The sequence below is a fragment of the Microcoleus sp. SVA1B4 genome (assembly GCF_036700545.1).
Taxonomy (GTDB): Bacteria; Cyanobacteriota; Cyanobacteriia; order Cyanobacteriales; family Microcoleaceae; genus Microcoleus.
In genome coordinates this window covers 1-115,343 of sequence record NZ_JAUBPB010000008.1, presented here as the reverse complement: position 1 = coordinate 115,343, position 115,343 = coordinate 1, and the positions used below count along the sequence as shown (strand labels likewise).

Annotated in this window: 89 protein-coding genes and 1 pseudogene (1 of these 90 running past the window's edge); 50 read left to right on the top strand and 40 right to left on the bottom strand. The window is 45.1% G+C overall.

Annotated features, from left to right (window positions below; all coding sequences use genetic code 11):
- Both QT987_RS06350 and QT987_RS06345 read left to right on the top strand, forming a co-directional pair.
- Nucleotides 1–58, top strand: the 3' portion of a protein-coding gene (locus QT987_RS06350) for an alpha/beta hydrolase (RefSeq protein WP_333238283.1). Its footprint begins 680 nt before the window's first position; only the last 58 of its 738 coding nucleotides appear in the window; its start codon lies beyond the left edge, outside the window; its stop codon occupies nucleotides 56–58.
- Nucleotides 59–250: 192 nt separating this feature from the next.
- Nucleotides 251–2,224, top strand: coding sequence for an ATP-binding protein (locus QT987_RS06345; protein WP_333238282.1), 1,974 nt, complete (start codon nucleotides 251–253; stop codon nucleotides 2,222–2,224).
- Nucleotides 2,225–2,616: 392 nt separating this feature from the next.
- On the opposite strand, the gene QT987_RS06340 is transcribed toward QT987_RS06345, so the two are convergent.
- The 4 genes from QT987_RS06340 to QT987_RS06325 form a co-directional block, all read right to left on the bottom strand.
- Nucleotides 2,617–2,883: a FeoC-like transcriptional regulator gene (locus tag QT987_RS06340; protein WP_333232888.1), complete on the bottom strand. Its 267-nt coding sequence runs from the start codon at nucleotides 2,881–2,883 to the stop codon at nucleotides 2,617–2,619.
- A gap of 58 nt (nucleotides 2,884–2,941) precedes the next feature.
- Nucleotides 2,942–5,281, bottom strand: coding sequence for a Fe(2+) transporter permease subunit FeoB (gene feoB, locus QT987_RS06335; RefSeq protein WP_333238279.1), 2,340 nt, complete (start codon nucleotides 5,279–5,281; stop codon nucleotides 2,942–2,944).
- Nucleotides 5,281–5,523 (bottom strand): FeoA family protein, encoded by a 243-nt coding sequence (locus QT987_RS06330; protein WP_333238277.1) that lies wholly within the window; start codon nucleotides 5,521–5,523, stop codon nucleotides 5,281–5,283. The genes feoB and QT987_RS06330 overlap by 1 nt, the downstream gene beginning before the upstream one ends.
- Nucleotides 5,524–5,713: 190 nt before the next feature.
- Nucleotides 5,714–6,085 carry a FeoA family protein gene (locus QT987_RS06325; RefSeq protein WP_333238274.1) on the bottom strand — a complete coding sequence of 124 codons (372 nt, stop codon included), beginning with the start codon at nucleotides 6,083–6,085 and terminating at the stop codon, nucleotides 5,714–5,716.
- 628 nt (nucleotides 6,086–6,713) lie between these two features.
- Here QT987_RS06325 and QT987_RS06320 point away from each other — a divergent pair.
- Nucleotides 6,714–7,622 carry an alpha/beta hydrolase gene (locus QT987_RS06320; protein ID WP_333238272.1) on the top strand — a complete coding sequence of 303 codons (909 nt, stop codon included), beginning with the start codon at nucleotides 6,714–6,716 and terminating at the stop codon, nucleotides 7,620–7,622.
- A gap of 81 nt (nucleotides 7,623–7,703) precedes the next feature.
- Here the strand turns inward: QT987_RS06320 and QT987_RS06315 are convergent, their stop codons facing one another.
- From QT987_RS06315 to QT987_RS06300, 4 genes are all read right to left on the bottom strand, one after another.
- Entirely contained in the window at nucleotides 7,704–8,147 is a 444-nt protein-coding gene (locus tag QT987_RS06315) for a DUF4079 domain-containing protein (RefSeq protein ID WP_333067855.1), read from the bottom strand.
- 201 nt (nucleotides 8,148–8,348) lie between these two features.
- Nucleotides 8,349–9,143: a WecB/TagA/CpsF family glycosyltransferase gene (locus QT987_RS06310; RefSeq protein ID WP_333168610.1), complete on the bottom strand. Its 795-nt coding sequence runs from the start codon at nucleotides 9,141–9,143 to the stop codon at nucleotides 8,349–8,351.
- Nucleotides 9,144–9,584: 441 nt separating this feature from the next.
- Nucleotides 9,585–10,955: an O-antigen ligase domain-containing protein gene (locus QT987_RS06305; RefSeq protein ID WP_333238270.1), complete on the bottom strand. Its 1,371-nt coding sequence runs from the start codon at nucleotides 10,953–10,955 to the stop codon at nucleotides 9,585–9,587.
- Between the two features lie 589 nt (nucleotides 10,956–11,544).
- Complete coding sequence (locus QT987_RS06300) at nucleotides 11,545–12,696, bottom strand: glycosyltransferase family 4 protein (protein WP_333238268.1); 1,152 nt, start codon at nucleotides 12,694–12,696, stop codon at nucleotides 11,545–11,547.
- 1,350 nt (nucleotides 12,697–14,046) lie between these two features.
- Here QT987_RS06300 and QT987_RS06295 point away from each other — a divergent pair.
- A pseudogene (locus QT987_RS06295) lies at nucleotides 14,047–14,274 on the top strand (ATP-binding protein); the annotation flags it as partial.
- 28 nt (nucleotides 14,275–14,302) lie between these two features.
- Here QT987_RS06295 and QT987_RS06290 read toward each other — a convergent pair.
- From QT987_RS06290 to QT987_RS06280, 3 genes are all read right to left on the bottom strand, one after another.
- The gene (locus QT987_RS06290; RefSeq protein WP_333238266.1) at nucleotides 14,303–14,983 is read right to left on the bottom strand and encodes a type II CAAX endopeptidase family protein; all 681 of its coding nucleotides are present in this window, start codon (nucleotides 14,981–14,983) and stop codon (nucleotides 14,303–14,305) included.
- 272 nt (nucleotides 14,984–15,255) lie between these two features.
- Nucleotides 15,256–15,801 (bottom strand): hypothetical protein, encoded by a 546-nt coding sequence (locus QT987_RS06285; protein ID WP_333238264.1) that lies wholly within the window; start codon nucleotides 15,799–15,801, stop codon nucleotides 15,256–15,258.
- 1 nt (nucleotide 15,802) lies between these two features.
- The gene (locus QT987_RS06280; protein WP_333238262.1) at nucleotides 15,803–17,137 is read right to left on the bottom strand and encodes an AAA family ATPase; all 1,335 of its coding nucleotides are present in this window, start codon (nucleotides 17,135–17,137) and stop codon (nucleotides 15,803–15,805) included.
- A gap of 74 nt (nucleotides 17,138–17,211) precedes the next feature.
- On the opposite strand from QT987_RS06280, the gene QT987_RS06275 reads away from it, so the two are divergent.
- Complete coding sequence (locus QT987_RS06275) at nucleotides 17,212–18,801, top strand: Hsp70 family protein (RefSeq protein WP_333238260.1); 1,590 nt, start codon at nucleotides 17,212–17,214, stop codon at nucleotides 18,799–18,801.
- A 129-nt stretch (nucleotides 18,802–18,930) separates the two neighbouring features.
- Complete coding sequence (locus QT987_RS06270) at nucleotides 18,931–19,758, top strand: DUF1963 domain-containing protein (protein ID WP_333238258.1); 828 nt, start codon at nucleotides 18,931–18,933, stop codon at nucleotides 19,756–19,758.
- A 195-nt stretch (nucleotides 19,759–19,953) separates the two neighbouring features.
- Here the strand turns inward: QT987_RS06270 and QT987_RS06265 are convergent, their stop codons facing one another.
- The 4 genes from QT987_RS06265 to ftsH3 form a co-directional block, all read right to left on the bottom strand.
- The gene (locus tag QT987_RS06265) at nucleotides 19,954–20,475 is read right to left on the bottom strand and encodes a L,D-transpeptidase (protein WP_333238256.1); all 522 of its coding nucleotides are present in this window, start codon (nucleotides 20,473–20,475) and stop codon (nucleotides 19,954–19,956) included.
- 101 nt (nucleotides 20,476–20,576) lie between these two features.
- Entirely contained in the window at nucleotides 20,577–21,215 is a 639-nt protein-coding gene (locus tag QT987_RS06260; protein ID WP_333238254.1) for a bifunctional 4-hydroxy-2-oxoglutarate aldolase/2-dehydro-3-deoxy-phosphogluconate aldolase, read from the bottom strand.
- Nucleotides 21,216–21,604: 389 nt separating this feature from the next.
- On the bottom strand, nucleotides 21,605–21,802 hold the full coding sequence (locus tag QT987_RS06255) for a hypothetical protein (protein WP_333238253.1): 198 nt from the start codon (nucleotides 21,800–21,802) through the stop codon (nucleotides 21,605–21,607).
- 265 nt (nucleotides 21,803–22,067) lie between these two features.
- Nucleotides 22,068–23,906, bottom strand: a complete 1,839-nt coding sequence (gene ftsH3, locus QT987_RS06250; RefSeq protein ID WP_006633639.1) for an ATP-dependent zinc metalloprotease FtsH3 — start codon at nucleotides 23,904–23,906, stop codon at nucleotides 22,068–22,070.
- Between the two features lie 502 nt (nucleotides 23,907–24,408).
- On the opposite strand from ftsH3, the gene QT987_RS06245 reads away from it, so the two are divergent.
- A complete protein-coding gene (locus QT987_RS06245; protein ID WP_333238251.1) occupies nucleotides 24,409–31,158 on the top strand; it encodes a glycosyltransferase in 6,750 nt (2,249 codons plus the stop codon).
- A 340-nt stretch (nucleotides 31,159–31,498) separates the two neighbouring features.
- A complete protein-coding gene (locus QT987_RS06240; protein ID WP_333055411.1) occupies nucleotides 31,499–32,065 on the top strand; it encodes a DUF7638 domain-containing protein in 567 nt (188 codons plus the stop codon).
- On the opposite strand, the gene QT987_RS06235 is transcribed toward QT987_RS06240, so the two are convergent.
- The 3 genes from QT987_RS06235 to QT987_RS06225 form a co-directional block, all read right to left on the bottom strand.
- On the bottom strand, nucleotides 32,057–32,251 hold the full coding sequence (locus tag QT987_RS06235) for a hypothetical protein (protein WP_333238249.1): 195 nt from the start codon (nucleotides 32,249–32,251) through the stop codon (nucleotides 32,057–32,059). The two genes, QT987_RS06240 and QT987_RS06235, sit on opposite strands and share 9 nt — an antisense overlap.
- Nucleotides 32,252–32,369: 118 nt before the next feature.
- Nucleotides 32,370–33,263: a CNNM domain-containing protein gene (locus QT987_RS06230; protein WP_333238248.1), complete on the bottom strand. Its 894-nt coding sequence runs from the start codon at nucleotides 33,261–33,263 to the stop codon at nucleotides 32,370–32,372.
- 365 nt (nucleotides 33,264–33,628) lie between these two features.
- On the bottom strand, nucleotides 33,629–34,714 hold the full coding sequence (locus QT987_RS06225; RefSeq protein ID WP_333238246.1) for a hypothetical protein: 1,086 nt from the start codon (nucleotides 34,712–34,714) through the stop codon (nucleotides 33,629–33,631).
- Between the two features lie 111 nt (nucleotides 34,715–34,825).
- On the opposite strand from QT987_RS06225, the gene QT987_RS06220 reads away from it, so the two are divergent.
- Together QT987_RS06220 and QT987_RS06215 are read left to right on the top strand one after the other, a co-directional pair.
- Nucleotides 34,826–35,743: a YihY/virulence factor BrkB family protein gene (locus QT987_RS06220; protein WP_333055407.1), complete on the top strand. Its 918-nt coding sequence runs from the start codon at nucleotides 34,826–34,828 to the stop codon at nucleotides 35,741–35,743.
- Between the two features lie 394 nt (nucleotides 35,744–36,137).
- Nucleotides 36,138–37,151 (top strand): glycoside hydrolase family 104 protein, encoded by a 1,014-nt coding sequence (locus tag QT987_RS06215; protein WP_333238244.1) that lies wholly within the window; start codon nucleotides 36,138–36,140, stop codon nucleotides 37,149–37,151.
- A 221-nt stretch (nucleotides 37,152–37,372) separates the two neighbouring features.
- Here QT987_RS06215 and QT987_RS06210 read toward each other — a convergent pair whose 3' ends face one another.
- From QT987_RS06210 to QT987_RS06200, 3 genes are all read right to left on the bottom strand, one after another.
- Nucleotides 37,373–38,089: a DevA family ABC transporter ATP-binding protein gene (locus QT987_RS06210; RefSeq protein WP_333238242.1), complete on the bottom strand. Its 717-nt coding sequence runs from the start codon at nucleotides 38,087–38,089 to the stop codon at nucleotides 37,373–37,375.
- Nucleotides 38,090–38,476: 387 nt separating this feature from the next.
- Nucleotides 38,477–39,661, bottom strand: a complete 1,185-nt coding sequence (gene devC / locus QT987_RS06205) for an ABC transporter permease DevC (protein ID WP_333238240.1) — start codon at nucleotides 39,659–39,661, stop codon at nucleotides 38,477–38,479.
- A 149-nt stretch (nucleotides 39,662–39,810) separates the two neighbouring features.
- Nucleotides 39,811–41,238, bottom strand: coding sequence for an HlyD family efflux transporter periplasmic adaptor subunit (locus tag QT987_RS06200; protein WP_333238238.1), 1,428 nt, complete (start codon nucleotides 41,236–41,238; stop codon nucleotides 39,811–39,813).
- Between the two features lie 115 nt (nucleotides 41,239–41,353).
- Here QT987_RS06200 and QT987_RS06195 point away from each other — a divergent pair, with 115 nt between their 5' ends.
- On the top strand, nucleotides 41,354–41,962 hold the full coding sequence (locus QT987_RS06195) for a TetR/AcrR family transcriptional regulator (protein WP_333238236.1): 609 nt from the start codon (nucleotides 41,354–41,356) through the stop codon (nucleotides 41,960–41,962).
- A gap of 88 nt (nucleotides 41,963–42,050) precedes the next feature.
- Here QT987_RS06195 and QT987_RS06190 read toward each other — a convergent pair whose 3' ends face one another.
- Both QT987_RS06190 and QT987_RS06185 read right to left on the bottom strand, forming a co-directional pair.
- Entirely contained in the window at nucleotides 42,051–43,235 is a 1,185-nt protein-coding gene (locus QT987_RS06190) for a flagellar assembly protein H (protein ID WP_333238234.1), read from the bottom strand.
- An 11-nt stretch (nucleotides 43,236–43,246) separates the two neighbouring features.
- Nucleotides 43,247–44,758, bottom strand: coding sequence for a mechanosensitive ion channel domain-containing protein (locus tag QT987_RS06185; RefSeq protein WP_333238231.1), 1,512 nt, complete (start codon nucleotides 44,756–44,758; stop codon nucleotides 43,247–43,249).
- 981 nt (nucleotides 44,759–45,739) lie between these two features.
- On the opposite strand from QT987_RS06185, the gene QT987_RS06180 reads away from it, so the two are divergent.
- Complete coding sequence (locus tag QT987_RS06180; protein WP_333238229.1) at nucleotides 45,740–50,191, top strand: PAS domain S-box protein; 4,452 nt, start codon at nucleotides 45,740–45,742, stop codon at nucleotides 50,189–50,191.
- Between the two features lie 5 nt (nucleotides 50,192–50,196).
- Nucleotides 50,197–51,525 (top strand): response regulator, encoded by a 1,329-nt coding sequence (locus tag QT987_RS06175; protein WP_333238227.1) that lies wholly within the window; start codon nucleotides 50,197–50,199, stop codon nucleotides 51,523–51,525.
- Nucleotides 51,526–51,544: 19 nt separating this feature from the next.
- Here the strand turns inward: QT987_RS06175 and hpsU are convergent, their stop codons facing one another.
- Nucleotides 51,545–52,222 carry a hormogonium polysaccharide biosynthesis acetyltransferase HpsU gene (gene hpsU / locus QT987_RS06170; protein WP_333238225.1) on the bottom strand — a complete coding sequence of 226 codons (678 nt, stop codon included), beginning with the start codon at nucleotides 52,220–52,222 and terminating at the stop codon, nucleotides 51,545–51,547.
- A 55-nt stretch (nucleotides 52,223–52,277) separates the two neighbouring features.
- On the opposite strand from hpsU, the gene QT987_RS06165 reads away from it, so the two are divergent.
- Entirely contained in the window at nucleotides 52,278–53,213 is a 936-nt protein-coding gene (locus QT987_RS06165; protein ID WP_333238223.1) for a cation diffusion facilitator family transporter, read from the top strand.
- Between the two features lie 95 nt (nucleotides 53,214–53,308).
- On the opposite strand, the gene QT987_RS06160 is transcribed toward QT987_RS06165, so the two are convergent.
- Nucleotides 53,309–54,226 carry a glycosyltransferase family 2 protein gene (locus QT987_RS06160; protein ID WP_333238330.1) on the bottom strand — a complete coding sequence of 306 codons (918 nt, stop codon included), beginning with the start codon at nucleotides 54,224–54,226 and terminating at the stop codon, nucleotides 53,309–53,311.
- On the opposite strand from QT987_RS06160, the gene QT987_RS06155 reads away from it, so the two are divergent.
- Nucleotides 54,153–54,371, top strand: coding sequence for a hypothetical protein (locus QT987_RS06155; protein WP_333055490.1), 219 nt, complete (start codon nucleotides 54,153–54,155; stop codon nucleotides 54,369–54,371). The two genes, QT987_RS06160 and QT987_RS06155, sit on opposite strands and share 74 nt — an antisense overlap.
- Here QT987_RS06155 and QT987_RS06150 read toward each other — a convergent pair.
- Entirely contained in the window at nucleotides 54,368–55,339 is a 972-nt protein-coding gene (locus QT987_RS06150; RefSeq protein ID WP_333238221.1) for a glycosyltransferase family 2 protein, read from the bottom strand. The two genes, QT987_RS06155 and QT987_RS06150, sit on opposite strands and share 4 nt — an antisense overlap.
- Before the next feature lie 309 nt (nucleotides 55,340–55,648).
- Here QT987_RS06150 and cobU point away from each other — a divergent pair, with 309 nt between their 5' ends.
- The 3 genes from cobU to QT987_RS06135 all read left to right on the top strand — a co-directional run bounded on the left by cobU (nucleotide 55,649) and on the right by QT987_RS06135 (nucleotide 59,069).
- Complete coding sequence (gene cobU / locus QT987_RS06145; RefSeq protein WP_333238219.1) at nucleotides 55,649–56,221, top strand: bifunctional adenosylcobinamide kinase/adenosylcobinamide-phosphate guanylyltransferase; 573 nt, start codon at nucleotides 55,649–55,651, stop codon at nucleotides 56,219–56,221.
- A 276-nt stretch (nucleotides 56,222–56,497) separates the two neighbouring features.
- On the top strand, nucleotides 56,498–56,920 hold the full coding sequence (locus QT987_RS06140) for a hypothetical protein (RefSeq protein WP_333238217.1): 423 nt from the start codon (nucleotides 56,498–56,500) through the stop codon (nucleotides 56,918–56,920).
- 79 nt (nucleotides 56,921–56,999) lie between these two features.
- Complete coding sequence (locus tag QT987_RS06135) at nucleotides 57,000–59,069, top strand: AarF/ABC1/UbiB kinase family protein (protein ID WP_333238215.1); 2,070 nt, start codon at nucleotides 57,000–57,002, stop codon at nucleotides 59,067–59,069.
- A gap of 208 nt (nucleotides 59,070–59,277) precedes the next feature.
- Here QT987_RS06135 and QT987_RS06130 read toward each other — a convergent pair whose 3' ends face one another.
- Nucleotides 59,278–59,619 carry a hypothetical protein gene (locus QT987_RS06130; RefSeq protein ID WP_333238213.1) on the bottom strand — a complete coding sequence of 114 codons (342 nt, stop codon included), beginning with the start codon at nucleotides 59,617–59,619 and terminating at the stop codon, nucleotides 59,278–59,280.
- Nucleotides 59,620–60,687: 1,068 nt separating this feature from the next.
- Here QT987_RS06130 and QT987_RS06125 point away from each other — a divergent pair.
- The 7 genes from QT987_RS06125 (at nucleotide 60,688) to QT987_RS06095 (ending at nucleotide 75,072) form a co-directional block, all read left to right on the top strand.
- A complete protein-coding gene (locus tag QT987_RS06125; protein WP_333238211.1) occupies nucleotides 60,688–61,479 on the top strand; it encodes a sigma-70 family RNA polymerase sigma factor in 792 nt (263 codons plus the stop codon).
- Nucleotides 61,469–62,629, top strand: coding sequence for a DUF1822 family protein (locus tag QT987_RS06120; RefSeq protein ID WP_333238209.1), 1,161 nt, complete (start codon nucleotides 61,469–61,471; stop codon nucleotides 62,627–62,629). Before QT987_RS06125 ends, QT987_RS06120 begins: the two co-directional genes overlap by 11 nt.
- Before the next feature lie 31 nt (nucleotides 62,630–62,660).
- The gene (locus QT987_RS06115) at nucleotides 62,661–64,523 is read left to right on the top strand and encodes a CHAT domain-containing protein (RefSeq protein WP_333238207.1); all 1,863 of its coding nucleotides are present in this window, start codon (nucleotides 62,661–62,663) and stop codon (nucleotides 64,521–64,523) included.
- On the top strand, nucleotides 64,520–65,626 hold the full coding sequence (locus QT987_RS06110) for a hypothetical protein (protein WP_333238204.1): 1,107 nt from the start codon (nucleotides 64,520–64,522) through the stop codon (nucleotides 65,624–65,626). Before QT987_RS06115 ends, QT987_RS06110 begins: the two co-directional genes overlap by 4 nt.
- A 370-nt stretch (nucleotides 65,627–65,996) precedes the next feature.
- Nucleotides 65,997–66,557: an REP-associated tyrosine transposase gene (locus QT987_RS06105; RefSeq protein WP_333238202.1), complete on the top strand. Its 561-nt coding sequence runs from the start codon at nucleotides 65,997–65,999 to the stop codon at nucleotides 66,555–66,557.
- Nucleotides 66,558–66,882: 325 nt separating this feature from the next.
- Complete coding sequence (locus tag QT987_RS06100) at nucleotides 66,883–73,749, top strand: CHAT domain-containing protein (protein ID WP_445299591.1); 6,867 nt, start codon at nucleotides 66,883–66,885, stop codon at nucleotides 73,747–73,749.
- A gap of 315 nt (nucleotides 73,750–74,064) precedes the next feature.
- Complete coding sequence (locus QT987_RS06095) at nucleotides 74,065–75,072, top strand: tellurite resistance TerB family protein (RefSeq protein ID WP_333238197.1); 1,008 nt, start codon at nucleotides 74,065–74,067, stop codon at nucleotides 75,070–75,072.
- Nucleotides 75,073–75,358: 286 nt separating this feature from the next.
- On the opposite strand, the gene QT987_RS06090 is transcribed toward QT987_RS06095, so the two are convergent.
- The 3 genes from QT987_RS06090 to QT987_RS06080 all read right to left on the bottom strand — a co-directional run bounded on the left by QT987_RS06090 (nucleotide 75,359) and on the right by QT987_RS06080 (nucleotide 79,648).
- Nucleotides 75,359–75,925: an RNA-binding protein gene (locus QT987_RS06090; RefSeq protein ID WP_333234133.1), complete on the bottom strand. Its 567-nt coding sequence runs from the start codon at nucleotides 75,923–75,925 to the stop codon at nucleotides 75,359–75,361.
- Between the two features lie 986 nt (nucleotides 75,926–76,911).
- Nucleotides 76,912–77,055: a hypothetical protein gene (locus tag QT987_RS06085; protein WP_333238194.1), complete on the bottom strand. Its 144-nt coding sequence runs from the start codon at nucleotides 77,053–77,055 to the stop codon at nucleotides 76,912–76,914.
- 22 nt (nucleotides 77,056–77,077) lie between these two features.
- Nucleotides 77,078–79,648 (bottom strand): zinc metalloprotease HtpX, encoded by a 2,571-nt coding sequence (locus tag QT987_RS06080; RefSeq protein WP_333238192.1) that lies wholly within the window; start codon nucleotides 79,646–79,648, stop codon nucleotides 77,078–77,080.
- Nucleotides 79,649–79,954: 306 nt separating this feature from the next.
- On the opposite strand from QT987_RS06080, the gene QT987_RS06075 reads away from it, so the two are divergent.
- The 3 genes from QT987_RS06075 to QT987_RS06065 all read left to right on the top strand — a co-directional run bounded on the left by QT987_RS06075 (nucleotide 79,955) and on the right by QT987_RS06065 (nucleotide 81,085).
- Nucleotides 79,955–80,185 (top strand): DUF433 domain-containing protein, encoded by a 231-nt coding sequence (locus QT987_RS06075; protein ID WP_333206072.1) that lies wholly within the window; start codon nucleotides 79,955–79,957, stop codon nucleotides 80,183–80,185.
- Nucleotides 80,186–80,324: 139 nt separating this feature from the next.
- A complete protein-coding gene (locus tag QT987_RS06070; protein ID WP_333238190.1) occupies nucleotides 80,325–80,675 on the top strand; it encodes a hypothetical protein in 351 nt (116 codons plus the stop codon).
- Entirely contained in the window at nucleotides 80,672–81,085 is a 414-nt protein-coding gene (locus QT987_RS06065) for a PIN domain-containing protein (RefSeq protein ID WP_333238188.1), read from the top strand. The genes QT987_RS06070 and QT987_RS06065 overlap by 4 nt, the downstream gene beginning before the upstream one ends.
- A 109-nt stretch (nucleotides 81,086–81,194) precedes the next feature.
- On the opposite strand, the gene QT987_RS06060 is transcribed toward QT987_RS06065, so the two are convergent.
- From QT987_RS06060 to QT987_RS06050, 3 genes are all read right to left on the bottom strand, one after another.
- On the bottom strand, nucleotides 81,195–81,650 hold the full coding sequence (locus tag QT987_RS06060) for a hypothetical protein (RefSeq protein WP_333238186.1): 456 nt from the start codon (nucleotides 81,648–81,650) through the stop codon (nucleotides 81,195–81,197).
- Complete coding sequence (locus QT987_RS06055) at nucleotides 81,650–81,874, bottom strand: hypothetical protein (protein ID WP_333026237.1); 225 nt, start codon at nucleotides 81,872–81,874, stop codon at nucleotides 81,650–81,652. The genes QT987_RS06060 and QT987_RS06055 overlap by 1 nt, the downstream gene beginning before the upstream one ends.
- Nucleotides 81,875–82,252: 378 nt before the next feature.
- Nucleotides 82,253–82,522: a hypothetical protein gene (locus tag QT987_RS06050; protein WP_333238184.1), complete on the bottom strand. Its 270-nt coding sequence runs from the start codon at nucleotides 82,520–82,522 to the stop codon at nucleotides 82,253–82,255.
- A gap of 419 nt (nucleotides 82,523–82,941) precedes the next feature.
- Here QT987_RS06050 and QT987_RS06045 point away from each other — a divergent pair, with 419 nt between their 5' ends.
- Nucleotides 82,942–83,112 carry a hypothetical protein gene (locus QT987_RS06045; RefSeq protein ID WP_333238182.1) on the top strand — a complete coding sequence of 57 codons (171 nt, stop codon included), beginning with the start codon at nucleotides 82,942–82,944 and terminating at the stop codon, nucleotides 83,110–83,112.
- A gap of 32 nt (nucleotides 83,113–83,144) precedes the next feature.
- Entirely contained in the window at nucleotides 83,145–83,294 is a 150-nt protein-coding gene (locus QT987_RS06040) for a hypothetical protein (protein ID WP_333238180.1), read from the top strand.
- A gap of 262 nt (nucleotides 83,295–83,556) precedes the next feature.
- Here QT987_RS06040 and prfC read toward each other — a convergent pair whose 3' ends face one another.
- Nucleotides 83,557–85,185: a peptide chain release factor 3 gene (gene prfC, locus QT987_RS06035; protein ID WP_333238178.1), complete on the bottom strand. Its 1,629-nt coding sequence runs from the start codon at nucleotides 85,183–85,185 to the stop codon at nucleotides 83,557–83,559.
- A gap of 99 nt (nucleotides 85,186–85,284) precedes the next feature.
- Here prfC and QT987_RS06030 point away from each other — a divergent pair, with 99 nt between their 5' ends.
- The 6 genes from QT987_RS06030 (at nucleotide 85,285) to bicA (ending at nucleotide 91,397) form a co-directional block, all read left to right on the top strand.
- Nucleotides 85,285–85,629 carry a DUF4870 domain-containing protein gene (locus tag QT987_RS06030; RefSeq protein WP_333058248.1) on the top strand — a complete coding sequence of 115 codons (345 nt, stop codon included), beginning with the start codon at nucleotides 85,285–85,287 and terminating at the stop codon, nucleotides 85,627–85,629.
- Nucleotides 85,630–86,207: 578 nt separating this feature from the next.
- Nucleotides 86,208–86,429: a hypothetical protein gene (locus tag QT987_RS06025; protein WP_333238176.1), complete on the top strand. Its 222-nt coding sequence runs from the start codon at nucleotides 86,208–86,210 to the stop codon at nucleotides 86,427–86,429.
- Nucleotides 86,430–86,479: 50 nt separating this feature from the next.
- The gene (locus tag QT987_RS06020; RefSeq protein WP_333238174.1) at nucleotides 86,480–86,650 is read left to right on the top strand and encodes a hypothetical protein; all 171 of its coding nucleotides are present in this window, start codon (nucleotides 86,480–86,482) and stop codon (nucleotides 86,648–86,650) included.
- Between the two features lie 610 nt (nucleotides 86,651–87,260).
- On the top strand, nucleotides 87,261–88,733 hold the full coding sequence (locus QT987_RS06015; RefSeq protein WP_333238171.1) for a SulP family inorganic anion transporter: 1,473 nt from the start codon (nucleotides 87,261–87,263) through the stop codon (nucleotides 88,731–88,733).
- A gap of 23 nt (nucleotides 88,734–88,756) precedes the next feature.
- Nucleotides 88,757–89,641, top strand: a complete 885-nt coding sequence (locus tag QT987_RS06010; RefSeq protein WP_333238169.1) for a universal stress protein — start codon at nucleotides 88,757–88,759, stop codon at nucleotides 89,639–89,641.
- Nucleotides 89,642–89,690: 49 nt separating this feature from the next.
- Nucleotides 89,691–91,397, top strand: a complete 1,707-nt coding sequence (gene bicA, locus QT987_RS06005; RefSeq protein WP_333238167.1) for a bicarbonate transporter BicA — start codon at nucleotides 89,691–89,693, stop codon at nucleotides 91,395–91,397.
- Between the two features lie 801 nt (nucleotides 91,398–92,198).
- Here bicA and QT987_RS06000 read toward each other — a convergent pair.
- A complete protein-coding gene (locus QT987_RS06000) occupies nucleotides 92,199–95,174 on the bottom strand; it encodes a CBS domain-containing protein (RefSeq protein ID WP_333238165.1) in 2,976 nt (991 codons plus the stop codon).
- A gap of 316 nt (nucleotides 95,175–95,490) precedes the next feature.
- Between QT987_RS06000 and psbZ the strand changes: the two genes are divergently transcribed.
- The 6 genes from psbZ to QT987_RS05970 all read left to right on the top strand — a co-directional run bounded on the left by psbZ (nucleotide 95,491) and on the right by QT987_RS05970 (nucleotide 102,583).
- Nucleotides 95,491–95,682: a photosystem II reaction center protein PsbZ gene (gene psbZ, locus QT987_RS05995; RefSeq protein WP_190735314.1), complete on the top strand. Its 192-nt coding sequence runs from the start codon at nucleotides 95,491–95,493 to the stop codon at nucleotides 95,680–95,682.
- A 220-nt stretch (nucleotides 95,683–95,902) separates the two neighbouring features.
- Nucleotides 95,903–96,496 (top strand): 6,7-dimethyl-8-ribityllumazine synthase, encoded by a 594-nt coding sequence (ribH, locus tag QT987_RS05990; protein ID WP_333058250.1) that lies wholly within the window; start codon nucleotides 95,903–95,905, stop codon nucleotides 96,494–96,496.
- 1,329 nt (nucleotides 96,497–97,825) lie between these two features.
- On the top strand, nucleotides 97,826–99,064 hold the full coding sequence (locus tag QT987_RS05985; RefSeq protein ID WP_333238163.1) for a sedoheptulose 7-phosphate cyclase: 1,239 nt from the start codon (nucleotides 97,826–97,828) through the stop codon (nucleotides 99,062–99,064).
- A gap of 2 nt (nucleotides 99,065–99,066) precedes the next feature.
- Entirely contained in the window at nucleotides 99,067–99,870 is an 804-nt protein-coding gene (locus QT987_RS05980) for a class I SAM-dependent methyltransferase (protein ID WP_333238161.1), read from the top strand.
- Between the two features lie 290 nt (nucleotides 99,871–100,160).
- Nucleotides 100,161–101,555, top strand: a complete 1,395-nt coding sequence (locus QT987_RS05975) for an ATP-grasp enzyme (protein ID WP_333238159.1) — start codon at nucleotides 100,161–100,163, stop codon at nucleotides 101,553–101,555.
- A gap of 2 nt (nucleotides 101,556–101,557) precedes the next feature.
- Nucleotides 101,558–102,583, top strand: coding sequence for an ATP-binding protein (locus QT987_RS05970; RefSeq protein WP_333238157.1), 1,026 nt, complete (start codon nucleotides 101,558–101,560; stop codon nucleotides 102,581–102,583).
- Between the two features lie 55 nt (nucleotides 102,584–102,638).
- On the opposite strand, the gene QT987_RS05965 is transcribed toward QT987_RS05970, so the two are convergent.
- Nucleotides 102,639–103,622 (bottom strand): transposase, encoded by a 984-nt coding sequence (locus tag QT987_RS05965; RefSeq protein WP_333238155.1) that lies wholly within the window; start codon nucleotides 103,620–103,622, stop codon nucleotides 102,639–102,641.
- Entirely contained in the window at nucleotides 103,567–103,821 is a 255-nt protein-coding gene (locus tag QT987_RS05960; RefSeq protein WP_333146151.1) for a hypothetical protein, read from the bottom strand. Before QT987_RS05960 ends, QT987_RS05965 begins: the two co-directional genes overlap by 56 nt.
- Nucleotides 103,822–104,154: 333 nt before the next feature.
- Here QT987_RS05960 and QT987_RS05955 point away from each other — a divergent pair, with 333 nt between their 5' ends.
- The 6 genes from QT987_RS05955 (at nucleotide 104,155) to QT987_RS05930 (ending at nucleotide 110,144) form a co-directional block, all read left to right on the top strand.
- Nucleotides 104,155–104,793, top strand: a complete 639-nt coding sequence (locus QT987_RS05955) for a Uma2 family endonuclease (protein WP_333238153.1) — start codon at nucleotides 104,155–104,157, stop codon at nucleotides 104,791–104,793.
- A gap of 229 nt (nucleotides 104,794–105,022) precedes the next feature.
- Nucleotides 105,023–105,646 carry a Uma2 family endonuclease gene (locus tag QT987_RS05950; protein ID WP_333238150.1) on the top strand — a complete coding sequence of 208 codons (624 nt, stop codon included), beginning with the start codon at nucleotides 105,023–105,025 and terminating at the stop codon, nucleotides 105,644–105,646.
- A gap of 271 nt (nucleotides 105,647–105,917) precedes the next feature.
- Entirely contained in the window at nucleotides 105,918–107,240 is a 1,323-nt protein-coding gene (gene rimO / locus QT987_RS05945; RefSeq protein ID WP_333238148.1) for a 30S ribosomal protein S12 methylthiotransferase RimO, read from the top strand.
- 897 nt (nucleotides 107,241–108,137) lie between these two features.
- Nucleotides 108,138–109,604 carry a DEAD/DEAH box helicase gene (locus QT987_RS05940; RefSeq protein ID WP_333238145.1) on the top strand — a complete coding sequence of 489 codons (1,467 nt, stop codon included), beginning with the start codon at nucleotides 108,138–108,140 and terminating at the stop codon, nucleotides 109,602–109,604.
- A gap of 91 nt (nucleotides 109,605–109,695) precedes the next feature.
- A complete protein-coding gene (locus tag QT987_RS05935; RefSeq protein ID WP_242725046.1) occupies nucleotides 109,696–109,881 on the top strand; it encodes a hypothetical protein in 186 nt (61 codons plus the stop codon).
- Nucleotides 109,882–109,883: 2 nt separating this feature from the next.
- Nucleotides 109,884–110,144: a hypothetical protein gene (locus QT987_RS05930; protein ID WP_333151551.1), complete on the top strand. Its 261-nt coding sequence runs from the start codon at nucleotides 109,884–109,886 to the stop codon at nucleotides 110,142–110,144.
- A 160-nt stretch (nucleotides 110,145–110,304) separates the two neighbouring features.
- Here QT987_RS05930 and QT987_RS05925 read toward each other — a convergent pair whose 3' ends face one another.
- Nucleotides 110,305–110,850 carry a hypothetical protein gene (locus QT987_RS05925; protein WP_333238141.1) on the bottom strand — a complete coding sequence of 182 codons (546 nt, stop codon included), beginning with the start codon at nucleotides 110,848–110,850 and terminating at the stop codon, nucleotides 110,305–110,307.
- A gap of 533 nt (nucleotides 110,851–111,383) precedes the next feature.
- Between QT987_RS05925 and QT987_RS05920 the strand changes: the two genes are divergently transcribed.
- A complete protein-coding gene (locus tag QT987_RS05920) occupies nucleotides 111,384–112,583 on the top strand; it encodes a Coenzyme F420 hydrogenase/dehydrogenase, beta subunit C-terminal domain (RefSeq protein ID WP_333238138.1) in 1,200 nt (399 codons plus the stop codon).
- A gap of 181 nt (nucleotides 112,584–112,764) precedes the next feature.
- Nucleotides 112,765–113,961 carry a leucine-rich repeat domain-containing protein gene (locus QT987_RS05915; protein WP_333238135.1) on the top strand — a complete coding sequence of 399 codons (1,197 nt, stop codon included), beginning with the start codon at nucleotides 112,765–112,767 and terminating at the stop codon, nucleotides 113,959–113,961.
- 256 nt (nucleotides 113,962–114,217) lie between these two features.
- On the opposite strand, the gene QT987_RS05910 is transcribed toward QT987_RS05915, so the two are convergent.
- Together QT987_RS05910 and QT987_RS05905 are read right to left on the bottom strand one after the other, a co-directional pair.
- Nucleotides 114,218–114,589, bottom strand: coding sequence for a DUF2237 family protein (locus QT987_RS05910; protein ID WP_333052718.1), 372 nt, complete (start codon nucleotides 114,587–114,589; stop codon nucleotides 114,218–114,220).
- A 49-nt stretch (nucleotides 114,590–114,638) separates the two neighbouring features.
- Complete coding sequence (locus tag QT987_RS05905; protein WP_333238133.1) at nucleotides 114,639–115,100, bottom strand: GNAT family N-acetyltransferase; 462 nt, start codon at nucleotides 115,098–115,100, stop codon at nucleotides 114,639–114,641.
- Nucleotides 115,101–115,343 lie beyond the last annotated feature (243 nt).

The following is a 115,343-nucleotide window of genomic DNA, read 5'->3' as shown; positions in this document are numbered from 1 at the left end:
ACTAAACTTTTGGCTATCTCTACACAGCCGCCAACCGATTTTAGATTTGAGGTTCTAGATTCGCGCCACTATTGAGATAAATAACTAACAAGTTTTGGGGTGCTAAAAGCAGTCTCCTCGCCAGCCTGCCAAAATTTACTACAGATTCAACTCTTTATATATCAAGACTTTGCAGCAGTAGCAGCTCCCTGTAATGAAAATTTACGGTTAATGTATTATGATATATTAATGAGTCTTATTCTTAATAATTATGAAAAATATAAGGAGTGCGATCGAGGGCGACAACAGCTCAATCAAGAGCCCGCCGTACTTTCGAGTACCGCTGAGCCTCAAAATTATCGTGCCGTTTCTAAGCGTATCCGTCACTCTATTGTTATTAGTCATACACACAGTCAAAATCGGATTTGCCAACACTCTCGAAAAAGGAGTGCGCGATCAAGTTGAAAACCAAGCATTTTTAGCCGTGCGAGACTTCAAAAGTCGATCGACTCAATTGACAATGCAAGCCAAACTACTATCAGAAGAAGCCGAACTTATTCGCGCTATAGAAAAGAAAAACACAGACATCTTGCGTCAAGATATATTATCTCTAAAAACCACATTTAAACTAGATTTAGTCAAAGTAGTAAACGGGCGGGGCGAAATGGTAGCAGAGTTGCGAGAAGATTCGCTCATACATAAGAAGTTAATCAATAGCGCAGCGATAAATTCAGCACTTAAAGGCTTAGAAAAGTCAAATTTTGTCAGCATTGATGGCAAACCGCAAGCATTGCTAGTAGGATTTGCACCGATTAGAAGCAAGAATAGGATAATTGGTGCTGTACTCGTAGGTGACTTAGTGACAGACGAACAATTGCATAAAATCAACATTGACACTAAGAGTAAAAACTACTTCGCAATCTTTAAATCAGGAGAATTAATTGCTACTGATTTTCCCCAAATTCGCTCTAAATCTTGGAAAAAACCTACACCACAGACATCGACTACTAAAATAGATATTGAGCGCCTGTCTTACATAATGAAAACGGTAGAAATCTCCGAAATAGGCGATAGCATAGCTCTAGGTGTGTTTAGCCCAATGGCGACAGTGCAGCAAACGCAATTAACTTTATCTCAACGGCTAGATAGTTTCTTTTGGGCAGGGGTAATTCTAGCCACGATTGTTGGTGCTGTAGTTAGCCGAATCATCGGAAAACCAATTCTAGATTTAACTCAAAATGTGAATTGGATGGCAAGCAATGAATACTTTTCTGGTAGAGTACCCATTCCTTCCTCTGATGAGGTAGGTCAACTTGCGGAAGCTTTCAACTGTATGATAGAACAAGTAGAAAATCGCGATCGTACACTCAACCTACAATTGCACCAACTGCAACAAACGCTTCACGATTTAAAAAATGCCCAATCTCAACTAATTCAAGCCGAAAAAATGTCCAGTTTGGGGTTGATGATGGCTGGTATTGCTCACGAAATTAACAACCCAGTTAACTTTATTTATGGCAACCTTTCTCACGCTAACCAATATACTCAAGACTTGCTCAAGCTTGTAGGACTTTACCAGCAGGAATTTCCGAATGCAAGCGCGCCGATTCAAGACTGCATCGAGGAAATTGAACTCGACTTTTTATCAGAAGATTTGTCGAAGTTACTATCTTCGATGAAAATGGGTACTGAGCGAATTCAGCAAATTGTTTTGTCCCTGCGAAACTTCTCTAGGTTAGATGAAGCTGAAATGAAACCAGTCGATATCCATGAAGGAATTGACAGCACTCTATTAATTTTAAACAGCAAAATCAAAACAGCGATTAAAGTAATTAAAAAATATGGAAACTTGCCCTTGGTAGAGTGCTATCCGTCGCAGTTAAACCAGGTATTCATGAATATCATAGCCAATGCTGCTGATGCACTGTTGAGCAATCCAAATCTGCGAAACAATGAGATTGAAATCCTCACAGAAATAGCAGGAGTAAATCAAGTGGTGGTGAAGATTAGAGATAACGGTAATGGGATTGACCCGGATGCAATTAATAGGCTATTTGACCCATTTTTTACCACTAAACCTGTGGGTAAAGGAACTGGTTTAGGGCTGTCAATTTCCTACCAGATAATCGAGAAGCATCAAGGGAAAATAGAAGTGAATTCGGAAATAGGGCAGGGAGCAGAGTTTGTGATTTATTTGCCGATTAAAGCCCGCACCCAAGAAGCCGCTTGTTTGTGCCAGAGTTAAGACAGTTGCTTGAATTGAATATCAGTTAGCTATTTGATTAGAGGAGACGGCATTGCCGTATCCCTACCGCAAAATAATCATGAACTCGCGAGGAGGAAACGGCAGTGCCGTTTCCCTACCCCGATTAATTGTAGGGAAACGGCAGTGCCATTTCCTGATTTCTGAAGTCCTTACTACGAAATTAATATCACTTAATGGCAAGTTGCAGAAACTGGCTCTTTTTTAACTGGTTCCCAGGCTCTGCCTGGGAATCAATATCTAGAGGCTCTGCCTCACTATCCTAGCAGGAAAATTGGAGGCAGAGCCTCCGGAGATGCGTTACTAGGCAGAGCCTAGTAACGAGTAATACCGTGATTAATTGTAGGGAGACGGCACTGCCATCTCCTGATTTGTTAATGGCAAGTTGCAGAAACTGGCTCTTTTGCTGACACCGACTCGCCAGGATTTACCCATACATAAATCTCCGTTGCATCGTCGGCGCAACTGCCACACCCGCCGCATTTTTTGGCTTCTGCCATTTTGCTAATTCTGCCTTTGCGAATTAGGCGATTTAACATTCCGCGCAAAGCATCACCATCCATGCGAAAGTGGATTTTTAGATCCGCGATAGAGGCTCTTTTGTTGTCAGCAATAAATTTTTGGATTTCGCTTAAAATCATGGCTTTTCTCCTTTGTTTGATTCTTAAACGTAGTTAACAGTTAACAGTCAACAGTCAACTAACTACTGATTGCTGCGCGTCGCTTGGGGCGTATTGCACCGATCATTTTTAATCCCGCAAGTGTCAGCGCCATAGCTATTACCAGTCTCACTACCCAAATAACTGAAGATTCTGGATGCTCTGCATATGTCGCGACTTGATAATAGAGGACTGCAACCCAGTAACCTAAACCAGTAGTCCATAAGCCTGCGAATACAGTCCATCCCAAGTTAGTTTCGCGGTAAAGCGCAGCCGTTGCGGAGACGCAGGGAAAGTACAGCAATACAAAAAGCAAATAAGCAAAAGCTGCTTGATTGGAACCGAACCGCTGGGACATTTGTCCGTAGGTGCTACCAGAGATACCTTGGTCTTCTTCCGCTTGTTTTTGGTCGGTAATATTAGCAGAATTTAAGCCGAGGGGATCGAAAAGTTGACCGGGAAGTTTCGTAAGATTCTCTGGTATGCTAAAAAATGCTTGGCCGATATTTCCCCAGAAACTAAATTCTTCTTCTTTCTCCGGTTCTCCACTTGCTGCTTTTTGTTCGTCTGCTAGTTGGGTGTACAAGGAATCTAAGGTTCCAACCATTACTTCTTTGGCAAATATTCCTGTTAGCAAACCGACGGTGGCGGGCCAGTTTTCTTGGGTGATTCCCATTGGTGTAAATACAGGTGTTGCCGCGTGGCCGACTGCACTAAGAATTGAGTCTTTGCTGTTGTCTTTGCCGAAGGAACCGTCGGTGCCAACTGAGCTCATGAATCCTAGTATAACCACCATGATCACGATCGCAATTCCGGCCTTTGTGATAAAAGCTTTCAGTCTGTCCCAAGTCCGCAGTAACACTCCTTTGAGCTTGGGAATGTGGTAGGGCGGCAATTCCATAACAAAAGGCGCGGCTTCTCCTTGGAGGATGGTATTCTTGAGGATTAGTCCGGTGAGAACAGCGGCTAGAATTCCGATTAGGTAAAGTCCTAGTACCATGTTTTGACCGCCGACTTGGAAGAATGCGCCGCAAAATAGGGCGTAAACTGCTAATCTGGCACTACAAGACATGAATGGATTCATCATAATCGTCATTGTGCGATCGCGCTTATTTTCCAATGTCCGCGTCGCCATAATTCCGGGGATATTGCAGCCGAAACCGACTATCATCGGCACAAAGGATTTACCGGGAAGCCCGATAAATCGCATCAATCTGTCCATCACGAAGGCAGCCCGCGCCATGTAGCCGGAGTCTTCTAAAACAGACAAACACAAGAACATCATCCCAATTTGGGGGATAAATGTAGATGTGGTTTGAATGCCACCACCAGCACCTTTTGCGAGAAGTCCAATCAACCATCCTGGTGCGCTGATACTTTCTAAAAGTTTAGCGAAACCATCTACAAAAATTGTCCCCAAGGCTATGTCAAAAAAGTCGATAAACACTGCACCAACGTTAATCGAAATGGTGAACATTAGGTACATTACCGCTAAGAATACGGGAATGCCTAAGAAACGGTTGAGAACAATTTGGTCAATTTTGTCAGAAACGTTGGTTTTGACTTCTCTAGAACATTCGGTGACGCCTTGGGTTAGGTTGCGGATGAAGGTGTAACGGCTGTCGGCGATGATAATATCGAGGTCGTCATCGAGGGTTTCATGGACTCGGCGGCGGTGCGGAACGACGATTTTTTCGAGTTCTGTACTGGCGAGTTCCGGGGCGACTTCATCCTGATATTCTAACAGCTTCAGGGCTGTCCAGCGGGCATCTACGGTGCGATTTGGGCTGTGTTTTTCGATGTGCGGGATGAGTTGGACGATCGCATCTTCGATCGTAGCCGGATAAGCGACATAGGCAGATGGTACGATCGGCTGAGACAGCGCCCGATTAATCGCATCACGCAACAGAGGTACTCCGTCATTTGAAGAAGCACTCATCGGCACTACCGTACAGCCGAGGCGTTCTGCAAGTTTATTGACCTTGATTTTGAAATCCCGTTCTTTGGCAACATCCATCATGTTCAGCGCCAAAATTGTCGGTACGCGCATCTCCAAAATTTGGGTAGTGAGATACAAATTGCGCTCTAAATTAGAAGCATCAACAATATTAATAATTACGTCAGCTTCCCCAGATAGCAAATAATCTCGCGCTACCAATTCATCGAGTCCGGTGTCTCCATCTTCGGCATCAAGAGAATAAACTCCCGGTAAGTCAACAATCGTAATTGCTAAACCATCGTGAGTATATTTTCCCTCTTTGCGTTCTACAGTTACTCCTGGCCAATTCCCTACTCTTTGGTTAGCACCTGTCAGGGCATTAAACAAAGTAGTTTTGCCGCAGTTAGGATTGCCCACCAATCCAATAATTTGCTTAGTCATTATTTAACCTCTTCTACAAATAGGGTTTTGGCTTCATCTTTGCGTAAACTGAGTTTGAAACCGCGCACTAGGATTTCTACGGCATCCCCCAAAGGTGCATAGCGACTAACAGTAAATTCAGTTCCCGGCGTCAATCCCATTGCTAACAATTTGCCTTTATAACCTCTGGCTGTTTTCTCATAGCCAATGACGCGGCCGATTGCACCAACAGCTAAATCCCCTAGTTGTTTTTTCTCGCTCATCTTTTGTTTTAATGGACTCTAAATTGGTACAAACTAAATTAAAGGCCTGAAGGTAGCAACTTTTTCAGAATGTGTCAACATCTCTCTTTTGTCTTTCTCTGTGCCCTCTGCGCCCTCTGCGGTAAAAAAAAGAAAATCTTTTTCACAAATCCAATAAGATTGCTGTTGATGCAATTTTTTGATAATTTCCCTAGACAAGATTCGTGTACAGAATTTTCTGTGCCATACCTGCCCCCAAACCGATGCGGTTGTCGCCAATCGCCACAATTACAGAACCGCCAGAATTGCTGATGATTTGAACTTCGATTCCGGGGACTAATCCCATACCAATCAGACGGCGCACCGTGCCTTCTGAACCTTTGAGTTTGACAATCCGCAATTTCTCACCGATGCTTGCCATTGCTAGGGGGAATGATTTACCACCCGCCACCGCAGGCTGAGTTTCGGTGCTGCCAGACTCGCTTCCAGAGACTTCTGGTGTCTCGCCGTAAAAGGTGAAACCCGCGAACTGTCTGGGGTTTGACTCTTGCTTCTGTTCGCTGTATTCTTGGTTTTGTTTCATGGTTCTTCTCACAGTTGATCGGTTTTAGCAGCAAGTTTTTTGGCGTTACTTCCAGAAAATAATTGAGATTAATTCTCAATAAATTTTACACCGCAGTGCACGCATCGCCAAACTTGGGTTGTCAGGCTACTTGTTTTCTGGGAATATTGCGGATACAGTTGTTCCCCGCGATCGGAAATTTGATGGTTTTTTTGCGATCTAGAGTTGAAATCTCTCTTAGGTTAGATGCCAATTTGCGGTTAAATTGCGTGATGGTCAAACTAACTGCTCTTAAGCATCTTATCTGAAAAATTGTTTATTAGCAACAATTCTCAAATATATTAACCAGAAACAGAATCAGCCATTGGTGGGACGGCGCGATACTAAATATCGATCGAATTTTAATGACTCGCCCCAACTCCTAAAATAGCGATCGAGCAAGCATATAGCAATCCTCGCATCATTTGTAAAAATATATAGGGGTAGTGCTACCCCTACTCCCCGTGCCTACCCCAGCCTGCATCGGGGCAACCACGGGGGGTTTGCCCCTACAAGAATTACACGAATCATTTAGGATTGCTATATATACTTAAATGTTAGGGCGGACAGAGTGGCATCGCCCCTACCGATTCACAATTTATCAAGAATTATGCCAGCAAGTTTTCTGCCAAAGTCGATCGCACAACTCACAGAATCTACCTCAATTGCCTTAGCCCAAAGCATTCAACGAGAGGCAATTACAACTCCCCTATCTTCTGGGCCAATTGCCACAACTTACGTGCGCCAAGGCAGCGGCAACACACCGATTTTGCTACTTCACGGCTTCGACAGTTCCTTGTTTGAATTCCGCCGCCTGTTGCCGCTGCTAGCTGCCGAAAATGAAACTTGGGCGGTTGATTTGTTGGGTTTTGGCTTTACAGAAAGATCGGCCGGTTTGGCATTCAGCGCGAGGGCAATTGAAAGTCACCTTTACTATTTTTGGAAAACGCTAATTTCGCAGCCTGTAATCTTAGTCGGTGCTTCAATGGGAGGTGCAGCAGCAATTGATTTCACTCTCAATTATCCCGAAGCTGTAAAACAATTAGTGTTAATAGATAGCGCAGGTTTCGCCATCAGTTCTAATAAGGGAAAGTTTTTAATTCCTCCTTTAGGATATCTGGCAACTTCATTTTTACGCAATCCCAAAATTCGCCAGCGAATTAGCGTCAATGCTTATTTCGATAAAAATTTGGCTTCTGTTGACGCTCAAACTTGTGCTGCTTTGCACTTGGAAATGCCCAACTGGAATCAAGCTTTAATTGCGTTTACCAAAAGCGGCGGTTACGGTGGTTTTGGGGGAAAATTATCGCAAATTCAGCAGCAGACGCTGATTTTGTGGGGAAAACAAGACCGGATTTTGGGGACGGCGGATGCGGAAAAGTTTGCAAGGGCGATCGCAAATTCTCAACTAATTTGGATACCCGACTGCGGCCACGTTCCCCACTTAGAAAAGCCACAGATTACCGCGCAGCATATTTTAGAATTCATCACCAAAAGCGGACTCACGCAAAAAAATTAAACCTAGGGTGCGCTGCGGCGCACCTTACATATATGTTTTCGCTGGCACATTTGGTATAGTTTGAGGTCAAATAGACAGGTTTCAAACTTTCGGCAAATACTTTTGTACTATCGTCCATCCTGTGAGCAACACAGTCACAAATCCCCCAAACAAGGCCAAATTAGTGCCGATGTGGAGGGGGCGCGCCCAAGGATGTTTAGGGCCAATTTGCAGCCCGCTGCCAACAGAAACCAACACCAAAGCCACAACAGCTAACCCCGCCGGTAAATGAGCCGAGTGACCCAAATTGCCGTAGTATCCTAGCGTACCGACTACACCAATTCCCAGCAGTAAAATTACCAAAGTCGCCATCCCCGCACCAGTGGCTAAATGAAAGGGACGCAGCCATTTTGGGCGCGGTTGTTTGGTACTCCTAGCGGCAAACATCCACGTTCCAGTAACAGCCAGCAACAGGTAAGCCAACAGGGAAACACCCATTGACCAAGCCGCTATTTTCCACAACCACAAGAAAGAAGGCAGATTCATCGGTTGCATCCCTAATTAGGATTTTCCACAAAAGGTTTCTTTCCGATTTTACCTGGACTTGAAAGCAAAAATGAATTATTTTGAGAGAAAGTGCGATGTGCGATCGGACTATCCACAGATTGCATCAGTCTTACCTTGAAGTCAAACCCACTTTCTCCGATACTCAGCTTAATTTACGCTCGATCTTGGTGGAGCACCTTTTTAGGAGCCACCTTTCCATTCTAGCTGGCTGGTTTTGCTCTCCATGAAAGGCATTTTATAAAACCCTAGTTTTTGTTCTAAGATTAACCGGAAAAAAGGCAGACCTTCAATCAAATATCTTTTCCACAACCTTCTCGGTTCACTTAACAGTCTGTACGCCCATTCTATGCCGACTTCGCTCATCCATTTGGGGGCTCTGGCTTTGCAACCAGCTTCAAAATCAATGGTTGCACCTACTGCTAAGAAAATTTTGACGTGTGTTAATTTGCTCCTGTATTTAACCAGCCACTTCTCTTGCTTTGGCGCTCCCACTCCGATAGCCAGAACTGTCGCTCCTGATTTATTGATCGCATCAATTATTGTTTCACATTCTTCCTCATTTTTTTCAAATCCAAAAGAAGGAGAAAGTGCTTCAACTACTATTTCTCTACCAATTTTTTGGTTAATTTTTTCCTGGGCTTTCCTAGCAATACCTTCAGCCGCTCCTAGCAAAAATATTTTAATCTTCTCGTTATCTTTGTGATACATATAAAATGCAGGGAACAAATCCGAACCAGAAATCTTTTCTTTGAGAGGAGTACCCAAAAACTTGGAGGCATACATCAATATTTGACTGTCGCAGACTCTGTAAGTAGATGTATTGTAAGCTTCATAGAAGTCGCGGTCATACTGCAACTTAATCAAGTGGTCTACATTTGGTGTAAATACGACACCACCTTCGCCGTCGAGTTTTTCAAACAACTCTGTGATTGACAAGTTATCTATCGAGACATTCAATAAATTAACTGTTTTCATTTATTATGCCCTTCCCGGTTTATATTAAACTACAACTCAAACTATTATAGCCCACAATACAGTTGCGTGTTGTAACTAGGCGCTTCAGTGAACATAGTCTTCTCAGTATATCCTCCTATGCCCTACCTGTCTAGTCAGGATTTTTAAAGATTATGTAAAGAATCAGCTCGTTTTAGAAAAAGTGTATAAAGCCAATTTTTAAGTTTATAAGTCGCAAGACAGTTTCAAGTAAAAAGCCATCCAGTGCTAATACTTGTTGAAGCATTGCAAATGAATGTAAAAAAAAGAGTTTATGAGATTAAGAGTTTAACCTAGTGACAAATATCTGGCAACTTCCGAACGGGATTTCATCCAAAAGTGGTAGATTTTTGAGTTTTTGGTCTCTAGGGAAGGCAATATAGTCTCCAGCTTGAAGTGAAGTGGCGATCGTATTCCTGAAAATCATCCTGATTTTTGGTGAACCAGCGAATGTCTTCTTGGTGGCGAACTGGTTTTCTTGGCCTTAAGACTTTCTGGAGCTTTTAAGACGAGACCCGATATTCCTCCAGCAATCAGCGCAAAAATCGGGTTAGTCATAGCATTCAAAACACAGTCAAACACGTACATAGTTAAGGCTACTCCCAGGACGGCAGCGGGCGCTACTTTGGGATTTGACCAGGTTCTGGCGGGATACTTGAACAGGGTAAAGACGATAACAGGAAGTAACAAAGAAGAAAATAAACTAGCTAAACCGACTGCACCGTTGACGCCAAATGCAATAATCCATAAGCTGTCGGTGACCGAGATATCTTTACCCGACTCGTCGTAAACGCGGTTTCCGCCGGAATCTCCCCAGCCAAAAAGAAATCTTTGCCGCGCTTTTTCCCCCAAAATCTCTTCCATGTCAAATCTAAACTTCAGAGAGGCGGAGCGTTCTTCGCCAAATATTGGAGTGATGAAGTCCATCACGTCTTTGCTCGAAAATTGACCCGATGCAGCGACGTACAGATAAAACACTATATATCCAATTATGAATAGCAGGGGCAAAGGGGTGCGAAACCACTTTGCAGAGAATAATACGAGTAACCCCATTGCAAATAAACTGTAGGCGCCAGTAGAACGGCATAGGAAAAAAGCGATAGTTAATATAATTGCTAAAGTCTTGATGTTACGACCCTGAAACTTTTTGAGCGTCCCAGTTTGCCAAAGCCAAAGTGCGATTAAGGCGGCTGTCATCATCCATAGACCCACCATCAAACCGTGCTGCATAAATACTACCGGTCTCCACCCCCCCAGGCGCCTTGCTTGACCCCAGTCCTCAAAGGCATTGACGCCGTAAATCATTAGGTGCAGAATTGGGCCCCTAACCCCTTCAACTAAAGTAAAAGGAATGTAGGCCAACCCACCTGCAAAAATCCCGATCGCCAATTGTCGCAGCCCGTCTAAACTACCTAGATACAAGCGTCCTAAAAAATAAGGCAGACCCCAAGTAACGATTTGGTTGATAGTCGGAGAAATTGGACTGCCGCCATTACTAACTTGTGAAACAATTGGACACAAACAGTAAATTACCACTGGCACGTCCAGCCAACCGGGCTTAAAAGATGTCAGGCGCGCAGGATCGTAGATAAGAGTCCCCAACAAAACGCCGTAGCAAGCAGCAGAGATTTTGGTATAGGATGGCAATGAGGGGATGGGATAAGAAGCTTGCGGCAAAAACAGCCACCCTACCACAAAACTTATAATTACTGCACGCTGAGCCGGAAACCTCACAAACAGGTAACAAACGACTGGAATAAAGCCGAACAGAGCAAGTGGGATTAATGCAACCATAGGTATTTTTTGGCAGTAAAATTTTAGAAAGACAACTCAAATTGCCCGCTCAAAATTCTTGATTAAACGATCGCCCAACCCCAATCTTTTCAATCAACCTCAATTTTACGTCTTGTTGGTTAATTGTGCCTGACGTTCCAAACCAGTGTACAGTGCCGCATCGAGGAGATTAGTTGCATCGTCCATAACAGCAAGTTCGCACTTACCAGCCTATTTTTGCCTTTTCTGCGGGGTGGGGATCTCTGCAGGAGGCGATCGTCACTTGATAGTCTAGCCGATCTTACTTTGTCATCAGGGACAAGTCCCAATTACACATGGGCAGATGTTTGATGACTAGACAAGTTTAACCTGTAACGGAGCCAGCCTTAAAACCTCCGTCGCACTCTAGTTCAGATTTTGGCAGATCAATTTATAACGACTATTCCCTCGTCGCTGCAGTCAGAATTCGTGTGGAGACTGCTGCGTAGAAAACAGGACACGGGCGATTTATTTTACTTGTGTCAGAAGCACCCCACCAAACGATATTGACTTTCTGCCCAGAAATCCGGCGCCGAAAACGCCCGTAGCGCCGAATTTCAAATTGCAGCAATTAGCAAACCGGAATTTTTTCATAGTTTGCTGCATAGGGAGAAAACGGAACTATCTTCACGGCGCGCTGTTTAGATTTGTCTACAGCAACTTTCAATGCCGCTTCAAAATGATCCGTGGCATCTTCCCACGTATAGTTGTTCACCTTGGCATAGGCGACTTCGGACATGGCTTGCCACTTGGAATTTGGCATCTGACAGATAGACTCTATGGCTTTTGCCATTTCTTCGGGATCTTCTGGTCTTACAAGTATGCCAGTACCGCCGCTCAAAATTTCAGGAGCAGCACCTGCTGGGGTACTGATGACGGGAGTGCGGCACGCCATCGCTTCGATAATAGGCAAGCCGAAGCCTTCTGAGCGGCTCGCCAGCAGCCATGCATCGCATTTGCTGTAATAGTCTTTGATTTTGTCTTGGTCGGGTTGAATTACATACTCGGCATTTGCCGGTAGGGGCAATTCCGAGGATGGGGCCCCTGTACCGAAGGCAACCAGACGCAGGTTGGGGATCTTTTCGGCCGCTAGGGAAAAAGCTTTGAGGGCGATGTCGGTTCCTTTCCAGTAGATTGTAGAGTACATTAGGCCAACTGTAGGAACCGATTGTTTGTTGCGAGGACAGGCGTAAAATTGCTTGGTGTCCACGGTAGGAGGAGCTAAGGAAACTTGGCGATCGCCATATTTAGTCCGAGCTAGGTCAACTAACCACTCAGAGATCGTAATTTTGTGCATGGGCAGCATCCAGGTTGCTTCTACTCTTCCTTGAGGTAGATAGTCAAAAATTTCGTGGTGCTGGATAAAATAAGCTTTTGCTCCTTTGCTAGGAGAGAGTTTGGCTACCCACTCGGCGGTTTCCCACCAGGTGGCCACTACTACGTCAGCGTCAGGTACATCTTTGTCTTCTACGGGGCGGTAGCGATCTGTAATTTTGTGTTCTACACCTAAGTTATCGAAAAATGAGGGTTCGTTTTCAGGTGTGGAAATCCAACCGCGTCCCCGCAACAGCGACTTGACTTGCTGGCGCATACTCGGTTGGGCGTGGGGTACAGAGATGACGAAGACGGAGTGTCCTCGCTTTCTCAAAAGTTCTGCGAAAATAGAGATTACTCGTATTCCACCAGTTAGAGACAGAGTAGGAAGAACAAAGGTGATTTTCATTTTTAAGTCCCGCTGAAGACTTTTACTCGCTTTCGGCGCTGCTAGCAGCGCTGATGTTAGAGCCCAAAAGGAAAGAGGGGCGGGTGAATATTAATTACCGCTTTCCTGGTGTTTACATAGAATCCAACCGATCGACTGTTCGCAACACCCCAATATCTATCTGCCACAACTTGAATGTCGTTGCATTGATCATAAGGATTGATGTTAGCCAGAAACAGTTCCCATCGGGATAATTTGCAGATCAGCGAAAGTTCATCCCGAAGATAGATACCTCATCAAATAGAAGCTTGTTTCGCGACAAACACCAAGCTCTATAACACCCTCTGTTCAAGATAACATCATTTTATCCAACAGATAGGAATGTACGGTAAACCGAATATCAGCAAACTTTTAATGTGAGGGATAAAGGTAGCATCTGCAACAATATTCAGTAGATTGACATCGCCTTTGGCAAAATTTTATACTGGATTCAAGAGGGGACTTCTTACCTTGAGAATGTTGATTGATCCATTAAAATAACAGATATAAATACCATCAGTGGCTGTAATTTTTTGGTAAATGTGCTGTAGGTATTGCTTGACACAATATCCTATTTGGTCAAGATTCAGAGATGGTGGTTTTCTCATAAACCTGCAGGGGCGCGATCGCGCGAATCATCGTCGTGGAGCCGCGAATGAGGGGATAAAGCCGATTTTTAAAGCGATCCCCCTCGCCCTCAGTTTTCGTGTGTTCATAAAAAAACCTAGTTGATGCGTCCACTGTTTTAAAAAATAGGTTTCCCAATCGTGCTACAGAACATAGAGTTTCACCGATATAAATTTAATTAGCGGCATGAGTTTTAAATTTGTTAATAAAAGGCTATCGCCTGAAAAAGTTCCCACAAGAGACTGCCAGTGGGGGGCAGAGTATATGTAGCGTTCCTGCCCAATTCCAGTCTAAGTAATTACCGTAACAAAAATTCAGCAGCAAATTATCAAATGACCCTATAAAGATCAAAGGAATACTCAAGGTTGATCGGTCAATATCGTGCAAACTTTGACTCCTAAGCAGTAGCAGCAGCTTCGTGGTATGTATCAAACGATTTCGCCTACAAAAAATTTGATGTTATGAAATCATAATTTTTCCTAAGTTGGCAATTCCCGATGACAATCGGTGTGATCTTGGGGGCCGGGCCGCCGATGCTGGTAGCGATAGGTTGGCCTGTTTTTATGCAGCTAAAATTATGCGAGCGCCAGCAAAACCAAACCTAGAATTAAAAGCAGATGCCTGAACGGAAAGCATCTTCCGGTGGGAAGATATGAACTTCGATTATTGCACAGCATCAATCAATAGCCGAGTTCGGATATTCCGGCTGCTGAAGAATGGATTAGTTTCACAGTCAGCGATACTGGAATTGGAATCAAGCCAGAGCAAATTGAGAGAGTATTTCAAGCTTTTACGCAAGCGGACGATTATACTCCTCGCAGGTACGGCGGTACGGGTTTGGGACGGGCAATCGCCCAGAAATTCTGTGTGATGATGGGGGGAGATATTAGTCGGGAGAACGAGTTGGGAAAAGGGTCAATGTTTACTGTATAATTGCCGACGATTGTAGCTGAAAAAGCAGCTAGTTAAAAAGGATTTGCCAACCAATAATTGCCAGGGCTAAATCTGCGATCGCGTGGCTGATATAACTCGACCAAAGCGAACGGTAAGTCAGATAAGAATGCGACCAAATTATCCCGGCGGTGAAGACAGCTAAGGAACCTAAGATCACAGCCTGCCAGTCGCTGTAAGCTGCGATTACAAAAATGTGGTGGAGTGTGAAAAATAGCGAACTCAGAAATATTGCTTTTGTACCCGGTATGATAATCTGGCACTTGTTGCAGACAAACCACCGCCAAGTAAATTCTTCAATCAGCGAGTTAACTAGCACAAAATATGCTTCGACAATCAAGTAAATAGTAGGGCTGCTAATACCTAACTGGTACGATTTTTCTTTAGCAACTACAGGATCGATCCACTGCTGACCAAAAAGGCTATAGATACCCAGAATTACCGCAAACATGAATATTCCCCAAATAGATCCAGCCAGCAATTCTTGGGGCTTGGGCAGGGATAAACTGAGCTTTTTGCGATCGACAAAAACAGACCACGCGATCGGAAAAACCAGCAACCAAACTTGACAAAAGACTGACAGTGTTTGTCCCCAGCTTCCAGGGGCAAGATACAAGGCTGCTATGATACCGATACTAGCGGCAGGGACAAGCAGTGTTAAAGCCAATAGTGCTGAGTTGCGATCGCCCATGTCCAACATTTTGCACGATTCCTTAAAAAATTGGATTGAGATCAAAGGAAAAAGCTTGGTGGCGGCGGACAGATTATACCACTTTCAAGAAACAATGCAACTGTAGGTCAGTGTTCCAAACCCTTATGCAGTCAGTCATTCTCACGTTTTTAATCTAAAAGGTATGAGTTGTGTGCAGTTTATAAAATTTGCGTTTATTTCTTGAAACTAAAAATTGGTAAAATGGCGATCGCACGGACGATCCTACTAACCCGGAATTACTCTAAATCTACTCAGTTGTCTGGTTTCTGAAATCCGAGCGATCGTTCTATTTCAGGCTCAGCACCATTTTGCAGCCAATCAAGGGGTTTTTCTGCTATTTGGGCCGGGTTTACCCATATAATATCTTTAAGCCGATCGACATCTACTGCTACTTTAGCAAAACATTGTCTCACTTTGTCATCAAGTGAAATTACTGTGCGATCGGTAGCGATCGCAGCTTCCACCAACCGCAAATCTTTAACCATTACTTCCCGCTCTTTATCGCTTTCGGCTATTGCTTCAACTTGACGCCACAAATCATTGTCTACCGCGATATCGCAAGGACATAATTTCTTCTTGGCAACCATCCGGCGCAGCCATATACGAGCAGATTTTGATTGATGTTTGTTCCACTCATCTCTAATATCTGGAGTCATCACAACTCGGTGAGAAATATCCAAGACAGCTTTGAGAAATTTGCGACAGTCAACCGATGTGAGATCGGTAGCATCTTCTCCACCAGCAGCACGCGCAACAGAAGCATCTATTACCAGGCGTTTAGAAACTTTATCTGCCATGTTAACGCTTCCACAAAACAGCTTCTGCTGCATCCAAATAGCGGTTCTCTAGATGCAAAGAAACATCGCCCAAATCTTCAGGCCAATCTCCAAAAGCTCCCGTCTCGTCTAAATCGGCACTGCTGACTTCTGTAACACCATCGTCGCGCCGTTTAAACCAGTGAACTTTTACTAAATCCGGTAATATTTTACCCTCGGCAACTAACGATTGAACTGCTAAAAGCAGCAATTCGCTGTGAGTTTCTAGAACTACTCGCACACCTCTATTTGCAGCATCCACTAAGATTTGTGCTAAAGCAACTTGAGCGCGAGGATGCAAGTGAATTTCCGGCTGTTCTAGATAAACTAATTGTCCTGGTTCTGCTACAAGCAAGGCAACTAAAACAGGCAACGTTTGCGAGACTCCCAAGCCAACATCAGCAATACTAACAGTATCGCTTGCACTCCCGTTGCGGGATAAACGACCTACTCGCAGTTCAATTTGTACGTCATTAATCTGTCTGGCTTCAACTTTCCAGTTAAGTCCTAATAACTCAAAAGCTTGACCCAATTTTATCAGTCGCTCGTCTTTTGTTTCTTGCCAGTAATTAACTATACTAGCAACATAATTTTCAAAAAGACCCGGAAATTCACTGCCAACTCCTGCGGTATTGTAGGTGCGTCCTGGATTGCCTCTCAACCCGGGAACGTGGACTATGCGGCGAATATGTTTGGGGAAATTCGCCGAATAGGGTGAATCAAACTGACTGTCGCCAAATTGCAAATCTAGAAAACATCGGACATTACTCACACTCAATAATGGCGGTTCTTCGTAGGAATTATTATCTAACAATAAAGTGTAAGTTTCAGCCAGATATTCGGAAATAATTTTCAGCAATTCTTGATGCTGCATTCCGGGAAATATAGTAATATTTTCACCATCGTAATAAGGAATACAGTAAGTCGCTTTAACAACTTTAATCCCGTGCTTTGGCTGCTTTCTGAATAAGCTGATAAAAAAATTATCTGTGTCTATATTCAGCCTGAGAGAAAACTCATCCCTGTATTTTTCTGGAGAAAGTTTAGACAATACCTGTTCTGCTGATGTAAATTTAACATTAGGCCCGTCAAGTTTCAAACCACCTGGGTCGTAAGGGGCTTCTAGCGTTTGCTTCATCAGCAATAGTGGCTGCATGATGCTAGACTTACCAGAACTGTTGGCACCGGCTAGAATTGTCAGCGATCGCACTTCAATCTGGCACTCTTCGTAAATAGACTTGTAGCCGCATACTGCAATTTCAGTAATTCCCTGTACAGGCTCTTCGTTCTCGGTTTCAAAGAAAGTGGATTGAGTCATAATATTATGTTGGTCTTTGCCGCTCCAAATACCATATTATAATCTAATCCCTAGTAGCTGTGTATTTTGGCTGAATGACGATCGCAATTGATTTTGGAACTAGCAACACCGTCGTCGCTCGCTGGAATCAAGCCCTCCAGCAGCCCGAAACTTTGAAATTACCGGGATTGTCGGCAATCTCGGCTCAAAATCCGCCCCTAATTCCCAGTTTACTCTACGTTGAGGACGCTGCTCAAAGTAAAGTCATACTCGGTCAGCAAGTCCGCGACAAAGGCCTGGATTTGAGTGGAGATTCTCGGTTTTTTCGCAATTTTAAGCGGGGAATTGGCACTTCAGTTCAGGGTTTTGTGCCGGAACTTGACGGGCAACTTATTACTTTTGAACAAGTAGGTGAGTGGTATTTGAGCCAAATTGTGAACTCAATTCGCGAAGTGCCTTTGCCGATCGACTCTTTGATTTTTACAGTGCCTGTAGATAGTTTTGAAGCTTACCGTCATTGGTTGGGCAAAGTGTCTCAATCTCTGCAAGTAGAACAGGTGCGGATGTTGGACGAACCTACGGCGGCTGCTTTGGGTTACGGTTTAGCCGATCGCGAAAATCTGTTAGTCATTGATTTCGGAGGCGGCACACTCGATCTTTCTTTGGTGCGTTTGGACGCTTCCTCCAACAAAAAGCCCCTCGGTTTTATTCTCAAGTGGGGCGAAAAGCTATTAGCTGAATCTTCAGCGCAAAAAACCAAAGTTGCCCGGGTTTTGGCTAAAGCCGGACAAAATTTAGGCGGTTCTGATATTGATAATTGGCTAGTTGACTATTTTGTTCAAACAAAAGGGCTGGCAAAATCTCCGATTACAACGAGATTGGCAGAACGGTTAAAGATTCAATTGTCTTTGGTGAATCAGGCAGTTGAGGTTTATTTTGATGATGAAAATTTTGAGAGTTACGAATTAGAATTAGATCGATCTTGTTTTGAATCTATCCTCGCGGAACATCAGTTTTTTGACAAACTAGACGAGTGCATGAATCAAGTATTGCAGCAAGCGCGGCGCCAAGGCTTAGAAATTGGCGACATCGACGCAGTTTTGCTAGTTGGCGGTACTGTCCAAATTCCCGCTGTTCAGCGTTGGGTGCAGCAATATTTCGAGCAGGCAAAAATTCGCTGCGACAAACCCTTTGAGGCGATCGCCCAAGGTGCTCTGCAACTGAGTCAAGGCATAGAAATCAAAGATTTTCTCTATCACAGTTACGGAATTCGCTACTGGAACCGCCGCGACAATTGCCACAGTTGGCACAGTTTAATCAAATCCGGCCAGTCTTATCCGATGAGCGAACCGGTAGAATTAGTCTTGGGGGCTTCTTTAGAAAGTCAGCCAAGTATAGAATTAATTATCGGCGAATTGGGAGCGGAAACTGGCGGCACGGAGATATATTTTGACGGCGACAGGCTAATTACTCGCCAACTCGCGGGTCAAACATCGGTACAGCCCTTAAATGATAAAGATGGAGCTCGCAGCATCGCTCAATTGACGCCGCCTGGGTATCCGGGGAGCGATCGCATTAAAATCTTCTTCCGCGTTGACGAACAGCGCTTTTTGCGAATTACCGTGGAAGATTTGCTGACAAATGAAACTTTGTTAGAGGATAAACCCGTGGTGCAGCTAAGTTAAGCATTCCTGAACGCATAGGAGCTCAGAAACCGGGTTTTTTACGAAAATCCTTCGTTGCAGCCCGCAGATTAAGTGAAAAACCCGGTTTCTTTGATGGAGTGTGTCCAGGACTAAAATTATTAAAAGCAGATGAACTACAAACTAGAATTTCCACTCTCTCCAGAACTAGAAAACTATCGCGACAGAATCGAAGCTACCATTAAACCTTACATCGAAATTCAAACCCAGAATAACGATGGGGTTAATTGGTGGCAGAGTAAATTTGGGGGATTGCCCTATTTACCTAAAGGCTTTGAATATCCCAAAACTTGTGACGGTAAATATTTATTTTTGCTAGCGCAACTCAACTTTGATGAAATACCGCCTTTAGATGGTTTTCCCGATCGGGGCATCTTACAGTTCTATATAGCCGACGATGACGTGTATGGTTTAGATTTCGGCAATTACGCCAATGTAGATAATTCCGCAGTCGAACAAAAATTCAAAATAATCTATTTTCCTCAGCCAGACTTCCGAGTTGAAAACATCATTACCAATTATGATTTTTTGCCGGAACCAGAATATTTTCCTGTTCAGGGCTGTTACGGCTTGCAATTTACTAAAAAATATGCGCCGATTAGTACCAGTGACTACCAATTTACAGAAATTTTAGGATCGGAAATTGAAGAGTTATTTATGAACTCTGAAATAGAGGATGAGTACCTAGAAATATCACAACCCGTTGGTCATAAAATAGGTGGTTATCCTGATTTTACACAAGAGGACGTAAGAAAATATAGTAGTAACTCCGAGCCAAAACAAAAGCTAGACATTCTTCTATTGCAAATGGATACCGATTGCAATGAGACAGTAGATATCATGTGGGGAGACACTGGTGTAGGTAACTTTTTTATTGATGAATCAGCACTCAGAGAATTAGATTTTAGTAAGGTTTTATATAATTGGGATTGTGCTTGAAGGCAGTAATGAAGTAAGCAAGCTACAAAAACCAGAACTGATGAACTCCGATCGAAGAAACGGGGTTTTTGACCGAATCTACGGCTGTAACGCAGTATTTCGCAAAAAAACCCGGTTTCTGACCACCGGTGCATAAGTTCTAATAATGTTCGACTATGCCCGATGCCCGATGCCCGATGCCCGATGCCCCATGCCCTAAACCTGAGATTTGTGCACCACCACGGGTGTTCCCACCGAGGCCCATTCAAATAGCCATTTAGCGTGATTGACAGCTACATTTGTGCAGCCATGAGTAACAGGATTGCCAAACAAATTGTGCCAGTAAGCGCCGTGAATTGCCATGCCTCCGTCGTAATACATTGTATAGGGAACGTCGGGCACATCGTAGTCATCCCCAGTCATTCTAGTAACGCGGTGTTTGGTTTGAACGGCAAAGGTTCCCGTGCGGGTGGGAGTCGATGGTTTGCCACTGGAAATAATCACCGCGTAAACGGGTGTATTTCCTTCCCAAGCTATTAACCTTTGTCTGGACAAATCTATTTCAATCCAGCGTTCGCTGGATTGCTGCAACAGCATAATTTTATTGGCAATTATGTTGTGCTGTTCGCTGGCAAATGCGGTCATTGAACCGCCGCAGAATGCAGCAACTGTTAGGGCGCAGCCGGCACAGAAAGTTCCAGCGCGGCGGAAGTAAATTGAGTTGATAATGCTGTTCATTTCTCACACCTCGTACTATTTTAGATTTTAGATTTTAGATTTTAGATTGGCTTGTCCTATTTTAGATTGTAGATTTGAAATGTTGGATTTGGAAACGGGACTTAACAAGTTGTTAAGTTTTGGGTAAGATTTCGGGCAATTTGGACGATCGCCCGCCAATCGCGATTTTCCACTAAGTGTTTAGGAAATAAGTCTCCGGCTAAACCAACGGCGATCGCCCCGGCGTCAATAAATACTTTCGCATTTTCCAGCGTCACCCCGCCAGTGGGAATTAAAGGAATGTTTCCCAGGGGGCCTTGCAGGCTTTTCAGGTAAGCCGCGCCTCCCAAAGCCGATATCGGAAACACTTTAACGCAGGTAGCGCCTGCTTGCCACGCGGTTAGAATTTCCGTGGGAGAAAAAGCACCCGGGACGATCGGCACTCCGGCATCAACTGCTGTTTTAATCATAGTTAAATCGGTGTGCGGCGTAAATAGAAATTGAGCGCCGCAGTCGATTGCTTGTTGCAACTGTTCTAAGTTTAATAAAGTGCCGGTGCCAATACTAAAAGTAGGGAATTCCGAGCGGAGTTCGGCAATTAATTCAGCGGCTTTGTGGGTGTTCCAAGTAATTTCAATAAACTGGATTCCTCCGGCTGCTACCGATGATGCCATCTGCCGAGCGAGTTCTTTTTCGGAGGAACGGATGACTGCGATCGCGCGGTGTTTTTTTAGTAGTGTCAACCAAGATTGATGATTCATACAATTTTAGATTTTAGATTTTAGATTTTAGATTTTGGCGTGCTCAGTCGAAGGATTTTAAATTGGGACGATCCCAAATTTGAAACTCATATCATTCTGACTCGCATCTAATTTTAATACAGGTTGCTAACTTCGATATATGGCAATTTACAATATGTGCGGCGTTCAATTTTTAACGGACAATCTAGGCAACAAAACCGCTGCAATTGTTGACCTCAAAAATCACAGAGATTTTTGAGCTGACGTGCTGGCTGAATGCGGCGAACCGACAGATTTTCAGTTTTTATATCAATTCCTGTTGTATCGGAATGATGAAACCACAGAGGACACAGAGGATACAGAGAAAGGGAAGAGAGAGATGAATAATTCCGATGCCAACGGATTTGATATTAGTTGAGTCTCAAGGCTAAAAAGTCGTGGTGCTGCTTGACTTCCAGTACCCAGACGATATCTGGGAGGATGTTGAGGACTGTGTGATTATTGAATCTAGAAAAGATGAACCAAGATTTCCCTGGGAAGAATTTAAGCGCTAGCTGCTGGAAAAAGGTATGCTGAATGTCTGATATCATGTCCGATCGATTGACCATAATATCCCGGCCGGGCGGGTTTTTGAGATTGTCAATTATTGGCCGATATTATTGGTGAACCCGCCCCTACCTGATTTCGGGCGAAGCGACCGGACATAATATCATTCTTTAGATTTAATCTAAAATCCAAAATTTAAAATCTAAAATCGATCGATCGCACCCATAAAAAAATCGGGGCGATTCCAGACAATCCCAGAATCACCCCAATTATTGATTTCAAACTTTAGATTAAATCTAAAATCTAAAATCTAAAATCTAAAATCTATTAGGCGATCGTCGCCATTTTCACATCGCTATTAGCTAACAAATTTTGCAATTCATCAGCATCCACAGTTTCCTTTTCAACTAGCATATCTGCCAAAGCATTAAGGACATGGCGGTTGCCGACGAGTACATCTTTAGCGCGACGGTAAGCTTGTTCTACCAACAAACGCACTTCATCGTCGATCGTCGCTGCGGTTTCTTCAGAGAAATCCCGTTCAGCCATGATATCGCGACCCATGAACATATTGCCTTGTTGGCGACCGAGAGCTACAGGGCCTAGCCGATCGCTCATTCCGAAGCGAGTCACCATTTGCCGCGCTACTCTTGCCACTTGCTGCAAGTCGTTCGACGCCCCAGTCGTTACTTCTTCCTCGCCGAAGACAATTTCTTCAGCAATGCGGCCGCCCAAAGCTACCGCCATTTGATTTTGCAAGTAAGACCGAGAATACAAGCCAGAATCCATCCGATCTTCGCTGGGTGTGAACCAAGTCAAACCGCCAGCGCGGCCGCGGGGGATAATGCTAATTTTCTGCACGGGGTCATAGTCGGGCATCAGCGCGCCGACTAAAGCGTGACCGGCTTCGTGGTAAGCTACCAAAGTTTTGCGCTTTTCGCTCATCACGCGGTCTTTCTTTTCCGGGCCAGCGAGCACGCGGTCGATCGCATCGTTGACTTCATCCATCGAGACTTCTGTCAAGTTGCGGCGGGCGGCTAAAATTGCTGCTTCGTTGAGTAGGTTGGACAAATCTGCACCGGTGAAACCGGGTGTCCGGCGGGCGATTTTTTCCAAGTCCACGTCTTTGGACAAAGTTTTGCCGCGGGCGTGAACGTTGAGAATTTCTAGGCGGCCTCCGAAGTCGGGGCGATCGACTACAACTTGGCGATCGAAGCGACCCGGACGCAGCAGCGCCGCATCGAGCACGTCGGGGCGGTTCGTAGCAGCAATCAAAATGATGCCAGTATTGCCCTCAAAGCCGTCCATTTCGGTCAGCAACTGGTTCAGCGTTTGTTCCCGTTCGTCGTTACCACCGCCCAAACCAGCGCCCCGCTGGCGGCCTACGGCGTCAATTTCATCGATGAATACGATACAAGGAGCGTTCGATTTAGCTTGTTCAAACAAGTCGCGGACGCGGGAAGCACCGACACCCACGAACATTTCCACAAATTCTGAACCGGAAATCGAGAAGAAGGGAACGCCTGCTTCTCCAGCCACTGCTTTTGCGAGCAGGGTTTTGCCTGTTCCGGGAGGGCCCACTAGCAGCACGCCTTTAGGAATTTTTGCTCCGACTGCGGTGAAGCGGTCTGCATTTTTCAGGAAGTCCACGACTTCTGCGAGCTCTAGCTTGGCTTGTTCGATGCCAGCCACGTCGCCGAAAGTCACCTGAGTTTGTGGCTCCATTTGGACTCTAGCTTTGGATTTGCCGAAGTTCATGGCTTGGTTGCCGGGCCCGTTTTGCGCGCGCCGCACCAGGAAAAACAGTCCCACCAAAAGCAGAATTGGGAAGAACAGGCTGCTGAGGGCTTTTACCCAGAAGCCTTCGTCGCTTTGGGGCAGAACTGAAATATCTACGTTATTTTTGGTCAGGATGTTGATCAGTTCGGGGTCGTTGGGCAGGTTAACGAGTACCTTGTTGCCGTCCTGGGCTGTGACCAGGGCTTTGCTGCGATCGGAACTGATATTTATTTTGTCTACTCTCTTGCCTTCGACTTCCTGAATGAATTGACTGTACTTCCAAACTTCCCTACTTGGGGGCTGTTTGTCAAAAAATGCCGTTGCTAAGGCAATGACTACAATAGCCAGCAGTGCGTACAGGCCAGCGTTTCTCCAGCGTTTATTCACCGAGGTCGATCCTCCTAATTTTTAGTCCCTGTGATTTGGGATTTTTTATTTATGTTCATCAATCTTAACGTAATTGTAACTTGTTTTTGTGTGGTGAGGATTCCCGGCCATGCTGCGGCGGTCTCAGGTGAGGTCGTGGGAACGGAACAGCCCTGCAGGGCGTCAGGAGATGCGGCTGCTGTCCTCACGAGTTACCTATAGCATGAATTAAACTTTGTCAAGCCTTTAGTAGAAGTAATTTTTAGGGAGCTGACTCCTGATAAGATATCTGAGTCGGGGCTGCATTGGTGTAGGATGTTCCTGTTGATTCACAAGTTGTATGTATACATAACGGTAAACCCTTGAGGAACCGTCCGAAGAGTTCAATCGTCAGCATAAAAACAGTCTAGCCGATCGCACTGCAATCACTTAGGACTATTATAAACTTAGTTAAGTCTCATAAATATTCGGCATTCCAACACAGGCAGTTACTTGAATAAATTTGTAAGTTTAAATAATTAAAATGAAATGCAATATTTGTGATTTTCCAACCAACACCTTTGCTGCTGCTAGGGTACTAAAAAAATATAACGTCGAGTATTTTCAATGCTCAAATTGCGGCTTTGTTCAAACGGAAGAACCCTACTGGCTTGAGGAGGCTTATTCAGAAGCCATAGCTAGCAGCGACGTGGGAATGTTATCGAGAAGCACGATGTTCTCAAACGCCGCCAATAATATTATTTTTAATTTATTTAATCACCAGGCTAAATTTTTAGATTATGGAGGTGGCTACGGTGTATTTGTTCGGATGATGAGAGATTTTGGATTTGATTTTTATTGGTACGATAAATATTGTAAAAATATATTATCTCAAGGATTTGAGGCAGACGAAAACAGCAGCTACAGCTACGAATTAGTGACAGCTTTTGAAGTATTTGAGCATTTTGTTAAGCCGCTGGAGGAGATCCAAAAAATCTTCAAATTTTCCCGCAATATTTTATTCAGTACCAAACTGCTGCCAGCCAACAATCCCAAGCCCAGCGAATGGTGGTACTATGCGCTAGATGAAGGTCAGCACATTTCTATTTATACCAGCAAGGCACTCTCGATAATTGCCGAAAAATTTAATTTAAACTTTTACTCTAACGGCGATTCTTTGCATATTTTTTCAGACAAGGAAATTCAGCCTCAACTTTTTCATAGCTTATCATCTTACAAAGAGCCGGAATTGAAAAAACCCTCATTACTCCAACAGGATTACGAGGAAGCCCTGAGAAAAATCGCAGACAGAGAGAACCGCAAATCAATGATAACTCCCGCAGCCATGCCTCCTACTAAAACAAGTAGAAAAATTGTTATAGACGGCGTATTTTTTCAGCTCAACAGCACTGGCATTGGTCGAGTCTGGAAATCGCTGCTAGAAAACTGGGCAGAAAATGGTTTTGCCAAACAAATTATAGTTCTTGACAGAGCGGGAACCGCCCCCAAAATTCCCGGCATTCAGTACCGGAATGTAGCTCGCTACGACTACAGCAAAACCGATGCTGACCGCCAAATGCTACAGGAAATCTGCGATGAAGAAAAAGCCGATTTATTTATTTCTACTTATTATACAACGCCTTTGTCAACGCGATCGGTATTCATGACCTACGATATGATTCCAGAGTTGATGGGGCAAAATATTGGTCATTCCGAGTGGAGAGAAAAGCATTGCGGTATCCGCCACGCCTCTGCCTACATCACCATTTCCGAAAACACAGCCCGCGATTTAGTAAAGGTTTTTCCGCAGATTTCTTCAAATTCGGTCGCTGTAGCGCACTGCGGAATAGATGCCAATTTTTGGCCAGCCGATAGAGAAGAAATTTCAGGCTTTAAGTCAAAATACAGCATTACCAAGCCCTATTTTCTTTTGGTAGGCGAAAGGGTAGGCTGGCATGGTTACAAGAACGGGATATTATTCTTCAAAGCCTTTTCTCAACTTGCCAACAAGTTTGACTTTGATATAGTCTGTGCAGGTGGCAAACCTGTATTAGAACCAGAGTTGAAATTGTACTGTTCTGGGAATACTGTCCACACGCTGCAACTAAGCGACAGCGAACTGAGAGCTGCTTATTCTGGTGCTTCAGTGTTAGTTTATCCGTCGAAGTATGAAGGCTTTGGGTTGCCAGTCCTTGAGGCAATGGCTTGCGGTTGTCCAGTCATCACCTGTCCAAACGGTTCGATTCCTGAAGTAGCAGGACAAGCAGCGGTTTATGTAAACGGGGATGATGTTATTGGGCTTGTCAATGCTTTGCGGGAAATACAGAAGCCCGGTGTCCGCAACTCATTAATTGCGGCGGGTTTAGAACAAGCTAAGAAGTTTTCTTGGTCGAAAATGGCTGCAATTGTTAGCTCAGCTTTGGTTCAAGTAGCCGATCGCGCACATTCGGAGAATGCTTCCGTTCAACAGCAAACTGATGCAGCTTTGCAGAGGGAATTCGGGAATGGTGAGAACTCCCAGCCTGTTCCGTCGGCTTTTAAAGTATCTGCGATCGTTTCTACTTACAATTCCGAAAAATTTATCCGCGGCTGCTTGCAGGACTTGGTAGAGCAAACGCTATACAAACAAGGCCAACTCGAAATCATAGTAATTGACAGCGGTTCCCAAGAAAATGAACAGTCTGTTGTGCGGGAATTTCAAGCGAAATATCCGAATATTGTGTACGATCGCACTTCTGACCGCGAAACATTATATGCAGCCTGGAATCGAGGCATTAAGATGTCGCGCGGAGCTTACATAACTAATGCTAACACCGATGACAGACACCGCCCCGATGCCCTAGAATTCATGGCGAAATACTTGGATGAAAATTCCCCAGTAAGTCTGGTTTATGCTGACCAATTAATCACCAGCACAGCTAACGATACTTTTGCAAAAACCCAAGCAGAAAAGCGTTGGAATTGGCCAGCCTTTGACTACAGCGAACTCGAACGGCGCTGCATTATTGGTTCCCAACCGATGTGGAGAAAATCGCTGCACGAAAAATACGGCTATTTCCGAACCGAATTTACGGCGGCTGGCGATTACGAATTTTGGCTGCGGATTGGCAAAAGCGAAAATATTGTGCACTTGCCCGAAATTCTCGGTTTGTACTATAAAAATCAACAAGGTTTGGAACATGGATCGCAATTATCCCAGCAAGAAGCTTACCAAATATGGGATGAATACGGCATCCGCCAACGAGGGATCCTACATATTTCTTCGGTTCCTGTCTCGGTTTTTGCCTCGGAACTGAATGCGTTACCTTATCGCACACCCCCACAGCCACTTATCAGCGTAATTATCCCGTGCTACAATCACGCGAAATATGTCAGAGAAGCTGTTGAAAGTGTTGTCAGTCAGACTTATCAAAACTGGGAGTGCATAATTGTCAATGACGGCAGCACGGATGATACCAGCAACTTCGCAAATTATTTAATTCAACTGTATCCTCAAACATCGATTCGCCTCATAGATAAACCCAACACGGGGCCCGCTGATTCGAGAAATGTTGGCGTTCAGCAGTCGTCAGGAAAGTTTATTTTATTCCTAGATGCTGACGATCGAATTCATCCGAATTTTCTAGAGGAGTGCTTGGAAATTTTATTAGCAAAACCGCAGGTGGGTTTTGTCTATACAGATATGCAGCACTTCGGAGCCAACTGTGATTTAGTTATCCACGGTGATTTCGATCCCAATCGGTTTTTGAGAGACAATCAAGCTCCCGTTAGTTCTTTATTTAGAAAGGGAATTTTCGAGGAAGTAGGCGGGTTAAAAAAAGTGATGAAGCTGGGATGTGAAGACTGGGAATTTTGGGTGTCGGCCTATGAAAAAGGCTGGTTAGGGTATCGATTACCTAAGCCTTATCTCTATTATAGGCAGCACGGTGACGGCTCTAGCCGAACCCAAAAAATGGCTAGCGTTCGCGCAAAATTATACTTAATGAGAGCCCTCATTATTCACCTGCACTCTCAACTTTACCAACCCGAAGAAGTCCGTTGGTCAGAGGAAATTTTGCAGCAACATAGCTACTTAATAGCTGATGAATTAGTTCCCGAAAACAAAATAGCGCAACTTTTAAATTCGCTATCTCAATACTTGGGAGAGTATCAAAAAGACCAGTCTAACCCAGTAAGCCTCGCTAACATCAGCCAATGTCGTACGCAACTTACCAATTATTGGCTGAATCTGCCCCCCGCTCAACTGGTAAATGCCTATGCTGGCGATGCAGGTAAGGCACATCAGATACTCCTGAAGAGCGACATTAAAGATGAACCGCTAACCCACGCAGAACAGAGTTTTGTTAATGAAGTAGCTGCAAATATTGCCAAAGGATTTAATGAGCCAAAAGCCATCAATTACCTGCTAGCAGCGATGCTTTACCGACGTGCAGATCAATTGCAGATTAAGTACGATCGCGCTCAAATTCCCAACTGGTTTGCAAATGACTATCTCAAATTTATGTTTGGCAGTCCCAACCTGTTTCAAACAGTTGGAGAAGCAGACAACTACTATGAATTTATCCAGAGATGGGTGAATTACATTCATAGCAATATATTCACCAATCCCGATTCGCAACTTTGGCAAAATATTGCCTTATTTTTCTCGCAAGTTGCGAACTTTATCCCGGTGTATTTTGCCACTGCAAACCTGCGCGATATTTACACCAAACGGGCGGAAATTATTGAGTTTTCGCTAAAAAATCGCGGCAGTTCAATTGATTGTATCTTCCCGGCGCGATCGCCAAATCGGACAAAAATCCGCCTCGGCATCATCAATGACCATTTCACGCCCCAAACCGAAACCTTCGCTACCATCCCGGTTTTCGAGCATTTAAACCGCAACCAGTTCGAGATATACCTGTACGCGCTCAACACCAGCGGCCACCAATTAGAACAATACTGTCAAAGTCGCGCCGACAAACTGGTTGCACTCCCGAAAGACTTTGCATCGCAAGTCAAAACAATCCGCGCCGACGACTTAGATATCCTGTTTTTCGGTACGAATTTAACAGCTATTAACAAACCGCTGACTTCACTAGCAATCCACCGTTTAGCGCGGGTACAAACTACATCTTTCTGTTCCCCGACAACCACCGGAATCCGGCACATGGATTACTACATCGCAGGCCAATTTACCGCGCCGGATGCTAGTTATCAAGAACAATATCGCGAACAGTTGGCTGTTCTCGAAGGCAGCGGTTTTTGTTTCAAATACGCAACAGAATCCGAAGTTGCTACAGTTAAACCTACGCGCCAAAGTCTGGGAATTTCAGACAATACAACCGTTTTTATCTCCGGCGCCAACTTCTACAAAATTCTGCCGGAGTTGAGAGAGAGTTGGGTAAAAATTCTAGCTGCTGTACCCGATTCAATCTTGATTTTATATCCCTTCGGGCCGGCTTGGACTCGCACCTATCCGGCGACACCTTTTGTCAACAATCTGAACGCTGTCTGCGCTAAATACGGCGTCAATAACAACCGCTTGCGGTTCGTAAAACAACTGCCTAGTCGCGCGGATGTGAAACAATTTTTGCAGATAGCAGATGTTTATCTAGATTCCTATCCTTATGCTGGGGCCACATCGTTAATTGATCCTTTGCAAGTAGGATTGCCGGCTGTGGTTGTGGAAGGAAATGCTTTGCGGTTCCGCCAAGGTTCGGCGATGCTGCGCGAACTGCAAATGCCGGATTTAATTGCCAATAGCGAAGCATCTTACATTCAGCTAGCCGTTACCCTCGGCACTAACCCGCAATTGCGGCAGCAAAAACGGCAGGAAATTCAGCAAAAAATGCAGGCTAATCCGGCTTGTTTTGATAGTGTTGCATATTCTGGGGCGATCGGCAAATTATTCCAAGAACTCTTTGGCAACTGGCAAAGCAGCCACCTGGAAGCATCGCGCAACTTACAGGATAGCATTCCCAAGCAGCCAGCTTTGGACGAGATTCTCTCGAACACCGTCAACCTTTATCAGAGAAACTCCTCAAACATCTCAGCAATATCCGAACTGCGTCAAATCCGTAAACAAATCGCTGATTTTTGGCTGAACCTTCCCACCGAAAACCTCGAAACCGCCTACAAAAGCGCGCCCGGTAACAGCTATAAAATGCTGCTCAAGAGCGATTTTCAACGTCAAGCGATGATCGAAAGCGAACAAATATTTTTGCAGCAATTAACCCAGATTAGCAAAGGATTAGTGCATCCCAAAGCTGTCAACGCCTTGCTTGCCGCGATGCTGTATTTCCCGCCGGAAACCATGCGAATTCCCGACGCTCGCAACCGTTTGCCGCACTGGTTAATTGGGGATTACGAACAAGTTTTTGAGACTGAAGCCGCCGTCAAGTCTGATTCAACTTCTGACTTGCTAGCTCAATACATTCAATCGCCACAATTTGCGAATCAACTGTTAGGATGCGTCAATCTTTACCGCATCGATCCGTCTGACGAATCGGTAGTTTTGGAACTCCGCCAAATCAGAAAACAAATGGCTGATTTTTGGCTGACTCTTCCTTCAGAGAAACTCGAAAGTTTTTACCGAGGAGAGGTTCGCAAGGGATATCAAGCAATACTTAGCTGCGGCTTGCAAGCAGAATCGATGACGGAAGCCGAACAGCAGTTTTTGCAGAAACTGACCGACATTAGCAAAGGGTTGGTGCAGCCTCAAGCTATCAATGCTCTGCTGGGGGCGATGCTGTATTTTGTACCCGGAAAAATGCGGGTTCCAGATGCTGGCACCCGCTTGCCGCAGTGGTTGCTTGAAGATTACGAAAAGGTGTTTGAAAGCGCATTTGCGACAACAGAACAAACAGTGGTCAAACAAGATTATATGCCGCAGTTTCTCAATCAATTAACTGCTGCGGTCAATTTTTATGAAATCGATCCGACTGCTGAATTGGCAATAGCAGATTTGCGGGAGATTCGCAAGCAAATTGCAGATTTGTGGCTGAGCGTTTCCGGGGAACAACTGGAACTTTTGTACCGGAGCGATTTTGGTAAGGGTTACAAAGCAATGTTGGGCAGCGGGTTTATTAACGAGCCGCTGCATGAGAGCGATCGCGAGTTTTTTAAATCGTTGGTTGTTGAGTTGAGTAAAGGGTTTGGAACGCCTAAAGCTGTGAATAATTTGTTGGCAGCGATGCTGTATTGTCGCCCTGGACAGTTGCGGGTTCAGGATGCGAATACTTGTTTGCCTCCGTGGTTGTTGGCGGATTACGAGCAGTTGGTTGGGGGTGCGGTTAAGGTGGCTGTGGGGTAAACGAAGGCGGAGTAGGCGATATCTGTAGGGAAACGGCACTGCCCATTAGTGTCAACTTAAGCTTTTAGTCCGCCAGTTCTCCCGCTCACCCGGCAGTCCGCCAGGGAATGAATTCCCTGTCTAATAGCGAAAGTCCTCTGAAAGAGGACTGAGAAGAAGAATTCTTAACTCATTAGTCCTCTTTGAGAGGACTTTCGCTTTGAGGCAGGGGTTTCAACCCTTGCCGGACTATGGGTTTTACCTTAAGTTGACACCCCTTGGGCACGGCGCCGTGTCCCTAAGAGGAGACGGCAGTGCCGTTTCCCTACTGGAATACGCTTGATTGTTAAGGGCAAAAGAAATGCTTCAATTATATAGAAACGGTGAAAATGGAGAAATAATTCGGGGTAAAGGGTTGTCGGCCTTTATACACAACGGCGACTACTACCAAACCATCATCCGAGTTTTTGAAGACGGTATGATCGATTGTTGGGAATGGGTTAACTTTGAGGAATTCAAAACCAAAGTTGCCGAGGGATGGGTTGTTACCCAAGTTCCCAAGGGTGCGAGGATAAGCTGTCACCATCTCTACTACGGAAATTCGACTTTAGAGTTTTATTATATAGAGATTGATGAGTTTGTAAAAGAAGTAGAAGATACCATCGCTCAGCTTCAGGGAAAGCAAACAGTTGCAGATACTTGTGTTCAAGCCTTTGCTAAATTCCTAACATTCCCAACAAAAGAAAATAAAAGTAGCTTGCGAGAAGCTTACAATGCTATTCCAAAACATCTGAGAATTTATGTTCTTGGCGATATGGATTGTAAAGATTCCGCTATCATAACCTGTGTCAAAGATACAGAAGTTTCCCAGGAAATACTAAAAAGCGTCTATAGGCGCTATGAATATATCTGGAAAAGGTTAAATTAAGCCAATATCTGAATCCTCAGTATTATCCCAAACTGTATCTAGTGATGTTTGACTGGCTTGAAGCCAAAACTCAGCTTCTTCATCAGGTAAGAGTGTTACTAATACTTTTGCCCCTTCGGGTAATTCTGATAACTCCAGCAGTTCAATTTTCCCTTGTCGAACAGTAGCCCAAAGTGTTTTCAGCATATCCACCTCATAAACTGTGCTTTATGCAATTTGCAGATTTCTGGTACATTGTCGCACTGAGCGACTAATTACAACCTCACATACATAGATCGAGGAAGTATTTAAGCCTGATTTAGGATCAATTTAACACAAGTTCTGGCTGCTGAGTCTCAAACAAAGGGCGAGTTACCTGACGCAGCAGCACTGTTTCTAAACTGCCTTCTACTACATTTTCTGCTTCTATTTCCAACTCGCCCCACAATAGCCGATCGCCTTGATTGGGCATTTTACCTAAATTGTGGATCACGAATCCGGCGATTGTTTGGTACGCTTGGTTAGTTGGCAAGTTTAATCCCAGTTTTTCGTTAACTGCTGTCACTTCCCATAGGCCAGAAATGAGTGCCGAATGAGCATCTTTTTGAACGAAAGTTGCCTGGGAAGATGACACCAGCGGTTGAGACTCTTTACTGGTAATCCAACCAGTCAGCAGCCACACGGTACCGTTGAGAATTACTAGCAGCGGCCACAGTAATTTTGAGCAGATTTCGAGGGCGGGCATTAGCAGCAAAGCGGTACGTTCTGGGGCGTGGGTTGCTAATACTTTGGGGATTAGTTCTCCTAAGACTATTTCTACGTAAGTTACTAAGATAAAAGCTACGGGAACTGCGATCGAATGAGCAGTCAGCACGGCCGACAAATGACCGATCGGCAATTTGTCTATCCACGGCTCAATCCAGTGTACAGTCGCTCCCTCGCCCAACCAACCCAGCAGCAAACTCCCTGCTGTTGTGCCAGTTTGAGTCACAGACAGGTAATGCGGTATGTTGTTCTGAGCTTGGTGGACGAGTTCGGCGGTTTTAGCGGTTGGGCGATCGTGCAAGTGGGCGAGTTGGCGGATTTGATGGCGATCGGCTGATACTAATGCTAGTTCTGACGCCACAAAAAAGGCGATTAAAAGTGTTAAGCCCACCAACATTGCTAAACTCAGCATTGTTTGGGCTACTTCTATTTCCAGGCAAGTAAGGTTGTTCAAGATAGATATCTAATATGATAGATGTTTTATGTTCATGCTTTTATTTTAGCTTGGGACTCAGATAGGTTTATCCCCCGACATTTCGGATATCCCCACTACCCATATTCCTAGGTGTGCATTGCACACCTTACCCGTAGAACTTGTGAACTCTTTCTCTTCTCTTCCTTCGCGCCCTTGGCGTCTTCGGGGTTCGTTTTAACTGAGATATTGCACCATTCTCAATTACTTTTTTAGGAACAGGCATCTTGCCTGTTCCACAAGAAAATTCATCTCTTGTGGAACAGGCATCTTGCCTGTTCTTGACAATGGTGCAAGATGCGAGTAAAAAAAGACTCTAATTCACCAAACCCGAACTCATTGCTGTATCAACTCTCCCTTACTCCCCGGAGCGAGTTAATTTCCGTAAAAGTCTGCACCGGATCGGACTTCAACCCGCCTTGAATGTAATTCAACTTCACTTCTTCTAACAAATCCGACAGCAGCGACTGCAATTCCGCGAGAGTTTTCTCATCTTGCAATTCCCGCCGTAAACTTTGATTAAATTCTTGGCTGAAATTATCGAGAATTTTTCTACCTTTATCGTCTTCATAAGTCGTAGCTACCACATTCACAGCAGTTTGAGCTAAATAATTTGCTAGCTGTTCCGTCATCTCAGTCGGCAAAATGTTAATCGGAGAGAAATTTTGCAGGATTTGATAGAAATCCGACTGTTTGATTGTTGTTTCCAAATTGTGGTGCAGCAAATCTTCCAAATCCGGTTGCACCTGTGGCAAAACTTTGTAAATTGTCAGATCCAAAATCCGTTTGGTAATTTGTTCGATCGTATTTTCTTGATTGACGTGAAGGTACGGCTGCTGCGCCAGCAGCATCTGCGCCGCGTCGCCCTGTTTGATCGAACTTTTAGCTTGATTGATAAACCGCACCATCATGTATTCCGACATCGTATTGGCTAAATAAGCCACCGGTTCATAGGTAACTTGAGCAACTACGCGATCGAGATTCACCAAACCCGACTTGTGCAGCCGCACCAATACCGGCAGAATCCGCCACCCCTGCCAAATCGGCATCACCAGAAACACCTCGTACCAGCGCCTCAGCACAAAATCAAACCAAGTTACCCCCGGTTTACGGCGGGTGTGGAACAAACTTTTAATCAAAAATTCCGCCCCAAAAAAACCAATAAAAAACGTATCTATTCGCCAAAACTGGTCAGCACTTTTCAAATATTCGGGATTTAGCAAACTCGAATCAATGCCTTTAATCGGGTCATAAATTTTAACTAAACCCGGAAAATAGCTCTGATAAACAGGGCGCAACTGAAGGTAACTGAAATGAAAAAGCACCAGCAAAAAATTGACCACCCCTACTAATGCGCTAATTTTTGCCCAATAAATTGCTTTTTTGGACAGTTTTACCTCGGTGTTGTTAACAGTTGTGTGGGAATCTGACATAAAAATAATCTTCCGAATTTGCTAATCGATAAATCTATCTTGTGGCTGAGGCTAAAAAACTCTTAACCTAGTATAATTCTTTATACTCTAAGTATAAGGAAACCAAATGCCGTGAAATTAAAAACAGTCATATCCCTGCTCAAAGAAACTTTTACTCAATGGCAAGAAGATAGAGCGCCAACCCTAGCAGCCGCCCTAGCCTATCACACAGTCTTCTCCCTGGCCCCGCTGCTAATTATCGTAATTGCGATCGCCGGTTTAGTCTTTGGTGCAGACGCAGCCCAAGGTCAAATCGTCGGTCAACTCCAAAGTTTAATCGGCAAAGATGGCGCCGAAACCATCCAAGAACTCATCCTCAAAGCCTCCGAACCAAAGTCGGGAATGATTGCTACTTTACTCGGTATCGCTACACTTTTGTGGGGGGCTTCCAATGTGTTTACTAATCTCAAAGAAGCCCTCAATACTATTTGGAATGTTTCACCGCCTCCCGGACGCGGGATCTGGGGATTTCTGCAAGACCGCGTATTGTCTTTTGCAATGATTTTAGGCATAGGCTTTCTACTGCTAGTATCTTTAGTCCTGAGCGCCGTTTTAGCGGCCGTCAGCTTTTGGTTGAACGGCTTGCTGCACTTACCAGTGGGTATTTGGCAGATTGTGGACTTTGCTCTCTCCTTTGGCGTAGTTACGCTGCTTTTTGCTTTAATTTACAAAGTTTTGCCCGATGTTCATCTTGCCTGGAATGATGTTTGGATCGGCGCCGCCATCACCTCAATGCTGTTTACGATCGGCAAATCCTTAATTGGAGTTTACCTAGGAGGTAGCGGTATTGCCTCTACCTACGGTGCTGCTGGCTCGTTCGTGATTATCTTACTTTGGATCAATTATTCAGCTCAGATTCTCTTCTTAGGTGCTGAGTTTACTCAAGTTTGGGCTAACCGCTACGGTTCCCTGATGCTGGCAAAACGCAAAAATTTGCTCAGCATTCAAGCTGAGGAATCCTCCGGGTCCAAACACCGACAGAATTCTTAATATTAGATACAAAAAATGCGATCGCTCACTTTTGAGTCAGCCGAATGCCAGCACCTTGAAACCTATGTCAGTTGGGAGGGCGAGGCCTGTGGAATCACTAAATTTTAGACTCAACCCATCGCCAAATCTGCCCATGAACTTGACCGGGCGAACACTTAGTAGTATCACTGGATATGGTTGAAACCAGTTTATCTTGATCCCTGTCGCTCCCCTTCGGTGATGACCGAAAAATTTGAAGTTTGCGATCGCCCCGAAAAAGATTTGTTTCCTTGCCAGTCCCCAATTTCAACGGTGAAACCAATCTCAAGTCCACAAACTGGGATATTTCAACCTGAACTGATATCAGGAGGTACTTTTGTACGCATCAAAACATCTGGGAAGCCACCTGCTCCCTATGTCAGACATGGAGCTAATTCGCCTGTGGGTAAACCGCAAATCCCCCCGCAACCGGCGCTTTAGCTGGCAGGCGGCCAACCATTTTCGAGTGTTTGTCGCAAAACCGCTGGCACAAGTTACTCTGACTGATGTCGAGACTTTCGCAGCAGCGATGAGAGCTCGGAAACTTGCACCGCGTTTTTACAAGCAAACCTTGCTAGCGCTGAAATCGCTGTTCGCCTTCGGCCAGCAAACGAAAATTTTGCCCGCAACACTCCCCCTTCACCGGTGGCCGGTTCTGCGCCGGAATCGGTCTAAACGCCTTCGTTTTCAACTCTCTTGGGGTTTCTTAATCTGTTTGTGCTTTTTCTTAGGTAGAATGACGCCGAGACTGTGGGGACAATCGGTCTCGGCAGGAAGCTCGCCCGCCCCGAAACGGCTGCCGGAAGTTGCGACGATCGACTCACCAGACAAACGAGAGGATAACATCGATCGCGATCGATCGCCCGAAACTCCAACCCTGAATTCACCAGAGCCCAGACTCGATAGCAGACTCGATAACATCAGCCCCGAACGTCGAGTCAAAGCCTTTCTCGACACCATCGCAGCCGCCGAAGGAACCGCTAGCCCCGACGGCTACCGCACCCAGTACACCGGCACGAAATTTGTCAGCTTTCAAGATCATCCCAGAGAAATGAGGTGCGGCCGTCGCTACGGCAAAAAACTCTGTTCCGACGCAGCGGGGCGATATCAGTTTCTCAGCACCACTTGGGACAGATTTGCCAAAAAATTTGGCGTCCGCGATTTCAGCCCAGAAAATCAAGATTGGATGGCTATAGAGTTAATCCGAGAAAAAGGTGCATTAGAAGATATAGAAGCGGGTCGATTGGAGCCAGCAGTCAGAAAACTCGCTTACATCTGGCCTTCTTTTCGCCGTTATGGTGGTTCTGTAGAATCGTCGATGCCCAAACTCGAAGCAATGTACCTGCAAAATTTGGGAATTTACCGGCAAGGATTGGTGGTTAGCAATTAGTCAAAAGTTCAAGGACGAGTTTAGATTCGAGTTTGGGAATTTTGGATTAAATTTTGACATCCAAAATTGAAAATGGGGTAGTTATGGGTGATGTCTATTCCGGTTGTATCGAAATGATTAAACCACAGAGGGCACAGAGGACACAGAGAAAGAGAAGAGAGAGATAATAATTCCGATGTCAACGGATTAGATAGGATGTCTATTCTTCGGAAATTTAAAAATTAGGCTAATTTTCCATCTTCCATGTGAAGGATGCGATCGGCAATATCCAAAATTCGGTTATCGTGGGTTACTAACAAAATAGTACAGCCCTGTTCTTTGGCTAGTTGCTGCATCAAATTCACCACTTCGCGACCGGATTTGCTGTCCAGGGCGGCTGTTGGTTCGTCAGCTAAAACAATTTGCGGTTGACTGACCAAAGCGCGGGCGATCGCAACTCTTTGTTTCTGTCCTCCAGACAAATCATCTGGATAATAGTTAATCCGCTGTTCCAGTCCTACTAACTCTAGCATTTTTGCAGAGCGATCGCGCATTTGAGAACGCGATAAATTGCCGTGAACTTCCAAACCCATTTGCACGTTTTGCAGCGCCGTCAAACTGCGGTGTAAGTTGTGCGCCTGAAAAATGTAGCCTATTTTGCGCCGCGCCTTCACCAATTGGTCTGCGCTCGCTTTGCACATTTCTTGACCGATAATTTTGAGACTTCCCGATTGACCGGATCTCAGCCCGCCAATCAAAGTTAAAAGCGTAGTTTTTCCCGAACCAGAAGGCCCCGTCATCAGCACAATTTCACCTGCATTAATGTCGAGATTAATGTCAAAAAGTACCTGTTTTCGCAGTTGACCTTGACCGAAGTAGTGGTCTAGTTGGTGCGCGGAAATTATAGGTGCAGGAATCTGTAAGGCGTTGGTTGTCGGGTCGAGAGTAGTAGAATTCATAACTTCTTGGTTTGAGGTTTGAGATTGAATGATTCATCGCTTACATCGCCTAAATAGCCGAGTAAAAAGAAGAAAATAAGTTGACAAAAAATATGTTGGTACTCAGGAATTTCTACCAAATTTAGCTTTAATACCCCTTTATTTTTTAGTCGGCGGAGGCGGACTTCATTTGTGTAGGAAAGGTTTCAATCACCGAGTATGATAAAGTGTTTTATAACCCGGATTTAGTGTCCTTCAGACTCACTTATATCATGTCCGGTCGAGCGACCTCGATTTTTGTAGGGGCGGGTTCACCAACAATACCGGCCAATAATTGACCATCTCAAAAACCCGCCCCGACCGGAATATTATGGTTAATCGTGAGGACATGATATTCTTCATTTTCCCTCAAAACATATCTGCCGGATCTGCTGCTTGCAGCTTGCGAGTAGCAATTGCTCCCGAAATAGTACACATTATCACGTTCAAAAGTAATACTATAACTGCTCTAAGCAGCGTCATATAAAGGGGTAAGTTTGTAGCTTTGCGAGTTAAAGAATAAAGTCCGAAAGAAACTCCTACTCCTGGCAAAAAACCGAGGACAGAAAGAATTAGAGCTTGTTCAAAAACGATGCCCAGTAAATAAACATTGCGGTAGCCCATCGCTTTGAAAGTAGCGTATTCTCCCATGTGGTCGCTGACATCGGTTGAGAGAACTTGATAAACAATAATTACTCCTACTACAAAACCCATCGCGACGCCTAAATTAAACACAAAGCCGATCGCAGTATTCTTAGCCCAGTAATTTTTCTCAAAATCGATAAATTCTTGCTTTGTTAATACCTTGACATCCGGCGGTAAGTATGCTTTCAAAACTTGTTGAACTTCCACGGGGTCAGCACCCGGTTCCAGTTGAATTAATCCGGCATTAACACTCGCGGCGTTTTGTCTCGCAAACAGGCGCAGGTAATTTTGATCGCTAGTCATCAAAATACCGTCGGCGGCAAAAGATGCTCCAACTGTGAATAAACCGCTGACGTTAATCGTGCGCCGCTCGACCTCAGCTTTAACAGACTTTCCTTGATCGAGTTGCGCGATCGTTCCTTGGTAATCTCCCCTAGAAGCTCGATCGAACAACACGGTATCCGGCAATTTAATCGCGTTCAAATTTTGGTTAACTTCGGGAAGCGCAAAGGCGGGGCGATTCGGATTGAAACCCACCACCATCAGCGACGTTTCGCGCCGAGTTTCGGGATTTTTCCAGTTAGCAATTTTCACGTAAAGCGGTTCGGCTGATTTGACACCCGGTACGTTCATTGCTTGATACAATCGGCGCCTGGGGAAGGAAGACAAATTAATCAAATTTCGCGCTTGGGGGTGAATCAAAACTAAGTCTGTTTCCAAGCTTTGATGCAGCCGCGTATTGCTGGTGTAAAGCGCATTTTGAAAGCCTAACTGCATGAACATCAAAACGTCAGCAAAGGCAATTCCTGCTACTGCAACGAGCATTCGCCCTTTGTCGTGACTCAGTTGCAGCCATCCGAGGGAAGTTCTGCGTCTTAATTGTTCTAAGGGTTTGATTAGTCCAATCATAGGATTTTAGATTTTAGATTTTGGATTTTGGATTAAAGACAGCAACCTGATGTTGGAACAATTCTTAATCTTTAATAATTAAGTCAGAATGATTCATCTCTCTATTCTCTTCCTCTGTGTCCTCAGCGCTCTCTGTGGTTAAAAAATTCTTAATCCTTAATTTCCCCGATCGCCACTTTGACTTGCAAATTGGTTAATCCCGCTACTTTCTGGCTGGAAGCTTCATCTAAACGCACTTTTACTTCCACAATTCGACTATCAATATTCGCCGAAGGATCGGTGTTAACAATGTTTTGTCGCTGCACTTGCAAACCAATATGTTCGACTGTTCCCCGCAATTCGCCTGTCAAAGCATCGCTAGTAATTTTGGCGGTTTGTCCGAGGCGTACTTTGTCCACATCGCTTTCGTAGATTTCCGCAACAGCCAGCATCTCGCGAGTTTGTCCGAGTTCGACAATGCCGTCGTTTCCCACTTTTTCCCCCGGATGCGTATGAATTTTCAGGACTTGGGCGTCTCTGGGAGCACGGATGTAAGCTAGATCCAGATTGGCTTTGGCTTGTTTGGCGGCTGAAGCGGCGGCACTGACTTCGGCGGCGGCGGCTGCTATGTCAACGGGACGCACTTCGGCGATGCGATCGAGATTTGCCACGGCTTCATTAATCTGCTGTTGTCGAGATTGCTCAACTTGGCTGAGTTTGGCTTGCGCTTCGTTAATTTGCTGTTGGCGAGATTGTTGAATTTGATTTAATTTGGCTTGGGCTTCGTTAATTTGCTGTTGGCGGGATTCCTGAATTTGATTTAGTTTTGCCTTTCCTTCGTTGAGTTGCTGTTGAGTTGTTTCGGCGGCGAGGCTTTTGCTGTCGCTAGTTGAGGCGGAAATTGCTCCCTGTTTATACAGTTGGGAGTAGCGCTGATCCTCGCTTTGGGCGTTGCGGAGTTCGGCTTGTAGACGGGCAATTGCGGCTTTTTGGGTTTGAATTTCCCCTTGCTGTTCGGCCCTGATGCGGGCAATTGTGGCTTGTTGCGCTGCGATTTCGGTGCTGCGATCGACTTCTAGGCGGCTGACGATCGCCTGTTGCGCTGCGATCTCGTTGCTGCGATCGGCGGATAAACGGCTAATAGTCGCTTTCTGGGCTTGAATTTCGCCGTTTTTGGCTCCAGCTTTGACTTTTGCTAGGTTTGCTTCGGCGACGCGCACTTGTTCTTGAGCTTGGTCGAGGGCGGCTTGCAGGCGATCGCGACTATCCAAAATTGCGATCGCTTGGCCTGTTTTCACCCTGTCTCCCTCTTTGACCAAAAGTCGATCGATCCGGTTTCCTTCCGCCGTACCGGAGGCGGAGACTTTAATTACTTCTCCTCTGGGTTCGAGTCGTCCCAAGGCTGTAACTGTTGTTAATTGGGATGCTGTGACGGCTGCTGCTGCGGCTACTGCGTTCGGATCGGGTATGCGCGATCGCCAGATCGTGTAGCCTGTGGTTCCCGCTGCCCCCAGGGTTGCTACTGCGGCCACAACTAGGAGTTGTTTAACTAGGGATGGATTTGAGGATAAGCCGTCCGCTGTTGGTTGGTGTACCATGACATACCTCTTTGTGAGAAAATAAGACTAAACGGTTTAGTTCCGATGTCTTCTCATACTAAACCGTTTAGTATAATAATGTCAAGCTCCCAAATAAAAATTACAGAAGCAAGGTATGGCAAGGACAAAACCGATCGAACCAGACGCAGCAGGAGGTGACAAAACCGAGCAAATCCTGCAAGGTGCGATGCAAGAATTTTTAGCCCACGGCTACGCGGGCACGAGTATGGACAAGGTAGCGAAGACGGGGGGAGTGTCCAAAGCCACGGTTTACAGCTATTTTCAAGATAAAGAGGGATTGTTTGCGGCTTTGGTACAGCGACTGGCGCGAAAAAAAGTCCATTTTACAGTGCTGGATGAAGAACCTGCCGTAGCGCTGCGATTCGCTGCCACAACTATATTGGATCAGGCGACCCAGGAACCAGAATATCTCAATTTTGTGAGGTTAGTGATTGCGGAGTCAGGGCGTTTTCCCCAGCTCGCGCAGACTTTTGTGAGAAACTTAGCTAAACCGGGTATCGAGCGGCTAGCGGAATATTTGGCATCGCATCCAGAGTTAAAATTGCCCGATCCGGAGGCAACGGCGCGAATTTTTATCGGATCTTTGGTATATTTTCAGTTAATGCAGGAAATGATGCACGGTAAAGAGATTATCCCAATGGAGCGCGATCGACTGATCGATGGTCTGCTGCATTTGATTTTAGGGCCGGAGTCCAATTCCTAAGTGCGATCGACAGAATCTAGGATTTTTATTCGAGAATCATTTAAATGCCATAAAGAGCGAGATCCCTTTATGGCTGCGATCGCAGGTTTTAGTCAGGTGTTTTTCCTAACCTGTCCCTCAATTCCTCCGCCGATAACTGTGGCAGTTGTTCTACAAACAATGTCAATTCTGCTACAGGCAATGTCAATAAATTAGTAACGGCTGCAGGCAGAATATCGCCCAATTCAGGCGATCGCATTTGCAACGCACTTTCAGCTAACAATTTAACCGCTGCTTCCCGCCCCGATTCATCAACGGTCAGCATCGATATTGCCAGCAACAAAACTGTAAATTCCGCCGCCGCCAACTTGGATATTGGAGATAGAAAAACTGTCATTTTTGGACTTAATTCTCCAAATCTAACTCGCAGAAAATTTTCTAATATTAAGCGCTGTTGTTCTTGTCTGCCTCGTTCTAGTCCTCGTTCTAGCCCTTGTTCTAGTCCTCGTTCTAGCCCTTGTTCCAGTCCTTGTTCCAGTCCTTGTTCTAGCCCCTGTTCTAGCCCTTCTTCTCTAGCTTGTTGCTGTGCTGCTTGTATTTGTTGTTGAAAAAGTGGTGCAATGGCCATAATTAACTCCCGCTCTTCTGGCTCTAATTCTTGTGGCGCATCGGTTACTAAATTGGACTGTAACCGATACAGCAATTCTAGCGCGATAATCCGCAACGGATCGTCCGCAGCTAAAGCGCTTAATTGGGAAATAGCCCTTTGCTGCACTCCCCCTTTGCCCAAAATCCTCAACCACAGCGTGTCTGGAGTTTCTGGCAACTGGTGAATCGCCACAATTGCAGTCCGCAAAGATTCCCCCAAAAAATAGATTCCCTGCATCCAATTCTCTGTGTCTGGTATCGCATTAAAGCTATCTACCAATGCTTTCGATGCTGTGGGCATCAAAATCCACAGTTTGGGTAACTGAGTATCATCATAGCGAGTATTTTCTCTCCTAAATTTTCGCTCCAACTCACCTCGCACGTCCAATAACTTGCCCAGACAGCTACAAATTTCGCTGACGTTTGCCGGATTGCGAAACGGTTCAAAAATTGCAGTGGTGTTTGCCATTTTTCCCAACAATCCCAGGGTTTCTGAGTATTCGGGAAGGGCGGTGCTGGGAGTGAAATAAACATCGATTTCTCGGACTTCTGAAGTCACATCGCGGCCGATATTAACCGTTCCGATCGGCGACAGCAATTCCTCCAGGTATTCTTTGGCAAAGAGATCATGAATAAATCGCGTCATAAGAAATTATTTCAAACAGTAAATAGATCTTTTAGCCGTTTTCTCACCCATTCTACAGGATTTTCATCCTCTTCTGCTGCATCTACCAATTCCATTTCTCGCAATAATTGCTGTCTCTCGCTGAGTTCTTCTTTGTGTTTGACTATTTCTTTAATAATCTGTTCAGATAAATCCGGTCGTTCAGTTAAAACTTTCTGGAAACCTTCTTTATTGATGGCAAACAAAATTGTTTCTTCCAAAGCTCTTACCGAAGCAGTTCTGGGGATTCCCAACATTAAAGAAAGTTCACCGAGAAACTGACCACTACCGAGGTTATTCAGATGTTTGTCAATAGCTGCTACAAAAACTTCGACTGAACCTGAAAGAATCATGTAAAAAGCATCTCCGGGGTCGTTTTCGTGAAACAAATATTCTTGCGATCGCAGCCGTTTCCGGTATCCAACTTCAATCAATTGCCGCAATTCAAGGTCAGTCAGGTTTTCAAAGTATTCCACCTCTCGTAGCAAACAGCTAAGCGACGATGGCTTTTTCAGTTTCTCTGCAAAAATAGGCGGTTTTTCCTCATTTTCTGAGTAACTGTTCGGGAGGTCAATTGCAGTTTCTTTTTTGTTAAACATGGACAACAGAACTTCGGGATTTTGCAAATAAATTTCACGGTCATTGAACGGAAATTCGATTTTATGCTGGCGGAAATTGTATTCAATTGCAAAATTCAAAGAACTTTTAATTATTTCTCTTTCAGTCGGCTTGTCCGTCCAAACTAAAAGTTCAAATTTAAAACTATCATCACCAAACTCGACAAACAATACTTTCGGATTCGGTTCGTACAATACTCCAGCTTCTGCGTAAGCAATATTTAACAGAGTTTCTGTCACTAACAGGGGGTTACTATTCTCGGCTACTTCTACGGGAACTCGCAGACAGAGTAGGGAATTTTCGTAACTCCAGTTAACAATTTTGTTGCTAATCATTTTGCTGTTGGGAACAATGACGCTAGAGTCTTCAGTAGTTTGGATGATGGTCGATCGAATCGAGATTTTTTGGACTATTCCCATTAATCCTTCTAATTCCACAAAGTCTCCGACTTTCACCGGCCTGTCTAAAAGCAGCGTTAAGCCGCTGACAAAATTAGTTGTTAAATCTTGGATTCCGAAGCCAATTCCGACTCCCAATCCCCCCGCAACTACTGCAAAAGAAGCGAGGTTGAAGCCGATGCTTTGGATGGCGACTATTACTCCCAAAGCTACTATTAAATACCCAATAATTACTGCGATCGCTTCCCTGTTTCCCTCGTCAATTCCCAGTCTGACGAGCAAGCGTTCCTTCAGGAAATTCGTAAAAGAGCGTGCTATGACAAGGATAGCCATAAACAAGACTATTAGTTCTACCAGTGACTGCAGGGATACTGGATTGTCACCTATTTTAAATAGGGTAGCTGTAAATATTTGCGATATCTGTGTCAACACTTCTTCTGGTATTGTATTCAATTTAAATTCCGGGAATAATGTTTTTTGTGTGGTCATTTTTAAGGAGAGGAGTAAAAAATAAAGTCCTCAGTACCCAATGTAAAAATCAAATACTGAACTCGTTATCATAAATTTTAACCTATTTTTATGGTAAAAAAACTTAAGTCGTTACATAGAGATGTTGTTCCTCATACTACGCAGTTATCCCTATTGCCAATTTTTCGGATACCTGGTCTTCGCAGGCCTGCGGTTAGTGTGCCACTTTTTCGCGTTCCGAGAGCCGACTCATCTATTATTAAAGCGCTCTAGTAACTTTAGTGAACCTTAACTCGATTCGAGTTTATCATACTCTCCACTATTTTTTTTTGAAGTCCCGTTATCAAGTTAAGCAGGGATTATTCAATGACTCTTTAAGTGGACAAGTCAAATATCCAAGTATTACAATGACTTTAACTGGTGGGAGAGATATTGCTATTACTCTGCCAGTTGCGTCCGTTTTATGTATTATCTAAGTGAAAATTTAACGGATCTAGCTAAAATTGATAACGTTTCAAGAATACTTGGCATTATACCAATATGGGGGACGAAATATAACTTAATCGCATTTGTCAATCCGTAATTTTACTTAAAATACTGCTTGTTTAGGAGTGGAAAATTGGCGATTTGAGGGTAGGTGGACATAAATATGGCGCGAGACATGATTGCTCGATCGCCCAAATCTAAGTTCTCCACGCAAAACCTGAGTAAAGGCTGAGCATAATTACTGATTGACAAATGCTTCCCTAGGTTAAGTTGTCATCAATGTTCTACCGATAGGATTGATTAACAATAGAATTGATGAGAAATAGAAATGCTTGGCGATACATCCGAATAATTAAAAAACATAGTGTCGCAAGGGATACATATCTCGCAGATTGAAAGCCTAATAGTCGCGCTACTGAACGTTTTATTCAGTACCCAAATTGGAGGCAACGAAAACCTTGCGATCGCACAATTGGACAGAAGTTCTAGAATAAAAGCTGAAATGCACGAGCCAACATGAGCAAATTCCCACCAGAGAAAACCCAACCGCCACAGCAAGAGAGCACAACAGCAGAGGTATTGCGACAGGCTCACTTCGAGGCTTTTTTTGCTGCAGCGAATGCCGGACTGATGATTTTAGACCGCCAACTCCGGTACGTCCAAATTAACGAAGCTATGGCAGAGCTCAATGGCATTTGTGTGGCAGACCATATTGGTAGGTCGCTGTGTGAAGTGCTGCCAGAATTGGCTGCGAATCTGGGACCAATTTTGCAAGAAATTCTGGATACGGGCCAGCCAATTCTCGACTATGAAGTAGTGGGTGAAACTCCGAGACAACCGGGCATCCTGCGCTACTGGCAAGCATCTTACTATCCTTTGCGGGATGAAAATGACCTGGTTTTTGGTGTTGGTGCCCTTGTGATTGAAATTACCGATCGCAAGCGGGCAGAACAAAAGCAGGCACGACTGACGGCCATTTTGGAAGCAACTTCCGACTTAGTAGGAGTTTCTGATACGACAGGGCATAGCGTCTATCTCAACAAAGCCGGACAGGAAATGCTGGGGATGTCCCCAGAGGAAGCACGAGCTTCGTTTAGTATAGATTCTGTGTTAGCTCCCTCAGCAACGGCAAAATTCCACAACGAAGTAATTCCCACCGCCTTACGAGAGGGCCGGTGGACTGGTGAAACTCTGTTTTTGTCATGCGATGGGGAAGAAATTCCAGTCTCCCAGGTTTTGATCGTTCACAAAACCGCAGCGGGTGAAGTCGAGTTTATCTCCACTATTGTGCGGGATATTCGCGATCGCAAAAAAGCAGAGGAAGAACGGCAATTGCTTGCTACAACGATCGAGAACAGCCGTGACTTTATTGGCGTTGCCTCAATGGATGGTCGCCCGATGCTAGTGAATCAGGCTGGTCTGGATTTGGTGGGACTCAGTAGTTTGGAGGAAGCCAAAACCAAACACATTAACGACTTCTTTATGGCAGAAGATTTGGACTTTGTACAGCAGTCTATTATGCCTGTAATAATGCAAGAGGGAAGTTGGCGGAGTGATTTCCGCTTCAGAAATTTCCAGACAGGTCAACCCATCCTGGTAGATTACACCCTATTTTTGATTAGACATCCAGAGACTAATGAACCGGTAGGGATTGCCACTATTACGCGGGATATTCGCGATCGCAAAATCGCAGAAGATGTCCTGAAACAAAGTGAAGAAAGATTTCGTTCTTTGATCGAAGCTACCGCTCAAAGTATTTGGATCGGTAATGCTGAGGGCGAATTAGCCAGCGAGCAACCTACTTTAGGTGCATTTACAGGACTGACATTTGATGAGTACAAGGGATGGGGCTGGCTAGACACGATCCACCCAGACGATCGCCCTCATGTTGCTAGTATATGGTCGGCTGCCGTGGCCAATCGCTCGCTCTATGAAGATGAATTACGTATGCGCCGCTATGACGGCGAATATCGGTACATGAGTTGTCGTGGTATACCACTACTGAATGCGGATGGTTCAATTCGGGAATGGATTGGGGCTAATACAGATATTACCGATCGCAAACAAGCTGAAGAAGCTTTGCGCGATCGCAACGTCTTGCTGAGCTCTATTTTGGAAAGTACGCCAGACATAATTGTTGTTAAAGACTGGGAAGGCCGATATGTTGCCCTTAATTCCGAGGTCGCAAAATCCTTTTACGGTAGATCCATTGAGGAAATTATCGGTAAAGATGATTCGGAACTCCTTCCTCCGGCTGCAGCCGTTGCAATAATGGCAAAAGACCGCCAGATCATGGAAGCAGGCCTTACTGAAACCTACGAAGAAGAGGTTTTCAATGGTAAAGAGAATACTTCTTTTTTAACCACAAAAGCCCCTTGGCGGGACGCTCAGGGCAATATTCTCGGCCTGATCGCCATAGCACGAAACATTAACGATCGCAAACAAATGGAAGCAGAGTTGCGCGATCGTAATGCACTGCTCAAGTCAATTTTGGAAAGTACACCAGACTTCATTGTCGTTAAAGATCGGGAAGGTCGTCATGTTGCCCTTAACTCCAATTTGGCAAACTTCATAGGCAAGCCAATTGAGGAAATCATCGGCAAAGATGATTTGGAATTACTGTCGCCTGACACGGCCCGTGCAATTATGGCAAAAGATCGCCAACTCATGGCAGCAGGAATCACTGAGAGTTACGAGGAAGATGTCTTTCATGGTGAGACCACCGGGACTTTTTTTACTACAAAAGCTCCTTGGCGGGATGCTAAGGGTAATATCCTGGGCATCATCGCCACAACACGAGATATTAGCGATCGCAAAAAAGTCGAGCAAACACTCCGTCAAACCCTAGAAATACTAGACTTAGCCAGCGATGGTATCATTATTCGGGATATGGATGACCGCATCATATACTGGAACCAAGGTGCAGAAAAGCTCTATGGTTGGACAAAAGCCCAAGTAGTCGGGGAGTACATTCACACCTGCTTGGAAACAGCCTTTCCTAAACCGTTAGAAATCGTAAGGGCAGAGTTTTTCCAGCAGGGAAGTTGGGAAGGAGAAGTGCAGCACACCACCAGCGATCGTCGGCAGATTATTGTAGCAAGTCGCTGGACATTACAGCGCGATGGGGAAGGAAAGCCTTGTGCCCAACTCGAAATTAATAATGACATTAGCGATCGCAAACAAGCAGAAGATGCTATCAAACAAAGCGAAGAACGCTATCGATCGCTAACCCTTGCCATCTCCCAAATTGTCTGGACAACCGATCCTGAAGGAAGATGCCAGGATTCACCGAGTATGAGAGCTTACACCGGACAAACGGAAGCTGAGGTGGTTGGTTTTGGCTGGTTAGATACAATCCACCCGGACGATCGGGAACGAACAGTTCAGGTGTGGATGGAAGCAGTGCAAACGAGAAGCCTGTTTGAGATGGAATATCGAATGCGCGGAACGGATGGAAACTATCGTTATTTCCAAGTTAGAGGGGTGCCAATTCTGAATGAAGATGGCAGCATCCGGGAGTGGGTTGGCACTTGCATCGATATCCAGGATCGCAAACAAACAGAAATCGTACAGGCAAAAGCCAGGGAAGCTGCAGAAGCCGCAAGTCGGGCCAAAAGTGAATTCCTTGCTAACATGAGCCATGAATTGCGGACTCCGCTTAATGGCATCATGGGCTACGCGCAGATTCTTCAGCGTTCCAAAGTCTTGAATGAAGAAGAGCGATCGCGCATTGATGTTATTTATCAGTGCGGTTCCCATTTACTGACCTTAATCAATGATATTCTCGACTTGTCGAAGATTGAAGCACAGAAAGTGGAACTAATGCCCACAGATTTTCATTTCCCGGCGTTCCTGCAAGGTGTCGCAGAAATGTGTCGCATCCGAGCTGAACTAAAGGGAATTCACTTTCATTTTCCATCAAGCCCCGAACTGCCGATCGGGATTCGTGCGGATGAAAAACGCTTGCGACAAGTGTTAATTAATCTTTTAAGCAACGCTATTAAATTTACAGATGAGGGCACTGTTACTTTTATAGTCAGTTTTGCCACCGAAGAAAAAATTCGCTTTGAAATACGCGATACAGGTACCGGCATTGCACAAGATCAACTCCAAGCTATCTTTCAGCCCTTCGAGCAGGTAGGAGATCGCAGGCGGCAGACGGAAGGTACGGGATTGGGACTGGCAATTAGCAAAAGGATTGTAGAACTAATGGGCAGTACCATTCAGGTTCAAAGTGAGATGAATGTTGGAAGTATTTTCTGGTTTGATGTCAATCTATCTCAAGCCGATGAATGGGTGAAAACATCTCAAATCGACCATCGCGGGCAGATTATCGGCATCAAACACCGCCAACCTAAGATTGTGGTTATTGATGACAAATGGGCTAACCGTTCGGTAATTAGCAATTTGCTCAGTCCGATCGGCTTTGAGGTGTTTGAAGCGAACGATGGGCTTGAAGGCTGGGAAAAAATTATAGAGGTGCAGCCAGATTTAATTGTTACCGACCTATTAATGCCAGAACTAGATGGCTTCGAGGTGATTAAGCGGGTTCGAGAATCGGAAAATTTCAAAGACATAATCATTATTGTGTCTTCTGCCAGCGTATTTGAAACCGATCAATACAGAAGTTTAGAAGCCGGAGGCAACACCTTTATTCCCAAACCTATTCAGGCAACAGAGCTCCTGCAAAAATTACAACAGTATCTCGATTTAGAATGGGTTTATGAAGCTAATGAAGAGCCACAGGCGATCGCATCAGACACCGATGAGCTAATTGCCCCGCCTGCTACAGAAATGGAAATGCTATACGAGCTGGCTATGAAAGGAAATTTCCTAGAAATAGTTAAGCAGGCGGTATTACTGGAACAAATAGATCCCCTATACATTCCCTTTGCTAAAAGATTGCATCAAATGGCAAAGGACTTTCAAGACGAAGAGATTTTAACGTTTATTCAGTCCTACAAGTAAGGTTTATGAATTCAGAAATTCAAGCACATGGTACGATTCTTATAGTTGATGACAATTCAGCTAACTTGGGTGTCTTATCTGATGCCTTAAGCCAAGAAGGATTTGAAGTTCGGGTTGCGAAATCTGGAAAGATGGCACTAGAGCGAGTCAAATATGCTCTACCGGATCTAATCTTGCTAGATGTAATGATGCCAGAGATTGATGGATTTGAAACCTGTCGTCGATTACAGGCTAATCCAGAAACTAAACAGATTCCCATTATATTTATGACTGCGCTCTCGGATACGGCTAATAAAGTTGAGGGGTTTAAGCTTGGGGCTGTAGATTATATTACCAAACCTTTCCAACAGGAGGAAGTATTAGCTCGCGTAAAGCTGCATTTAAAGCTTCATGTTTTAACTGAGAAATTAGAAGAAAAAAATACATTATTGGAGCAAAAAATTTTAGAAGTTAGCCAAGCCTATGAAGATTTAAAACAACTGCAACTTAAGTTAATTCAAAGCGAGAAGATGTCCGGCTTAGGGCAAATGGCGGCTGGGATTGCTCATGAAATAAACAACCCTATAAATTTCATCTCTGGCAATCTGGGTTATGCCCAAGAGTACGCTCACAACTTACTAAAAATAATACATCTCTATCAAGAAGATTATGTAAATCCCACCCCTCGGATTCAAGCAGCAATGGATGAAATAGAACTGGAATTTGTGGAGGAAGATTTTATCAAAGTTCTTAACTCAATCAACTTAGGAACGCAGCGCATCCAGGAGATTGTTAAGTCTATGCGAATCTTTTCTCGCCTAGATGAGGCAGAGGTGAAATCTGTAAATATTCATGAAGGAATTGATAGTACACTCACCATCCTGCATCATCGTTTAAAAGCCAAACCAGAGCATCCTGAGATTGAATTAATAAAAAAGTACGGTCAGCTTCCACCAGTAGAATGCCATGCCGGACAATTAAATCAAGTGTTCATGAATATTATTTCCAATGCCATTGATGCTTTAGAAGAATCGAATCAGCAGCCTTCCTTTGCAGAAGTTAAACAACACAAGAACCGCATTCAAATTGCTACAAAAGTAATTGATGAGAATTGGGTGGCTATTCATATTAGTGACAACGGTCGGGGAGTTTGCGAAAGTTTAAAGCCGAAACTATTTGACCCTTTTTTTACCACGAAACCTATCGGTAAAGGAACTGGGTTGGGGCTATCTATCAGTTACCAAATTATCGTTGAAAAGCATGGGGGCAGATTATACTGCCAGCCTGGATTAGGAAAGGGAATAGAATTCGTCATTGAAATTCCAATTCGGCCACAAGCTAGTCAAGCTGCTTAGTTTCCCGGTGCAATGTGTCTTAGGAACTTTGGTTAATTTCTCGCCGATAGCGGGGACGACAAGGTGTTCCGGTGCAAACAAAGCTAGCTGGCATATTTTTAAATACGCTACTGCGAGCTCCGATTAAAGCGTTAGCACCGGTTTCGACACCAGGGCCAATGAAGCAGTCGGCGGCAATCCAAACGCCGTTATTAATGATCACAGGTGCTGTGATTAAGCCAAAGGCTGGGTCTTGAGGGTCATGAGTGCCAGTGCAGAGGTAGCTTTTTTGAGAAATGACGCAGTGTTTGCCGATCGCAATTCGATCGAGACTGTACAATACAACATCATCTCCGATCCAACTGTAATCGCCGATGGCAATTTTCCAAGGATAGGTAAAACGAGCCGTGGGACGAATGATCACACCCCGACCTATTTTCGCTCCAAATAACCGCAGCAAGCCGCTTCTGATGCCGTTAAAAGGGTGTGGAGTGAGAGGAAATGCGATCGCCTGCACCAACCACCAAAGCAAAATTAGCCAAGTAGGCTTTCCTCGATCGAACTTTGATTGATCGTACTTCCGCAAATCAACCAAAGATTCGCCTGTCAAAGTATTTGCGTGATTGTCGCTAATTGGACGATCGTTTATTTGAGAATTTGGGGAATTTGCGATCGAATTTTCCGGATCTTGGTGCGGATTTGGTATATAATCGGTCATTGATAGTTAATTTAATGTTTAATTTTAAATCGAGTTTAACCTTAAGGACTGCTGCATGACATTTCTAGTTAGGGACAATTTTGACTCGGAAAACGCCAAGGATATCGCACAATGCGAGAATACAAATCCCAGAATTGGCAAAGTGCGACTTTTACAAACAGCATTGGTACTGCTTAGCAGCTTTTTTGTAGCAGAGTTAATCGCCGCACTTAATTCTCATAGTTTGTCCCTATTAGCAGATGCGGGTCACGTTTTTTCAGATGTAGCAGCTTTAGCAATAACTTTGACAGCGACTTGGTACTCATCAGTCAAACGCAAAAGTAAATCCGTAGATTGTGCGATCGAATTGAGATCGGATACTATTGTTAAGAACAGGCAAGATGCCTGTTCCACAAACAGTGAGTCTTCTAGTGGGGTGGGCATCGGCACTATTGTTAAGAATAGGCAAGATGCCTGTGAAGCGAACAGTGAGTCTTCCTGTGGGGTGGGCATCCTGCCCGCCCGCCCAGAAATTATTGCTGCTTTAATTAATAGTATCAGTTTAGTTGCGATCGCCCTTTGGATTGCAGCAGAGTCGATCGCCCGTTTGCAGTCCCCAACCCCCGAAGTAGAAGGACTCCCGATGTTAATTACCGCCATAGTCGGTTTAAGCATCAACTCGATTAATGCTTGTTGCTTGCATTCCTGCTGTCACGGTGACTTGAATCTCAAAAGCGCGTTTCTGCACGCAGTCGCCGACATATTTTCATCGGTTGGAGTAATTTTAGCGGCGATCGCCGTGGCGTGGCTGCACTGGAATTGGGCTGACGGCTTAATTAGCTTGCTGGTCTCGGCATCAATTATTTTATTAACCCTACCATTGCTAATAGAAAGCATCCAATTGCTGCTAGGAAAAGTATCAGCAATATCCGCAAGTCAACAGCCTTGTGATTGCGAAAAAGTGAGCGCAGAAAAATTGCTTTTTCCATCCCTCGAAGAACTTATTAAATGAAAATGTCTCAAGCCACTCGGTATGGGCTGGCTTTCCTAATTCCCAATTCCCAACTACCAATTCCTAATTCCCACTTCCCCCATGCCTCCAAAATATTAAGGCAATTTCACTTCTGTCTCCTGAGTGATAACTACTGGTGGCGACAGAGTAGGCTCAGGTTCTGCCACATTCAACTGACCGCCACAACAACGCAACTCGTAAAGCTTTGCATTAATTTGATACTCATATTGACTCAATAGCCTTGCATAAATATAGCCAGCTTTTCCATCTAAAAAGCCGAGCTGAATGAAGTAAAATAAAATAAATCTGAGCATTGGTTTAAAAGGCAGCCGCACCCAAACTTTTTTGAGAAAGCGTTTCCGCTGCACTGCATCTCCAAATAAGTGAGCGCCAATAGTGCCGCTGTCGTCGCGCCCTTCAATAATATTGTAATAAACGCGAGCTTCCCAATTAGAATAGCGGTTGTGCCGTTCTATCCAGTGAAATAAATCGCGGTAATCCTCGTGGATCATGTCAGTTTTTAAGTAGCCGACTTGACCGGCTAAAATGACGTGTTCGTGAACTTCGTTGTCCCCAGTATTGGGAACGGATTCAGTGCCGAGATTTTCGTAACGGCCTTTTTGATGCTTGAACAAACGCAAATTCCAGTCGGGATATCGGCCGCCGTAACGCAGCCACTGACCTAAAAAGAAGACTTTGCGGTTGAGGTAGTAGCCGTCAAAATTGGGGTCTTCGATCGCCTGCGCGATTTCGTCCCAAAGTTCCGGCGGAATGCGCTCGTCGCAATCGACAATTAATACCCATTCGTTGCGAAAAGGCAGATTGTCCAAAGACCAATTTTTCTTTTTCGGCCAGCGGTTGTCAAAGTAAAACTGTACTACTTTTGCGCCGGTGCTGATGGCAATTTCTACCGTGCGATCGCTGCTTTGGGAATCAACCATGAAAACTTCATCCGCCCTAGCAATGCTGGCCAGACACGCTGGTAGATTAAGTTCTTCGTCTTTTGCCGGAATGAGAACTGAAACCGGAATCTTGGATGAACTAGATGTCATAATCGAGTGCTTGAACCTGAATGCGGTCGAGTTTTTTGTGGATGAAGTGCGATCGGCACAGCAGGGCCGACGACTTGAGCAGCGAGGGATATTGCCTATAGCCTAATGCCTGCTGGTCGATTTCGGTGCAAAAATCACGCCGCGGATGGCTGCGATCAAATAACCGATTTGACCCCAGGCAAAAACGAAATTTTCAAAACGCAGCCCTGGATCTCTAATATATTTAAAAGACTTCCAGACACCCCTCAAGATTCTTTCACCCCCCCGCCCAAGCTGAGCAATACCGGCTCGATCGGACAATTGTTCGCGATAACACTCGCTGATGCCTTGCCACCACCCGCGCTCTAGAAACCAAGCTTTGTTGAGCCTTTCTGTCGCGACATGGTGAAGCACCAGGGCCTCCGGTAGATAAACTACTTGCCAACCTAACTCTAAAGCTAATTCTGTGGCCCGCAACTCTTCATTTGACAGCAACTTTTTGCCGACTCTACCGAGTTTGACATCGAAGCCGCCAATTTGTTCGAGAAAAGCGCGCCGGATTGAGTAGTTTACACCCCTGGGAGTCAAACCGGCAGCAGTCACGTACAGGCAAGTGTCGCCTAAATCGTATGCTCCCAAGTTCTGGGCTAATCCCGGTGACAGCCATTCGGGCGGGCTGACTCCAGAAGGCCAGAGCAAATTGACTTTGCCACCAGCTACGGCGAGTTTTTGATTGCTTTGATAAGCGCTGTGCAGCACCCTAAGCCAATTCGGCTCAGCAATAGCGTCGTCGTCGAGATAAGCTAATATTTCGCTGCGAGCTTGCTTAGCGCCGGTGTTCCGGGCTACTGACAGACCGATTTCGGGTTCCCAGACGTACTTGAGGCGGCCATCACCCTGTCTTGCTTCTACCACCTCGCGGGTGCGCGAAATCGAACTTTCGGGGCTGGCATAATCGCTAGAAGCGTTATCCACTACTACTACTTCAAAGTTGTCGGGAAAATCCTGTACCAGCAAGCTGTCGATCGCCCCACCTAAATAGGCGGCGCGATTGTGGGTGCAAATAATCGCTGATATCTGAGGACGATCTGGCATAAATAACAGCTTGGGAAATACGGGGGTTCTCGATCGACTTACTCTGATCTTGTCTCATCAATGCTATTATCGCTTAAAAAGCATTTGGTAGTTGGCCGTTTAAATCATAATTGGTAATTGCTAATTGGGAATTGGCAATTGGGAATTATGTTTAATCCTTTGTATGTGACCCCGCCCAAAGAAGGGAGACAAGCCCGCAACATTAGTCGTGAGCAGCCCAAAAATTTTAACCAAACTTCAATCTCCCCAAATCATTTGTTGTGGAGTAAATCTAAAATCTAAAATCTAAAATCTAAAATCGACTGACTAATGACTAACTCAGAACCTACCAGATCGAGACAATTAATCTTAGTAACTGGGCCGGCCCGAAGCGGCAAAAGTGAATGGGCCGAAACTCTGGCGGCGGGTTCGGGAAAACAAGTAATCTATGTGGCTACCGGTCAGGTTGATGAAACGGATTTGGAGTGGCTGCGTCGCCTCGAACAGCACCGAAATCGCCGTCCTGTTGATTGGGCAACTCTAGAAGTGCCGATCGAATTATCGGCAGTTGTGCGGGCCAGCAAGCCGTCGGATTGCTTGTTGATTGATTCCCTGGGAACTTGGACGGCGAATTTTTTGGAACAAGAAGCTGCTGTTTGGGCTACTACGCAGCAAGATTTGCTCGCCTGTTTGAAGTCGGCGGCGGCTGATGTAATTTTGGTAGGGGAAGAAACCGGATGGGGTGTTGTGCCTGCTTATCCGGCGGGGCGGCTGTTTCGCGATCGTCTCGGTACTCTCGTGCGCCACATCGGGGCGATCGCCGATACTGTTTATCTCGCCACCGGAGGTTACGCCTTGAATCTCAGCGCTTTGGGTACGCCGCTGCCGCCTTTGAAAAATTAACACTATGGGGATCGATCGACAAGGGAGAAAAAATATCGGTTTCCCGAACGACAATTTTAAGTTAAAATCAGGTATGATTTTAACTTAGATTGACAACTCAAGAGTCATATAAATTAGTCAAAAAACCTAATTTATAGGGGTAAAGCCCAACAATTTGACATGAGGAATAGCCGAATTTTGAAATTATGTAAAAGCTAAAATATCTCTTAAGAAAGAGTGCTAATTTCAAATTAAAACTCTAAAATAATCAATTAGTTGAAGGGTTGACTAAAAGTTATGGCATCAGATAGTGAAGTAAGAAAATATATTGCTTACTGGTTTCAGTTAGGCAAAAAAGTATTAATTCGCAACGGTTCCGAAGCGCTGCTGCCCAAATCGGTAAATGCGGGCGATCGCTACAGCCAGGAATTTGAAGACTGCTGGCAAAAAATCATCTCCCGCGACAGCGGAGACTGTTACCTCGACGGCACAAACGAAACAATTGCCAAACTGCTGACACCAGCTTGGGAAATCAGTCCCTGCGCGCGCTGCGCTATGCCCGTAGTGTTCCAACAAACCGGAATGCCCCCGGAGTTCTGTCCCTGTAACGACTTACCGAACTGGCCCGATACCGAAATGCCCCAACCTCGATCGCCCGTCAGCAGCCAATCGCAACTCTCAGGCATTCGCGATCGACTCCAAAGATCCAGCGGCGAGTAAGTATATATAAGAAGGAAGAAGGGTGTTCTTCCTTAAATTGTTACAATATATTTACAATGCTTCACACTAGGTCTGATTTATGAATGTCAAGACAGTATCGCCAGCCTCCCCGCAAACTAATGTAAATTCAGGGACTCAGGCTGTACTAAGCAATCTCCAAGATGCAAACACAATTCCCCTGCAAGCAGTACCAGTATCATTAGAGACAGAGGTCGTAACGGACGATCGGCTCAAATCAGCCAGAGACATAGCTTTCGAGTTGGCCGGAGATGCTGTTCGGTACGATCCAGTGGCGATCGCAGCCCTGTACCGAAATCGACCTCTACAAGTCTGGGGAAGGCTGTCGAGCGTTGTTTGGACATTTTTTAGCTTTGCCTTCAGTGTATGGTTCGACGGGAAAACAGGTCGTACCGCCACCAACGAAAAGCGCCGCGCCGTCCGACTGCGAGAAATTCTGGGTCAACTCGGCCCAGCTTTCATCAAAATCGGACAAGCACTCTCAACACGCCCCGACTTAGTACCGCCAGTATATTTAGAAGAACTAACAACGCTGCAAGACCAATTGCCAGCATTTCCGAACGAAGTAGCATATCAATTTATCCAAGAAGAATTGGGCGCCCACCCCAAAGACATCTACGCAGAAATCAGCCCCGATCCGATCGCAGCAGCATCTCTCGGACAAGTCTACAAAGGCAAACTCAAAACCGGAGAAACAGTCGCAATCAAAGTCCAGCGACCGGGTTTAGCCGAAAACATCGGCTTAGATATTTACATCCTGCGGCGCGTTGCAGTTTGGGCGCAAAACACCTTCAAAATAATTCGCAGTGACCTCGCAGCAATTATGGACGAGTTGGGCGAGCGCATTTACGAAGAAATGGACTACACCCACGAAGGTCAAAATGCCGAACGGTTTGCCCAACTATACGGCCACATCAAAGACATTTATGTTCCCAGCATCTACTGGGAATATACCCGCCGCCGCGTCTTAACAATGGAGTGGATCACCGGCATCAAACTTACGAATTTAGAGGCCGTTAAAGCTCAAGGAATCGACGCTCCTTACTTAATTGAAGTGGGGGTGCAATGCTCTCTCAGACAACTCCTAGAACACGGTTTCTTTCACGCTGACCCCCATCCCGGCAATCTTTTGGCAACTCCTGACGGTCAATTAGCTTATCTCGATTTCGGGATGATGAGCGAAGTGAAACCTTATCAGCGATACGGCTTGTTGGAAGCTGTGGTGCATTTGGTGAACCGCGACTTTGAAGGTTTAGCAAAAGATTATGTCAAGTTGGAGTTTTTAACGCCAGATACCGATTTGACGCCAATTATTCCGGCTTTGGCGGGCGTATTTAACAATGCTTTGGGTGCTAGCGTTGCCGAACTCAATTTCAAAAGCATTACTGACGAACTTTCGGCGGTGATGTACGAATATCCTTTCCGGGTTCCAGCTTACTATGCTTTGATTATTCGATCGCTCGTTACCTTAGAAGGGATTGCCATTAATGTCGATCCAGAATTCAAAGTGTTGAGCAAAGCCTATCCTTACGTTGCAAAACGGCTGTTGAGCGACCCCGCACCGGAATTGAGAGCATCCCTGCAAGATTTGCTGTTCAAACAAGGCGAATTCCGCTGGAACCGCTTAGAAAACTTGCTCAACAATGCCCGCGAGAGCGACGATTACGATGTCAGCAAAATCTTGAACCAAGCTTTAGAATATTTATTTTCCGAAAGAGGAGATTTCATTCGCGATCGTATTGTCCTCGAATTAGTCAAAAGTCTCGACACACTTTCCAGCAACGCTTTTGCTAACGCCAAAGCAGTCGTCGGCGAATGGTTTGGAGTCAAGGCAAATCAACCTGTGGTTTCACCAACTGAACAAAAAAACCTAGAACACATCAAACGGATTTGGGATATTTTGCAATCAACTCCCGGTTTTGACGGGACGAAAGTATTGCAGCTACTTCCGCAGTTGTTGGTGAAACCGGAAGTGCAGAATATGGGGCAGAAAGTAGTCGGCGGTTTAGCTCAAAGAGCAGTTGCTAGGGTTATTCGCGAGTTTTTGCTTTCGCAGGAACCGGATGCGATTCCCGTGAATGGAAGCTACCCTAAAACTTCGCCTCAGTTGTCTTTACCTGCGGCGAAGTAGTTATATCATGTCAGGCGAATTGACCATAATTCCTGTAGGGGCGGGTTCACCAATATCTACAATAGAAACGAGAGATTCTGTAAACCCGCCCCGGCTTTTGAGCGTGGTCGATCGACCATGATATTAAATTGGGAGATTGGGATTTTTTGACCGCAGATATTAGCAGATAAACACAGATGAACGCAGATGAAATGTCGTCTGCGTTCTTTTAATTAAGCTTAAATCCTTTAGCGGCTAATTGTTGGCGGAGACTTTGAATCATTACGCGATCGAGAGTATTTTCACTACTCTTGGTACTAGATTGGCGCTGTTGTTCAATATATGCTGTACGCTTTTGAGATAAGTCGCGGATGGTCTTTTTAATCGCTTCTCTTTCGGTTTTCTTTCCAGCAACATATGCTCTCTTTTCTGTTAGCGTCATCCCTCGCATGATTTCTGGTAAATTATCATCTGATATTGCCTCTAGTTTAACTGTGCCGTTTTCGAGAGCATCGAGCAAGTCCCAAGAAGCATTATCATAGTATTCAGAAGCTTTGGACGCACTACGCAAAACCCTATTGCTGCCAGCATTACTATCTTCAACTGCTTGACGTTGTTGTCCTATTATTCCTTCTCTACCGTAAGGAATGTAGGTTTGATTTAGTTTAGTATTTCAAGTAGAAATCTCGTCGTCGTAAGGGGACTTGATTACCACAATTTGTTGGTTTTGATTAATGTTGAAGCTACTGCCTTTTGCTAAGGAATGAGAATTAAATAACTTCCACTCTTGAAAGTGGGATGGGCCTAAGAGCCCATCCAAAAAGGACGGGCGGGACGCCCATCCCACAAACTTGTGGAAGTTATTTAATTCTCATTCCAAAGATCGATCGCCCCTCAAGCCTTTTTGTTCTTTCTGTTTATTTATCAGGGTGAGCTCGGTAGTTTTATGCAAAACTCTCCAGTTTTTTTGGTCGAGTTTGGCAAAGACTGCGTGGAAGTACGGAACCACGGGTGTTTTGGGGATTTAAGGGCGATCGAATAACGCGCTTTCCCAGAATCCGGCGGGGAATGAATTCCCCGCCTCATAGCGAAAGTCCTCTCAAAGAGGACTGGTAAATTCTTCAGTCGGCGACCGACGACTTTCGCTTTGAGGCTCTTGTTTCAACAAGAGCCGGAGTTCGGGATTGCGAGATAGCCGGATTGCGCGATCGATCTGCTTGTTAACACTAAAGATCGATCGCCCCTCAAGCCTTTTTGTTGTTCCTGTTTATTTATCAGGGTGAGCTCGGTAGTTTTATGCAAAACTCTCAAGTTTTTTTTGATAAAGTTTGACAAACACTGGTGAGATTACGGAACCACGGGTGTTTTGGGGATTTAAGGGCGATCGAATAACGCACTGGTGGTCAGAAACCGGGTTTTTCGCAGAAGACTTCGTTACAAACCTGCATAAATCGCAAAAACCCGGTTTATGCAGGTTTTGATGCGTCTTAACAAAAATTCACATCTAATTCAACTGCCCAATCCACCGCACAGCAAGACTTTCAACCATCCTCTGAAAAAAATTTCTGAATTTCGCATAAATTCCTCCAACTTACCCTGATAAATAAATGTAGGAACAAAGTTGCGGCCGCACTTAACTATGACTGATAAATCCAACCCCTCCGAGGGGGAAGACCACTTATCCGACGAAACCGATGCTGTTGGGTGCTCAGTAAAATCGGAAAAGTTCGATCGAGATCCCGCACACCAGCAAATCGTCGAACTCGTCACCAAAGCTTGCCAGCAGCCCCCCGGCAGTATCAGGCGAAGTCGTTTCTTGAATCAACTAATTCGAGAGATTATCAAATCCGGCAAACTCTGGAAACCAAAAACACCTTACTATGAAGAGGCATTGCAAGAAACCTGGATCTATCTCAATCGAAATTTATGTGAAGCTACCACAGCAAAACGACCTTACGATCCCGAAGAAAGCCTGATTACTACTTGGTTAAATAGCTATCTCGAAAGGCGGCTTTTTGATTGTCGTCTGGCCCCAATAAAAGAAAGTGAGACACCAAACCGCCGTCGAATAGCGTCCTCAGAAGGAAAACAAGACAAAGAAACCATCAATCCCATTGACTATCTCGCCGCCGATTATGATGTAAGTTTCTATTTGGACGAACTTCTCGCATGGATAGAAACCGATCCAAATAACGAGTTAAAAAGCAGACACGTTAGAGGCAAACCGCAGATAAATTGTCAAGTTTTATTGCAGCGAAAATGTTTGTACGGTCAAAGTCTTAAAGAACTCGCCAAAGAGTTTGGCTGCGCCCATTCTACTTTATATCAATTGTTCAACAATGACTGCCGTCATCTGCTGCAAAAATTTTGCGAAGACCAAGGATATCAAACTTTAAATATACCAGGAGTGTACCCAAACAATGAACCATAACAACCTTTGGGAAATCGAATCTTTGCCAATGCCAATTACTCAGAAGGCACTGCAAGTTGCTCAGCAGTTTGCCACCCAACAGCGCCACCCGCAAAGGCACGAGCAAGTTTATCTCAATACTTTGGCAGTGCTGGCAGTTCGCGATTATCTAAAAATCATCGATATTGAGACTGACTTGACTGAATGCGATAGCTGGAATCCCGTAATTCGCCTGTTTGCAGATGCGGGAGATTTGTATGTTAAAGGATTGGGAAAAATCGAATGCCGTCCAATTAAAAATCGACCTCAAACTCAAGAAACTGGCAACCAGAATTCATCGGCACATCCGCCTGAGATTTGCCCAGTGCCTGTGGAAGCAAGGGCAGAACGCATCGGCTATATTGCAGTAGAAATTGATGAGGAGGAAAAGGAAGCGAGATTGCTTGGTTTTTCTCCCAATGCGGATGCGGGGGAATTAGTATTGAGCGAATTGCATTCCCTGGATGATTTTTTAGGGCATCTAGAACATTTGTTGGAATCTAAAATTAACCTCAGTCAGTGGTTTATGAATGTATTTACGGCTGATTGGCAGCCTTTTGAAGCGGTATTTAACCAGCAGACACAAACTTCTCAGGTGGAGATTCAAAATCCCGTTGAATCTCAGTTAGGCAATTGGTGGCAAAATTTTGTAGACAGATGTTTGCAGCAATTGGATCGAGGTAAACAAAATTTAAAAAACTTGATTTCTCCTGACGAAACCCCCAGTTTTGCATTACGAGGAGGTGGAAATTCGAGAGAAGAATCTGCGTTACAAGGCAGTCAAAGTAGCATCAATAGGTTTCCCGAAGCCGATGTCACGCGGGCTAAGTTGATTGACTTGGGAATGCGGCTGGGAAGGACAACGGTGGCTTTGTTGGTGGCGATTGCTGAAGAGAGCGATCGCACTGTCAGAGTTCACGTTCAACTGCATCCGGCGATCGGAGAACGTTACCTGCCCCAGAATATTAAACTTTCCTTAATCTCCGACATCGGTAAAAATCTAACCGAGTCACAATCAAGGATTCAGGAGAGGTACATTTTGCTGAAGGATATTGAGGTCGATCGAGACGAGAGTTTTAGTATTCGAGTAGCTTTAGATGATTTCAGCGTCACAGAAAATTTTGTGGTATGATATCTCGATTAACTCTACTCGCGTCTAATTTATGAGCTTAAGATTTATCTTGGGTTTAGGGATTGGGGATTTACACAAGGGTTTTCCCGACATCACAGGGGAGTTTCAAGAAAACCAAACAACAGTTCATAAATTTAAAGGAAGTTTGCCACCAGCCCCGGAAGTTGATGATCTGCAAAAAAGATGGCAACTTATTTGTCGTGCGGGAAAATCTAGCAACATCCTTTCTAGAATTAAAGTTAAGGCTACAGGGACAACCAATATTTGTGAAGATAATCCTCAATTGATCTATCAATATTTGAATGAATCTATGAGGCTGTGGCTGAGTAGTGAGGAGTTTTATGCGGGAATTGAGGAAAATTTTAGAAATGTAGTCGATGCGTTTGGTGGTCGAGATCGGTGCTTTGAAGTATTTCTCGAAATCAAAGATTCGGAAAATTGGCATCTGCCTTGGGATGCGTGGAAATTTCGCGAAGATTACAAAAACTGTGAAATAATTAAAAGTCCGTCCCAGTATAGAAAAGCTCTCAAAAAGGTAACTACAGGCGGAATGCCTCTGCCTTCGCGAGGTAGAATTTTATGTGTCTCCGGTAATAGTGACGGACTCGATCTGAAACAAGATGAGAAAAGTCTTCAAATGTCTTTTGGCGATCGCTGCAAGTTAGAATTTATGCAACAGCCAACACCGGAAAAGCTACGCGAGAAGTTGTTAGAGGATGAAAAAAATTGGCAGATTTTATATTACGGCGGGCATAGCAATAGCAATGCTGTCAATGGATGGCTGCATATTAATGAAGCAGATTGCGATAATACTGTCACAATAGACTATTTAAAAGAGGGGTTGGAAAAATCAATTTTTCAAGGATTGGAGTTGCTAATTTTAAACTCGTGTTCTAGCCTCCAATTGGCAGCAGATTTAGTAGCTGGAGGCTTGCCTTTACCGTCAATGATTGTGATGCGTGCGCCGATACCAGATAAAATTGCTCACGATTTTGTTAAGTCTTTATTCGGATATTTAAGCAAAGAATATCCTTTGTTTTTAGCAGTACGAAAAGCTAAGGATTATTTACAGAAATGGGAATCTCAGTTTCCCGGTGCGAGTGCGATACCAGTGCTCTGTCAGCAGCCAACTTTTGATGGGTTGACTTTACTGCAATTAAAGCGCGATCGCCCTTTGATGGCTGCTGCGGATGATGTGGTGGACGATCGCCCAAACAACGATATCTCTATTTTTATTTCTAATTTGATGCAGCGCCTGGGAATCGGTTTAGCTACTACCGCTAGCAGTTATATGTTAATGGGCCCGATACTTGCCCCAGTTGCTAATCAAATTGGCATGGAAAACCACCGTCAAAATAAACCTTTAATTGCGAAAAAATTCTACAAATTAGCAAGTTTAATTAACCTTAATTATGCACAGCCTTACTATAATTTAGCTATGTTGTGCGACGAATTGAATGACGATCGCGGTGCGTTAGAGGCCATGCAAAATGCTGTATTGCGAGGACTTCCTGATGCTTCTGCTCAAATATCTAAATTATTCATTCGCAAGGATAAACATCAAGCAGCTTTAAAGGCGATCAACCTTTGTTTAGAACACGCTAAATACGACGGTGTAAAAGCTGCTTGTATCAAAAATCGTGGCTGGATACGGTTTAAAGAACAGCAGTATGACGATGCAGAGATAGATTTTCAAACAGCAATTGGATTGACAGACAATAGCCCGGAATCTCACTGTTTTTTAGCACGGGTTATGGAAACTAAAGGTAAGCCCCATGAAGCGTTAGAACACTGGGAAAAAACGATTAAATATTCTAAATCTAGCGTACCAGAACAAGAGCAATGTATCCAAAGTGCTAAACAACATTTACGAATAAAAGGAAATATCAAGTGAAAATCAGGATTGCAGTTTCTATAGCTTTAAGCTCGATCGCAACTACCGCACTAGCAGCCAGTAACAGAATATCCAACGGACTGATTATCCATAGTAGCGGGGAAGTTGCGATCGAGCGCCAAAACGGGCTAATTGTCCGCCCTACCAGCGGTACGCCGATTTATCCGGGAGACACACTGCGAACAGCACAAAACGCCCAACTGACGCTGCAATGTGCAGATTTGGGAATTAAGTCGATCGCAGGGAGTGAAAATCAATTGAATAGCTGTTTGTTAGCCAAGGAAAAGTCGAAAGCTGATTGCAGCGCCGACTTGATTAAATGTCCCGATCGCGGCGACGGTAAAATTGCTTGGAATAGCGCGCCCATTCCTTATATTATCAGTCCACGGCGGACAAAATTGCTCGACAGCAAGCCAATTTTGCGGTGGAATCCGGTTGCTGGTGCTACTAGCTATAAGTTGAGCCTCCGGGAAAATGGAGCGAAATTAAACTGGGAAATGACTGTTAACGGTACTGAAGCTGTGTATCCGGGGGAACCGGCGCTGAAACCGGGTGTTAGGTACCGATTGATTGTCGAGGCGAATACGGGTGTTTCTTCAGAAAGTGCTGTTGGGGAGGGGGATATCGAGTTTAGCTTGCTGGATGAGACTGAGGTGGAAAGGGTGAAAAGTGAGGTTGGGGCGATCGACAAACAAGTACCTAACGAAAACGCCAAAAAATTAGCCATTTCTAGCGTTTATCTTAACACAAACTTGATAGCCGAAGCAATAGAAATTTTAGAAAATATACAAAAAGCCGGAGTGGAAACACCGCCAATTAATCGAGCCTTGGGCGATATGTATCTGGAAAAGCTACAACTGGTTCCCCAGGCAGAAGTCTACTATTCCAAGGTCATTAATACGGCGAAACCAGACGATATTGAGGAGTTGACAGCCGCTCGATACGGATTGGGGCAAGTTCATTCAGCGATGAGAAATAATCTGGAAGCTATGAAATATTTGCGAATGGCAAAAGATGGATATACAACCTTGGGAGATTTGCCAATGGTGGAAAAGGTAGAGAAGCAATTGCGAGATTTGCAAAGGAGGGAACAGAGGAAATAATAAATTGTTCATGAATGTACGATCCTAAAAACAGAATTCGTAGGGGCGGGTTCACCAGGGATTTTGTCACCCACAAATAATCTTTATAAACCCGCCCCCACCCAACCAATAACCCCAAATAACATCAATTCGTAGGGGCGGGTTCACCAGGGATTTTGTCACCGACAAACAATCTGTAAAAACCCGCCCCACCCCACCAACAACCCCAAATAACATCAATTTAATGGTTAAATTCAATGAATTATTAATATTTGGGTGTGGTGGGGGCGGGTTTTTACGCTCCGTTGTTGGGTGTCATATATTTCGGTGAACCCGCCCCGTAAGGATTGTGATATAATATTCGGTATTTTATTGATTGCAAAAAAAAAATATGAAATACAATCCCCATATCCATCATCGCCGTTCTATTCGTCTACCAGGATATGATTATAGCCAACCAGGTGCATATTTTGTGACAATTTGTATCTGGCAACGTCAGTGTTTATTAGGTGACATAGAACAAGGGAATATGCTATTAAGCCGTTACGGTGAAGTGGTTAACTTTAATTGGTTTAACCTCAAGACAGTATATCCTCATGTTGAATTAGATTCTTTTGTTATTATGCCGAATCATATTCATGGAATTATCCTTATAAAAAATCAGGATCAACGTCACGGCTTATCGGAAATTGTGAGAGGCTTGAAAACATTTTCTTCCAGTCGGATAAATCAACTGCGTCATGTTTCAGGAATCTATGTATGGCAAAGGGGTTATTATGAACATATTATTCGCGATGAGACAACGTTTGCAAAAATTCAGGAATATATTATCAACAATCCGTATAAGTGGGAAACCGATGAAATGCACCCATCTAAAAAATTTTACAATTCCAATAAAGTTAATATTAAATTAGATAACAAAAATGTATTGTCAATGAATTTACGTTCCTGAAAATGTAGGGGCGGGTTCGCCAGAATTTTACTCACCCACAAATAATCTTTATAAACCCGCCCCCACCCAACCAATAACCCGAAATAACATCAATTTAATGGTTAAATTCAATGAATTATTAATATTTGGGTGGGGTGGGGGCGGGTTTTTAATATCCGTCGTTGGGTGTCATATTTTTCGGTGAACCCGCCCCTACAGGATTGTGATATTATATTTATTGGTTGATGAATTTATGAGCATCATAACATCTACTAACAACACCATGAAATCAACACCCAAAAAATCCCGTTTTTTCCTCACCTTCCTCTCATTCACCACCTTAGCAATGTGGGAAATAGGACTTTTCGGCCCATCCCAAACAGCCACAGCCCAAATTACCCCCGCAACCGACGGAACCAATACTCAAATTACTCCCAGCGGCAACCAATTCAACATCAACGGCGGCCAACAATCCGGCGACGGTGCAAATCTCTTTCACAGTTTCCAAGAATTTGGTTTAACTCAAGGGCAAACTGCCAATTTTATATCAAATCCTAATATCCGCAATATTTTAGGGCGAGTTGTCGGCGGCGATGCTTCGCTAATTAACGGATTAATTCAAATAACGGGCGGCAATTCCAATTTATTTTTAATGAATCCGGCGGGGATTGTTTTCGGAACAAATGCCAGTTTGAACGTGCCTGCTGCTTTCACTGCGACTACTGCGACGGGCATCGGTTTTGGCAATAATTGGTTTAGTGCGGGTGGTACTAATAATTATATTCAATTAGTCGGAAGTCCTAATAGTTTTGCTTTTACAAATACGCAACCGGGAGGAATTGTCAATTTAGGCAATTTGGCAGTGGGACAAGGGCAAAATTTAACTTTATTGGGCGGCACGGTTTTGAGTACGGGACAACTTTCTGCACCGGGGGGAAATATTATTGTGGCGGCGGTTCCCGGCGAGAGTTTAGTCAGAATTAGTCAACCGGGAAATCTGTTGAGTTTGGAGATTCAGCCGCAATCTGTAGCGGGCAGTTTGCCTCAAAATTGGGTGTTGCCAGTTGCATCTTTGCCGCAGTTGTTGACTGGTGGCGGGGGAAGTGCAACGGGGGTGACAGTCAACGCTGGAGGGCAAATAGAATTAACAGGTTCTGGTTTGCAGGTAGAGAATGGAGATGTCGCTGCTAAAGAAGTAACTGCGGAGACTGCAACGCTGTCAGCTAATCGCAATTTGACATTAGTTGAAAGTCTGTTGCGTACAACTGGCGATTTAAATTTGCTGGCTAACGATACAGTGCGGGTGCGCGATAGTGTGGCAAATCCGTTTGTGGCTAATGCTGGCGGAAATCTCTACATTCAGGGAAATCAAAGTATCGATCTTTTGGCGCTAAATCATCTTTCGCAAACGCCATTTGTCAGTGGCGGAAATCTGACTTTAGTGAGTGATGGCATCATATCTACAGATGCTCACTTTAGAAGTGGCAGTAACACATCGATTGTTGATTTATCTGGTCAACCTGCAAATTTTATTAGTCTGTACGATCCAATTTTTACGCAGCCTGATGACTATACTTCTGGGGGTTACACGGGTGCATCTCTCAAGGTAGATACAACTTCGGGTACAGGAAACATTACTTTTACTGGAGATATCAATATTACGAGTGCCGATGCAACTTATGCTGGTGCTTCTCCGGGTACAGATGAATTTATTTTGGGTACTTCGCAAGCGGTAATTTTGCGATCGGGTGGCGACATTAAAGTTGGAATTATTGGCTATTCAGGACCAAGCAATACCCAAGGACCTGTAATTATGCAAGCTGCCGGTAACATTCAAACAGGAAGAATTTCGACAATAGGTATGGGAGGTAATACTGGTTATATATCTTTGAATGCAGGGGGAAATATTTCAACTGAAACGCTTAGCACTCAAGTTGATACTGGTGATAACAGTGGCGCTGATATTACTGTGAATGCAGGTGGCAGCTTTACTTTTACTGGAGGAAATGATGTTTGGAGGGATGGTATACTTACTGGCGGCGCTAGTGGAAGCGGTAATATTATCATTCAAGCGAAAAACGATATCACGATCGGCTGTAATTCTGGCTCTTATTGTTTAAGAAGTTCTAAACCTGAACTCAATAGCCCAATAGGTACTAGAAAGAGCGGTAACGTTACTATCATCAGCGAACAGGGTTCTATTATTTTCCAGGGTTCCTCCTCTATACATACGAGTGACTTTCTCGGCATTCCTGGTTCTATAAATTTACAAGCAAAGGGTAATATTACTTTAAATACGATATTATCATTAAATTATGGCCCTGCACAATCTGATGGTGGAAATATCACTATCACTAGCCTAAATGGCAATATTGAGATTGGAAACATCGAGAGTTCTTCAAACAACGGTAATAAAGGTGGCAATATTACTATGTCTACCAGTGGAAATATTAAAATAGGTGATGTATTAAACTCTGGTAGATTGCAAGGTGGGAGTATGAATTTTACTAGCACTAATGGCAGCATCACTACAGGCATATTAAACTCAACTGGCTCTCAGGTAGGACCCGGGACAATTTTGATTAACGTCAACTCGGAAAATGGAGGCTCGATTATCTTAAATGCAGCTCGCGATATTACCACAGGCAACCTCTATGTTGAGGCGAAGCAAAACGGTGGCCCGATCGCACTTACGAGTAATGCAGGTTCCATAAATACCGGAACGCTCAATGTCACGGGCGCGAGCGCTGCTGGCAATATTACCATTCAAGCCAACACCGGCATCACAACACCGACAACAGGAACCGCGATCGCGGGTACTTCTAGTAACGGCAACGGTAGCAACGTTACTTTATCTACTGTCAGCGGTGACATTAATATAGGTGGCGTGTCAGTATCGGGAATCCAGGGCGGAAATCTTAACTTTACTAACAGCAACGGTACAATTAACATCGGAACGATCGATGTCACGGGCGCGAGCGCTGCTGGCAATATTACCATTCAAGCCAGCACCGGCATCACAACACCGACAACAGGAACCGCGATCGCGGGTACTTCTAGTAAGGGCAACGGTAGCAATGTTACTTTATCTACTGCCAGCGGTGACATTAATATAGGCGATGTATTAGTATCGGGGATACAGGGTGGAAGTCTGAAATTTACTAATAGTAATGGCAATATCAATACAGGTCAGCTATTGACAAGTTATGACGGTTCATCTCCCGATCTTAAAACTAATATAGGCGGCAATGTTAATCTCAATGCTGCGGGAAATATTACTACCAGCGCCATCCGGGCGATCGGCAATCAAGACGGCGGCTCAATAACCTTCAAAAGCGGCGGGGCGATCGACACTACGACAGGAATCATCAATGCGATCGGCGGCAACAACGGCGGCAATATTTCCCTCGAAGCCGCAACCAACATCAGTACGGCAGGAATTGGTAGCGCCCTATTATTAAGCGGGTTCAATGCCAATAGTGGCAATCTTCGCATTCAAAGCGGCGGTAATATCGACACAACAGCAGGCCCAATTATTACCGCTGCGGCAAATGGTAAGGGCGGAGGAATCACCATAAATGCTGGCGGAACAGTTTCGACATCTGATATTAATTCCCGTACTTTCGCTCCCAGTATTACTGTGACTGGTGGCAATATTGATGTCAAGGCAAATGACTCTATTACTGCTAAGGGAAATATCGAAACCAACCGCAATAACATTACTTTTAACGCTCCGGTAACATTAGGTGATAACCTGTCGGTAAAAATTTTAGAAACTGGCGATATTACTTTTCAGTCTACAGTTGACGGGCCTTACAGTCTGACTGTTCAACCCGATGCGGGCAGTGTTGATTTTGGCGATGCTGTGGGCAGTGTCTCTCCCCTCACCAGCGTCAATATTCAAGATGATATCCCCGAAAGTTCCGGTGCAATTAACATTATTACTACGAATAATATTACCGCCAAAAATATTACCTCACCCGCCGGAATTTCTTTGTTTAGTGAGAACGGAGAAATCACCACTAAAAATCTTGATGCGACTTCTCCTAACAATGGCGGCAATATCGCTTTGAATGCTGGAACTAATATTGCTGCGGGCGATATCAATACCTCGTCTGCTGGTGATGGCGGCAGTATCTTGCTCGACGCTACCGGAAGTATTAATGTTGGTAAAATTGACTCTTCGGCGCAGGGGAATGCAGGGAATGTTACGGCTTATAACCGCAGCACTTCTGGCAATATTACTGTGAGTCAAATTGATGCTCAGAGTCAGGGCAGCGGTATCGGTGGAAATGTGGAGATTCTGATGGGAATGTTTTTTCGATCGCTAAATTCGTTCACAGACAGAAACGGCATCAATGCTAGCATTTCTACCGCTGGAAGTCCTGGAGATAGCAGCGGCGGTACTATAATTATCCGCCACGGAGGCGCAGGATTAACGCCGTTTATTGTCGGTGATTCTGCCACAAATGGAACGGCGGGTGCAATTACTAGGGGAAATTCTAATCCTATTCAAACAATTTTGCGGGATAACTCCTATCTTTATACTCACAGACAGGATGTCGATCGCATTCAAATTATCTCCGTGCCGCCGCCAATAGTTGCACCGACACCCGCAGCTACTCCAACGCCGGCAGCTACTCCAACACCCGCACCCACACCAGCAGCTACTCCAACGCCTGCACCCACACCAGCAGCTACTCCCACGCCCGCGCCCGCACCAGCAGCTACTCCCACGCCCGCGCCCGCACCAGCAGCTACTCCAACACCCGCACCCACAGCCACAGCTACTCCAACACCCGCACCCACAGCCGCAGCTACTCCAGCGCCTTCCCCAACACCGACTCCAGCGCCCGTAAGCACACCCTCACCGCAACTCCCACCGCGTTTACCCGTCGCGCCTTCGGCAACACCCGAAAGCTCGATCGCACCTGCCCCAACACCCGAAAGCTCGATCGCACCTTTTCCAATTTCCCAAATATTTATCGCACCTGCCCCAATTCCCGAAAGCTCGATCGCACCTTCGGCAACACCCGATCCGATACCTGGTTTTCCCATCGACTTCCGACTACCTGAATTGCCCGGTTCATTCGTACTGCCACCCCGCGCGCGCCCCACACAGCCCTCGACGCCCACAACCCCAAACGCTGCTGCCCGCATAGCTTCTACACCTACCCTTCCCTCGGTTTCCCAAATCCTCTCCTCCCTCGCTTCTCAACCTGCGATCGCCTCCCAACCTCCAAACGCGCCAAATCCCGCGCCCGCAGCCCCTCTTGCCCCTGTAACCCAGCCTGTAACTCAGATTCAGCCAGCACCTGCAAGTGCGATCGTACCTGCGCCTACAAGTGCGATCGTACCCGCGCCCGCTGTCAGCCCAAGCCAAACTCCCCAACAGGAGTTAGCTTTTTTAATTGGCGATTTATTGGGAGCACAAACCTCGATCGACCAAAATACTGAAACGGGAAATACCGAATTAGATTGGAAGCGTAACAACGAAACAATTATCTCCCTAGAACTTCCTTACTCCCCGTCAGTTAACACGATTGCGGGAGCCGAAGCAAATAACCTGATTTCTACACAGACATCTACTGACAATTTAACTGTTTCAGTCGCAGAAACTCCGCCGGAAATAATTGTGCAAACTCCTAGTTTACCGATTGCTAATTCTGAACCCTTTGATGTCAATCTTTCTGATCTTTGGGAGAGAATAGCTGCAATAAATACAGCGCCAGTTCAAGATTCACCGAGTATTACTCCAGCGCCCGCACCAATTCCCGCACCAACTCCAATTCCCGCACCAACTCCAATTCCCGCACCAATTCCCGCCCCCGCACCAATTCCCGAACCAACTCCCACTCCCCCTCCGATCGCAGAAAATCCCCCACCTGCAGATATTCCAAATCTCTTTCCCTCACAAATTAGCCGATCGCTCGTCGAACAAACTTTAGACCAAGGCAATGCTAACGATGCTGTTGCTCTAATTGACCAACTCTTTGAACAAGACTACGAAAATTATTATGGGGAAAACTTTACCGATAAAAAAATCAACGTTCAATATCTGAGAGAAACTCTGAAAACAATTAAGGAGGAAACCGGGAAGCAAGCTGTAATTGTTTACGCGATCGTCCGTCTCGAAGAATTATCCCTAGTGTTAGTAGTTCCAGACGGCCCTCCGATTCTCAAAAATATTCCTGTCTCTAACGCAGTTTTGCTGGGAAAAGTGGCAGAATTTCATCGCTATTTGGGTCAATCGAATAATTCGCAAAGTGAAGAATATTTGCCCATTTCTCAGCAACTTTACCAGTGGTTAATTGCGCCGATTAGTTCAAATTTAGAAGCATTAAATATAGATACGCTAGTGTTTTCGTTCGATGCCGGTTTGCGCCAACTGCCGCTAGCAGCTTTGCACGACGGCAAGCAATTTCTGGTAGAAAAGTACAGTGTAGGCTCACTTCCTAGTGTCAGCTTGACTAACACCAATTATCAAAGTTTGCAAAACGCTCAAGTTTTAGCGATGGGTGCTTCCCAATTTCCCCACACTGATAAACCTGCTTTGCCTGCGGTGCCGATCGAATTATCTGCGATCGCCGGGAGGAGAACAGAAACGCAAAATCAAGCAGCATTTCCCTTGTGGCAAGGCCGCTCTTTTCTCAATCAAGACTTTACCCTGGAAAACCTGAGAAAACAGCGAGAACAACAGGCATTTGGAATCGTTCACTTAGCTACTCACGCCAGTTTTCCTCAAAGGGAAAATGGAAGAAAAGAAGCTGAGATTGATTTGTGGGACAGCTCTTTGGCGCTAGATGAATTTAGGTTGGCGAAGTGGTACAATCGCAGACAAGTCGAGTTATTAGTGCTGAGTGCGTGCGAAACTGCGATCGGTGACAGTACAGCAGCAGAAATGGGTTTTGCTGGACTGGCCGTCCGCAGCGGTGTAAAATCAGCTTTGGCGAGTTTGTGGAAAGTTAATGATATCGGCACTTTAGCCCTGATGACCGAGTTTTATGGCAATTTGCGATCGGCCCCAATTAAAGCTGAAGCGCTCAGAAAAGCTCAACTGGCAATGATCCACAAACAAATTTTAATTAAAAACGGTCAATTGCGGGGGACTGAAGGCGCGATCGACATTAATCAAGCCACACAAGTAGCCAATGCAGATTTCTCTCACCCCAAGTTTTGGGCCGGATTCACAATAATTGGCAGTCCCTGGTAATAGGCGATATCTGTAGGGAAACGGCACAGCGCCGTGTCGGGTGCGATATCTGTAGGGAAGCACTACGCCGTGTCCGGCGTCCAGAGTATCCCTGACAATCAAGCATCCAGGATACCCGCCACGTGATTCATCCGTCCAGAAATAAAAAACCTGTACCCGATGAAACTTGCCCCCCGAATTTATCTCGCGCAAGTCAATGCTTCAATTCTAAAATCTAAAATCTAAAATCTAAAATCTAAAATCGATTGACTACTATCTTTTTATGTCATAAATTTGCTATGAATAGCAAAACTAAACACTAGCGGGGCAAAACCTGTGGGCAAGTTTGATAAAATATTCAATTCAGAAGACCAATCCGAAGCAAGCTTAACTTTAGAAGAATCCGTAGCAGCGGTAGCATTTGTGGCAGCGGAGGCAAATTCCCCTGATACGGATGCTGATATCTTAGAAAGCATACTTTGGGAATCAGAAATATTTGCTGAATACTCGGAAGATGATATGTCAGCAATGTTTCAAAGACTCGCCGGTATTGTTGCCCAGGACGGTTTAGGAGCATTATTTAATACTGCAGGGGCATCTATGCCAGATGAGTTAGTGTTGGATACTTTTGCCATAACCGCAGCAATGTTTGTCGCAGATGGCGAAATATCTCAGAAGCACCAGGCTTTTCTTCAGGAATTCCAGCAAGCATTAGGTGTGGAAGATGAGGAAGCTGCAGAAATTATTGAGGATGTAATTGCTGCTTACTCGGAAGTAGAGGGCGAAGAGTCTGATTTCGATGCGGCATGGTACGTATCTCCTGAAGGCAATTTTAGCGTTCCCATTCCAGTTGACGAGGAACGAGGCGGTAAAATTGATGAGCAAGAAAGCTGTGTCGCATTTTCTGACGACTTTGGCGTTTTGCTGAAAATTGATTATTTCCCTGTTGCTGGTGAAGTGGAAGAAACAATCGAGTCGGTTGGCGAGGAAGGTTATCTCAAGTCTTTTCTCGACAATTTTGTTTCTCAGGCAATTCTTGCTAATGTTGCCAATTCTAAGTTACTCCACGCAGAATATTTAGAAGATGAAGAAGCTTATTTCGTGGTTTTAGATTTGCCTGCGGGTGCAACTATCAGCGTGCAAGAAAACGATCGCCCTCTGACTCGGTTGGATGCTTACCGGGGACTTATGGCTTTTATTGCTGACGATTTTTGCTACACCGTAAGCTGTCAGCGAATTTATCAGGAGGGGGATGAATTGGGTTCCCTGGAGTCTGAAGTTGAGGGAATTATGAACAAGATTTTTGAGTTTATTGAGACAATCGAATTCGGGCCGATCGAATAAAGAGGACTTATACCTTTTTCGATTAAAGAATTGGGACTGGTGCGATCGATTGACCGTAAGAACCCGGCCGGGGCGGGTTTTTGAGATTGTCAATTATTGGCGGGTATTGTTGGTGAACCCGCCCCTACCATATTAATGGTAATTGATAGGACATGATATTACAGGTTTTTTTGCAATAAAATAGTGCGATCGACAACAGGGTTATTTGACCCATTCTCGATCGCACTTCCAGATACATTCAGTCAACCACAGTCGGGAGACAGCAGCAATTAGCCGCCATTTGCGACTAATTAGTAGTCTGAGCTTCCACCAATCTTTGCTTGAGTTCTTCCAAAGCACTCGCCCAGCGCGGATCTGGCTGCACCGAGCCGGAATCAGGGCTCGACACAGTTGCTGCTGACTGATTGCGGCGAGACTTGTTGTTGTCACCCCGACGGCGATTGCTTTTGCTGGAACCGCCTCCACCTTGGCTAGGGGGAGCTGACGAGCGCTGCTGTTGCTGCGGCGCAGGCACAGGCATTGGAACAGACGCCGATGCCGACACCAACTGCGGTGACTGCGGCGACTGCTGTTGATCGTCTTCGCCCTTCTCAGATTTACCCTTAGAGCGGGGCAATGCCTTCTCTATTTTCAGCGGGTTTTCTTTGAACATCAAGCCGTTATATTTCTCAATAACTTGGTCGGCTTGTTCGTCGGTTAGCACCGTCACAAAACCAAATCCTCGGCATTTTCCAGTTTTGCGGTCTGTAATTACCTTGGTGGTAACAGATTCGCCCTCCGGTGCAAAAACTTCTTGCAATTCTTGGCGATCGAGTTCCTTGGGTAGATTGCCAACATAAAGACGAATAGACATGAAAAATTCCTCCCGACTTGGATTTTAATTAATTTGCTCGAACAGAATTACCTGAAGTCAACTGAATATTGACTTCAGGCAAACACCACATAACCGGAGAATTGGCGCATTCCTCCCACCAACCTTGACAGCTCCCCCCACCTTTTAGAACAAAAAGATGATTTACTCTGATAAGGCCGGAACTTAACCGCCGATGCAGAGAGCTTTTAAATCTCAGGTTGTTGTGTAAACTTTTAGTCATCACTCAAATGTTTAGGCTATTGGCTATTCTGTATTACTTGCTTCCGGTTTTGATTCAGAATGTTTATAGCCAGCGCCGTCTAGAAATTTATGTCCAAGGATGTCAATTGTAAGCGATCGGAATGCCAGTATTCAGTTTAATACAGTGATGGATAAAATGGCTAACATTTTTTCAGCCAGTAATCTTACCTCGATCCTAATCTCGCTCCTAATGCTGAGAACTACTCATTTACCCACTATCCCTTAAATCCGGCCCGGCAGAGTCCGAGCATTCTTTAAAGGTATCACAGCCTTGGTAACAGAGCTAGTTATTTAGGAAGATTTCAGTCTGTATTTAACGGAAACCACATCTGAATCACTTTTGAGAATTCATCCCGCACAGCAAAAATAGCGATCGAAAAAAAACAGCCGACAAGCGGCTGGCTGTACTTGCTGTGTTGGGATGTTGACAATTTTTACGCAATGCCTTAAGGGATTTTAGCCAACTGAAGTTATCGCGCTGTTTGATTCAATCCAATTTATGTAAACTAATGTAACAGACTGCGGGCAAAAAAGCAACTTTTCTTTACGAGGGAAGAGGCAAGAAGGAAGAAGACTGTAGGCATTAGTGTCAACTTAAGGCTGAAACCCCTGAGAAATCTCGCTTTTACCTAAGTCTAGATCCCCCTAAATCCCCCTTAAGAAGGGGGACTTTGAGGATATTTCTTGTCCCCCCCTTATTAAGGGGGGCTAGGGGGGATCGAGCCCTAATCGTCAAACAGCATACCGGTACTACGTTTGACGTTACGTTGACACCAATCAATAGTAGACAGCGCCACCAGCACCAAGAACATCGCCCCTCCGCTGTTTAACTCAAAACCGATCGAGGATGCGCGTGGTTGGCGACTCACGCCACAATCCGATCGCCATTCCTCACCTTGGCCCCTGGATAATAATGTATGCGCCCCAAAAAGCAGCAGCAAAGGCCAAAATCGCAGACCAAATCGGATGTCCGCTGTCACTAACCCTCCCTCCTTGACTGCGGAGACTTTCAAGGTCGATCGCCACAGTAGCACCCCGGCGCAGCCAACCAGTCGCCACAACAGATGTTCCGATCAAATCGCTAGGGCGAGTAGTCTCTTTGAACAAAAATGGCCACAAAGAGCCAATGTAGCCAAACCTCGAAACATAGTGCAACCTCACCAACCCTGTCGCCGTTTGCAAAATCAAATCTTGTCCTAGCCAATTACTCATACCCGATCGACCCAAAAGTTGCCCTTCCAGCCGCACGGGTTCAGCATCCAGCGGCAAACTCTCGGGATTTGACAAAATTTCCGGCAAACTCGGCGAAGCGGTTTCTCGCGGTATAATATCCGGGAAGAAATAATTGATCCGCATCAAAGTACCGATGCTAAATCCGATCGGCAAACAGCCCCAAATAATCGATCGATCGCCCCAAAGCCAATCCAACTGCCAGATACTCGTCCTCGAAAAAATCCAGCCAATCAGCCAAAGCACGCCGACTATCGCCAAACTCATCGGAATTCCAAAAAACGGCGCACCCTGTAAAAATAGTTTTGAGTCTTTAAATTCGACTATTGACTTAAACAGAGATAATTTTCCTTTGCGGGGTTGTTCTTGCACTCCCGCGTCTACCAAATCTAACTCTGTCTCCAGTTGCCAAAATTGAGCATAAAGAGCCAACAGCTTCAAACGCTCTCCCAGCAAAGGATGCGCGCTGTTAACCGTCAACCAGTTGCGCTCCCGATTGCTGACATCCCACAGCAAAATCTGTTCTAGTGGCGCGTGTAATGCAGCAGAACCAAGGCTTACAGCTTGTCCAACGCCTACAGGTAACAATAGATCGAAACTTTCCAGAAAAAAGCTAGTTTGTTTTTGCTGTTCGATATTATCAGCAATGCCGATCGCAATTTTAGCCAGTGCCCGCGTCAAACCGTTAGGATTGCCCGTAATTTCTGCAGCAGTACGATCGCTAAAATACACTCTGCGGCGCGACACCCACAACATCGGCCAGCGCAACAACTTATAAATCCCGTAACTAATAGCAGAAATTGCAGCCGCCACAAATTTGACAGCAGAACGCAAAAACTCGATCGTCATTAAATCACACAACCGCTCTTGCCAGTGCGCCACCTGCCAATAAATCAAGTAAGGAATCTGAATCACCAGCAGCGCCAGCGACATCGGCGCAAAATCCCAGTGAGAGATATGGCCCAACTCCCGCGCGAAAATAGCAGCAATTTCATCATCCGTCAACTGTTCCAACAGCCCCCGACTCACAGCAATCCGAGCAAAACGGGGCAAACCGCCGTAACTGAAAGCTACAGGAACATTCAGCGGCAAGAGTTTCAGCACCGGCGCCGGCATATTTTGCTTCGTACAATAACTTCGCAGTACCCGGCTAGCTTCCTTGCTGTGCTTCGATAAAACTGACCCGCGCAGAGTTTCGATGCCGCAAAACAGTTTCAGCAGCGCGTCTATCAGCCAGGGAGACGAGGCCAAAAGCAATCCAAAAACCATCTGAACAAACGGAGTTGGATCGCGGTAAAAAAGCTGAATCGGGGCGAAAATAGGCAGTCTAGTGAATATGTAAAGCTGAACTAATAGAGAATTAGTGTTTGTCAGCAGGAATTGCAGGACAAACCGGGCTAGGAAAAATAGGGCGATCGCACTTGCAACGGCTTGTATCCGAAACTCCAGCAACTTCAGCGGTTTGAGCGGGCGCGGGCTTTTCGCGCGCCCCGCTTCGCGCCAAGTTAGTTGGTAAGTATCTGGGCTGGCGACTCCGGGGATATCTGTTGGGGAACCGGAACTATTTTCGCTGCTAATTTCTGTATGGGGTGCGGTTTCGGTCGAGTTTTCCGGTTCTGAAGTCTGGCTTGTGGGGGGTGGAGGTGGCGGGGAAATCGGTTGCGATTTGGCGTTTTCAGGCTCTACAGCAGGCTCTAAAGGTAAAAATCCTGTTTTTTGATCTGCGGTCGGTCGTAGCGAAGCGGGGCGTAAGCCATCGCCCCCAAGCGATTTTTTCGCCGATTTAGTTCCGGCATCAAAGGCGACAAAGCCTGTTTCGGGGGGAGTTTCTGCGGATTTTGGTTTATTTTCCGGTGGTTTTGGGGGGCGAGGGGGGGTTAATTCTTTTAAAGCGCGATCGGCCCAAGTTTTGACTTGAGAGTTGGGACTTTTGGCGAGGGAAGAGCACAGGGCGATCGCCTCTTTGACATTACCCGTTGCTTTGTACGCAGCCACCAACCCCATCTGCGCGCGGATTCCCGACGGCTGATTAGCTGCGGTTTGGGTAACGGATTCTAAAAGGGCGATCGCGGTGGGGTAATCCTGCTGTTTCAAAGCTGCTAGCCCAGCCTCTAGAGACTGTTTTGCAGATGAATCCGCCGGATTTGGATTAGTGGGAGGTGCCATGACTGTGCTTTCGCTAGCGTCCTTTCTAAGATAGCTTGGCTGGTCGATCGATAACTGTTCTAACACAGCTCTATTTTGCTGTCATTAGTTGCAACTTTTGCCGCCAGGTACTTAAATAATTTCACTAAAATTATTTGTTTCTGAGATATTGCACAATCGCCACGATCCGACAGGGGTTTAAACCCCTGCCTCAAAGCTAAAGTCCTCTAAAAGAGGACTGAAGAATTATGCCAATTTGTGGTTAAATACTTCCTTGCTCTTTTAGTCTCGCGTTGCGCGGACTTTGTTTGACAAGAAGCGATTTCAATCGCCAGGTTTTAATCTCTATTTTTTGATGCTAAAATTGAAAACAGTAGCTAAAGGAAAAATGCCATGTCAGACCAAGACATCGCTAAGATAATTACTATCGAACCGGGTAAGCGAGGTGGTAAACCTTGTATTCGAGGTATGAGAATTACGGTTTATGACGTGTTGGAATATCTCGCTTCTGGGATGACTTATCAAGAAATCCTAGAGGATTTTCCCTATCTCACGCAACAGGATATTTTAGCTTGCTTGAGTTTCGCAGCTAAACGAGAACAGTTTATGTTAGTTGTTGGGTGATGAAACTACTAAAGAAACCGGGTTTTTGCCCGAATCTACGCATCACAACCAAGAATTATCGAAAAAACCCGGTTTCTGGCCACCCGCGCGTAAGCCCTAAATTTGCTAAAATAGACCCAGAAAATATCAAAATATAAATATGAACGAATCCCAAATACCGCAAATTCCTTGGCTGCCATTAAGCCGAGAAGCCCACAAACTATCAGTTACCGACAGATTAGCTCTAGTCAACGCGATTGTTGAGTCCATCAGACAGGAACTCAGACCCCGCCAACCTCTGCTGGATGATTTTGTGGAACCCGTGACTGGGCTTGCAAAAACTGATACACCAATCCCAACAGATGCCGAAGTTAAAATTAGATTGCGGCCCGATCGCAAAGGTGCGGCAAAGCGACTCAGAGGGCTAGCAAAAACCGATACGCCACCTCCAACAGATGCGGAAGTTGCAGTCATGTTAGAAGAGCGTTTGGTGGAGAAATACCTCAAATGAAGGTATTAATAGACACCAACATTATCCTCGATAGTTTGCTAGAACGAGAACCGTTTGTAGAAGAGGCTGATGCTTTATTTGAGGCGATCGAAAATGAGCAAATTGACGGATATGTAACAGCAACAACCTTAACAAATATCTTCTACATTGTCAGAAGGCAAACTCGCAGCCTCGATCGCGCTAGGCAAGCTATTGCTGAAACACTAGCCTTAATGAAAGTATCTGCCGTCGATCGCCACGTTTTGGAAATAGCATTTGCATCTAATTTAACCGATTTTGAAGATGCCGTGCAGTTAGCTTGTGCGCTGTCAGATAACTTGGAGGCGATCGTAACCCGCGATGCAGGAGATTTTGCTGGTGCCACCTTACCAATTCTATCACCTAAAGAGTTATTAAAACGTTTGGAATAAGATTAATAGGACTTACGCACTCCGACAAAGAAACCGGGTTTTTGGCCGAATCTGCGAATCACAACGCCTCTTCTCGTAAAAACCCGGTTTCTGGCCCCATGCGTAAGCCCTAAGACTTGATACCTGACGGCGCATAATTCTTGCCCTGTTCCGATTCCAGGTATTGCTTGTAAGCCACCTCATCGCCACCAAAAGAATCGATCGATACCTGTCGTTGCGGCATCGGTTTCAGAGGAGCATCGATCGGGCTATACCGACAGTAACACATCACAATTACGTCATACTCGCTCATCGGAGTTGGAATATCAGGCGTATATGTTTGCACCCGCACAACTTCCCAATCACTCACCCGATAATGAGTATTGTGCGCGTGCTCGTTTGGATCGTGTTCTGACTCCACCCGCACAAATTCTACAGGGCGATATCCCGGTTCAGGAATCGGTTCGTTAGAAGAGTCCCAGTTTTCTGCAATGATAAAAGTTAGAGCTTGGCTGTGTTGGAGTTTTCTCTGTCTCCAGCCTTCATCTTCACCTGACTCAGCTTGAAAAACAATGTATTTTTGCATTACTCTTCCTCCTTTTCTTCGAGATAGTTGGGAAATTCTGTTTTCCCTTTGAACACGCAATCAACTTCAAAAATGTACTTATTTTCGATTTCCTCAATGTCGATCAGTTTCCAGCCATACTTCTTTTGCATATCCCGGCATTTCTGCGGGTTGGTGGCGCTATGTCGAGAAATATCCCTATCTGAATCGTAGCGCAGCCACCTATTTGGATCGTTATTTGTCATTATTGATATAGCTCCTGTGTTGGCTCTACAACATTGGAGAAGTCGTCTTGGCTCGGTGTTTGCAGCACTGTGTCAAGGCGCATCTTTAGAGTTGATTTATTTTATGATAATGCCAAATCATGCTTTAATACCCTCTTTATTCCAAGGCTTTCACTGTTGTAGGATTGACGGACTCCAACCAAAGAAACCGGGTTTTTGGCCGAATCTGCGAATCACAACCAACTATTCTCGTAAAAACCCGGTTTCTAGCCACCCATGCGTCATTCCTCAAAGAAACCGGGTTTTTGGTCGAATCTGTGCCTCACAACGCAGTATTCAAGGGAAAAACCCGGTTTCTGGCCCCTGTGCGTAAGCCCTAAAAAAACTTAACCTTGCAGCTTACCGCCCAGATTTTCTCGGCGATATACCCTCAGCCCGCTTCCGACGGATCAGCACGCTCATCACCTGCTTCGGATTAGCGGCACGCTGTACGGGACTCCAATCGCCCACTTCTGCAAATCCCAGCCGGTACAAAGTGAGAATGGTTTCCCGGACACCTTTGGGCGAACCGACAACCGTTAACAGCACCACTTCCTGTTCCGATACTGCTGCTGAGTCGTCATTTGGGCATTGGGATTTGTTGTCGTCAGGCACGAATTCCTGTGACATAATATGTTCTCCTGGTTTTGGGTTTTCTAGAAAAACCCAAAAACCCAGCCGCCCCGCATTTCAACACATAGCAGGGCGGCTACAGAGGATGTTAAGATACTCCGTTAGCCTCCAGACTGCTAGTCCCAGTTTGGCGGTTATGCTGTCCATTGCTGTTACCAGCAGCTTTGGGCAGTGCAACTAGATTTTTGGGTGACGCGGGCTGCCTCCTCTACAAGCAAGCAACCTCTCACTTCAAAGCGTAGCCGCAGAGGGGGCCAGCCGTCAACCGATTTTAGATTTTAGATTGACTCCTTACCAGCGTCAGCGGCTGGAAACCAGTTACTTGGAGAGATTTGGCGATCGGGCTTCTGATTTTATTGTGGTGCCGGTAATTTAGAATAGTTATAATATTAAAAATTAATTCAAGAAGTGCCATAATGAAACGGCCAATAAAATCTCAACAACGTTCATTTCACGAAACCGCTACCCCAACAGAATGGTCAATAGCATTTCTGGAATGGATTAACAGTCATCGTACCCTCAACCTTCCTATTCTTTCAGATGAAGCGATTAGCCGAGAAAGCATTTATGAAGACAGAGGATGCTGATGCTTTATTTGAAGCGATCGAAAACCAGGAAAATGAGCTACACGCATTTGAATGAACTGCTGGAAACTTTAGATATTCTCAATGATACAGAATTTGTTACCAAACTGCGCCCAAGCATCAACCAAGCACGCCAAGGCGAAACTATTTCCTGGGAAAATGCCAAAGCCAAATTAGGGCTATGAATCACGAAGATTCAGGACACGGCGCCCTGTCCATTTGTATCAACTTAAGCTGCGAACGTACTCATAGACGGCTGCTTTTCTCCGAGGCCAGATCCCCCCTAGCCCCCCTTAATAAGGGACAAGATTCCGATTCCGATAAAAGTCCCCCTTCTTAAGGGGGATTTAGGGGGATCTGGCCTCAGTTATAAACGAGAGATAAAAAAGTTTTCAGGCGATTGTTGACACATATCAACTATTCCGCGTCCCTACAAACCAATCATTATCACTCCTCGCTAACAGCTAAACCAGAAACCACAGGGGCGCTCGCATTTAACTTCAAAACAGGGTGCTCCCCTTCCACCTGTCGGCAATTCCACTCATTTCTAAACAGCAAAACCGGCCTTCCCCAAGTATCTTTCACCGTCACCGTATTAAACAGCCGCCCAACTTTTTCCAGCGCCTCCCAACCGCCGTCAACCCAGCGAGCTACACTGTAAGGCAACATATCGATCGTCGTTTCCACATTATATTCCGACTGCATTCTGAACTGCACAACTTCAAATTGCAACTGTCCGACAGCAGCCAAAATTGGCTCGCGTTTCGCCTCATCAACCGAGTACATAATTTGCACTGCGCCTTCTTCCTGCAACTCAGAAACGCCTTTGCGGAACTGCTTAAACTTAGAAGGATTGGGATTTCTCAAAAAAGCAAAAAGTTCGGGAGAAAAACAGGGAATCCCTTCATATTCCAGTTTTTGCCCAGTGTAAATAGTATCCCCGATCGCAAATACTCCCGGATTGTTCAAACCGATCACATCCCCCGGATACGCAACCTCGATCGACTCACGATCCTGAGCAAATAACTTTTGAGGCCTTGACAAACGCACCGTTTTACCACTGCGAGCGTGAGTCACGTTCATGTCCTTTTCAAACTTGCCTGTACAAACCCGAATAAACGCCACGCGATCGCGATGTCTTGGGTCCATATTCGCTTGCAATTTGAACACAAACCCGGTAAAATCTTCATAAGTTGGCGGCAAGTCTCCGGCGCTGCTCTTGCGGGCGATCGGCTTCATAGCGTAATCTAAAAACGCATCTAAAAACAGTTCGACCCCAAAATTGCTCATCGCGCTGCCAAAGAAAACAGGCGTCATTTTTCCAGCCCGAACCAAGTCTAAATCGAGTTCAGTTCCTAACTCATCCAGCAGTTCTAACTCTTCTTTGAGCTGATAGTAAAGGTCTTGTTCCAACAAATCTTCAATGCGCGGATCGCCCAATTCGATGACAGTATCAACAGCAGCGCGAGAACCGTGTTTAGTCCGCTCGAATAGGTGAATCTTCTGCCCTCTGCGATCGAAAACACCTTTAAAGCGATCGCCCGTACCTATCGGCCAATTTACCGCATAAGTCTGCAACCCCAATTCCTTCTCAATTTCGTCCAACAAATCCAAAGGTTCTCTGCTAGGGCGATCGAGCTTATTAAAGAAAGTAAAAATAGGCAAACTTCGCAGCTTACAAACTTCAAATAACTTCCGAGTTTGCGGTTCCAAACCCTTAGCAGCATCCTCCAGCATCACTGCATTGTCAGCCGCCGCCAGAGTGCGATAAGTATCTTCACTAAAATCTTGGTGTCCCGGAGTATCGAGCAGATTAATGTGATATTTTTTATACTCAAACTGCAAAACAGTAGAAGTAATAGAAATTCCCCGCTGCTGTTCCATCGCCATCCAGTCAGAGGTAGCGTGTCGCTGAGCCCGCCGCGCTTTCACAGAACCTGCTTCGTGAATTGCACCTCCGTACAGCAGCAGCTTTTCTGTCAAAGTAGTTTTTCCCGCGTCAGGGTGCGAGATAATAGCAAAGTTGCGCCGGCGCTCAACAGCAGTTAGCAGTTCAGTTTCGAGTTCTGTTGTCATCACAAATTAGGTAGGGGAATCATCACCCGATCGCCATTATAGCCTGTGCTACAGTTGCTATTAAAGGTAAAATTATCAATAAAGTCAAGGAAAAGTAATATGTACGACTCTGACAAGCGGAAGCTGCTATCACTGGTGTGCCACGGGGCGATTTTTTTCAGCACGTTACTGTTCTCGATCGGAGCGCCGATCGCTGTATTGTTAGTATCAGATGACCCCGTTGTCAAAGAAAACGCCACAGAAGCCATCAATTTTCACCTTAATGTATGGCTGTACAGCGCCGTAATTGTGGCGTTAACTGTCGTCACTTTTGGTCTTGCTGGCTTTATCCTAGTGCCCCTAGGTTATCTGCTACACTGGGGACTGACAATAATGGCTATCCTCCACGTTTTGCAAACTCCTAACCAACCTTACCGCTACCCTTTTATTTTCCGAATAGTGTAGACAGAAAATCGCGCTTCACCATCGATTTCAACAACCCGATTTCTTTAAGCAGAAACCGGGTTTTTAATTGTTTTATAACTCACATTCGCTCCCCCAAACTGGCAAATACACTGCTTAATATTATGTCCCGTCGATTACCCCTAATACCGTAGGGGCGGGTGCACGAAAAATATCTGCCAATAATTGACAATCTCAAAAACCCGCCCTTTTAATCGCTCGCTCGGACATGATATAAGTGACAAAGAGGGTTGATTGTTGGCGACAAGATTCAGTAAAACAAATTAAAAGTTTGCGAAAGTAAGCATCATCCAGTTGGGGATTCCAGAAAATTGACCTAACATCATGAGTAAAATCTTCTTGATCCATAAAACTTCAAAAATCAGAGTACAATCAACTATTAATTATGGTGTTTTCGCCCTGTTGCAGGGCTGCTGTGAACGCTAAGTTGATATTCCATTGATGCCGTTTCCCACAATATACTAACGTCTTTAGGTTATTTCGCGTAACTCAGATGACGTTAAAACCATGACAAAATCCTTATAGTGCCCTATCTTGAGAGCCTAGAATCGCTAAAACGATTGGCTCATTCCATAGGCAATGCCGCTCTTGAAACGCAATACGGCAATGCCAGAATTAAGCTAACGATCGCAGGGCAATACTTAAGGTGGACACTGTTGAGCGATCGTCAGCAGGCTGATTCGGTTCGTTCTTGTAGGGATATAGTGACCCACGGCTTCAAGTATGGAAAACAGGACTCCAGCTATATTAATAGCACCTATGAGGCGATTCAACAAGTTTAGCCGTTGGTGTAAGAGCGTATCTTTAGGAAGCGCAAGTAATTAAGTTAACGATGCCATTGGATGTTCAATCCAACGAACCGCATAGCGATCGCCTGGTTGGAGCGCGGTTGACATTGATGGAAATGTTGGCGATCGCGCAGGAGCTGGATCAAGTGTTTCCTGGCTACGAAGAGGAAATATATATTTTTATTGCAAATTGTAGAGTCGTCGTGGTATGCTGACTTCAAACCATAAGTTCCCTTGTGGGTATTCATCGGTGAACAGATGCAAGTAATGCAGCAAAAAGCAATCTCTTCAGTAGCCCTAAGTATTGGGAATTGTCCACCCTAGCGTGGAACTAAAGTATTAATGTGACAAAAAGTTGTTGTCATCCAACAGTACAAAGCTTGGCGAGTAAATGCTGGTCTGAGTTGGATTAGTTTGTGTTGCAGTCAGTAAGTTCGCTAGGAAGTGTTTTCAAACTCTATATTTACCGCTCTGTTGGGAAGAAGAACCCCCCAGCCACCCTTAAAAAGGGGGGAGAATGAGTGTCAAAGCTCCACTAAAAAAGGGTGATTTAGGGGTATATCCGGGCTTGAAAACAGACTTTAATCCCTCAGAAACACTCAAGGAATGAGCTTGTAGAAAGGCTCCTTTATAACTTGAAACGAGTTATTGGTTTTCACCAATACATAGTGCGGTGCAGTCTTTATAGATTCTGAATTAAAGCGCCAGCAACAGCTTATTTTCTCCCGATCGTACTCGTTGATCTCACATCGCATGATGGGTGGGATCAAATGAAGTGCGTCAATAGCCTTGCCTTTTTTTCAGACAGCTACTTTAGGAGGAAACTTGAACGGAACAATTCTGAGGCGAGAGTGGTTTTTTAACACTCAGCGAGACATTATGGCAGGTGCAGTCGTGGGACTTGCCCTCATCCCGGAAGCGATCTCCTTTTCGATCATTGCCGGGGTCGATCCCAAAGTCGGGCTTTATGCCTCCTTTATTATTGCCGTCATGACAGCGTTTTTAGGCGGCAGACCAGGGTCAATCTCTGCAGCCACAGGAGCGATGGCTCTGCTGATGATTGATTTAGTCAAAGATCATGGCTTGCAGTATCTATTAGCGGCAACCTTGTTAACCGGGGTTTTTCAAGTTTTGTTTGGGGTGCTAAAACTGGGACGCCAAATGAGATTTGTACCTAGGGCGGTGATGATTGGCTATATCAATGCGCTGGCGGTGTTAATTTTCCTCGCCCAGTTGCCCCAACTGACGAATGTTCCGCCGGCAGTCTATGTGCTGACTGTCCTTTCCTTGGCAATTATTTACATTCTGCCTCGTTTTACCAAAGCAGTTCCCTCTCCCTTGGTGGCCCTAGCGGTGATGACGATCGCTGCGATCGCTCTCAAACTCGATGTTCCCACTGTCGGGGATATGGGAGAGTTACCGACTACCCTACCCTTATTTGCTCTACCCCAAGTCCCGTTAACTCTAGAGACACTAGAGATTATCTTGCCCTATTCCCTGACCTTGGCGATCGTTGGTTTATTGGCTTCGTTTCTCACCGCTTCACTGGTGGATGAACTCACAGATACCCCCAGCGATAAAAACCAAGAAGCCAAAGGACAAGGCATTGCCAATATCGTTACTGGCTTCTTTGGGGGTATGGCTGGGTGTGGAATGATTGGACAATCGGTGATTAATGTGCAGTCTGGCGGACGGGGGAGACTATCAACGCTGGCGGCTGGGGTTTTCCTGTTATTCGCGATTTTGTTTTTGCAAGATTGGGTCAAGCAAATGCCGATGGCGACATTAGTAGCCGTGATGATTATGGTGTCGATCGGTACCTTTCGCTGGTCATCCTTCAAAAATATTTCCCGCATCCCCCGCACAGAAACCGCCGTCATGTTAACGACGATGTTTGTGACAATTTTCACCCGTAATTTTGCCCTCGGCGTAGTGACAGGCATCGTCATGAGTACCGTATTCTTCTCTAACAAGATTGCCCAGTTGGTATTTGTGGATAAAGTGTTGAGTGACGATCGCTCCCATCGCATTTATAAGGTAGCTGGACAAATTTTCTTTTTATCGAGAGATGAATTTCTAGAGTCTTTTGATTTTACAGAACTGGTCGAGCGCGTCACCATTGATTTAACCTATGCTCACCTGTGGGATCAAGGTGCCGTGGAGGTACTGGATAAAGCGGTGCTTAAATTTCGCCGCAATGGAGTAGAAGTAGAACTCATCGGACTAAATGAAGCGAGTACGACATTGTTGAATAAATTGGCAATTTCTCAAAACGCCGATGCCATGAAAAATCAGTAGTATTCTTGCCTTCAATGCCTGAAATGTCAGAAGCTAAAACCCAAATGAAAACTATTTTACTCTGTACCGATGGTTCATCTTTTGCTGAAAACATTTATAGATATGCAGCTTGGTTTGCTATTCAACTAAATGCCCAAATTACAGTCTTGTCTGTCACCGATATTCGCAGCCAAAAAGTAGCGTCTACTGGCAACTTAAGCGGTACTATTGGACTTGGCGCTTCAGAACAATTACTTAACGAATTAGTGAATTTAGAACATGAAAAAGCCAAGCTGAACAATCAACGGGCAAGATTGATTTTACAAAATGCCGCCGAGGCTCTAAAAGCTGAAGGTCTAGAAAAGTTTGATTTAACTCATAAAACAGGATTCCTGGTGGATTGTTTTCATGAGTTTGAAGAAAATTCCGATTTGATTGTTTTAGGTAAACGCGGAGAAGCAGCCGATTTTGCTTCTGGACATTTAGGGGCAAATGTGGATCGAATTGTTCGCAGTAGTCATAAGCCTTGCTTAGTTACTTCCCGTGATTTTAAACCGATTGAGCGCATTTTAGTTGCCTATGATGGTAGTCTAACGGGAAAGAAGATACTGCAATTTTTAGTAGAGAATCCTTTCTTCAATACTTTGGAATTACATCTACTAAAAGTGACGAAAAATGACTCATATCAAAGGGCGAACGCTCGACTTAGTGAAGCAAAAGAAAGATTGCAAGAAGCAGGATTTGAGCCAGTCTGTAGCATCATAGAAGGTGAATCTGAAAAAGCGATCTCCAACTATATTACCCAGCACGATATCAGCCTTTTACTAATGGGCGCTTACGGACATAGCCGCATTCGCCATTTAGTAATTGGTAGTACCACTGCCCAACTGCTTAGAAGTAGCAATATTCCCGTATTGCTATTCCGTTAACTCGACGTAGATAAATTCAGCTTGATTTTTAAGAGAGGAAAAATTTGTCGTGAAAATAACCAATGAAATCCATTTCCGTAACGTACAAGGAGATATTCTTGGGGGGTTAACCGCAGCGGTGGTTGCCTTACCGATGGCATTAGCATTTGGTATCGCTTCTGGTGCAGGTGCTTCTGCCGGATTATGGGGGGCAATATTAGTCGGATTTTTTGCTGCTTTATTTGGCGGTACACCGAGTCTAATTTCTGAACCAACAGGCCCGATGACAGTAATTGTCACCGCAGTTATTAGCGGACTCACGGCTAACAATCCTGAAAATGGCATGGCAATGGCATTTACTGTGGTGATGATGGCAGGAGTAGTTCAAATCCTCTTTGGGGTATTGCGATTGGGGCGGTATATTACGATGCTGCCCTATAACGTGATTTCTGGATTTATGACAGGAATTGGTGTGATTCTGATTTTTATGCAAATAGCACCCTTTTTAGGACAAGCAACTCCTAAAGGTGGTGTCATTGATGTGATCAAGAATCTACCGACTATCATCACTAATCTCAATCCTGCGGAAACTTTTTTAGGGTTAATAACTTTAGCAATTCTGTTCTTTTACCCGACTTCATGGAAAAAGGTTGTACCACCGCAACTGGTGGCTTTAGTTATCGGTACGGCAATTTCTCTAATTTTATTGAGTGGTGTTGAGATTCGCACTATTGCCACTATTGGAAAAATTACTCCCGGTTTGCCTCAATTCCAGATGCCTACTTTTAGCACTGAAAATTGGCAGTTAATGTTTGTTAATGCAATGGTGTTGGGCATGGTGGGCTCAATTGATTGTTTGTTAACTTGCCTCGTGTCTGACAGTCTCACTCGTACCGAACACAAATCCAACAAAGAATTAATCGGGCAAGGTATTGCTAATGTGATTACTGGTTTATGTGGTGGAGTTGCTGGTTCTGGAGCGACAACGGCGACTGTAGTTAACATCCAAGCCGGTGGACGCACTGCATTATCTGGTATTAGTCGGGCTTTAGTGCTGTTAATCGTCGTTTTGTGGGCGGCTCCTCTAACTTCTGGCATTCCCCTGGCTGTGTTAGCTGGGATTGTCTTAAAAGTAGGGATCAATATTATTGATTGGGCTTTCCTCAAACGGGTTCACAAAATTTCTTGGAAGGCAGCCGGCATTGTCTATACTGTGGTATTTCTCACGGTGTTTGTCGATTTAATGATAGCTGTTGCCGTAGGGGTATTTATTGCTAATATCTTGACAATCGAGCGCCTTGAGCAACTTCAATCCAATTCCGTGAAAGCGATTACTGACGCTGACGATCAAATTGTCCTCACTGAGAAAGAAAAGCAACTGTTAGATTTAGCAAACGGTCGAGTTTTACTGTTCCATCTCAGCGGGCCAATGATTTTTGGTGTTGCCAAAGCCATTGCTAGAGAACATAGCGCTATTGCCAATTATGATGTTTTGATTGTCGATTTAGGTGAAGTTCCTATGCTGGGCGTAACGTCTTCTTTGGCAATCGAAAATGCGATTAAAGAGGCGATTGAGGCTGGGCGGCAAGTGATTGTTCTTGGGGCAACAGGGAAGGTAAAACGTCGCTTAGAAAAGTTAGGTATTGCTGGTTTAATTCCCGGACATCACTGGATGGGCGATCGCCTGAGTGCACTACAAGAAGGTTTAGCGATGGTTCGTGAAAAGCAAGGCTATAGCTACGATGAAACGGGCACACCTTTTCCTTCTCTGTCTTAATCAAAACGTATCTGTGGAGGGGCTGTTCAAAACCAGTAACAGCCTTGTCTGCAGAAGATTGCAGGCTATCAGAGTTCAAAAACTAAGTAAGAAGTGTACAGAATGAAAAAAAACTATAAATAAGTGAAACTTACGAGTGGGAGGATCATATTTTGGTTACAGAAGCACTAAGCCCAGTTTGTGTATAAAGAAGTACACACCTACATCAAAAATGGAATTGAGTTGCATAAATGTGACATCGTATTTGATGTAGGAGCAAATATTGGCTTCTTTATTCTGCCTCGCTTCACGAAAGCGGTGCCTTCGCCATTAGTGGCAGTTGTACTAATGACCGTTGCTGCGATCGTTCTATTGAAATTTTCCACCAATTCTATCTCTAGCAGGTGTCTTAAAACTTAATACAATATTTTTCCAATAAAAATCCCGCTCTTGTGGAACGGGAAAGCCATCAGGGTGCATCTATATATATGTCACTATAACTCATAGGGGGTATAACCCCTCGTAGCTTTATCGAATCTTTACGATCACAAAAATTTTGTAAAGATTGAGGTTTTTAGTTGACGGATCAGCGGTTTTATGAAATTAAAAGGGAAAATGCTGACATTTATAAAATCAAGTGAGTTTGCAAGGAGAATTGCGATTAAACCAGGAGCGATGTTTCTTCACCTTAATTCTCGAAATATCAATAATGTGCGATCGCCTGGTTAGGCTGTTTAGGATTGAAAACTTAAATTTTAGTAGAGTGCGTCAGCAATTAGCTAATCAATTAGATAAAAAATAACGCGCTGCTGACGCACCTTACTAAGCTTGAGGATAACGTTGTGCTAAGAAAGAGATAGCAGCAGCCCGATCGCCCAAATCGCCATCCAACTTCGCCGCCAACAAATCATCCAACATTCGTTTAAACCCAGGCCCCGGCTTATAACCCAAAGCCTTCAAATCGTTGCCATTCAAAGGCGGCTCAACATTCGCCCATTTGGTGAGATATTCCCAGATTTGGCGGCGTGCACTTCGCGGACTTTGTAGGGCGATCGCAATTAACACCGGCAATTCATAATTCCTCAACAGCAACACCAACTGACTCGGCAACTCGCACTTAGGCAAATTCTCTGCTAACTGATTCTTTCCGGCTTCCAAAACTTCCAACCGCTTAATACTGTCAGCAGGTAACTGAAGATTTGCAGCCACCTTGCCGCGATATTCCGGTGCTACATAAGCTATCAAAACTTCCAGCCGCATCTGCCAATCGGGAATATTGATAATAGGGAATGGGGAATTGGGAATTGGGGATTGAGCCTTGAGAATAGTTGCTTTTTCTTTTTCTTCCTTCTTCCGTATTCCCTCTTCCTTATTCCCTCTGACTCGTGACTCACCCTCAATCGTTAATCCGTGTATCCGTGTCAAAATCCGTGTCGTGCCTTCCTTCTTCCTTCCTTGCAAACACCGATCGAGCAAACGCAGTTGCCGCCACAACTCCCGATCCAACTCCAAACTAGGATGAATGCAGCGCAAAGCCTGCAAATCTCCCAGCATTTGCAAAGCAACTTTCCAGTAAGGAGCTTGCAAAATGTATTTCAATTCACTTTTCAGCCTAGTTTCCAAAGCCGGAGCTCGGCCGTTTTCCCCCTGAATTCGGTAATAAATCCCGCTGGCCAAAGCGTTGCGTATGTATCCTTCCGTCTGTGGCTCAATTTCAAATCCCAACCGCACCGCAAACCGCACCGCGCGATAAATTCGCGTCGGATCTTCGATAAAACTATTGGCGTGCAAAACTCGAATTTGCTTCGATTCCAAATCCAGCAAACCGCAGAAAAAATCTAACAATTCGCCGCTGCGAGGAACACCCAACCGCACAGCCAGCGCATTAATTGTAAAATCCCTGCGGTACAAATCTTGGCGAATTGAACTCGCTTCAACTTCAGGATTTGCAGCCGGATAAGGGTAAAATTCAGTGCGAGCCGTAGCGATATCCACCCACAGCGAGCCGAAAGCAGAGTCTTTGTGCCACAAAAGCGCGGCGGTTTGAAATTGACCGTGAACGTCCAAACGCGATTCTGGGTAAAGTTTTTGCAGCGAGGAAGCTAACTCGACACCAGCACCGGAATCATCGGAACCGCACTTTCCATCCACAACCAAATCGATATCTGTTAGGGCAACAGGCAAGATGCCTGTTCCACAAGAGTTTAATGTTGTGGGGTGGGCATCTTGCCCGCCCTTGGTATCATCCGTCGCCAACAGTAAATCCCGGACTGCTCCACCCACAATATAAAGTTGCCAGCCGCGGTTTTGGGCAATATTGGCGGCGATCGACAATAATTGCCATAATTCGGGACTGATGCGCGATCGCAACAACTGCTCAACCGATTCGGACACAGCACAATAAGAGAATTCTGCACTACTTCCCCTGTCTCGCGCTTTTTGCTGGTGCAATTCCCGCAACACATCAGTCCGAGTCACAATTCCCATCAGTTGACCGTTTTCCAATACTGGCAAGCGCCCGATATCGTATGTCACCATTAAAGATTCAATTTCCGGCAGCAAGGTATCTGGGGCGATCGTTTTTAACTGCGGACTCATGTAACCCTTCACCGGGGCGTGGCTGAAACCGTGGTGCAGGGCAATGTCAATGTCGCGGCGCGAGATAATGCCGGCGAGCCGATCGCCCGCATCGACCACAGAAAGCCCTGAATGTCCGTAACGTAGGAGGATACGGTGAGCTTCCCCCACCGAGGTTTCCGGGCGAATACTCCGCACTGGAGACGACATTAATTCGCGGGCTGTCGGAGGGTGGGGAATTTGAGTTTTGAGTTCGTCAGCTAACTGATTTAAAGTCAGCAGGGGGTCAACATCGCGGGTAGCGAGGGAAGCGGCGCGGGCGTGGCCTCCCCCGCCGAAGGGTTTGAACAATTCGCTGAGGTTTGTACCTTCGATGCGCGATCGACCGATAATAGTTAATCGATTGGAAACTGGCGATTCGGGAGCGATGTTGCGGTTGTTGTCGTTTTCGCTAAATTTATAAACATTGCCTAACAGCAGAGCATCGGTTTCCGTTAAATCGAGCAAGCGAGAAGCCAGCGAAGAAAGTCCCGGAACATAAGCTTCAGTAGACAGCAGCACCCAGGCTACGCTGTAACCGTGCAAAGTTTCCGATCGCAAATTCTTGAGCGCTTCTCTCAGCAAATCTTGCAATTGAGGAGACAAAGCGGGTTCTACATATTCAGCTATTACCCCCAAACTCGCTCCCTGTTCCATCAACCAGGCCAAAGCTATGGCATCTCGCGCAGTTGCGCCCTCAAAGGTGAGGGAACCTGTATCGACGTGGATGCCGAGGGCCATTACTGTTGCTTCCGAAGGCAGAAGGCGGAAGGGTATGTCGCTGTTTTCTGCTTGATTTTTGAGTTTTTCGACAATTAATGTTGTGCTGGCTCCGACTGCTTCGATCTGCGTAACAGTAGCGGGGATGTCTGAATGCGCCTCTAGGTGGTGGTCGAAAATAGCAATTTCCCTTACTTGTGGCAAATCCAGCCACTCGGCGGCTTTTCCCAAGCGATCGCGCCCGGAGGCATCAACTATAGTAATCGATCGAATTTGTTGCGGATTGACCGATCGGCGTTCAATCAGTGGGTACTCGTCGCGGTGTAGCGCCAAAAAATCCCGCACTGTCGGATGACACCCGCCCGTCAATACGATCCTGCTACCAGGGCGCAGCACGCAAAGTCCCACCGCCGCCCCCAAGGCGTCAAAATCTGCTGTTGTGTGGCACAAAACTAAGTCCATAGCCGAAAATCCCGCATCTCTAACTCAAACAGTAGCAATTTCTCGCCCTCTGAAACCGGATGTGTCGATCGGGCTTTAAGTTAACCTTTCCAGTTTTCTGTGCTGTAACGAACAATGATAAAATTGATAAAAATCTTAAGAGCCGCTGACGCCTGTTCGCGCAACGCCCGAATTTGCCTGGGTTCTTTCGTATCAATCAACCGACAATTTCTCGATCGACTATCGGGAAACTGTCAAAAACTAGAATTTGGAAGATTTTTTTCGGTTCTGGGAAACTATTTCCGATCAACGCACGGTTATATCGAAAGGAGAAAAGATGTTATCAATTCTGTTTCAAGTGGTTTTACTGGGTCTGGTACTGCTGTCTTTTGTGATGGTCGTTGGCGTGCCAGTTGCTTATGCCTCTCCCCAAAACTGGAATCAGTCTAAATCCCTGATTTATGTCGGATCGGGTCTGTGGTTTTTGCTGGTTATTGCAGTGGGTGTATTGAACTTTTTAGTCGTTTAATTTCACCCAAGTCTATCGGATAAAGAAGGTAAAAGATAGAAGGATGAAGGCATTCACCAGCGATTAAAAGGCATTCGGCAGAAGCTAGGCATTTTCCAGACCGCGCGATTCTGTATGTTTTTGCACTTGAGATTCAGATGAGATGCTGCTGCTTTCTGACTTTTGCCTTCTCACAAACACAACTCTAAAACCTAAAATCTAAAATCTAAAGTAGAACACTATGACTGTTTTCGAGGGAACTTTTACTCACACCGAATCTTTGCGATTTGCGATTGTCATCGGTCGTTTTAACGATTTGGTGGTTAACAAACTTTTGGAGGGATGTCAAGATTGTTTGAAACGCCACGGGGTTGATATTAATCCTCATGGATCTCAGGTGGACTTTTTTTGGGTTCCGGGAAGTTTTGAGATTCCTTTGGTGGCGCGCCAAGCGGCTCTTTCTCACCGCTACGATGCGGTAATTTGTCTGGGTGCGGTAATTCGGGGCCAAACTCCTCATTTCGATTTTGTGGCTGGTGAGGTTGCTAAGGGAATTGCTGCTGCTGCTTTTCAGACAGGGGTGCCGGTGATTTTTGGGGTGGTGACGACTGACACGATGCAGCAAGCTTTGGAAAGGGCTGGAATTAAAAGCAATTTGGGCTGGAATTATGCGATGAGTGCTTTGGAAATGGGTACTTTGATGCGCCAAGTTAAGGGTTTGGGAACACACTCTTACGATCATCGATTAACTACAGGATCTGCTGCTCAAGTGCTTTCGGGCGAAGGAAATCTGTCGCTCGCCCCCGATGTATCGTCGGATCAAATCCCCTCTTAAATTGGGCTAAGCTGTTACGCATTTAAATTGGAAATTCGGGACAGGCTAGAAGCCCGTCCCACAAAAGTTTTAGTGATTTTTGACACACAATTTAAATGTAGAACAGCTTAGCAGTATTTTTAAGCTCAAAAAACATCAAGATTTGCATCGGGAAAAATCTTAAGACTCTTGTGGGGTGGTGATTATACCCGCCCCCAAGGTAAAAATTCCACTCTGGGTCGATCGACAAATTAGACCAATATCTTGCCCATTGGAAATGGGTACTTTGATGCCTCAAGTTAATAGTTTGGGCGGCAATTTTGACCAATAATTTCAAAGGTGGTACCCGCCACGTCATTTATCCGTGGAATCAATCCAAAATCTAAAATCTAAAATCCTCCAGCCCCCGCATTTATCTCGCGCAAGTCAATTCTAAAATCTAAAATCTAAAATCTAAAATCTAAAATCTAAAATCTAAAATCGATTGACGCTCCATTACCTGCGTCTGCTGCTGTTAAAGTGCTGTCGGGCGATCGGGCTTGATTTATAGCAATCCTAAATGATTCGTGTAATTCTTGTAGGGGCAAACCCCCCGTGGTTGCCCCGATGCAGGCTGGGGTAGGCACTCTTAGCACTACCCCTACATATTTTTACAAATGATGCGAGGATTGCTATATGTTCCCAGGAAATTTCGTAATCTAAAATCCAGGTTTATTATTCCCTTTATTAACTAGGCATTAATCGGCTGATTGGATATTTAATTTGGTTGATAATGGACCTCTTGCAAAAATAACTAGGACGGGATCTGGGGCCCATCCCACAAAAGTTATTTTTTCTTGTGGGATGGGCGTCCCGCCCGTCCAATAAATTTATGAAAAGGACTTTTGCAAGAGGTCTAATCAACTGGAAATACACAGCGAACCCGCTCAAAAAAGATAAAGTGATTTCAACGATCGATCGCAACGAGTCGTTTCAATAGATGAGGCTGCTGTAATTTCGGGTTTTCGCGATTTGTCTCTGGATAATATGATATTAAAAAAAAATATATCAAATTTTACTGAATCTGGTTGCATAAAGATGAGAAATTCGTTATGTTAAATTTTGTGTAAGCATTGAGGCGGTCTCAAATCAATCCTCAAAATGCTTTAAGTATAAATACTCGATAAGCAGTATTTAACCTAGTCTTAACAAACAACTCTGAAAGTAAATTTTTAGGTGAATTGTTAAGTTCATATTAAATGACAAATTGTCAAGTTAATGTCTAGGAAGTTTGCCAGCAAAAGGATTGATACTTTTGAAGCTCGCCCAGATACTTACAGTTACTGATCAACATGAAAGTGCAAAAATCTTATGGGTGACATTCAAGCTACGTTTACATCTACCGATAGAGCTTTTCAAATTGAGGGGTACGAAAAAATAGATTTCAGCTTGCTCTACGTAGATGGTGCTTTCAAGCTGGAGAATCCTGAGATTGCGGATAGTTACCGCCAATTTGGTCGCTGTTTAATGGTTGTAGATGAAACAGTCTATGGTCTTTATGGTGGACAGATGCAGGATTATTTCAAGCATCACGAGATAGATTTAACAGTCTTTCCAGTTAATATCAAGGAACCTGATAAGACCTTAAAAACTTTTGAAAGCATCATAGATGCCTTCGTTGATTTCGGACTCGTGCGGAAGGAGCCTGTTTTGGTAGTCGGTGGTGGATTGACGACAGACGTAGCTGGTTTTGCCTGCTCATCCTATCGCCGTCGGACTAACTACATTCGCGTACCGACAACTTTAATTGGGCTGATTGATGCCAGTGTGGCAATCAAAGTAGCTGTGAACCACGGTAAGCTGAAAAACCGCCTCGGCGCTTACCACGCTTCGCAGAAAGTAATCTTAGATTTCTCCTTTCTGAAAACTCTGCCGATCGACCAAATACGAAACGGCATGGCAGAGTTAATTAAGATCGCCGTAGTAGGCAACAAAGAAATCTTCGAGTTGTTAGAAAACTACGGCGAAGCATTGCTGCACAGCCATTTTGGTTATTTAGACGGCACATCTGAACTGCGCGAAGTGGCCCATCGCTTAACCTACAACGCGATTCAGTCAATGCTGGCCTTAGAAGTACCAAACCTCCACGAGCTAGATTTGGATCGAGTGATTGCCTATGGTCACACTTGGAGTCCGACGCTGGAACTAACACCGGAAATTCCGATGTTCCACGGCCATAGTGTCGCCATCGATATGGCTTTTTCGGCCACCATTGCCCAACTGCGGGGCTACATTTCGATCGCCGATCGCGATCGCATCTTAAGATTAATGAGCCGCCTCGGACTAGCAATAGACAGCCCTTATCTCACATCAGAACTGCTCTGGAAAGCCACAACATCGATCAGTCGTACCCGCGACGGCCTTCAGCGTGCAGCAGCTCCATGCCCCATTGGTGACTGCTTTTTCATGAATGATTTGACTCGAACTGAGTTGGATGAAGCCCTAGAGGTGCATCGAGAAATCTGTCAGGGCTATCCGCGTCATGGTGATGGCGAGGATATGTATGTGGTATTGCAGAAAGTTGCAACTCGTTCCACAGCCGGGGTATAAAGATGAGACCCGTTACCCCAGTCGGGATTTTAGCCTCTTTACTCGAAAGTCTCGCCTCGCAAGTAGAAAAAATCGATAATCTCGATCGAGCTTTCAAGGCCCAATTACAACAAGCCTACGAACTAGCAAATGGTCTCGATCCGTACCTGAACCTTTGTACCACGCCGGAATCTCCCGCCTTAGCCACGTTAGTAAAGCGCACCCAATCAGAAGATTGGAGTAAGCGATTCTCTGACGGCGAGACAGTGCGCCACTTGGAACAGGAAATGCTTTCGGGCCATGTGGAAGGCCAAATGCTGAAGTTTCTCGTCCATCTCACCAAAGCACAGCGCGTACTGGAAATAGGGATGTTTACCGGGTACTCAGCACTAGCAATGGCCGAAGCCCTGCCAGTGGATGGAGTGGTGGTAGCCTGCGAAGTAGATGCTTACGTCGCTGAATTTGCCCAGAAGTGTTTTCACGAATCTACTGCCGGCCACAAAATCTCAGTGAAGGTGGCACCGGCTCTAGAAACCATGAAACAATTGGCTGCTAATGGAGAAGTGTTCGATTTGGTATTTATCGATGCTGATAAAGCTGGATACATAGACTATCTCGATTTACTCCTAACTACCGGGCTGTTGGCTCCCAATGGCTTGATATGTGCAGACAATACTCTGATGCAGGGACAGCCCTACTTGTCAGGTACTGCTACTGATAACGGAGTTGCGATCGCCAAATTCAACCAGGCTCTAGTTGACGATCCGCGCGTAGAGCAAGTGTTAGTGCCGCTCAGAGATGGATTGACCTTAATTCGGCGCGTTTAGAGCGTGTTCTCTTGCCCCGGAGATTCCCTCAATCAGGCCAGCTAGGAGCGGTCAAAGTCCTCATGCGGATTTAGCCGGATCGGATCTGTGCCACCGGAATTCATATAATTCATCTGCGTTAATCTGTGTTTATCTGCCCTCATCTGCGGTTTAAAAAAGATAATTTCTTCACCGCAGATGACAGTGGATGGACGCAGATTAAGCAGATTAAAACAAGAGAGATATGAATAATTCGGATGCTAACAGATTTGATATTACCTTTAATTAGAGTGTTTACTTACTAGAAAATTATGCTCGAAACAGTTTCTGTGGCAGCGATGCCATCTGAACAGGAAACAAACACTGGGAATAGGCGCTTCCAGACTGCATTCAAAACCATAGCCACATTAATTTTGCTGCTATTAGTAATGCCCCTGAATATTGCTTTAACTGCGATCGCCCTACTGAGATCCATCATCCTCAAACCGTTTCAGTCTCGATCGACTACAGCCACTCCCCAAACGATTTTAATCAGTGGCGGCAAGATGACCAAAGCATTGCAGCTAGCCCGATCGTTCCATAATGCCGGTCATCGGGTAATTTTGGTTGAAAGCGAGAAATACTGGCTGACGGGTCATCGTTACTCTTGGGCAGTCGATCGCTTTTACACAGTACCAAATCCCCAGACAGAGGAATACCCCCAAGCACTCTTAAAAATTGTCCAACAAGAGAAAGTTAATGTTTACGTTCCCGTTTGTAGTCCAGTCGCCAGTTACTACGATGCCGAAGTCAAAAGGGTACTTTCTGGACACTGTACGGTAATGCACGTAGATGTCGAAACTCTGCAACGTTTGGATGATAAATATGATTTTGCAAAAGCCGCGGCAGCATTGGGGCTGCGAGTTCCGAAGTCTTATCGCATTACTAATCCGCAGCAAGTAATCGATTTTGATTTTAGTGATGCACAGCGTCCATATATTATCAAAAGTATTCCCTACGATTCTGTCCGCAGGTTAAACTTAACTAAATTACCCTGCGAAACCCCATCAGAAACTGCCGCTTTTGTCAACTCATTACCAATTTCTGAGAGTAAACCTTGGATTATGCAAGAGTATATTCCAGGGCAAGAATTCTGCACTCACAGTACAATTCGTGATGGTCATCTTCAGTTGCACTGTTGCTGTGAATCGTCGGCTTTTCAGGTGAATTACCAGAATGTCGATCGCCCGGATATCGGAAATTGGATTCGTCAATTTGCCAAGAGTCTCAATCTGACAGGACAAATTTCCTTTGATTTCATTCAGGCGGCGGATGATGGAGAGATTTACGCGATCGAATGCAACCCCCGCACCCATTCAGCCATCACGATGTTTTACAACCATCCCGATGTGGCAAAAGCTTATTTGGATCTCGACCCTTTACCACAGACTGTGCAGCCTTTGGCATCAAGTCGCCCGACTTACTGGATTTACCATGAAATTTGGCGATTGGTGACTCATTTGCGATCGCCGAAGCTCGTTTCTGAGCGGTTACAAATTATCGCCCAAGGCAAAGATGCTATCTTCGAGTGGGACGATCCGCTGCCGTTTTTGATGGTGCATCATTGGCAAATTCCCTTGTTGTTATGGGGAAATTTACAGAAGCCGAAAGAGTGGATTCGGATTGATTTTAATATTGGCAAACTTGTGGAAATAGGGGGAGATTGAGGATGTCAGTAGTACGGGTTTTGCATTTAGTCGGATCGGCAGTTAGCGATTTTTTCTGTAATTTATCGCGCCTTTATGCAGAAGATTGTCTGAAAAATACTGCTAATTCAGCACTCTATGAATTTCATATTGCCTATATTTCTCCCGATCGCCAATGGCGTTTTCCTACATCTCTCGATCAAGGTGCGATCGCAGCCGCTAATCCCATGTCTCTAGCGGGCGCTGTGCAGGTGCTGACACAGCTAAAGATTGACGTAATGGTACCGCAGATGTTTTGCATCCCCGGCATGACTCAATACCGCAGCTTGTTCGATCTGCTGCATATTCCTTATGTGGGTAATCCGGCTGAGTTGATGGCGCTGGTGGCTGATAAAGCGAAGACTAAGGCAGTAGTAGCAGCCGCTGGGGTAAGTGTACCGTTGGGAGAAGTTGTCCGCGCGGGCGATCGACCTTCGATTGATTTTCCGGTGGTGATCAAGCCGCTGAATGCGGATAATTCTCTGGGAGTTGCCTTAGTTAAAAATGCTGCTGACTATGATGCGGCTTTGCAGACAGCATTGACTCATTCAGAGGAAGTGCTAGTAGAAAAATTCATTGAATTGGGTAGAGAAGTTCGCTGTGGGATTATTGTCCAAGCCGGCGAGCTCGTCTGCTTGCCGCTGGAAGAGTATGCTGTGCATCCTGATACGAAGCCAATTCGGAGTTATGCCGATAAGCTGAAACAAAATGACGATGGCAACTTGAGTTTGACTTCTAAGGATAGTACCAAGTCGTGGATAGTTGACACCAGCGATCCGATTACGGAGAGAGTTTGGACCCAGGCCAGAAAATGCCACATCGCTTTGGGTTGTCGCGATTATAGTCTATTTGATTTTCGCATCGATCCGCAGGGACAACCTTGGTTTTTGGAAGCGGGGCTGTACTGTTCTTTTGCTCAGAAAAGTGTGCTTTCTGCAATGACGAAAGCATCAGGAACTTCTCTGGATACTTTTTTTGAAAGTATGTTGCAAAATGCCTTGCAGAGATGACTCAGGCTGAGTTTGCGATCGGAGTAGCTAAAACATCACAAAATTTGTAAACTACCTACGCTGACGCAAGCGTACAGCGTAGGCTTTCAGTAGCCCTAGAATCAATTGGACAAGCCAACAATTCTGAACCTCTAGGCTGGTTTACACTCAGCCCCACTAAAGCTATCATCAACGAGCCATTATTATCAGCATCCCCAATCCATCCACAAGCTTTATTACTACACTTAAAAGACTTATTGTTTCTGAGTCCAATGTGCAGACAACAATGACAGGTTTGACTGGTATAAGCAGGGTTAACTGCTAGGATCTCAATTCCTTCTTTTATTCCTTTGTATTCGAGAAATTGACGCAGTTGGTAGAAAGCCCAAGAATTAGACCGTCTTCGTTCAGTCTTGTTTCTCGGTTTCTGATTGGTTCTACCTCGAATACCTGTTAAATCCTCAATAGCAATGAGGGATTGAGATTGCTTGGCTTCGTTAATGATAGCTTTGGATATATTATGGTTTAACCATGCCTGATACCGTCTCTCTCTACCCGATAACCGTTTCAAGATGTTTCTAGCTCTACGTCTAGTTGACCTTGTGCCTAGAGTAGCTTTCTTTTGGAGAGAAGCCCGAACCCGATTAAATTTATCTCTTTTGTCTTGAATTTCTTTTCCAGACCATGACTTCCCTGTACTGGTTACAGCGATATCGCGTCTGCCAAAATCGACCCCCATGACATGACTGGTTTTCAAAGGGGATGGTACATCATTTTTAACTTGAATATGGATATACCAATCCCCATCTTTATGTTGACATAATTGTGCGGAAATTGGATTTTGACCTGAGAGTTGACCGCGATGATAATTACTAACTCTCATTGGTATTTTGATTCGTTTTCCCGTGGTACTGATACTAGCTAAATAGCCGTCTTCAATCAAACGGAAAGTACGAGAATCACAGTCAAAACTGGTAGGCTTGAATCCTTTAACTTTTTTGCCTTTATATTTGGCAGTTAAACGATTCGCACCGACTCGCTTCACAAGCTCTAACAACATGATTAGCGGTTAAACCAAAACGCTCTTTAACGTCTTGATAACAAACTGCTTGGATTGAGTTTCTCTCTGTCAAACTCGCCTTAACGTTGTTATTAATATAGTTGCAAGCATCAGCAAACGCCTTGGTAGTATCGTCTAATAATTGACGCTGTTCTGGCGTAGGTTGAAGCTTTACCACTAGGGTTAAGACTTGTTTCATCGACTTTTAAAACTCACGCTTATGACATGATAGCTTAAAAAGCAGTGCTACGCAAGTCCGAACTTTGTTGGTCGCAATTCCTCTCAACGCTCACCCTATCGGGTAGAGCGTGAGCCTCCTTGCGACATTAAAGGTGAAATAATGATCGTATCAAGAACTTCTGTGGATACTTTTAGATTCAGTCGATCGGCGCGATCGGTATTTTGACATTGTGGGCACAATGTTATAGCAAACTTCACTTCCTATGTCAAGAATTTTCAGTATTTTACCGAAAAGACTTGTGCCATCTTTTAGCTTTCCGCATACTAATCACCAGACAGAGGAAACCGCAACATGATCCAAACCATATCCAAAACAATCACGTTTGATGAGTTCGTTGCTTGGTATCCAGAGAACTCTGTCCATAAGTACGAACTACACAATGGAGTAATTGTTGAAATGCCTTTAGGAACCGGCCGTCATTCCCGCGTTACAGGTTTCATCCGTTCAAAACTATCAGTCGAAATTGACCGCCGCTCCTTACCTTATTCCATCCCCGGCGACTGCCTGCTCAAACCCGTCCGCAACGAGGCGGGCTACCTGCCAGACGCAGTTGTCCTAGACGAAGCAGCTCTGCGCCAGAGAGAACCGCGCTGGGATACGGAATCCATCATCACGATGGGGTCTTCGGTGCGACTGGCTGTAGAGGTCGTCAGTACCAACTGGCGGGACGATTACCATCTCAAATTCGCCGACTACGAAGAAATGGGCATCCCCGAATACTGGATTGTGGACTACCTCGGTTTGGGCGGCCGCAAGTTCATCGGTACTCCGAAACAACCCACACTATCGGTTTGCCAGTTGGTTGACGGCGAGTATCAGGTAAAACAGTTTAAGGGCGATGACACAGTTGAGTCGCTGGCTTTCCCAGAGTTGAGGTTGACGGCCGAGTTGATTTTTCGAGGCGGTCTGCCCTTAACCGAGCCGAGCTAGAAGGAGTGGGGGGCGATCGGGTATCAAAAGGATATCAAATGGGTACAAAAGGACACCAATTTTGTGACAAATCGGCGTTTTGTACCAAGTGCTGTTTTGTCAGGACGGGCGATCGAAATTATATCAGCTACAGTTTAATTTGTCAAGGATTAGAGACAACGTTGTCTCTAATCCTTGTGTAATATTTGAGCTTTCCGCATACTAATCACCAGACAGAGGAAACCGCAACATGATCCAAACCATATCCAAAACAATCACGTTTGATGAGTTCGTTGCTTGGTATCCAGAGAACTCTGTCCATAAGTACGAACTACACAATGGAGTAATTGTTGAAATGCCTTTAGGAACCGGCGACCATTCCGACGTTACAGGTTTCATTTCCGGTGAAATCAATTTTGAAATCAGGCGACTGCAATTGCCTTACTCTATCCCTGGTGATTGCTTGCTCAAGCTTGCGCGTAACGAATCTGGCTACCAGCCAGATGTAATTGTCCTAGACCGAACCGCACTTGCAAGCGAACCGCGCTGGAAAAAAGAATCAGTCATCACGATGGGCTCTTCGGTGCGACTGGCTGTAGAGGTGGTCAGCACGAACTGGCGGGATGATTATTTTTTCAAAGCTTCCGACTATGAAGAAATGGGCATTCCCGAATACTGGATTGTAGACTATCTCGGTTTGGGCGGCCGCAAGTTTATCGGTAATCCCAAACAACCAACACTTTCGGTTTATCAATTAGTAGATGGAGAGTATCAGGTCAAACAGTTTAGGGGAAGCGAGAGGGTTGAGTCGCTGACTTTTCCAGAATTGAAATTAACGGCCGAACAGATTTTTCGGGCTGGCTTGCCGAACTAGCAAGTCGAAATTATGCAAAGGGCGTAAGATTGTCGAAGCCTTCCGACGACACCAAAACCTGACAATTGCGTCAAAATCTGGCAGCGAAAAAGCGGGAAAGTACGATCGCACAAAGCCTAAAAATTCTCATCTCGCCCACGATCGCACAAATATCACACAACAACTGCGGACACCACAACAGTCCAGAGCTTCCACATACACATTGCAATTTTTTTAATTGTGTGATATCATAAAACGTTCTTAAAAATAGCGCAACACTAACTATTACTGCATGGCAACGAAGCCAACGATCGCATTTACTCACCTCGGCTGCGAAAAAAATCGCATCGATACCGAACACATGATTGGCTTGCTGGCTCAAGCGGGCTATCAAGTCGATTCTAATGAAGAATTAGCCGATTATGTTGTAGTCAATACTTGCAGTTTTATCCAAGCGGCGCGAGAAGAGTCGGTCCGCACCTTGGTAGAATTGGCAGAAGCTAATAAAAAAGTAGTCATCACTGGCTGCATGGCACAGCATTTTCAGCAGGAATTGCTGGACGAATTGCCGGAAGCAGTCGCAATTGTCGGCACTGGCGACTATCATAAAATCGTCAATGTTATGCAGCAGGTGGAAAAGGGCGATCGAGTTTCCCTCGTCTCCTCAGAACCTACTTACATCGCTGACGAAACTACTCCCCGCTACCGCACCACGTCGGAAGGTGTCGCTTATCTGCGAATAGCAGAAGGCTGCGACTATCGCTGTGCATTTTGCATTATCCCGCACTTGCGCGGAAATCAAAGGTCGCGGACGATCGAGTCTATCGTCGCGGAAGCTAAGCAATTAGCCTCCGAAGGGGTAAAAGAAATTATCTTAATTTCTCAAATTACCACCAACTACGGCAAAGATATTTATGGCGAACCCAAACTCGCCGAATTGCTTCGGGCTTTGGGTGAAGTAGATGTACCTTGGATTCGGATGCACTACGCCTATCCTACAGGTTTGACTCCGCAAGTTGTCGCAGCCATCCGCGAAACACCCAACGTTTTGCCGTATTTGGATTTACCCCTGCAACATTCCCACCCGGAAATTTTGCGGGCGATGAATCGACCTTTTCAAGCTGGGATCAATGATGCCATAGTCGATCGGCTCAAAGCAGCACTTCCCGGCGCCGTGATGCGGACAACTTTTATTGTCGGCTTTCCCGGCGAAACCGAGGAACACGCAGCACACTTGCTGGAATTTGTCAAGCGCCACGAATTCGATCACGTAGGAGTTTTTGTATTTTCGCCAGAAGAAGGAACCCCAGCCTTTAGCTTGCCCCAGCAAATACCTGCAGAAATAATGGAAATGCGGCGAAATTCGGTAATGGCGGCACAACAACCTATATCATTGAAGAAGAATCAAGAGTCTGTCGGTCAGGTAGTTGATGTCCTGATAGAACAAGAACAACCAGAGACAGGCGAGTTGATTGGTAGATCCGCTCGGTTTTCCCCCGAAGTAGATGGACTCGTCTACGTCACAGGAGAAGCGCGGCTGGGTTCAATCGTATCTGTGAAAATTACTAATGCAGATGTCTACGACCTCTACGGTCAAGTCGATTTTAGATTTTAGATTTTAGATTTTAGATTGACTCCATAGATGAATCTGGGAGCTCGATATTTGGTCTAAAATTTGGGGATCGACTCTCATGAGTATCGGGGGCTTGTATTCGCTGTAGGGCAGGGTCAAGTGTAAGTGTTGCTGGAACTGTCGCGCTCGGCGGTGTGGCGAACAACAACCGGACACCCGCCAAAAATGATTAGCGGATTGTGCAGCAAAAGTAACGGTTTGTACAATATTGTGCAAAGATAGGTAGCAAAGGGTTATAAACCTTTATTAGCCTCTGGCTGCAATCGACCCTCCCCGTCGGGGTGCGGTAATCTCTACAGAACATCGGAAAATTTTAACGAATTTAATGTTTTGTTTCTGAATGTAAAGAGTTATGATGATAACAAGCCAGAAATAAGCGGGGATAATTTGAGATTGCTTCGCCGTCCGCCCTACACCACAACGGTATCCCGAAAGAGTGTTGAGATGGATAGGCGGTAACGGTCGCCCCATCCCCTGCTCAATCCCGCAGGCGACGGATTGCGGGATAGCGCCTGAACCAAACAACCTGTTACTACATGAGTAGTGAAGTGGGGCTGGTCATGATCCTCACTATAAAATGCCTAAGAGGGAAAGCTTGCAAGTACCTCAAAGGAAGTCCAATGTCCTGTTTTAAGAATGTTGGAAGCCTATAACCCGACTCCTGGCGGTTGGTATCGGTGATGTCACAAAATCAAAGACGGCTGTCGAATTGGTAAATTTAGTCACCATCGACGGAGCTGCCCTATACTCGATTGCTATTTAAGAAGGTGCGCGCAGGCGCAGCACCATAAAGAACTCTTATGAGTTCCTGCCCTAGAGCAGAAATCCGCATCCGAGTTGGGCAACTTAGAAGGCTAAGACTCGTTATTAGGAGCATTAATGAATTTATTGTTTGAAGGCTTAGGTCTTTCGGAAGAACTCGTTCTCCATCTGGAAACACTAGGCTTTACAGAACCTACTCCCATCCAAGTACAAGCAATTCCGCACCTGTTAGCAGGTCGCGACGTTGTGGGTCAAGCCCAAACAGGGACAGGCAAAACGGCAGCATTCTCGTTGCCCATCTTGGAGCGGATTGATTTAGATGTGACTGCGGTGCAAGCACTGGTGCTGACGCCGACTCGCGAATTGGCGATGCAAGTAACTGAAGCCATCCGCGATTTGAGCGGCATCAGCAGCGACGGCCCTGTAAAAGTGGGTCGCTCTCTGCAAGTTCTGACAGTGTACGGCGGTCAATCGATCGATCGTCAAATGCAGCGTTTGAAGCGCGGCGTGCACGTAGTTGTCGGTACACCCGGACGCATATTGGATATGCTCAGCCGCGGTAGCCTGAAACTAGACAAGATAAAGTGGCTAGTTTTGGATGAAGCTGACGAAATGCTGAGCATGGGCTTTATCCAAGATGTGGAAAAAATCTTGGATGCTGCACCAAAAGAACGTCAAACGGCATTTTTCTCGGCGACGATGGAAGCTTCCATTCGGAAATTGGTGGCGCGGCATTTGCGTAACCCAGTCAACGTCACCGTAGAACAGCCAAAAGCAACGCCAAAGCGTATCAGCCAAGGCGTGTACATGATTCCCCGTGGCTGGTCGAAGGCAAGAGCCCTACAGCCAATTTTAGAAATGGAAGACCCGGAATCTGCACTGATTTTTGTGCGGACTCGGCAGTCGGCGGCGGAACTCACCAGCCAACTGCAAGCAGCAGGTCACAGCGTTGATGAGTATCACGGTAATTTGAATCAGGCACAGCGGGAACGTTTGTTGCATCGGTTCCGCCAATGTCAGGTGCGCTGGGTAGTGGCGACTGATATTGCGGCGCGCGGTTTGGACGTGGATCACTTGACTCACGTGATTAACTACGATTTGCCCGACAGTGTGGAAAGCTACGTTCACCGGATCGGACGCACGGGCCGGGCTGGTCGCGAAGGAACGGCAATTACGCTGATTCAACCGGTCGATCGCCGCAAACTGCGTTTGATTGAACGTCACGTTCGATCGAGCTTGACGGTGCGAAACATTCCGACACGGGCGCAAATTGAAGCTCGTCAGTTGGAAAAGATGCAGGGTAAAGTTCGCGAAGCTTTGGCTGGCGAACGGATGGCATCTTTCTTGCCTCTAGTGTCTCAATTATCCGAGGAGTACGACTCCCACGCGATCGCCGCTGCTGCTTTGCAAATGGCTTTCGATCAAAGCCGTCCTGCTTGGATGGGCGCGGATTACGCTCAACAAGAAGATCCCCCGATTGGTGGAGAAAACAGCGTCAAGCCTATCTTGATCAAAAAGCGGGCTAAGACTGGTGAGGCGACTTTTTCTGGAGCACCGAGTGCTCCTGTTCCCCAGAACCGCTAATTGGTAGGGTGCACAATGTGCACCTTATTTAGAATTACTGTAGAGATGCGATCGATCGCACCTCTACTTTTTTTTATGGGTGTGAGACTCTATGGGGAATAAAAATCACAAAAAAGCTCTTCGTTCCTTGAACAAGCGGATTGCAGAACATGAAGAAAAGATTAGACTGGAATATGAGAAGGATTTTCCCGATGAAGGCTTAATCCGGCATTGGGAAAGTGAAATTCGAGCTTTTGAGAAAGGAATTCAGCAAGCTTTAAAACGATTGGGTAAATAAAGATGCAAGTTAGCGATCGGACAATTTCTGTAACTAATTCTACGCTGAGAACGTTAATTGATGAATTGGGTACTGAGTGTCAAAATGTGATTACTTTAATCCATCAGCTTCAGTTACCTGATTTGAGCGATCGACAAAAAGCTGAAATTCTAGCAGAGTTCCTGAGTGCTGCAATCCATCTCAACGTTCACTGCGGAGAGGATTTTCAGACACTAATTGCTGAGGAAATGACACAATTGTCGGATGATGATGAAGAGGATTAAGGAGACGCGGGCGATTCCCTACGGGATAGCTACGCACGCGCGTACATCAGGAAAAAGCCCTCCAGTCAACTCACAGAAAGGCTAAAAATCCTCATAAATAAGGAATAAAGTCATTACTACAAACTTGTGAACCCGGACTTTTGCACAGTTGTTTAATATTTCAGTTTAGCTGCGTGCTCACAAGAATTTTATGTACGCGATCGCCCTTAATTTCCACAATCAAATTAGAAGCCTTTTGGTCATTGCTGTAAGTCAATCGAGTCACTCCACCCTGCACAGATTGCGACCCATAACCGTAAGTTTTAACAACTTTTTGCCTGTTATCTCCTAGCTTCACACCATCAATTGTCAGAAACTTAGGATTGGTAGTAGAAACTAAATAAACTTTGCCCTCCCATGCTGCTACCGTCAATCCTGAGTAAGTTAGCGTGCGAATCTTGCCGCCGAGGCCAGGCCCAGCAGGTTTGGTTTCGTCGCGCTGCGGTTTTCCAAACTTACGTTTTGCCTCTTCTACAGACATCCCCAACCGAACGCCGCCAATCCCCAGGCGCGAATAGTTCAGCGCCGCCGGCTTTTGTGTCGCGCTGAGCATTCTTTCTAGAGTCACAACAGTTTGATTCATCGCAGGAACCGGACGAACTAAAGCAGCAAATCCTAAGCTCGAAATTGCGAGATTCATCATGATGCCAGCGACGGCTGTTGTCACAAACATTTTTACCATTTTTTTATAGCTTTATTTGGCAATGTATTCGCGCGATCGCCCGCTAGATCCGGATTGATACTAATAGGACTTACACAAAGACTCTGGGACGCACTGCGATGCTCTGAAACCGAATTTTTTTACCCAAACTACACAAAGAAACCCGGTTTTTACCAGAAATCTTAGGTTTAACAGTGAGGTATTCAGCAAGAAACTGGGTTTCTAGCGCAACTTAGGTAAATCCTGACTAATATTTTTTAACTTGTGAAAACCGCCAATTTCGGGCGAACCGAATTTGCTCCCCCACAAGCTTGCGTCCGCCTGCGAGGACTGACAGAATAGACCTCTTGCAAAAATAATTAGGACGGGCAAGATGCCCGTCCCACAAGAAGAAATAACTCTTGTGGGACGGGCATCTTGCCCGTCCCATCAATTGATGAAAGGATTTTTGCAAGAGGTCTAAAGAATAAAGGAGGTAACAACCGAAATTGCTGTGATATCCTAACAAAAGCCATATCTGCATAAAATAAGTAATTTAGATGACCGCAACAGATTCTGCTAAGCACCAAAAATCCAAGGCCCTCAAACCGGGTAGCCGCCGCCCCGCTAAAGAACTTTGCAGCGAGTGCGGTTTGTGCGATACATATTACATCCATTATGTCAAGGAATCTTGTGCTTTCTTAACACAGCATATCGCGGAATTAGAAGAAGAGATTCACGGGCGATCGCGCAATCTCGACAATCCCGACGATTGGTATTTCGGAGTCAGTCAAAACATGATGGCGGCTCGGAAAAAAGAGCCGATCGAGGGTGCTCAGTGGACGGGAATCGTCAGCACAATTGCCATTGAAATGCTCGAAAAAGGAATTGTAGAAGGCGTTGTGTGTGTCCAAAATACTAAAGAAGACCGCTTTCAACCGATGCCGATAATTGCTAGAAATCGCGAAGAAATTCTCGCAGCAAAAGTCAACAAACCAACACTCTCTCCCAATCTTTCAGTATTAGAACAAATCGAAAAATCGGGGATGAAGCGGCTGTTAGTAATTGGCGTCGGCTGTCAAATTCAAGCCTTGCGAACAGTCGAGAAAAAACTCGGTTTAGAAAAGCTCTACGTTTTGGGAACTCCCTGTGTCGATAATGTCAGCCGCGCGGGCTTGCAGAAATTTCTCGATACGACTAGCCGTTCTCCCGAAACAGTTGTATCTTATGAGTTTATGCAAGACTTTAACGTTCACTTCAAACACGAAGATGGTTCGGAAGAGAAAGTGCCGTTTTTTGGCTTGAATACTAAGGAATTGAAAGATGTTTTTGCTCCTTCTTGTTTGAGCTGTTTTGATTATGTGAATTCTTTAGCAGATTTAGTTGTGGGCTACATGGGAGCACCTTTTGGCTGGCAGTGGATTGTGGTGCGAAATGACACCGGGCAAGAGATGTTAGATTTGGTAACGGATCAGTTAAATACTCAGCCGGTGATGTCTAAGGGAAACCGAAAAGAAGCGGTTCAGCAAAGCATTCCGGCTTATGAAAAAGGAGTGACTTTGCCGATGTGGGCGGCGAAGTTAATGGGAGTTTTTATTGAGAGAATTGGGCCGAAGGGTTTGGAATATGCTCGGTTTTCGATTGATTCTCATTTCACTCGCAATTATCTCTACGTGAAGCGGAATTACCCGGAGAAATTGGAGGCTCATGTGCCGGAATATGCTAAGCGGATTGTGGGACAGTATAAGTTGCCTGAGTGAGGTGATTCGGAGAGTTTTTAAGAGGTATTTTGCAGGGACATGATATTGCCCTCTTTCCTTCAGTCCGGCAGGGGTTTAAACCCCTGCCTCAAAGCTTAAGTCCTTTGAAAAGGACTGAATCAATTATTGGTTGTGTTTGTGGTGCAAGATGGCTTTAACTTTCAATTAGATATATAAGATTATGACACTTATAGTGGCACAGAAATATATCAATTTACCAAGGTCGAGCGCACTTACTTGTTGTGTGCTTCTAGCATTATCTGGAAATGGAGTGTCGGCGAAAGCAGCAGAAGTGCGATCGGGAAACAGTGGACGAACATTTGCGGATTGGTGTCGCGAAAAAGATGCTTTGAGTCCTGAAACTAAACATACTGTTGAAGTGCTGTTGAAGGAAGCAGGAACTACTGAGTGCGATGCAGCCGATCGAAAACTTTCTAGTTTGACAAAACTCTGGATCTTAGGGAAAGAAATCAGCGACATCAAACCCCTAGCATCCCTAACTAATCTGACAGAACTCAACCTCGACACCAATAAAATTAGTGACATAAAACCGCTAGCATTCTTGACTAACCTGAACGTACTCGAGCTCGGCCACAATCCTCTTAGCGACATTCAACCCCTAGCATCCTTGACTAACCTGACTGCGCTAACTTTCGGCAATAATCAAATCAGCGACATCCAGCCGCTAGCATCCTTGACTAAACTGAACCTGCTCTTACTCACCAACAATAAAATTAGCGACATCAAAGCCCTAGCATCCTTGACTGACCTGACTACTCTCTACATCAACAAAAATACTATCAGCGATATCAAATCTTTGCAATCTTTGACTAAACTGACTGAGATTTGGCTCGACAACAATCAAATCAGCGACATCCAGCCGCTAGCATCCTTAACTAACCTAGATGTGCTCTCACTCAACAACAATCAAATTAGTGACATCAAAGCCCTAGCATCCTTGACTAACCTGACTCGGCTCTCCCTCAGCTTCAATCAAATCAGCGACATCCAGCCGCTAGCATCCTTGACTAACCTAGATGTACTCTCACTCGAAAGCAATAAAATTAGTGACATCAAACCCCTAGCATCCTTGACTAACCTAACTGGGCTCGGTCTCGACAACAATAAAATTAGTGACATCCAACCACTAGCATCCTTGACAAAACTGAATTTGCTCGGTCTCGGTAACAATCAAATTAGTGAGATTAAACCACTAGCATCCTTGACTAATCTGAATTGGCTCTCACTCGACAACACTCAAATCAACGACATCAGACCGCTAGCATCCTTGACTAAACTGAACCGGCTCGACCTCACAGGAAATTCGATCGCTCCCAAAACCTGCCCTCTCAAGCCAGAATATATTTGCATATGGTAAGTTTCAACAACTATAATTAGGCAGAAACTGGGTTTTTCCGAAATTACTCATTTACCGCCTGAAATCTCGAAAAAACCCGGTTTCTGGAGACTCGAATGGTTTGTATTTAAGAGCGATAGCCCATTAATTCCCCTCCGTTTAGGCAGAAACTGGGTTTTTCCGAAATTACTCATTTACCGCCTGAAATCTCGAAAGAACCCGGTTTCTTGAGACTCGAATGGTTTGTATTTAAGAGCGATCGCACACCAACATTTTCCTACAAATCAGCAGCGTGCTGCTTCAATTCATCCAAAGAAACGTATTCCAAAGTCAAGGCGTGAGTCGCACCCAACACCACAAGCGGCGCACATCCAGCATCCATTGCTTCCTTCCACCGAGAGGCGCACAAACACCAGCAATCCCCAGGTTTCAAACCGGGAAAGTTAAATTCGGGAACCGGAGTGCTCAAATCATTTCCATTCGACTTGGTGAATTGCAAAAACTCTTCTGTCAGTTGAGCACAAACGGTGTGAGCCCCAAAGTCACCACCACCTGTATTGCATTTGCCGTCCCGATAATATCCTGTCATTGGCGAAGTGCAGCAAGTCTCTAACTTTCCGCCCAGCACATTTGTAGCTTCCGTCACCATCGCAACTCCTGAGTAAAACTCTTCGATCTAATTTTACACAAATCGTTGTTTATATATTTTTTTCCATGACAAAGTTGATTAATTTTTGTCCTCTGCATTCTACTTCTTGTTTTCTAATCGCAATAAATCCCTGGCTTTCAAAAAAAGGTCTAGCTGTAATGCTGGCTTCGGTAAATAACTTGTTAATTCCTAAGTCTTGGGCTTTTAACTCAATTTGTTTTAAAATTAGCCTGCCGACTCCTTGCCTTTGAAAATGTTGATGACAGAAAAAGCAATCGATATGGCCGCTTGCTTCTAATTCCCCAAAACCTGCAATTTTCTCACCCTCTTCTGCTACGAAAGTAAATTTACTGCTTAAACTTTTAGTCCAACTTTCGATATCCATATCTGCTGGCGCCCAAGCATCTACTTGTGCTTGTGTGTAATCGCGGATGTTTACTTCGTGTATGGTGTCGTAAAACAGTTGTACAATTTGTTGGGTATCACCGATTTCGTAGGGTCGTACTCTCATAAATTATCTCACTGCGATCGCTTCTTTGATATTAATTTGGGATTTTTAACCGCTTCGCAACACGGATGGATGTTGGCTTTTACCATTGTGTCTCATTTCTTGCAGGGCGATCGCCCCAAAATTTCTCTACCACCCCTTGACAAACTCTATTACTCTATGTTAAAGAATTAGGATCGCGAATTAAATAACTTACAATTTTAATTGTTATTGTGGGATGGGCGTCCCGCCCGTCCTTTTTGGACG

What these genes read in the sequence shown, in the direction of transcription:
- QT987_RS06345 (WP_333238282.1), top strand. Translation starts at nt 251, where the DNA reads ATGAAAAATATAAGGAGTGCGATCGAGGGCGACAACAGCTCAATCAAG.
- QT987_RS06340 (WP_333232888.1), bottom strand. Translation starts at nt 2,883, where the DNA reads ATGATTTTAAGCGAAATCCAAAAATTTATTGCTGACAACAAAAGAGCC.
- feoB (WP_333238279.1), bottom strand. Translation starts at nt 5,281, where the DNA reads ATGACTAAGCAAATTATTGGATTGGTGGGCAATCCTAACTGCGGCAAA.
- QT987_RS06330 (WP_333238277.1), bottom strand. Translation starts at nt 5,523, where the DNA reads ATGAGCGAGAAAAAACAACTAGGGGATTTAGCTGTTGGTGCAATCGGC.
- QT987_RS06325 (WP_333238274.1), bottom strand. Translation starts at nt 6,085, where the DNA reads ATGAAACAAAACCAAGAATACAGCGAACAGAAGCAAGAGTCAAACCCC.
- QT987_RS06320 (WP_333238272.1), top strand. Translation starts at nt 6,714, where the DNA reads ATGCCAGCAAGTTTTCTGCCAAAGTCGATCGCACAACTCACAGAATCT.
- QT987_RS06315 (WP_333067855.1), bottom strand. Translation starts at nt 8,147, where the DNA reads ATGAATCTGCCTTCTTTCTTGTGGTTGTGGAAAATAGCGGCTTGGTCA.
- QT987_RS06310 (WP_333168610.1), bottom strand. Translation starts at nt 9,143, where the DNA reads ATGAAAACAGTTAATTTATTGAATGTCTCGATAGATAACTTGTCAATC.
- QT987_RS06305 (WP_333238270.1), bottom strand. Translation starts at nt 10,955, where the DNA reads ATGGTTGCATTAATCCCACTTGCTCTGTTCGGCTTTATTCCAGTCGTT.
- QT987_RS06300 (WP_333238268.1), bottom strand. Translation starts at nt 12,696, where the DNA reads ATGAAAATCACCTTTGTTCTTCCTACTCTGTCTCTAACTGGTGGAATA.
- QT987_RS06290 (WP_333238266.1), bottom strand. Translation starts at nt 14,983, where the DNA reads ATGGGCGATCGCAACTCAGCACTATTGGCTTTAACACTGCTTGTCCCT.
- QT987_RS06285 (WP_333238264.1), bottom strand. Translation starts at nt 15,801, where the DNA reads ATGGCAGATAAAGTTTCTAAACGCCTGGTAATAGATGCTTCTGTTGCG.
- QT987_RS06280 (WP_333238262.1), bottom strand. Translation starts at nt 17,137, where the DNA reads ATGACTCAATCCACTTTCTTTGAAACCGAGAACGAAGAGCCTGTACAG.
- QT987_RS06275 (WP_333238260.1), top strand. Translation starts at nt 17,212, where the DNA reads ATGACGATCGCAATTGATTTTGGAACTAGCAACACCGTCGTCGCTCGC.
- QT987_RS06270 (WP_333238258.1), top strand. Translation starts at nt 18,931, where the DNA reads ATGAACTACAAACTAGAATTTCCACTCTCTCCAGAACTAGAAAACTAT.
- QT987_RS06265 (WP_333238256.1), bottom strand. Translation starts at nt 20,475, where the DNA reads ATGAACAGCATTATCAACTCAATTTACTTCCGCCGCGCTGGAACTTTC.
- QT987_RS06260 (WP_333238254.1), bottom strand. Translation starts at nt 21,215, where the DNA reads ATGAATCATCAATCTTGGTTGACACTACTAAAAAAACACCGCGCGATC.
- QT987_RS06255 (WP_333238253.1), bottom strand. Translation starts at nt 21,802, where the DNA reads ATGGTCAATCGATCGGACATGATATCAGACATTCAGCATACCTTTTTC.
- QT987_RS06245 (WP_333238251.1), top strand. Translation starts at nt 24,409, where the DNA reads ATGAAATGCAATATTTGTGATTTTCCAACCAACACCTTTGCTGCTGCT.
- QT987_RS06240 (WP_333055411.1), top strand. Translation starts at nt 31,499, where the DNA reads ATGCTTCAATTATATAGAAACGGTGAAAATGGAGAAATAATTCGGGGT.
- QT987_RS06235 (WP_333238249.1), bottom strand. Translation starts at nt 32,251, where the DNA reads ATGCTGAAAACACTTTGGGCTACTGTTCGACAAGGGAAAATTGAACTG.
- QT987_RS06225 (WP_333238246.1), bottom strand. Translation starts at nt 34,714, where the DNA reads ATGTCAGATTCCCACACAACTGTTAACAACACCGAGGTAAAACTGTCC.
- QT987_RS06215 (WP_333238244.1), top strand. Translation starts at nt 36,138, where the DNA reads ATGTCAGACATGGAGCTAATTCGCCTGTGGGTAAACCGCAAATCCCCC.
- QT987_RS06210 (WP_333238242.1), bottom strand. Translation starts at nt 38,089, where the DNA reads ATGAATTCTACTACTCTCGACCCGACAACCAACGCCTTACAGATTCCT.
- devC (WP_333238240.1), bottom strand. Translation starts at nt 39,661, where the DNA reads ATGATTGGACTAATCAAACCCTTAGAACAATTAAGACGCAGAACTTCC.
- QT987_RS06200 (WP_333238238.1), bottom strand. Translation starts at nt 41,238, where the DNA reads ATGGTACACCAACCAACAGCGGACGGCTTATCCTCAAATCCATCCCTA.
- QT987_RS06195 (WP_333238236.1), top strand. Translation starts at nt 41,354, where the DNA reads ATGGCAAGGACAAAACCGATCGAACCAGACGCAGCAGGAGGTGACAAA.
- QT987_RS06190 (WP_333238234.1), bottom strand. Translation starts at nt 43,235, where the DNA reads ATGACGCGATTTATTCATGATCTCTTTGCCAAAGAATACCTGGAGGAA.
- QT987_RS06185 (WP_333238231.1), bottom strand. Translation starts at nt 44,758, where the DNA reads ATGACCACACAAAAAACATTATTCCCGGAATTTAAATTGAATACAATA.
- QT987_RS06180 (WP_333238229.1), top strand. Translation starts at nt 45,740, where the DNA reads ATGAGCAAATTCCCACCAGAGAAAACCCAACCGCCACAGCAAGAGAGC.
- QT987_RS06175 (WP_333238227.1), top strand. Translation starts at nt 50,197, where the DNA reads ATGAATTCAGAAATTCAAGCACATGGTACGATTCTTATAGTTGATGAC.
- hpsU (WP_333238225.1), bottom strand. Translation starts at nt 52,222, where the DNA reads ATGACCGATTATATACCAAATCCGCACCAAGATCCGGAAAATTCGATC.
- QT987_RS06165 (WP_333238223.1), top strand. Translation starts at nt 52,278, where the DNA reads ATGACATTTCTAGTTAGGGACAATTTTGACTCGGAAAACGCCAAGGAT.
- QT987_RS06155 (WP_333055490.1), top strand. Translation starts at nt 54,153, where the DNA reads ATGAAAACTTCATCCGCCCTAGCAATGCTGGCCAGACACGCTGGTAGA.
- QT987_RS06150 (WP_333238221.1), bottom strand. Translation starts at nt 55,339, where the DNA reads ATGCCAGATCGTCCTCAGATATCAGCGATTATTTGCACCCACAATCGC.
- cobU (WP_333238219.1), top strand. Translation starts at nt 55,649, where the DNA reads ATGACTAACTCAGAACCTACCAGATCGAGACAATTAATCTTAGTAACT.
- QT987_RS06140 (WP_333238217.1), top strand. Translation starts at nt 56,498, where the DNA reads ATGGCATCAGATAGTGAAGTAAGAAAATATATTGCTTACTGGTTTCAG.
- QT987_RS06135 (WP_333238215.1), top strand. Translation starts at nt 57,000, where the DNA reads ATGAATGTCAAGACAGTATCGCCAGCCTCCCCGCAAACTAATGTAAAT.
- QT987_RS06125 (WP_333238211.1), top strand. Translation starts at nt 60,688, where the DNA reads ATGACTGATAAATCCAACCCCTCCGAGGGGGAAGACCACTTATCCGAC.
- QT987_RS06120 (WP_333238209.1), top strand. Translation starts at nt 61,469, where the DNA reads ATGAACCATAACAACCTTTGGGAAATCGAATCTTTGCCAATGCCAATT.
- QT987_RS06115 (WP_333238207.1), top strand. Translation starts at nt 62,661, where the DNA reads ATGAGCTTAAGATTTATCTTGGGTTTAGGGATTGGGGATTTACACAAG.
- QT987_RS06105 (WP_333238202.1), top strand. Translation starts at nt 65,997, where the DNA reads ATGAAATACAATCCCCATATCCATCATCGCCGTTCTATTCGTCTACCA.
- QT987_RS06100 (WP_445299591.1), top strand. Translation starts at nt 66,883, where the DNA reads ATGTGGGAAATAGGACTTTTCGGCCCATCCCAAACAGCCACAGCCCAA.
- QT987_RS06090 (WP_333234133.1), bottom strand. Translation starts at nt 75,925, where the DNA reads ATGTCTATTCGTCTTTATGTTGGCAATCTACCCAAGGAACTCGATCGC.
- QT987_RS06075 (WP_333206072.1), top strand. Translation starts at nt 79,955, where the DNA reads ATGTCAGACCAAGACATCGCTAAGATAATTACTATCGAACCGGGTAAG.
- QT987_RS06070 (WP_333238190.1), top strand. Translation starts at nt 80,325, where the DNA reads ATGAACGAATCCCAAATACCGCAAATTCCTTGGCTGCCATTAAGCCGA.
- QT987_RS06065 (WP_333238188.1), top strand. Translation starts at nt 80,672, where the DNA reads ATGAAGGTATTAATAGACACCAACATTATCCTCGATAGTTTGCTAGAA.
- QT987_RS06060 (WP_333238186.1), bottom strand. Translation starts at nt 81,650, where the DNA reads ATGCAAAAATACATTGTTTTTCAAGCTGAGTCAGGTGAAGATGAAGGC.
- QT987_RS06055 (WP_333026237.1), bottom strand. Translation starts at nt 81,874, where the DNA reads ATGACAAATAACGATCCAAATAGGTGGCTGCGCTACGATTCAGATAGG.
- QT987_RS06050 (WP_333238184.1), bottom strand. Translation starts at nt 82,522, where the DNA reads ATGTCACAGGAATTCGTGCCTGACGACAACAAATCCCAATGCCCAAAT.
- QT987_RS06045 (WP_333238182.1), top strand. Translation starts at nt 82,942, where the DNA reads ATGAAACGGCCAATAAAATCTCAACAACGTTCATTTCACGAAACCGCT.
- QT987_RS06040 (WP_333238180.1), top strand. Translation starts at nt 83,145, where the DNA reads ATGAGCTACACGCATTTGAATGAACTGCTGGAAACTTTAGATATTCTC.
- prfC (WP_333238178.1), bottom strand. Translation starts at nt 85,185, where the DNA reads ATGACAACAGAACTCGAAACTGAACTGCTAACTGCTGTTGAGCGCCGG.
- QT987_RS06030 (WP_333058248.1), top strand. Translation starts at nt 85,285, where the DNA reads ATGTACGACTCTGACAAGCGGAAGCTGCTATCACTGGTGTGCCACGGG.
- QT987_RS06020 (WP_333238174.1), top strand. Translation starts at nt 86,480, where the DNA reads ATGCCATTGGATGTTCAATCCAACGAACCGCATAGCGATCGCCTGGTT.
- QT987_RS06010 (WP_333238169.1), top strand. Translation starts at nt 88,757, where the DNA reads ATGTCAGAAGCTAAAACCCAAATGAAAACTATTTTACTCTGTACCGAT.
- QT987_RS06000 (WP_333238165.1), bottom strand. Translation starts at nt 95,174, where the DNA reads ATGGACTTAGTTTTGTGCCACACAACAGCAGATTTTGACGCCTTGGGG.
- psbZ (WP_190735314.1), top strand. Translation starts at nt 95,491, where the DNA reads ATGTTATCAATTCTGTTTCAAGTGGTTTTACTGGGTCTGGTACTGCTG.
- ribH (WP_333058250.1), top strand. Translation starts at nt 95,903, where the DNA reads ATGACTGTTTTCGAGGGAACTTTTACTCACACCGAATCTTTGCGATTT.
- QT987_RS05985 (WP_333238163.1), top strand. Translation starts at nt 97,826, where the DNA reads ATGGGTGACATTCAAGCTACGTTTACATCTACCGATAGAGCTTTTCAA.
- QT987_RS05980 (WP_333238161.1), top strand. Translation starts at nt 99,067, where the DNA reads ATGAGACCCGTTACCCCAGTCGGGATTTTAGCCTCTTTACTCGAAAGT.
- QT987_RS05975 (WP_333238159.1), top strand. Translation starts at nt 100,161, where the DNA reads ATGCTCGAAACAGTTTCTGTGGCAGCGATGCCATCTGAACAGGAAACA.
- QT987_RS05970 (WP_333238157.1), top strand. Translation starts at nt 101,558, where the DNA reads ATGTCAGTAGTACGGGTTTTGCATTTAGTCGGATCGGCAGTTAGCGAT.
- QT987_RS05965 (WP_333238155.1), bottom strand. Translation starts at nt 103,622, where the DNA reads ATGTTGTTAGAGCTTGTGAAGCGAGTCGGTGCGAATCGTTTAACTGCC.
- QT987_RS05960 (WP_333146151.1), bottom strand. Translation starts at nt 103,821, where the DNA reads ATGAAACAAGTCTTAACCCTAGTGGTAAAGCTTCAACCTACGCCAGAA.
- QT987_RS05955 (WP_333238153.1), top strand. Translation starts at nt 104,155, where the DNA reads ATGATCCAAACCATATCCAAAACAATCACGTTTGATGAGTTCGTTGCT.
- QT987_RS05950 (WP_333238150.1), top strand. Translation starts at nt 105,023, where the DNA reads ATGATCCAAACCATATCCAAAACAATCACGTTTGATGAGTTCGTTGCT.
- rimO (WP_333238148.1), top strand. Translation starts at nt 105,918, where the DNA reads ATGGCAACGAAGCCAACGATCGCATTTACTCACCTCGGCTGCGAAAAA.
- QT987_RS05940 (WP_333238145.1), top strand. Translation starts at nt 108,138, where the DNA reads ATGAATTTATTGTTTGAAGGCTTAGGTCTTTCGGAAGAACTCGTTCTC.
- QT987_RS05935 (WP_242725046.1), top strand. Translation starts at nt 109,696, where the DNA reads ATGGGGAATAAAAATCACAAAAAAGCTCTTCGTTCCTTGAACAAGCGG.
- QT987_RS05930 (WP_333151551.1), top strand. Translation starts at nt 109,884, where the DNA reads ATGCAAGTTAGCGATCGGACAATTTCTGTAACTAATTCTACGCTGAGA.
- QT987_RS05920 (WP_333238138.1), top strand. Translation starts at nt 111,384, where the DNA reads ATGACCGCAACAGATTCTGCTAAGCACCAAAAATCCAAGGCCCTCAAA.
- QT987_RS05915 (WP_333238135.1), top strand. Translation starts at nt 112,765, where the DNA reads ATGACACTTATAGTGGCACAGAAATATATCAATTTACCAAGGTCGAGC.
- QT987_RS05910 (WP_333052718.1), bottom strand. Translation starts at nt 114,589, where the DNA reads ATGGTGACGGAAGCTACAAATGTGCTGGGCGGAAAGTTAGAGACTTGC.
- QT987_RS05905 (WP_333238133.1), bottom strand. Translation starts at nt 115,100, where the DNA reads ATGAGAGTACGACCCTACGAAATCGGTGATACCCAACAAATTGTACAA.